Source organism: Microbacterium sp. OVT16B (assembly GCF_019969705.1).
GTDB lineage: Bacteria > Actinomycetota > Actinomycetes > Actinomycetales > Microbacteriaceae > Microbacterium > Microbacterium natoriense.
Map to the genome: position 1 here is coordinate 3,404,031 of NZ_JAHXZA010000001.1, position 115,343 is coordinate 3,519,373.

At 69.8% G+C, this 115,343-nt stretch carries 91 protein-coding genes (2 of these 91 cut by a window edge); 30 read left to right on the forward strand and 61 right to left on the reverse strand.

Annotated features, from left to right (window positions below):
* Nucleotides 1-66, forward strand: partial view of a glycosyltransferase family 2 protein gene (locus LC438_RS16130; protein ID WP_223587174.1) — the end only. 843 nt of this gene lie to the left of the window's left edge; the window shows 66 of its 909 coding nt (coding positions 844-909); the start codon falls outside the window, past its left edge; its stop codon occupies nt 64-66.
* Here LC438_RS16130 and LC438_RS16135 read toward each other — a convergent pair.
* On the reverse strand, nt 63-1,268 hold the full coding sequence (locus LC438_RS16135; protein ID WP_223587175.1) for a glycosyltransferase: 1,206 nt from the start codon (nt 1,266-1,268) through the stop codon (nt 63-65). The genes LC438_RS16130 and LC438_RS16135 overlap by 4 nt on opposite strands.
* 201 nt (nt 1,269-1,469) lie before the next feature.
* Here LC438_RS16135 and LC438_RS16140 point away from each other — a divergent pair, with 201 nt between their 5' ends.
* Nucleotides 1,470-1,925 carry an adenylyltransferase/cytidyltransferase family protein gene (locus LC438_RS16140; RefSeq protein WP_105673915.1) on the forward strand — a complete coding sequence of 152 codons (456 nt, stop codon included), beginning with the start codon at nt 1,470-1,472 and terminating at the stop codon, nt 1,923-1,925.
* Between the two features lie 90 nt (nt 1,926-2,015).
* Here the strand turns inward: LC438_RS16140 and LC438_RS16145 are convergent, their stop codons facing one another.
* Nucleotides 2,016-2,408: an SIP domain-containing protein gene (locus LC438_RS16145; protein ID WP_223587176.1), complete on the reverse strand. Its 393-nt coding sequence runs from the start codon at nt 2,406-2,408 to the stop codon at nt 2,016-2,018.
* A 73-nt stretch (nt 2,409-2,481) separates the two neighbouring features.
* Between LC438_RS16145 and LC438_RS16150 the strand changes: the two genes are divergently transcribed.
* The 3 genes from LC438_RS16150 (at nt 2,482) to LC438_RS16160 (ending at nt 6,384) form a co-directional block, all read left to right on the forward strand.
* Nucleotides 2,482-2,745, forward strand: coding sequence for a glutaredoxin domain-containing protein (locus LC438_RS16150; protein ID WP_105673911.1), 264 nt, complete (start codon nt 2,482-2,484; stop codon nt 2,743-2,745).
* Between the two features lie 82 nt (nt 2,746-2,827).
* Nucleotides 2,828-4,204, forward strand: a complete 1,377-nt coding sequence (locus LC438_RS16155; protein ID WP_223587177.1) for an MFS transporter — start codon at nt 2,828-2,830, stop codon at nt 4,202-4,204.
* 227 nt (nt 4,205-4,431) lie between these two features.
* The gene (locus LC438_RS16160; RefSeq protein WP_223587178.1) at nt 4,432-6,384 is read left to right on the forward strand and encodes an aldehyde dehydrogenase family protein; all 1,953 of its coding nucleotides are present in this window, start codon (nt 4,432-4,434) and stop codon (nt 6,382-6,384) included.
* A 66-nt stretch (nt 6,385-6,450) separates the two neighbouring features.
* Here the strand turns inward: LC438_RS16160 and pip are convergent, their stop codons facing one another.
* A complete protein-coding gene (gene pip, locus LC438_RS16165; protein ID WP_181155868.1) occupies nt 6,451-7,437 on the reverse strand; it encodes a prolyl aminopeptidase in 987 nt (328 codons plus the stop codon).
* Between the two features lie 34 nt (nt 7,438-7,471).
* The gene (locus LC438_RS16170) at nt 7,472-8,368 is read right to left on the reverse strand and encodes a neutral zinc metallopeptidase (protein WP_223587179.1); all 897 of its coding nucleotides are present in this window, start codon (nt 8,366-8,368) and stop codon (nt 7,472-7,474) included.
* A gap of 44 nt (nt 8,369-8,412) precedes the next feature.
* On the opposite strand from LC438_RS16170, the gene LC438_RS16175 reads away from it, so the two are divergent.
* The 3 genes from LC438_RS16175 (at nt 8,413) to LC438_RS16185 (ending at nt 10,371) form a co-directional block, all read left to right on the forward strand.
* Nucleotides 8,413-9,402 (forward strand): malate dehydrogenase, encoded by a 990-nt coding sequence (locus LC438_RS16175; RefSeq protein ID WP_223587180.1) that lies wholly within the window; start codon nt 8,413-8,415, stop codon nt 9,400-9,402.
* Nucleotides 9,403-9,520: 118 nt separating this feature from the next.
* A complete protein-coding gene (locus LC438_RS16180; RefSeq protein WP_223587181.1) occupies nt 9,521-9,823 on the forward strand; it encodes a hypothetical protein in 303 nt (100 codons plus the stop codon).
* A 74-nt stretch (nt 9,824-9,897) separates the two neighbouring features.
* Nucleotides 9,898-10,371, forward strand: coding sequence for a recombinase family protein (locus LC438_RS16185; protein ID WP_223587182.1), 474 nt, complete (start codon nt 9,898-9,900; stop codon nt 10,369-10,371).
* Between the two features lie 192 nt (nt 10,372-10,563).
* On the opposite strand, the gene LC438_RS16190 is transcribed toward LC438_RS16185, so the two are convergent.
* The 27 genes from LC438_RS16190 to LC438_RS16330 form a co-directional block, all read right to left on the reverse strand.
* Nucleotides 10,564-11,223, reverse strand: coding sequence for a hypothetical protein (locus LC438_RS16190; RefSeq protein ID WP_223587183.1), 660 nt, complete (start codon nt 11,221-11,223; stop codon nt 10,564-10,566).
* The gene (locus tag LC438_RS16195; RefSeq protein ID WP_146114288.1) at nt 11,220-11,729 is read right to left on the reverse strand and encodes a hypothetical protein; all 510 of its coding nucleotides are present in this window, start codon (nt 11,727-11,729) and stop codon (nt 11,220-11,222) included. Before LC438_RS16195 ends, LC438_RS16190 begins: the two co-directional genes overlap by 4 nt.
* Nucleotides 11,726-13,291: a hypothetical protein gene (locus LC438_RS16200; RefSeq protein ID WP_223587184.1), complete on the reverse strand. Its 1,566-nt coding sequence runs from the start codon at nt 13,289-13,291 to the stop codon at nt 11,726-11,728. Before LC438_RS16200 ends, LC438_RS16195 begins: the two co-directional genes overlap by 4 nt.
* Before the next feature lie 3 nt (nt 13,292-13,294).
* Nucleotides 13,295-13,576 carry a hypothetical protein gene (locus tag LC438_RS16205; protein ID WP_105673895.1) on the reverse strand — a complete coding sequence of 94 codons (282 nt, stop codon included), beginning with the start codon at nt 13,574-13,576 and terminating at the stop codon, nt 13,295-13,297.
* Nucleotides 13,573-13,761, reverse strand: coding sequence for a hypothetical protein (locus LC438_RS16210; protein WP_223587185.1), 189 nt, complete (start codon nt 13,759-13,761; stop codon nt 13,573-13,575). The genes LC438_RS16205 and LC438_RS16210 overlap by 4 nt, the downstream gene beginning before the upstream one ends.
* A 76-nt stretch (nt 13,762-13,837) precedes the next feature.
* Nucleotides 13,838-14,125, reverse strand: a complete 288-nt coding sequence (locus LC438_RS16215; RefSeq protein WP_105673989.1) for a WXG100 family type VII secretion target — start codon at nt 14,123-14,125, stop codon at nt 13,838-13,840.
* 127 nt (nt 14,126-14,252) lie between these two features.
* Nucleotides 14,253-15,293, reverse strand: coding sequence for a hypothetical protein (locus LC438_RS16220; RefSeq protein WP_223587186.1), 1,041 nt, complete (start codon nt 15,291-15,293; stop codon nt 14,253-14,255).
* On the reverse strand, nt 15,290-15,910 hold the full coding sequence (locus LC438_RS16225) for a hypothetical protein (RefSeq protein WP_146114286.1): 621 nt from the start codon (nt 15,908-15,910) through the stop codon (nt 15,290-15,292). The genes LC438_RS16220 and LC438_RS16225 overlap by 4 nt, the downstream gene beginning before the upstream one ends.
* Nucleotides 15,907-16,524 (reverse strand): hypothetical protein, encoded by a 618-nt coding sequence (locus LC438_RS16230; protein WP_223587187.1) that lies wholly within the window; start codon nt 16,522-16,524, stop codon nt 15,907-15,909. The genes LC438_RS16225 and LC438_RS16230 overlap by 4 nt, the downstream gene beginning before the upstream one ends.
* 36 nt (nt 16,525-16,560) lie before the next feature.
* On the reverse strand, nt 16,561-17,727 hold the full coding sequence (locus LC438_RS16235; RefSeq protein ID WP_223587188.1) for a DUF308 domain-containing protein: 1,167 nt from the start codon (nt 17,725-17,727) through the stop codon (nt 16,561-16,563).
* Between the two features lie 11 nt (nt 17,728-17,738).
* On the reverse strand, nt 17,739-18,047 hold the full coding sequence (locus LC438_RS16240; RefSeq protein ID WP_105673883.1) for a flagellar protein FlgN: 309 nt from the start codon (nt 18,045-18,047) through the stop codon (nt 17,739-17,741).
* Between the two features lie 76 nt (nt 18,048-18,123).
* Complete coding sequence (locus tag LC438_RS16245; protein WP_105673989.1) at nt 18,124-18,411, reverse strand: WXG100 family type VII secretion target; 288 nt, start codon at nt 18,409-18,411, stop codon at nt 18,124-18,126.
* A 111-nt stretch (nt 18,412-18,522) separates the two neighbouring features.
* Entirely contained in the window at nt 18,523-18,855 is a 333-nt protein-coding gene (locus LC438_RS16250; RefSeq protein ID WP_223587189.1) for a hypothetical protein, read from the reverse strand.
* Nucleotides 18,825-19,565 (reverse strand): hypothetical protein, encoded by a 741-nt coding sequence (locus tag LC438_RS16255; protein ID WP_223587190.1) that lies wholly within the window; start codon nt 19,563-19,565, stop codon nt 18,825-18,827. The genes LC438_RS16250 and LC438_RS16255 overlap by 31 nt, the downstream gene beginning before the upstream one ends.
* 53 nt (nt 19,566-19,618) lie before the next feature.
* Complete coding sequence (locus LC438_RS16260) at nt 19,619-24,130, reverse strand: FtsK/SpoIIIE domain-containing protein (RefSeq protein ID WP_223587191.1); 4,512 nt, start codon at nt 24,128-24,130, stop codon at nt 19,619-19,621.
* A gap of 43 nt (nt 24,131-24,173) precedes the next feature.
* A complete protein-coding gene (locus tag LC438_RS18805) occupies nt 24,174-25,700 on the reverse strand; it encodes an RDD family protein (RefSeq protein ID WP_308116185.1) in 1,527 nt (508 codons plus the stop codon).
* Nucleotides 25,697-26,404 carry a hypothetical protein gene (locus LC438_RS16275; RefSeq protein ID WP_223587192.1) on the reverse strand — a complete coding sequence of 236 codons (708 nt, stop codon included), beginning with the start codon at nt 26,402-26,404 and terminating at the stop codon, nt 25,697-25,699. Before LC438_RS16275 ends, LC438_RS18805 begins: the two co-directional genes overlap by 4 nt.
* A gap of 14 nt (nt 26,405-26,418) precedes the next feature.
* Entirely contained in the window at nt 26,419-28,044 is a 1,626-nt protein-coding gene (locus tag LC438_RS16280) for a serine/threonine-protein kinase (protein ID WP_223587193.1), read from the reverse strand.
* Nucleotides 28,041-29,537 carry an FHA domain-containing protein gene (locus tag LC438_RS16285; protein ID WP_223587194.1) on the reverse strand — a complete coding sequence of 499 codons (1,497 nt, stop codon included), beginning with the start codon at nt 29,535-29,537 and terminating at the stop codon, nt 28,041-28,043. The genes LC438_RS16280 and LC438_RS16285 overlap by 4 nt, the downstream gene beginning before the upstream one ends.
* A complete protein-coding gene (locus LC438_RS16290) occupies nt 29,537-30,352 on the reverse strand; it encodes a PP2C family serine/threonine-protein phosphatase (protein WP_223587195.1) in 816 nt (271 codons plus the stop codon). Before LC438_RS16290 ends, LC438_RS16285 begins: the two co-directional genes overlap by 1 nt.
* The gene (locus LC438_RS18580) at nt 30,349-31,746 is read right to left on the reverse strand and encodes an RDD family protein (protein WP_263294835.1); all 1,398 of its coding nucleotides are present in this window, start codon (nt 31,744-31,746) and stop codon (nt 30,349-30,351) included. The genes LC438_RS16290 and LC438_RS18580 overlap by 4 nt, the downstream gene beginning before the upstream one ends.
* A complete protein-coding gene (locus LC438_RS16305) occupies nt 31,743-34,148 on the reverse strand; it encodes a transglutaminase domain-containing protein (RefSeq protein ID WP_223587196.1) in 2,406 nt (801 codons plus the stop codon). Before LC438_RS16305 ends, LC438_RS18580 begins: the two co-directional genes overlap by 4 nt.
* Complete coding sequence (locus LC438_RS16310; protein ID WP_105673863.1) at nt 34,145-35,401, reverse strand: DUF58 domain-containing protein; 1,257 nt, start codon at nt 35,399-35,401, stop codon at nt 34,145-34,147. Before LC438_RS16310 ends, LC438_RS16305 begins: the two co-directional genes overlap by 4 nt.
* Entirely contained in the window at nt 35,401-36,372 is a 972-nt protein-coding gene (locus tag LC438_RS16315) for a MoxR family ATPase (protein WP_105673861.1), read from the reverse strand. The genes LC438_RS16310 and LC438_RS16315 overlap by 1 nt, the downstream gene beginning before the upstream one ends.
* 43 nt (nt 36,373-36,415) lie before the next feature.
* Nucleotides 36,416-42,457: an Ig-like domain-containing protein gene (locus tag LC438_RS16320; protein ID WP_223587197.1), complete on the reverse strand. Its 6,042-nt coding sequence runs from the start codon at nt 42,455-42,457 to the stop codon at nt 36,416-36,418.
* A gap of 171 nt (nt 42,458-42,628) precedes the next feature.
* Nucleotides 42,629-48,703, reverse strand: coding sequence for an Ig-like domain-containing protein (locus tag LC438_RS16325; protein ID WP_223587198.1), 6,075 nt, complete (start codon nt 48,701-48,703; stop codon nt 42,629-42,631).
* A 144-nt stretch (nt 48,704-48,847) separates the two neighbouring features.
* The gene (locus LC438_RS16330; protein WP_223587199.1) at nt 48,848-51,658 is read right to left on the reverse strand and encodes a metallophosphoesterase; all 2,811 of its coding nucleotides are present in this window, start codon (nt 51,656-51,658) and stop codon (nt 48,848-48,850) included.
* Nucleotides 51,659-51,860: 202 nt separating this feature from the next.
* Between LC438_RS16330 and LC438_RS16335 the strand changes: the two genes are divergently transcribed.
* Entirely contained in the window at nt 51,861-52,607 is a 747-nt protein-coding gene (locus tag LC438_RS16335; protein WP_223587200.1) for a GntR family transcriptional regulator, read from the forward strand.
* 73 nt (nt 52,608-52,680) lie between these two features.
* On the opposite strand, the gene LC438_RS16340 is transcribed toward LC438_RS16335, so the two are convergent.
* The 3 genes from LC438_RS16340 to LC438_RS16350 are packed head-to-tail and all read right to left on the reverse strand — an operon-like array spanning nt 52,681 to nt 54,926.
* Nucleotides 52,681-53,250 (reverse strand): DNA-3-methyladenine glycosylase I, encoded by a 570-nt coding sequence (locus LC438_RS16340; RefSeq protein ID WP_105673851.1) that lies wholly within the window; start codon nt 53,248-53,250, stop codon nt 52,681-52,683.
* Between the two features lie 38 nt (nt 53,251-53,288).
* A complete protein-coding gene (locus LC438_RS16345) occupies nt 53,289-54,128 on the reverse strand; it encodes a PfkB family carbohydrate kinase (RefSeq protein ID WP_105673849.1) in 840 nt (279 codons plus the stop codon).
* Between the two features lie 12 nt (nt 54,129-54,140).
* A complete protein-coding gene (locus LC438_RS16350) occupies nt 54,141-54,926 on the reverse strand; it encodes a GntR family transcriptional regulator (protein ID WP_223587201.1) in 786 nt (261 codons plus the stop codon).
* Nucleotides 54,927-55,067: 141 nt separating this feature from the next.
* Here LC438_RS16350 and LC438_RS16355 point away from each other — a divergent pair, with 141 nt between their 5' ends.
* Both LC438_RS16355 and LC438_RS16360 read left to right on the forward strand, forming a co-directional pair.
* Nucleotides 55,068-56,483, forward strand: coding sequence for an MFS transporter (locus LC438_RS16355; RefSeq protein WP_223587202.1), 1,416 nt, complete (start codon nt 55,068-55,070; stop codon nt 56,481-56,483).
* 51 nt (nt 56,484-56,534) lie between these two features.
* Nucleotides 56,535-57,512 carry a nucleoside hydrolase gene (locus tag LC438_RS16360; RefSeq protein ID WP_223587203.1) on the forward strand — a complete coding sequence of 326 codons (978 nt, stop codon included), beginning with the start codon at nt 56,535-56,537 and terminating at the stop codon, nt 57,510-57,512.
* A 46-nt stretch (nt 57,513-57,558) separates the two neighbouring features.
* On the opposite strand, the gene LC438_RS16365 is transcribed toward LC438_RS16360, so the two are convergent.
* Nucleotides 57,559-58,602 (reverse strand): NAD(P)-dependent alcohol dehydrogenase, encoded by a 1,044-nt coding sequence (locus LC438_RS16365; protein ID WP_223587204.1) that lies wholly within the window; start codon nt 58,600-58,602, stop codon nt 57,559-57,561.
* 122 nt (nt 58,603-58,724) lie between these two features.
* Here LC438_RS16365 and LC438_RS16370 point away from each other — a divergent pair, with 122 nt between their 5' ends.
* Complete coding sequence (locus LC438_RS16370; RefSeq protein ID WP_223587205.1) at nt 58,725-59,747, forward strand: hypothetical protein; 1,023 nt, start codon at nt 58,725-58,727, stop codon at nt 59,745-59,747.
* A gap of 105 nt (nt 59,748-59,852) precedes the next feature.
* Here LC438_RS16370 and LC438_RS16375 read toward each other — a convergent pair whose 3' ends face one another.
* The 7 genes from LC438_RS16375 to LC438_RS16405 form a co-directional block, all read right to left on the reverse strand.
* Complete coding sequence (locus LC438_RS16375) at nt 59,853-61,889, reverse strand: acyl-CoA dehydrogenase (RefSeq protein WP_223587206.1); 2,037 nt, start codon at nt 61,887-61,889, stop codon at nt 59,853-59,855.
* Nucleotides 61,890-62,147: 258 nt separating this feature from the next.
* Nucleotides 62,148-63,290 (reverse strand): HTTM domain-containing protein, encoded by a 1,143-nt coding sequence (locus tag LC438_RS16380; RefSeq protein WP_374197881.1) that lies wholly within the window; start codon nt 63,288-63,290, stop codon nt 62,148-62,150.
* Nucleotides 63,287-64,105, reverse strand: a complete 819-nt coding sequence (locus tag LC438_RS16385; protein WP_223587207.1) for a DUF5819 family protein — start codon at nt 64,103-64,105, stop codon at nt 63,287-63,289. Before LC438_RS16385 ends, LC438_RS16380 begins: the two co-directional genes overlap by 4 nt.
* A gap of 73 nt (nt 64,106-64,178) precedes the next feature.
* The gene (locus tag LC438_RS16390; protein WP_223587208.1) at nt 64,179-67,784 is read right to left on the reverse strand and encodes a choice-of-anchor G family protein; all 3,606 of its coding nucleotides are present in this window, start codon (nt 67,782-67,784) and stop codon (nt 64,179-64,181) included.
* A gap of 437 nt (nt 67,785-68,221) precedes the next feature.
* Nucleotides 68,222-68,797 carry an RNA polymerase sigma factor gene (locus LC438_RS16395; protein WP_223587209.1) on the reverse strand — a complete coding sequence of 192 codons (576 nt, stop codon included), beginning with the start codon at nt 68,795-68,797 and terminating at the stop codon, nt 68,222-68,224.
* A gap of 276 nt (nt 68,798-69,073) precedes the next feature.
* Nucleotides 69,074-70,834 (reverse strand): glycoside hydrolase family 3 protein, encoded by a 1,761-nt coding sequence (locus LC438_RS16400; protein ID WP_223587210.1) that lies wholly within the window; start codon nt 70,832-70,834, stop codon nt 69,074-69,076.
* A gap of 2 nt (nt 70,835-70,836) precedes the next feature.
* A complete protein-coding gene (locus tag LC438_RS16405; protein ID WP_105673820.1) occupies nt 70,837-72,135 on the reverse strand; it encodes an MFS transporter in 1,299 nt (432 codons plus the stop codon).
* Nucleotides 72,136-72,272: 137 nt separating this feature from the next.
* On the opposite strand from LC438_RS16405, the gene LC438_RS16410 reads away from it, so the two are divergent.
* Together LC438_RS16410 and LC438_RS16415 are read left to right on the forward strand one after the other, a co-directional pair.
* On the forward strand, nt 72,273-73,535 hold the full coding sequence (locus tag LC438_RS16410) for a TetR/AcrR family transcriptional regulator (protein ID WP_105673985.1): 1,263 nt from the start codon (nt 72,273-72,275) through the stop codon (nt 73,533-73,535).
* Nucleotides 73,536-73,593: 58 nt separating this feature from the next.
* A complete protein-coding gene (locus LC438_RS16415) occupies nt 73,594-74,817 on the forward strand; it encodes a hypothetical protein (protein WP_223587211.1) in 1,224 nt (407 codons plus the stop codon).
* A 125-nt stretch (nt 74,818-74,942) separates the two neighbouring features.
* Here LC438_RS16415 and recQ read toward each other — a convergent pair whose 3' ends face one another.
* Together recQ and LC438_RS16425 are read right to left on the reverse strand one after the other, a co-directional pair.
* Nucleotides 74,943-76,970 carry a DNA helicase RecQ gene (recQ, locus tag LC438_RS16420; RefSeq protein ID WP_223587212.1) on the reverse strand — a complete coding sequence of 676 codons (2,028 nt, stop codon included), beginning with the start codon at nt 76,968-76,970 and terminating at the stop codon, nt 74,943-74,945.
* Between the two features lie 59 nt (nt 76,971-77,029).
* A complete protein-coding gene (locus LC438_RS16425; RefSeq protein WP_223587213.1) occupies nt 77,030-77,536 on the reverse strand; it encodes a MarR family winged helix-turn-helix transcriptional regulator in 507 nt (168 codons plus the stop codon).
* Nucleotides 77,537-77,595: 59 nt separating this feature from the next.
* Here LC438_RS16425 and LC438_RS16430 point away from each other — a divergent pair, with 59 nt between their 5' ends.
* The 3 genes from LC438_RS16430 to LC438_RS16440 all read left to right on the forward strand — a co-directional run bounded on the left by LC438_RS16430 (nt 77,596) and on the right by LC438_RS16440 (nt 80,415).
* Entirely contained in the window at nt 77,596-79,038 is a 1,443-nt protein-coding gene (locus LC438_RS16430) for an MFS transporter (protein ID WP_223587214.1), read from the forward strand.
* A gap of 160 nt (nt 79,039-79,198) precedes the next feature.
* Complete coding sequence (locus tag LC438_RS16435; protein ID WP_105673810.1) at nt 79,199-79,501, forward strand: GNAT family N-acetyltransferase; 303 nt, start codon at nt 79,199-79,201, stop codon at nt 79,499-79,501.
* A complete protein-coding gene (locus LC438_RS16440; RefSeq protein WP_223587215.1) occupies nt 79,498-80,415 on the forward strand; it encodes a pirin family protein in 918 nt (305 codons plus the stop codon). The genes LC438_RS16435 and LC438_RS16440 overlap by 4 nt, the downstream gene beginning before the upstream one ends.
* Before the next feature lie 153 nt (nt 80,416-80,568).
* Here the strand turns inward: LC438_RS16440 and LC438_RS16445 are convergent, their stop codons facing one another.
* Complete coding sequence (locus tag LC438_RS16445) at nt 80,569-83,598, reverse strand: S8 family serine peptidase (RefSeq protein WP_223587216.1); 3,030 nt, start codon at nt 83,596-83,598, stop codon at nt 80,569-80,571.
* Between the two features lie 166 nt (nt 83,599-83,764).
* Here LC438_RS16445 and LC438_RS16450 point away from each other — a divergent pair, with 166 nt between their 5' ends.
* From LC438_RS16450 to LC438_RS16470, 5 genes are all read left to right on the forward strand, one after another.
* Nucleotides 83,765-84,310, forward strand: a complete 546-nt coding sequence (locus tag LC438_RS16450) for an ECF transporter S component (protein WP_223587217.1) — start codon at nt 83,765-83,767, stop codon at nt 84,308-84,310.
* 120 nt (nt 84,311-84,430) lie between these two features.
* Nucleotides 84,431-86,194 (forward strand): ABC transporter ATP-binding protein, encoded by a 1,764-nt coding sequence (locus LC438_RS16455; RefSeq protein WP_223587218.1) that lies wholly within the window; start codon nt 84,431-84,433, stop codon nt 86,192-86,194.
* The gene (locus tag LC438_RS16460; RefSeq protein WP_223587219.1) at nt 86,191-87,003 is read left to right on the forward strand and encodes an energy-coupling factor transporter transmembrane component T; all 813 of its coding nucleotides are present in this window, start codon (nt 86,191-86,193) and stop codon (nt 87,001-87,003) included. The genes LC438_RS16455 and LC438_RS16460 overlap by 4 nt, the downstream gene beginning before the upstream one ends.
* Before the next feature lie 11 nt (nt 87,004-87,014).
* Nucleotides 87,015-87,890, forward strand: a complete 876-nt coding sequence (locus tag LC438_RS16465; RefSeq protein ID WP_105673798.1) for a siderophore-interacting protein — start codon at nt 87,015-87,017, stop codon at nt 87,888-87,890.
* Complete coding sequence (locus LC438_RS16470) at nt 87,887-88,573, forward strand: ECF transporter S component (RefSeq protein ID WP_105673796.1); 687 nt, start codon at nt 87,887-87,889, stop codon at nt 88,571-88,573. The genes LC438_RS16465 and LC438_RS16470 overlap by 4 nt, the downstream gene beginning before the upstream one ends.
* Nucleotides 88,574-88,743: 170 nt before the next feature.
* On the opposite strand, the gene LC438_RS16475 is transcribed toward LC438_RS16470, so the two are convergent.
* From LC438_RS16475 to LC438_RS16490, 4 genes are all read right to left on the reverse strand, one after another.
* Nucleotides 88,744-89,115, reverse strand: coding sequence for a type II toxin-antitoxin system PemK/MazF family toxin (locus tag LC438_RS16475; RefSeq protein WP_308116186.1), 372 nt, complete (start codon nt 89,113-89,115; stop codon nt 88,744-88,746).
* Nucleotides 89,112-89,330 (reverse strand): ribbon-helix-helix domain-containing protein, encoded by a 219-nt coding sequence (locus tag LC438_RS16480; protein ID WP_105673794.1) that lies wholly within the window; start codon nt 89,328-89,330, stop codon nt 89,112-89,114. The genes LC438_RS16475 and LC438_RS16480 overlap by 4 nt, the downstream gene beginning before the upstream one ends.
* A 232-nt stretch (nt 89,331-89,562) precedes the next feature.
* Nucleotides 89,563-90,726, reverse strand: a complete 1,164-nt coding sequence (locus LC438_RS16485) for an acyl-CoA dehydrogenase family protein (RefSeq protein ID WP_105676731.1) — start codon at nt 90,724-90,726, stop codon at nt 89,563-89,565.
* A gap of 141 nt (nt 90,727-90,867) precedes the next feature.
* Nucleotides 90,868-91,797, reverse strand: coding sequence for a M15 family metallopeptidase (locus LC438_RS16490; protein ID WP_105676730.1), 930 nt, complete (start codon nt 91,795-91,797; stop codon nt 90,868-90,870).
* Between the two features lie 82 nt (nt 91,798-91,879).
* On the opposite strand from LC438_RS16490, the gene LC438_RS16495 reads away from it, so the two are divergent.
* A complete protein-coding gene (locus tag LC438_RS16495; RefSeq protein ID WP_223587220.1) occupies nt 91,880-93,613 on the forward strand; it encodes an Rv2578c family radical SAM protein in 1,734 nt (577 codons plus the stop codon).
* 58 nt (nt 93,614-93,671) lie between these two features.
* Nucleotides 93,672-94,211 (forward strand): YaeQ family protein, encoded by a 540-nt coding sequence (locus tag LC438_RS16500; protein WP_223587221.1) that lies wholly within the window; start codon nt 93,672-93,674, stop codon nt 94,209-94,211.
* A gap of 279 nt (nt 94,212-94,490) precedes the next feature.
* Here LC438_RS16500 and LC438_RS16505 read toward each other — a convergent pair whose 3' ends face one another.
* Nucleotides 94,491-96,809 carry a DEAD/DEAH box helicase gene (locus tag LC438_RS16505; RefSeq protein WP_223587222.1) on the reverse strand — a complete coding sequence of 773 codons (2,319 nt, stop codon included), beginning with the start codon at nt 96,807-96,809 and terminating at the stop codon, nt 94,491-94,493.
* A 359-nt stretch (nt 96,810-97,168) separates the two neighbouring features.
* Between LC438_RS16505 and LC438_RS16510 the strand changes: the two genes are divergently transcribed.
* Nucleotides 97,169-98,068: an aldose 1-epimerase family protein gene (locus LC438_RS16510; RefSeq protein WP_105676725.1), complete on the forward strand. Its 900-nt coding sequence runs from the start codon at nt 97,169-97,171 to the stop codon at nt 98,066-98,068.
* A 126-nt stretch (nt 98,069-98,194) separates the two neighbouring features.
* Here the strand turns inward: LC438_RS16510 and LC438_RS16515 are convergent, their stop codons facing one another.
* The 10 genes from LC438_RS16515 to LC438_RS16560 all read right to left on the reverse strand — a co-directional run bounded on the left by LC438_RS16515 (nt 98,195) and on the right by LC438_RS16560 (nt 109,473).
* Nucleotides 98,195-101,434, reverse strand: coding sequence for an efflux RND transporter permease subunit (locus tag LC438_RS16515; protein WP_105676723.1), 3,240 nt, complete (start codon nt 101,432-101,434; stop codon nt 98,195-98,197).
* Nucleotides 101,435-101,448: 14 nt separating this feature from the next.
* Nucleotides 101,449-102,015 (reverse strand): TetR/AcrR family transcriptional regulator, encoded by a 567-nt coding sequence (locus LC438_RS16520; RefSeq protein WP_105676722.1) that lies wholly within the window; start codon nt 102,013-102,015, stop codon nt 101,449-101,451.
* A gap of 131 nt (nt 102,016-102,146) precedes the next feature.
* On the reverse strand, nt 102,147-103,316 hold the full coding sequence (locus tag LC438_RS16525; RefSeq protein ID WP_105676721.1) for a Gfo/Idh/MocA family protein: 1,170 nt from the start codon (nt 103,314-103,316) through the stop codon (nt 102,147-102,149).
* A 42-nt stretch (nt 103,317-103,358) separates the two neighbouring features.
* The gene (locus LC438_RS16530) at nt 103,359-104,405 is read right to left on the reverse strand and encodes a LacI family DNA-binding transcriptional regulator (protein WP_223587223.1); all 1,047 of its coding nucleotides are present in this window, start codon (nt 104,403-104,405) and stop codon (nt 103,359-103,361) included.
* 3 nt (nt 104,406-104,408) lie between these two features.
* A complete protein-coding gene (locus LC438_RS16535) occupies nt 104,409-105,302 on the reverse strand; it encodes a carbohydrate ABC transporter permease (protein WP_219844632.1) in 894 nt (297 codons plus the stop codon).
* A complete protein-coding gene (locus tag LC438_RS16540) occupies nt 105,295-106,254 on the reverse strand; it encodes a carbohydrate ABC transporter permease (protein ID WP_105676718.1) in 960 nt (319 codons plus the stop codon). Before LC438_RS16540 ends, LC438_RS16535 begins: the two co-directional genes overlap by 8 nt.
* A gap of 6 nt (nt 106,255-106,260) precedes the next feature.
* Nucleotides 106,261-107,535 carry a sugar ABC transporter substrate-binding protein gene (locus LC438_RS16545; RefSeq protein ID WP_105676716.1) on the reverse strand — a complete coding sequence of 425 codons (1,275 nt, stop codon included), beginning with the start codon at nt 107,533-107,535 and terminating at the stop codon, nt 106,261-106,263.
* Nucleotides 107,536-107,761: 226 nt separating this feature from the next.
* Nucleotides 107,762-108,121, reverse strand: a complete 360-nt coding sequence (locus LC438_RS16550; RefSeq protein ID WP_105676715.1) for a CrcB family protein — start codon at nt 108,119-108,121, stop codon at nt 107,762-107,764.
* Complete coding sequence (locus tag LC438_RS16555) at nt 108,118-108,486, reverse strand: CrcB family protein (RefSeq protein WP_223587224.1); 369 nt, start codon at nt 108,484-108,486, stop codon at nt 108,118-108,120. Before LC438_RS16555 ends, LC438_RS16550 begins: the two co-directional genes overlap by 4 nt.
* 207 nt (nt 108,487-108,693) lie before the next feature.
* A complete protein-coding gene (locus LC438_RS16560) occupies nt 108,694-109,473 on the reverse strand; it encodes a MerR family transcriptional regulator (RefSeq protein WP_105676714.1) in 780 nt (259 codons plus the stop codon).
* Between the two features lie 123 nt (nt 109,474-109,596).
* On the opposite strand from LC438_RS16560, the gene LC438_RS16565 reads away from it, so the two are divergent.
* From LC438_RS16565 to LC438_RS16575, 3 genes are all read left to right on the forward strand, one after another.
* Nucleotides 109,597-112,095 carry a glycogen/starch/alpha-glucan phosphorylase gene (locus LC438_RS16565; RefSeq protein ID WP_374197882.1) on the forward strand — a complete coding sequence of 833 codons (2,499 nt, stop codon included), beginning with the start codon at nt 109,597-109,599 and terminating at the stop codon, nt 112,093-112,095.
* Between the two features lie 131 nt (nt 112,096-112,226).
* Nucleotides 112,227-113,066 carry a DUF4097 family beta strand repeat-containing protein gene (locus LC438_RS16570; protein ID WP_105676711.1) on the forward strand — a complete coding sequence of 280 codons (840 nt, stop codon included), beginning with the start codon at nt 112,227-112,229 and terminating at the stop codon, nt 113,064-113,066.
* The gene (locus LC438_RS16575) at nt 113,063-113,689 is read left to right on the forward strand and encodes a PadR family transcriptional regulator (RefSeq protein WP_105676733.1); all 627 of its coding nucleotides are present in this window, start codon (nt 113,063-113,065) and stop codon (nt 113,687-113,689) included. The genes LC438_RS16570 and LC438_RS16575 overlap by 4 nt, the downstream gene beginning before the upstream one ends.
* Before the next feature lie 114 nt (nt 113,690-113,803).
* On the opposite strand, the gene LC438_RS16580 is transcribed toward LC438_RS16575, so the two are convergent.
* A complete protein-coding gene (locus tag LC438_RS16580; RefSeq protein ID WP_105676732.1) occupies nt 113,804-114,346 on the reverse strand; it encodes a universal stress protein in 543 nt (180 codons plus the stop codon).
* 149 nt (nt 114,347-114,495) lie between these two features.
* Here LC438_RS16580 and LC438_RS16585 point away from each other — a divergent pair, with 149 nt between their 5' ends.
* Both LC438_RS16585 and LC438_RS16590 read left to right on the forward strand, forming a co-directional pair.
* Nucleotides 114,496-114,687, forward strand: coding sequence for a DUF3073 domain-containing protein (locus LC438_RS16585; protein WP_045256918.1), 192 nt, complete (start codon nt 114,496-114,498; stop codon nt 114,685-114,687).
* A 509-nt stretch (nt 114,688-115,196) separates the two neighbouring features.
* Nucleotides 115,197-115,343, forward strand: the 5' portion of a protein-coding gene (locus tag LC438_RS16590) for an ABC transporter substrate-binding protein (protein WP_223587226.1). 1,164 nt of this gene lie beyond the right edge of the window; only the first 147 of its 1,311 coding nucleotides appear in the window; the start codon lies at nt 115,197-115,199; the stop codon falls past the right edge of the window.

Consider the following 115,343-nt stretch of genomic DNA (forward strand, 5'->3'; position numbering starts at 1 on the left):
GCGCAGGGACGGATGCTCGCCGCCGTCGGCATCGTGCGCGGCGAGTACGCCCGCCCGAAGAGCTAGAGCTCCCCCGGCCGCATCGCCTCGGCGTCGATCGCCCTGATGACCCTGAGCGCCGCGGTGTCGACGGAAGGCTCCTCCGCGGCATCCGCCTTCCGCCGCCGACGCGGCGCGTAGACGACGAGGGAGTGGAACAGGAACCGGGCGAAGAACGCGACGATCAGCGAGAGCGCCGTGGCGAGCACGCTGGAGATGTGCCAGCTCTCGACCATCAGGGACATCACGGGGATGCGCACGGCCGCCTCGACGTTGTTGAACGCGAACGATGCGGCGAAGCGAAGCCCCAGCCCGCGGGCGTCGGTGCGCATGTCGGCGAAGACGAAGCGCTCCTGCAGCAGGAAGTTGCCGATGATCGTGACCTCGGCGCCGATGATCGCGGCGATCACGTAGGGGACGCCCGCGTCGGTGAGCAGCCACATGATGCCGAGGTTGGCGACGGCGCCGATGACGCCGATCATCGCGAACAGCGACATCTTCCCGAAGCGGAGCCTGGCCAGGTGGGCGATGAACGTGGCCCCCTGGCGGAGACTCGCCTTGGACGTGCCGTGGCGCCGCTCGGCGAACTCCATCGGCACCTCGGCGATGCGCAGGTCGGTGCGCGCGAGGATCTCGAGGAGGATCTTGAACCCCTGCGGTCGGAGCGCGTCGAGGTCGAGCCTGCTGCGGTCGACCAGGAAGAAGCCGGTCATCGGGTCGGTGCTGCGCGCGAGGCGGATCGGGAACATCGCCCTGGTCAGCCAGGTCGCGGCGCGCGACACCCCGAATCTCACGGCCGTGCCGAGCCCGCTGGTGTCGCCTCCGCCGATGTAGCGCGACGCCGCGACGACGTCGGCGCCACCCTCGTCGTGGCGGTCGAGGAGCGAGGGCAGCAGCTCAGGCGGATGCTGCAGGTCGCCGTCCATGACGATGCAGAGGTCGGATGCCGCGGCCTTGAGCCCGACGACCACGGCGCCGCCGAGTCCGCCGGTGTTGTCTTCGCGGTGGATCACGCGGACGGGCAGGGGCGCGTCGGCCGCGACCCGCTCGACCTCGAGAGCGGTGTCGTCGGTGCTGTCGTCGACGAAGAGGATCTCGGCGTCACGCCCCGCGAGCGCGGCGGCGGTGCGTGCGACGAGCTCCGCGACGTTGTCGCGCTCGTTGTACGTCGGCACGATGACCGTGACCTCTGCCACCACCTGATCCCCCTCTTCGGATGCCGACTCCATCGTTTCACGGGTTGCTATGAGTTGAGAACGTCCCCGCTCACTTCATAAACAACCTTTCCATATTCGGCCCCGCGTGAGAAGGGTCAGAACCGGGCACTCCCCGCTTCGGGCGAACTCCTGCTAGGCTGACCGGATGCGGCTGTGGGAGTCGCTGAGCGGATGGGGATCCGCTTCTGGGGAATCTACTGATCTGGGGAGATCATGGGGACGCGCATCGGCTATGCCGTTGGTGCCTTCGACCTGTTTCACGTCGGGCACCTGAACCTTCTTCGACACGCCAAGCAGCAGTGCGACATTCTGATCGCCGGCGTCGTGAGCGACGAGATGCTGCGCGAGGTGAAGGGCATCGAGCCCGTCATCCCGACGGCGGAGCGCGCGGAGATCGTTCGTCACATCTCGTTCGTCGACGACGTCTACGTCGAGACGACGCCGTCGAAGATGGACTCCTGGCGAGACGTGCACTTCACGCACTTCTTCAAGGGCGACGACTGGCGGGGCACCGAGAAGGGCCTGCGGCTCGAGCGGGAGTTCGCCGAGGTCGGAGTGGAGGTCGTGTACTTCCCGTACACCGCCCACACCTCGAGCTCCTCGCTGCGCCGCGCCCTCGATGCGATCACCGCCGGGGCCGCGCAGACGGCATCCGCCGTCGCGCGCTGAGACCGACCGCATCGATCCGGCCGAGCTGGGGCCGCCGGGTCGATGCGGTCGAGGGACGCGCCGCCGCCCTCCGGGGTCGGCGGCGCGTGGTCAGTTGGCGACGCCGAGAAGGCTCCGAGCCATACGGGCCACCCGCGGAGGAGTGTGCGGGCCGAGCCAGACCGTCCACTGCGCCGGAGGCTCCGTGCAGGTCCACTCCACACACCAGGCGTGAACCGCGGCGGCGAGACGCTCCCCCTTGACGTGCTGGCGGATGCCGTCGCCCCGCATCAGCCATCGCACCGACACCCCGTCGGGCACGTCGATGTGGCGGAGCTGGATGCGTGCGGCGGCCTCGAGCAGGACCACGCCCTGCGCGTCCCACGGCAGCCGGGCGCAGATGCCGGCGATGAACACGGCGTCCGCGGCATCCCCCGCGATGAGCACCGCGCCCTCGATGCTCTCCCAGTCCGGATCCTCGAGGTGCTCGCATGCGGTGCTCATCCCTCAAGCATAGGTAAGGCTACCCTTACTCGTCAACGACGCCGGGGGCATCCGTTCGTCGTACCCTGGATGTATGACCACTCCTGCAGCATCCGAGATCACGATGTTCGGCGCCGACTGGTGCCGCGACTGCATCCGCACCAAGAAGCAGCTCGACGAGCTCGGCATCGAGTACACCTACATCGACCTCGTCGCCGATCCCTCCGCAGCCGACGTCGCGAAGGAGATCTCGGGCCGCACGAACATCCCCGTCGTCGTCTACCCGGACTCCTCCCACCACGTCGAGCCGTCCAACGCCGACGTCGAGGCGAAGCTCCGCGAGCTCTCCCTGATCTGATCCCGATCGGCGTTCGATCCTCGCCGACCCCTCAGCGGGACGGCGCGGATCGCCTCGCCGAGGCGACCGATACACTGGCGCGATGAGCACCGAGGCTCGCCCCGAACGAGCATCCGCACGCCTGCCCGCCCGCACGATCGCGCTGTACTCGATCGGCTCCCTGGGGACCGGCGGTTACGCGACCCTCCCGGGTCTCGTGCTGACCTACTTCCTCACCGACAACCTCGGCGTCGCGGCCCTGGCCGCGGGGCTCATCGTGACCGCGGCGAAGATCTGGGACGTGGTGATCGACCCGGTCATCGGGGCGGCATCCGACCGTCAGCTCGCCCGCACCGGCTCCCGCCGCGGATTCATGGTCACCGGCGCGCTCACGCTCCCCCTCTTCTTCGCGCTCACCTTCGCGGTGCCGCCATCGTGGGGCCCTGTCGCCGGCGCCGCGTGCGTGCTCCTGGCGTTCCTCGCCACCGCCACGGCCTTCAGCCTGTTCCAGGTGCCGTACGTCGCCCTCCCCGCCGAGCTCACCAACAGCTACGACGAACGCACGCGGCTGCTCGGCTGGCGCGTCATCGTCCTGACCGCGGCAATCCTGCTGTTCGGCGCGGGCGGCCCCGAGCTGCGCAAGGCCGGGTCCGACCAGGTCGTCGGATACCTGCTGATGGGCATCGCCGCCGGTCTCGCGATCGGCATCGGGATGTACGTGGCCGCGAAGACGGCGGATGCCGCGGCATCCCGTGCGCGCCCTGCGGCGAGCGCCGTGCCCGAGACGGCGAGCCTGCGCGACCACTACGCATCGGGGCTCAGCGCCCTCCGCCGCAGCCAGCCCTTCCGGGCGCTGCTCGCGACGTTCCTCCTTCAGGCGCTCGCGACCGGCACGATGCTCGCCGGCGCCCAGTACGTGGCGACCTGGGTGCTGCGGTCGGAGGATGCCGTGACGCTGGTCTTCCTCGCGCTCGTCGGCCCTGCGCTGCTCGCGACACCCGGCTGGACCGCGATCGCCCGTCGCGTCGGCAAGGAACGCGCATTCGGTGTCGCGAGCGTGCTTTTCACCGTCGCGGCGGCATCGATCACGCTCGCCGTGTGGGCGCCCGGACCGTGGATCTACGGTTCGGTGGCCGTGGCCGGAGTCGCCTACGCCGGGCTGCAGTCCCTGCCGATGGCCATGCTCCCCGACGTCATCTCGCATGACGAGCGCCTCCACGGCGCCGGCCAGGCCGGCACGTTCACGGGCGTCTGGACCGCCGGCGAGACCGTCGGCTTCGCCCTGGGCGCCACCGTCGTGTCGCTCACGCTGGCCGCGACCGGCTACGTGTCGACAGTCGCCGGGGCGACGACGACCCAGCCGGATGCCGCGGTCGCCGGCATCGTACTGAGCTTCAGCATCCTCCCGGCGGTCCTCATGCTGGGCAGTCTCGCCGCGCTGCGCCGCTACCGCCTCCGTCGCGCCGACATCGAGGGCTGATACCCGCTCGCGCAGGCTCCCCGTTCCCGCTGCGCTTCTCCCGCTCGCGCTGCTCCCCTCCCTCGCGCGGCTCTTCTCCCGCTCGCGCTGCTGATTGCTGCGCACGCGCCCGAAACTTCTGCAGCTCGTGCAGGTTCTCGCCGCGCGAAAGCCCAGGTCCACCACGTGAGACCGGGCCGAACCGGACCCGGCGGCATAAGCTGGGGTCCTGCCTGAAGGAGACGCCGATGACTTCTGCGACATCGCCCAGCGCCGACGAGAGCGCGTCGAGCACCCCTCGCCCTGCGAAGAAGGCCTCGTCGGGCGCGAAAGCCCCGAAGACCGCGCCCGCGACGCCGAAGCGCCCGGATGCTGCCCAGACCGCGAAGGCTCCGGCGTCTGCACGGCAGAAGAGCTCGGAAGCCGCCAGCACCGCACCTGCGACGGCGAAGAGCTCGGGTACCACCGCATCCGCCTCCGCCCTCCCCGCACTCGATGAGGGCGAGCGCACGCGCCTCGATTCCGCGATCGGCGACCTGCAGACCGGCGCCTCGATCTGGTCGGCGCTGACGCTGTCACAGCGCGTCACTCTCCTGCGCGCGGTGCGGACGAGCGTCGCGGCGACCGCCGAGGACTGGGCAGACACCGCTGCGGCGTCGAAGGGGCTGGACGGGCGGCATCCGCTTCGCGGCGAGGAGTGGCTGAGCGGCCCGTACAGCGTGCTCGGCGCCCTCGATGCCTACATCGAGACCCTCTCGCGTCTCGCCGACGGCACCAACCCCCTCGACGGCGTGAAGATCGACCGCGCTCCGGGCGGACGCACCCGCGTGCACACCTTCCCCCTGACCGGCATCGACAGGTTCCTGCTGTCGGGGTTCACCGGAGAGGTCTGGCTGGAACCGGGCATCACCCCGAACGGTGCGCGGGCCGCCGCGGGGCTCGCGCAGCGCACCCCGACCGCATCCGGCGGGGTCGGACTCGTGCTCGGCGCGGGCAACATCACCTCCATCCCCGTGCTCGACGTGCTCTACGAGCTGCTCGCCCACAACCGCACCGCGCTGCTGAAGGTCAACCCCACGCAGGACGCCCTCGTGCCCGTCTACAAACGCGCCTTCGCGCCGCTCATCGAGCCGGGGTTCCTGCGCATCGTGCGCGGCGGACCGGCGGTCGGCGCCTACCTGACCGGTCACCCCGACCTCGTCCACGTGCACATCACGGGCTCAGCGGCGACGTTCGACGCGATCGTGTGGGGCACGGGCGCCGCGGCCGCCAGACGCCGCCGCGAGAACCGTCCGCAGCTGAAGAAGCCGATCACCGCCGAGCTGGGCGGAGTCTCGCCCATCATCGTCGTCCCCGGCGCGTGGTCGGACGACGACCTGCGCTACCAGGCGGAGCACGTCGCGACCATGCGTCTGCAGAACGGCGGACACAACTGCATCGCCGGTCAGGTCGTCATCCTGTCGTCCGACTGGGCGCAGGCCGACCGCTTCCGCGCCGAGCTGCGCCGCGCCTACGCGAACGCCCCGGAACGGCCGATCTGGTACCCCGGGTCGCCCTCGAGGATGCAGCAGGCCACCGACGCGTACCCCGACGCCCTCGTGCTCGGCGACCGCCTGCTCGTCGAGATCGGCGACGGAGACGACCCCGACGCCCTGCAGCACACCGAGTACTTCGCCCCTGTGCTCGGCGTCGTGACCGTCCCCGGCGAGGGCCAGTCCTTCCTCGACGCCGCGGTCTCGTACGCCAACGACGAGCTGCAGGGCACGCTCGGCGCGAACCTGCTGATCGACCCGGCGACGGAGAAGTCGCTCGGCAGCGGATTCGAGCGTGCGATCGCGAACCTCCGCTACGGCTCGATCGCCATCAACGGCTGGACGGCCTTCGGCTTCATCACCCCGACCCTCACGTGGGGCGCGTTCCCCGGCAGCACGATCGACGACGTGGGCAGCGGCATCGGCATCGTGCACAACGCCCTGCTGCTCGACGGCGTGGAGCGCTCGGTGATCCGCGGACCGTTCCGCCCGTTCCCCCGGTCGCTGCCCGTGGTGAACGGCGGCGGTCGGCTCACGATCCTCCCGAAGCCGCCGTGGTTCGTGTCGGCCCGCACCGGCGCCGAGGTGAGCGAAGGGCTGACACGGTTCCGCGTGAACGGCAGCACCGCGGGTCTCGTGAAGACGCTGCTGAAGGCGCTGCGCGCGTAGCCCTGACCCCACCCCTTCTGTCTCGGTCGCTCCGCTCCCTCGCTCAACGGCCGAGAGGAAGCTCGCTCACCGACCGGCGGAGAATGACGCGGCGAAGCGGTCGGTCGCGGCCCTGAGCGCGCGCTGGATGCCGGGTTCGGATGCCGAGTGGCCCGCGTCGTCGACCACGACGAAGTCCGCCTCCGGCCACGCCCTGTGCAGGTCCCACGCGGTCATCATGGGCGTGCACACGTCATGCCGCCCCTGCACGATCACGGTCGGAATGTGACGGATGCCGTCCACCCCGGCGATCAGCTGTCCCTCGTCCCACCAGCCGCGATGCACGAAGAAGTGGTTCTCGATCCGCGCGAACGCGGTGGCCCTGCGCGCGTCGGACATCGCGGCGATCTGCTCGGCGTCCGGAGTGAGCGTGACCGTCGACGCCTCCCAGGTCGACCAGGCGACCGCGGCGGGCTCGTGCACGGCCGGGTCAGGATCGAACAGGCGTCGATGGTACGCCTCGATCATCCTCGTGCGCTCCAGCACGGGGATCGGCGCGATGAACGCCTCCCAGAGGTCGGGGAACAACGCGGCCGCCCCGCCCTCGTAGAACCACTCCAGCTCTTCGCGGCGCAGGGTGAAGATGCCGCGGAGCACGAGCTCGGAGACGGCATCCGGGTGCGCCTGCGCGTAGGCGAGCGCGAGCGCGCTGCCCCAGGAGCCGCCGAACACCTGCCAGGTGCGGATGCCGAGGTTCTTGCGCAGCAGCTCGATGTCGGCGATGAGGTGCGCGGTGGTGACGTGGCGCAGGTCAGCGCCCGCTTCCCCCGCATGCGGTGTGCTGCGTCCGCAGCCGCGCTGATCGAGCAGGACGATCCGGTAGACCTCGGGGTCGAAGAACCGTCGCTGCCAGGGCGACGTCCCGCTCCCGGGGCCGCCGTGGAGGAACACCACCGGCTTGCCCTCCGGGTTGCCGCTGACCTCCCAGTACATGCGGTGGCCGTCGCCCACGAGCAGCTCGCCCGTCTCATACGGCTCGATCGCCGGATACAGCGCATCCAGATTCATCGTCATCGATCCTCCAGATCACAGACCTACGCCGTCAACGCTACTGGCCGTCGAGCTGATCCCCCGGCAGAGTGAAGGTCGCCGCGCACACGTCGAGGCCGTTCTTGTACCCGTTCGCGAACCAGTACTGACGCTGGTCGCTCGTCCCGTGGGTGAAGCTCTCCGGATTCACGAAGCCGCCCGACTGCTGCTGGATGTGATCGTCGCCCACCACAAGTGCCGCATTGAGCGCGTCACGACGCTGCTCCTCGGTCGAAGGCTTCAGGTAGGGAACACCGTCGGCATCCTTGTCCTCCGACATGCGCGCGATCCAGGCCCCCGCATAGCAGTCGGCCTGGAGCTCGGTGCGCACGCCGTTGCTCTCGGGTCCTGTGCCGTTGTTCGGATACTTGTCCATCGTGCCGGTGATGTACTGGATGTGGTGGCCCCACTCGTGCCCGACGATGTAGAGCTGAGCGAGGTCTCCGGCGGAGGCCCCGAACTGCTGCTGCATGACCTGGAAGAAGGTGGGGTCGATGTAGACGGTCTGATCCGGCGGGCAGTAGAAGGGGCCCACCGCGTTCGATGCGGTGCCGCACGCCGTGGACGTCGACCCGTCGACGACGACCATGCCCGGCTTGACATATCCGTCGACGTGGTCCTCCCAGTAGGCGTTCAGCGCCACCTCGGCGCCCGCCATACGGCAGTCGGTCCTCTCGTTCGCATCCTGGCCGGTCTTGCAGTCCGTAAGACTCGACTCCTGGGGTGCTCCCGCGCCGCTCCCGCCACCATCGGTGCCGCCGGAGATCAGCCCGGTCAGGTCGATGCCCAGAAGCGGACCCGCGATCAGCGCGATGATCCCGAGGAGGCCGATTCCTCCGGCGCCGGCGACGACTGCCCCGCGTCCTCGGCGACGAGTGGTGTTGGTCGAGATGTCGGCATCCGGATTGAACGTCATGGATCGAGGGTACTCCCGGGCGGATGCCGTCATAGGCTCGACATATGACGACGACCATCACGATCACCGGTGCGGGCGGCCAGATCGGCTACGCCCTGCTGTTCCGCATCGCCGCAGGCGACCTGCTGGGGCCCGACGAGAAGGTCCGGCTGCGCCTCCTGGAGATCCCGCAGGGTCTGGGGGCCGCAGAGGGTGCGGCTCTGGAACTGCAGGACGGCGCGTTCGGGCTCCTCGAGCACGTCGAGGTGACGGACGACCCCGCTGTCGGCTTCGACGGAAGCGACCTCGCGCTGCTGGTCGGCGCCCGCCCCCGAGGACCGGGGATGGAGCGCGGAGACCTGCTCGCGGCCAACGGCGGCATCTTCGGTCCGCAGGGGCGCGCGATCGCGGCGCACGCGGCATCCGGTGTGCGCGTCACGGTCGTCGGCAACCCGGCCAACACCAACGCCCTGATCGCTGCGGCATCCGCCGACGGCGTGCCGGCGGAGCGCTTCACGGCGCTGACCAGACTCGATGAGAACCGCGCCCGCGGGCAGCTCGCGGCCACCCTCGGCGTCCCGGTCGAGACCGTGCGCCGGGTGCCCATCTGGGGCAACCACTCGGCGACGCAGTTCCCCGACGTCTCGCACGCGACCGTCGCCGGGATGCCGGTCGGCGATGCTCTCGCCGCCATCGTGGGCGACGTGCCCGCGTGGCTCGACGAGACGTTCATCCCGCGTGTCGCTCAGCGCGGGGCCGAGATCATCAAGGTCCGCGGATCGTCGTCGGTGGCCTCGGCAGCGAGCGCCACGATCGATCACGTGCGCGATTGGGTGCGGGGCACCGACGACTGGACCTCGGCGGGGGTGGTCTCCCACGGCGAGTACGGAGTGCCGGAGGGGCTGATCTCCTCGTTCCCCGTGCAGTCGGTGGACGGAGAGTGGCGCATCGTCGAGGGGCTCGAGCTCGACGCACGGTCTCGGGCCCGGATCGACGCGTCCGTCGCAGAGCTCGTCGACGAGCGCGAGACTGTGCGGGCGCTCGGCCTGCTCTGACCCGCACTCTTCCTCCCCATCGCGCCACCGATCGGGTTCGTCCACAGACCGCGGAACCGCCGGATTCTCTGGCCTAAAGTCGATGGACGAGCCCTGGTCGCCGGAGCAGAATGGGAGGGTGTTCGTGTCGCCTGACGTGATCGGAATGGTCATCGCCCTCTTCGCCTTTGCCGTCCTCGGTGGCGTCGGCGGGATGATCGCGCACCAGTCGAGGGGACTCGATGCACGGTTCGATCAGGTCGGAGCGCGCTTCGATCAGGTCGATGCACGGATAGACAGACTCGACACGCGCATCGACCGCGTCGAGGGCAGGATGGACCGCGTCGAGTCCCAGCTCGACCACCTGGCGGGTGAGATCGTCGAGGTCAAGATCGCCGTGGCCCGCCTCGAAGGTCCGCAACGGCGGCTGCAGCGACTCTGAGGGCGTGCCCGCAGGTTGCAGGCAGGCATGCCAGGGGTGTGCGGACAGGGCAGAATGGACGCTGGAGGTGCGCGATGAGCGAGATGACAGAACCGACGAAGGCTGCGGCATCCGTGGATGACGCCTTGACGAGCCCGCTGCACCTGCCGCACGCGGCCGCAGAGTGCCCGAAGTGCTTCACCGAGCTGCAGCAGAACAGGGACTTCTGGTCGGCGCGACCGGACGGGTCACGACTGGTCGGTCTGGTCGTCGCACGCGATGGGATGCCGTCGGTGGTCGAGCAGCGCGACGATCTCACCCGGTTCGGGGTGCCGATCGAGGGTTTCCGGCACCCGGCACCCGACATCCTGGAGAGCTGGAACGACCGCCTCGCGCGGCTGATCGCGACTCTGCACCCCGGTGACGTCCTGGTCGTCGCCAACATCAACGCTCTCGGCCGGAACGCCGATGAGGGCACCAGGACGGTGGCTGACTTGCGCCGTCGGGGCATCATGGTCAAGGTGCTCAGCCACAACGCGAGACACCTCGCCGACGCGGCTGCACGCTGAGACCGACCGCAACCCGTCGACCAACGACGGACGCGCGCGGTGATGGCTGCGCGGTCAGCTCCGCCCGGTCAGCTCCGCACCGTCAGTTGTGCGCGTTCGCTGCACCCGATCCACTCCGCGCCGTCGACGCCTCCTGATCAACTGCGCGTGGTCAGCCGAGCGCGATGACTGCGCGCGATCATGTCGGCCCGATCAGCTGTGCGCGGTCGCACCCGCGCGCAGCTGATCGCGCAGGGACTCCGGCTTGTCCTCGCTGAAGTAGGCGACGGCGATGAACTCGTCGAACAGTGCGAGCATCACGTTCTCCAGCTCGCCCAGCGGCGTCGAGAACCGCGCCATGAGCATCCGCTTCGTGTCGGGCACGGGGATCCAGTAGTCGGCGATCAACCGCAGGATCCCCTCCGAGTCCCCGCTCTCCTCGACCTGTTCGACGCGGTGCGTGCGCAGAGCGGGAACGCCCGGGCCGCGCACCTCGATCATCGAGGCGTACGCGCCGGGATCGAGCTGCTTCAGCCCTTCGGCCATGACCTTGAGCACCGACTGCGGCGCCGTGCCGACCGCTGGGCTCATCCGCAGGTCTGCGGGCTCGAAGACGAGGAGCGTCACCGGCAGCGGAGTGCCCCTGGCGATCTCGGTCGAGAACATGATGGCGCGGATATCGCCATCCGCCCCCGCCGTGACCGCCTGCTGCAGCTGACGCCGCACCGTGGCACGCTCGGCCGCTCGATCATCGGCCGGTCCCACAGCATCCTTGGCGATGCGCGCGATGGAGGACGTCGTGGCGTCTTCGCCGGACAGGTCCACCGAGAACCAGCGCCCGGGAAGGCGGAACCGCAGATCGCGACCGGTCACTCGGGTGCCGACCACTTCCCGTACCGAGCGCTCATGTCGGTCAGGCTCACTCCACCCGTGCCCGCATTCGTCACGCCCATCGGATCGAGATCGGCCGCCGCCGTCCTGAGATCGACGATCTCGTGGCCCTCCGCCGTATCCGCACCGGCCGTGATCTTGATCGTGTTCGGCTCCCAGGGAAGCGCACCCCAGATCGCCTCGACCACGGCATCCAGCTCATCAGCCGTGAGCGGCTCGGCGGTGTCGACCTCCAGTCCGAGGCTGAGTCGATGGCCCAGACCATTGGCCGACTGCGCGAGATCTCGCACTCCCACGACCCTCGGCACCGCCGCTGTCACGGCGTTCGCCACATCACCGTAGTCCACTGTCGACCCTTCCGTCTGTTCTGCCTGGCCCGTCTGCGGCATCAGCATCGTGCATCCCGCCAGCGCACCGCTCAGGAGCGACCCCGCCAGCATCACGGCGATGATCCGTCGCCCTCCGATGTGTCCTCGCCTCATGCTCATTCGCTCCAGTGGTAGTAGGACACGTCGACGTACCCATCCTCATTGAAGAAGTTCGAGAGACCGGGATGATTCGCCTGCACCTCGGCCAGATGATCCTGGTAGGTCTGCGAGTACTTGTCGGCGTTGTGTGCGCCGGCATCCACGCCCAGCACCGGGGCGGGGTTCGGCGGGTCCACGTGGATGGTCGTCCAGTTCGAGCCGTGCTCGGTGCCGAGGTCGCCGGCGACGATGTCGAGGTTCGGCACCGGGTCTCCGTTGTGCTGCACGGAGACCACGTCGACCGAATCGGGGATCGGCATGTGGTCGATGGGCGCCCCGGAGACGACGACGGCCTGCCAGTTGTAGTCGGAGTTGTACGCCGCGAGATGTCCGGCCATGATCCCGCCCTGGCTGAACCCGACGAGCATGACGGGGTCGTTCTCGCCGATGCCGGCCTGCTCCATCGCCTCGAGGACCGCCCGCTCGTACTGCGTCTGCAGCGCCGGCGTCAGCATCAGCGCGAGGTTGCTGTCGAGGTCGTTGACCGCTCCCTGGTCGCCGAAACGGGACAGCCACTCCTGCGTGCTGGGCAGCGTGACGGTGTAGTACCAGCCGTCGGGCCCGAGCACCTTGGTGATCTTCACGACCGAGTCGGTCTCCCCGCCGAGGCCGTCCACCTCCCCGGTGCCGTCGAGCACGGTCGCCAGACTCGGCCCCTCGGGAACGTCCTCCGCCGGCACGTTCGCGTAAGGATCCGTCTCGCTCACCCCCGGCGTGCCCTTGAGCACGTCGGACAGGATGCTCGTGATGATGAAGGCGGCGAGCACCCCGGCGATCACGGCCCCGATGATGAGACCGATCGTTCCGAACAGCGCGCCCACCGCGATGATGAGGAGCAGCACCACGAGAACGCCCAGGATCGCGATGAGCGTGTCGGCGATCTTCTTGAGCAGATCGACGACGTCCTGCAGGAAGTCGCCGATCCACTCGCCGATGCTCGCGAGGAAGTCGCCGATGTCGGAGAAGAAGTCGCCGACCTTGTCCCAGAACCCCTCGTTCGTGGAGTCGATGGCCGCGTCGATCTTGCGGATCGCGATCTCGGCGGCGTCGTTCATGGCCTCGCGCGCCGCGTCGATCCGCGAGCGCGCCGACCCGACGGCCGCCTGGGCGTCGTTCGCCGCACGCTGCGCACCGGGGACCTGATCGGCGAGGGAGGGATCGGTGGAGTCGCCGGCGGCATCCACCCGATCGTTGAGGTCGTGGAGCGCCGCGTCGGCGCGACCCTGTGCGAGGAGCGCGTCGTCGAGATCGTCCTGCGCGCGTTCGGCGTCGGCGTGAGCATCAGTGAGCGCGACGGCGTACTCGGTGAGCGCGTCGGCGGTTCCCTTGTAGCGCGGATGGATGCGCTCGAGGTCCGAGGAGATCTCGTCGTTCTGCTCGTAGAGCGCCTGGACGGCTTTGCCCTCGTCGTCCTCGACGATGCCGCGCAGTTCGTGGATCACCGTGAGGATGACGCCGGCCGATGCGACGAGATCCGCGGCGCGCGCGGTCAGCTCATCCGGTCTTCCGGGAAGAACGGTCATGGTCTAGCCTTCCCCGTCCTGGGCCATCTTCTGATCGAGGTCACGGAACGTGTCGACGATGGCCTGCATGAAGTCGGCCTGCGAACGCAGGTTGTCGCGCAGCTTCTCGCGCGCGATGTCCCATTTGCCGCCGAAGTCGTCGACCTTGTCGCTGAGACCGCCGTGACCAGTGAGGCCTCCGAGGTCGTCCGCGAAGGACTCCGCCTCGTCGAACGTCGTCGCCAGCCCTCTGGCCTTCTGCGCGGTCGACTGCAACCGCGCGAGGTCCATCCTGACGTCGCTCATGCATCTCCCCCGTCATCGCTCTGATCCAGCCGCGCGAGGCGGTCCGCCGTCGTCTCCCGCAGCCAGGCTCCCAGCGCGGCATCGGCCGCCCTCACCTCGGCGCGCAGCTCGGCGGCGTCCGCGGCGGACGCGGGCACACGCACCCGCAGCGACTGCATCGCCGCTCTCAGCGTCTCCTCCGACATCCGTACGACCCCTCCGTCGCGTGTATGCACAGGGGTCGGCCTCTCGGCCGACCCCCGAAGATCCTGCAGCAGCGTGTCAGCCGCCGGCGAGCTGCGTGTCCAGGTCCTGGATCGCACGCATCATGCCCAGCAGCGACTCCGACATGTCGTTGATACCGTCCACCGCGGTCTTCAGACCCGTGGTCAGCTCCCCGTAACCCTCACCGAACTTGCCCGACGCATGCTGCGTCTTGAAGTCCTCACCCAGCAGGGTGTCCACCTGAGACTTCAGAGAATCCAGCTGCCCCTGAATGTCATCACGAGCCTGCGACAGCGACGACGCCACCTGCTCCATCTCCGCATAAGACGCACCGAAATCGGCCATCGTCCACACCTCCGGTAATCGAATTGGACCGGACCTCTCCGGCCCGACACCACCAACCTAACAACACCCGCACCACCGGTCGATGGGCACAACTCCCCATCCACAACGGGTCGCGGAGCGGCTCGGATCAGGTCGTGGCTGTGATGACGGCGGCGGCCACAAGGCCCAGAACGATGAACAGGACTCCGACGGCGAAGCCCCTCCCCGACCTGGGCGCCGCGAAGAGCGCCTCGCGCTCGGCGTCGCGGCTCCTCCATCCCGATGCCGTCTCCGCCGGGACCGGAGCGTCCGGCCGCGAGAGGAGGGAGGCGAGAGCGCCGATGTCGCCGACCCAGCGCCAGAACGCGGGTTCCGCGAAGGGGAGGGCCTTGCGGGCGATGACATGGATCCGGCCGCCGTCCACCTCGACGTCGCACCGACCCGCCACCTCGCGCAGTGCGTCACGCACCGGCGGAGTCAGCCGCCTCCGCACGGCGTCGTCGTCCTGCGGCTCGCAATACACCCGCACGTGCGCGTCGAAGTCGGGGTCGATGCTGACCGGATGCTGCGCCTTCTGACGGGTCGACTGCTGGCTCCACACGTCTCCGAGCTTCGTGGCGACGGTCATCGACGGCACCGCGGTCGGAAGGTCCAGCGCGACGTAGGTCGCGCTGTGCTCCACCATCGAACGCCCCATGCTCCGCTCGTAGTAGTACGTGCCCGCTTCGAGTCCTGACCGCTCGGGGGAGGTCAGCAGGTCTCTGATCGCGAGCGGGCCGCCCACGCGGAAACGGGTGACGGGATGCTGCGCCGCCGGCTCGGCGGCGACGTGGCTCATCCGGTTGTCCGCCGCGAACCGCGGGAGCCGGTACGCGATGTCCGCGATCTCGCGGCGGCGTGATCCGAACGCGACGATCTGCGAGATCGCGAACGGCGCGACCATGAACGCGGCGATGATCCAGGTGAGGACGTTCATCCCGTCACCGCCGAAGATCATCTGGACGAACATGACCACGATCGCGGCCAGCGCGCCGAACCCGAGAACCTGGAAGACGACTCTGATGACGAGCCGTCGCACCGACAGCTCTTCCGCAGCGCTCCCGTGGATCGCACCGTCCGCCGGAAGGGCGGGCGCCGACGGGCTGATCGGTGCGTGCATGGCGGCGGTGTCGAACTCGAGGGAACTCACGCCTTCCACTCGTCTCCCGCCCGGACGACAGCGGCCAAGAGCTCCTCGACCCGGTCGTGGTTCGCGAGCGGGACGAAGCCCTCCACGCGCGCGGCGGAGAGGATGCTCTCGGCGATGGGCTCGGCGACGGCCAGCGAGTACGGCGCCACCGGACCCAGCAGAGCACCTGCCGTGAGCCCCTGCCCGAAGAAGAGCCAGCGACGGGTCCCGAAGTCCACACCGTCCTCGCGCTGCGCGAGGGTCGAGGAGAATCCGACGCCGAGATGCTCCGTCTCCACGCGAAGCGACGCCGGAGGCAGGATCGCCGACGGCGCCCACAGGAAGTCGGCCTGCTCCTGCCGGGTGAGCTCGCGGTCGACGACGAAGAACACCAGGGGAGCGAGCACGGCGGCATCCGTGCCGACCAGCAGGAACCGTCGCGCGTCGTCGGAGACCTCGGCGGCGACGCTCTCCAGCGCCCCCTGGAGGCGCGCGCGAAGTGCGACCGGCACATCGACGACCGCGGTGAACCGGGAGACGGCCTGAGCCGCCCACTCGGCGGCGCCCAGCTGCCGGACGTCGGCGGTCTCCACCGGGATGGCCTTGGCCAGCTCGAAGTCGAAGCCGATCTCCATCATGCCTCCCAGGTGAACGTGGCGATGTGGGCGTCGAAGAGCGCCACCCAGAGTTCAAGGACCGGGTCGTCCTCGGGCAGATCGGCCTCGTGCGCGACGGTGACCGTCCACTGCACGGCTTCGGTGAGCTTCGAGCCGGGGATCGGGATGAGGTAGTTGATCATGAACGACACGGCATCGACGTCATCCACGGAGACAGGGCGGCGCTCGGTCCAGCGGACGATGCGATGCCCCTCGCCGACGGCGACGCCGCCCTGGTTGGCGATCACGTTCTCGACGACGCGTCCGAGAGGAGCCTCGGGCGTCGCCGCTCTCTTGATGCCGATCAGGCTCGCGGAGCCGAGCGCCCAGGTGGGCGCGCTCTCCCCCGCGAAGGCGTACACGAAACCGTTCTGCGCGCGCACGGAGGCGAGCGCATCGCGGACCTGTCGCGAGAGGTTCAGGGTGAGCGCCTCGGTCGCCTGCGCGGCGCGCAGCCGGGTCGTCGCCCGCTTCACCAGCTCCTTCTCGGTCTGCTCGCTCAGGTCGTAGGCGTCCCACCCCGGAGGGAGGAGCATGCGATACGGGGGAATGGTGGCGCCGCGGCGCCCGAGCAGCTCAGATCGAAGATCGCTCATGGCACCAGTCTGTCATCCCTGCAGAAGCGCGAACGGTCAGCTGAACGGGTTCTGATCGGGATCGAAGGTCCCCGACCAGGCGCCGCCGAAGGAATCCTTGGTGGCGCCGGCGATCGCGAACTGCGCGGACCAGATCTTCCCGACCATCTCGAGCGTCTGCACGCCGGTGGCGGTGCCGCTCGTCAGCGACCCGAACTCCACGAGAGAGTGGCCTCCGAAGAGTCGTGCGCTGAAGTCGGGGAAGCTCCTCACCAGATCGGTCTGGCGGCTCCACGCGCTCCACCCCGCGGCGGGGGTCATCCTGGCGAGGAAGCCGGTGCCGGCCGGGGCGCTGGCGAAGGTCCGGATGCCGCGGGCGGCGGGACCGATGAAGGGGATGACGCCGATCACGCCGAAGGCCACGTCGACCCAGCTGCCCTCCCCGCGTATCGCCCGTGTGAGCGCGACCGCGAGGGTGAGCACGGCGACGATGCCGGCGAGGACGGCGATGATCGGTCCGCCGACGATGATGGCGAGCACCGCGAGGATGATGCCGGCGACGGCCAGCACATCGGACATGAACTGCAGGAAGCCGCCGAAGTCATCGCTCCAGGAGTCCTCGATCTTGCCCGCCATGTCGTCGCGGATGCCGTTGGCGGCGTTGGTGAACGCCGTGTGCCACGAGTCCCACTCGGCGTCGTAGTCCTTCGCACGGGCGTCCCAGGCGCCCTTGGCGTTGGTGGCGACGGTGTTCGCGGCTCCGGCCGCCTCGTCTCGCGCATCCTCGGCGTCCTTGCGGAGCTGCTCGTCGTCGGCGTCGTCGCCCGTCGGGTAGTCGGGGCGCTCGTTGCGCGCCGATTCCGCGGCCTCGGCCTTGCGGTTGTACTCGTCCCAGAGGTCGCAGAGGTCCTCGATGATCGTGGTCATCGCCGTCTGGGACCCCTCGAGCTCCTGCCCGTAGGTCTTGATGTAGGGCGCGACCACGCTGTAGAGCTCGCCGCCCTTCTTGAGGTCCTGGTGGACCTCCTTCGACAGCTCCTTGAGCTTGTCGATCGCGTCGCCCCTCATGTCGGAGCCGTTGTCGACCAGACGCTGGAGGAGGGCGGAGGACTTCTGCATGTCCGTCGCGAGCTCGCTGATCTGCGTGCCGCGCTCCTTGATCGCGTCGGCATCACCCGTGACCACCTGGATGTAGTGTCCGGCGGGGGAGGTCTGAGGCATCATCCGGTACATCGTCAGTTGCCCCCGTTGTTCTCTGACTTCTTCGCGGCTTCGACGTCGAAGTCCTTGAAGCCCTTGATCACGCCTTCGAGATGTTCTGCGACCTTCTTGCAGTTGTCCATCAGCGTCTTGCGCTTGTCGTCCCAGCGGCCTTCGAAGTCGTCGGCGGCATCCTGCAGAGCGTCTTCGCCGTAGGGCCGCCCGACGGCATGGGACAGATCCCTGCGCCGGCTCCCCGCCGCCTCGAACTCGCCGATGATGTTCTTGAGCTCGGTCTGCAGATCATCAAGATCGTCGTACTTGAGCTTGACCCCGTCGCCCACGCTGTTCTCCTCCGGTATGTGTCAGATAGCGGGGGTCGGCCTCTCGGCCGACCCCCGAAGATCCTGCAGCAGCGTGTCAGCCGCCGGCGAGCTGCGTGTCCAGATCCTGGATCGCACGCATCATGCCCAGCAGCGACTCCGACATGTCGTTGATACCATCCACCGCGGTCTTCAGACCCGTGGTCAGCTCCCCGTAACCCTCACCGAACTTGCCCGACGCATGCTGCGTCTTGAAGTCCTCACCCAGCAGGGTGTCCACCTGAGACTTCAGAGAATCCAGCTGCCCCTGAATGTCATCACGAGCCTGCGACAGCGACGACGCCACCTGCTCCATCTCCGCATAAGACGCACCGAAATCGGCCATCGTCCACACCTCCGGTAATCGAATTGGACCGGACCTCTCCGGCCCGACACCACCAACTTTACGAAACAACACCCCCCACCGCGATGGGGAGGACTCCCCATCCGCCGTCTCTCAGTGCGAGAACGCCGTGACGAGCGCCGCCGCCGCGAGTCCGACAACCAGCGGAAGGAGGCAGCCGAGCACGAACGGCCTGCTGCTCCTGCGCCCATCGAACAGCGCTTCGCGCCGCACGCGCCGCGCCGGATCGGCGGATGTGCCCACCCGCACGCCGCCGTCATCGACGGCATCCACCATCGCCACGAGGTCCTCGACCCACTCCCAGAACGCGACGTCGGCGAGTCGAAGCTGCCTCCGCGCGAGGAAGAAGACGCTCCCGCCGACGATCTCGACATCGCCGTGGCGCACCAGCGCGATCAGCGCGGTCTGCACGGGCTCCGTGAGCACGGCGCGGACGCGATCAGCGTCCTCCACGGCGCAGAAGACGCGGAACGTGGAACCGAACCCGCCTTCGAAGGGCAGCGGCGTCTGCTGCGGCTGCGGCGCCCACGCCCCCGCCTGATCGCTGGGGATGCGGCCCTGATCGTCATCGCCGGAAGCGGGATCCCCGACTCGAGCACCGCGAACGTCGCGCTCCGCGGCATCCGTGTGCGGGCCGTCCACGTCTCGTAGGAGTAGTTGGCGACCTCGAACCTGCGCGGCGAGGCCGCGACCATCACGTCGCTCGCGACCCGTGCGCCGCCCACCTGGAACAGTGCGGCGGGGAGGTCGGGGTCGCTCTCGGCCAGCACGTGGGAGAGGCCGTTCGCGGCGGCGAACCTCGTCAGCCGGTACACGTCGGCCTCCACGGCATCCGGACCCGTCCGGTACGACCGCACCCGTGCGACGGCGAGCGGTGCGACCACGAGCGCCGCGATGATCACGGTCGCGGCGTTCAGCCCCTCCCCGCCGAAGGCGAGCTGCACCGCCACGACGGCCAGCGCCGCCAGGATGCCGCCACCGGCGACGAGGACGACGGTCTGGAAGACGGACCAGGCCATGCCGACCCTGGCACCGGTCCGGCGCCCCTCACGATCGATCCGCTCCTGGAACTCGCGGTGCGCGACGGCGGGGTCGACCGGTGCACTCAGCGCCGACATGTCGAAGCTCACGGGCATCGTTCCACCTTCCTGCGTCTGTCAGCGGCGACGGCATCCGGGCCGCCGCGCGCTCACGCCGTCCGCTCGCCCTCGACGAGCGGCATCTGCACGGTGACCTGACGCCCGGCCTGCACGAAGATGCCGCGGCCGTCGGGGAAGTCCGTGCGCTTGACCTTCGGGAAGGGCACCTTGAAGACGGCGTCGCCGTCGAAGGCGTCGGGCTTGAGGATGATGCCCTTGCGTCCGGCCTTGAAGTCTCCGATGAAGCCGAATCCGCTGGTCACCTGCGTGACGTCGGCGTCGCCGATCAGCAGGTGGTCGCTGCGGTTGATCGCCTGGAACAGCGCCTTCATCTCGCGCTCGGCGGGCCCGTCGGCGAACTGCGGCACGTCCTCCACCACGATCAGCATCCGCACGGGAACCGTCTCGTCCACGGCGATCTCGGCGATCTCCTTCGCGAGCTCCTTCGCGTCCTCCGGTGTGACGGCGCTGCGCGTCCAGTCGGCGAACTCCTTGAGCTGCGCACGCCGACCGCCGAAGTGGAACAGCTTGATCTCGGGGTCGAAGCGGCGCATCGATCCGATGATCGCCTTGAGCGCGTTCGTCTTGCCCGACTGCGGCGGCCCCGCGACCACGAACGTGCCGACCGGGTCGAAGTCGCGTGCGGCCAGGGTGTCCTCCGCGATGCCGAGCACGGGGAACTCCCCGATGCGGTCCGGCAGCTCCCGCGGCGAGAGCCGGGTCGGCAGTGCGCCGATCTCGGCGACCTCGCGGGCTCCGGCGGCACGCAGCTCCGCGGCGAGCAGGCCCTGCAGCTTCGTCTGCTCCGCCACGTTGGGGGTTCCGCCGAGGGTGGCGATCTGGGTCTCCAGCCCGTCGACGATCGCGCGCCCCGGTGCGGAGCGCTCGTCGAGCACGTCCTTGGGCGCGTTCAGCATCGCGTAGCCCGACTCGTCGGACAGACGCAGCACGACCCGGCGCGACACGTTCGCACTCACGGCCGTCGGCACGGAGCCCGAGCGATCCGCGCTGGCGATCACGTGGACGCCGAGCGGCCGTCCCTCGCCGAGGATCCGCATGAACGTCTGGTAGAACGGCATCCTCGCGGTCGTCGACTCCCACTCGCTGCGGAACTGGGGGAAGCCGTCGATCAGCAGCAGGATGCGCGACTCGGCCGTGCCGGTGATCTCGCGGTACTCCGTCAGGCTCGACGCGTTCGCCGCGCTGAACCGCTTGCCGCGGTCGTCGAGCACCCTCGACAGCGAGCGCAGGATGCGCTGCACGCGCTCGGCGTCGTCGCCCGAGATGATCGAGCCGACGTGCGGGAGCTCTTCGAGGCTCTTGAGCGAGCCGGAGCCGAAGTCGAGCCCGAAGACCTCGACGTTCGACCGGGCCGGGTCGAACCCCGCAGCGATCGCCAGGGTGCGCAGCACGGTCGACTTGCCGGAGCCGCTGGTGCCGTAGACGAGCAGCGAGCCGTCCTTGTCGGGGTGGAAGTACGCCGGCTCCTGCAGCTGGCGCTCCGGCACGTCCATCTTGCCGAGCAGGATCTGCCCGTCGCCGAGCACGGGCAGATCGCGCATGTCGACGGCCCGCTCGAGGTCGTCCAGCCACGGGCGCCGAGGTGCGGGGATGCGGGCGGCGGTCGCCGCCTTCACGAGGGTCGCGACGATGCGCTTCTGGTCGTTCGGGCCGAGGTCCTCGTCGTGCGAGTCCGACTCGGGCGCCTGCTCGGCCTCCCAGGTCTGGATGGAGCCGAACCGCAGCTCCGCCACCTTGACCTCGGCGGCCTGCACCTCGTCGGTGCTCCAGCCACCCGCATAGGCGGACTGGAAGGGCACCAGACGCCCCGGTCCGGTCTTGGCGATGCCGCGGCCGGGGAGGGACGGAGGGAAGGATGCCGCCACCGGGTCGTCCACGACGTCCTTCGAGTCCGACTCGTCGGCCATGCGCAGCGCGACGCGCAGGTTGGTGTTGGCGCGGAGGTTGTCCTTGATGACGCCGGCCGGACGCTGGGTGGCCATGATGAGGTGGATGCCGAGAGACCGCCCGCGCTGGGCAATGTCGACGACGCCGTCGACGAACTCCGGGACCTCTCCGGCGAGCGCGGCGAACTCGTCGATCACGAGCACGAGCGCGGGCGGCGTCTCGGGGTCGCGGCGCTTCTCGAGTTCGAGGAGGTCCTTCGCCTTCTTGCGGTTGAACAGGTGCTCGCGGTGGTGCAGCTCGGCGCGCAGGCTGGTGAGCGCGCGCCGCACGAGGTGCGGGCTCAGGTCGGTCACCAGACCCACGGTGTGCGGCAGATCGACGCAATCCGCGAACGCGGAGCCGCCCTTGTAGTCGACGAAGAGGAACGTCACGCGGTCGGGGCTGTGCGCGGCGGCCATGCCGAGCACCCACGCCTGCAGGAACTCGCTCTTACCTGCTCCGGTGGTTCCGCCGACGAGGGCGTGCGGTCCCTGGGTGCGCAGGTCGAGCGTCATGGCGTCGGTCTGCGACTGACCGATGATCGCACGCAGGTTGCCCGCCTTCTTGAGACGCGGCTGCGGTGCCCCCGAGCGATCGATGATCGTGTTGTTCTGCCGCCACCGGTCGATCACCGCGTTCGGGTCTGTCGCGAGGTCGGCGCCGATCAGCGACAGGAACATGACGGAGTTGGGGATGTCGGAGGAGTCCTCGATCACCGTGCTGGAGTCGACCACCGGCGCGAGCCGCTTGGCGAACATCGTCATGTACGAGTGCGAGACGCCCTCGACCTGCACATCGCGATAGGCGACGCCGCTGCGCACGGTGCCGACGGTGGCGTGCTCGAGCCCTCGACTCACGTCGACGAACGTGCGGCACGCGGCGGGCAGCGCCGCCACCACGGGGGCGACGAAGAGGCCGTAGACGCCGACGTCGGCGCCCCGCTCGAGGATCTGCGTGAGCCGGGCTCGGTCGACCGGCGCATCGTTGGTGACGATGACGAGGATCGCGGTCTGGCCGGGGAACGTCGCATCCTCCGCCGCCCGCTTGACGTCGGTGCCGAAGAGCATCGGATCCCAGTCGTCGCCGTAGGGCGGCCGCTGCGACTTCGCCTCCCTGGAGCGACGCATCACGATCTCCTCCAGACCCGACAGCAGGGCGGCGCCCGTGGAGGCCGAGTCTGCGAGGGAGACGTCCTTGAACGGGTTGCGCTCGCTGGACGTGTGCGGCAGCCACTTCAACCAGTCGAGCTCGTTGGCCCAGCCGGGTTCGGTGAGGGCCACGGTGACCAGCTCGTTCGGCGAGTGCATGCCGAACAGCTGCACCGCGATGCCGCGGAGGGCATCGCTCGCGAGCGACGTGGGACCGGCGACGCCGATCGAGCCGACGCTCTGCAGCGATTCGAGGATCGGCACGTCGCTGATCATCCGGTAGCGCTCTTCGAGCCGGTCGACGCGCTCGACGTACTCGACCAGAGCCTCTGGCGTCTCGGTGCGCTTGATCGCGGTGCGCGACTCGTCTTCGCAGACGCCGAGCCGCACCGAGAGGAAGTTCCAGTGCTCAGGGCGACGGGTCCACAGGAGCGGGCCGAGCCGCATCGCCTCGTCGAAGACGACGGCGACGGCGGGCACCTCGTTCTGACGCACCTCCCGCTCCTTGGGGTGGGAGTGGTAGAGCTTCTCCTCCAGACGCTCGAACTGCTCCTCGAAGGACTCCGCCTCCTTGCGCAGCCGCTGGCCGAGATTGGTCTTCTGCGAGATGAAGTTGCCGAACATCATGAGCGGCGACATGAAGATCACCAGCAGCGCGCGCGGATTGTCGAACATGAAGAACGTCACGGCGCCCAGCAGGACCGGCGCGACGAGCATCGGCCAGGGGAAGAGGCGCTGCACCTGGTCGCGGGGATAGCGGGGCTCATCGAGGTCTTCTCCGGTGAAGCGCTCCTCGACGCGCGGGCTGCGGTTGAACAGCAGGGCGCCGCCGCGTTCGAGCACGGGGTCGCCGGACGCCGAGCCGTCGAAGTCGCCGACCAGGTGCACCACGAACTCGCAGTCGCCGAGCGTGAAGTGCTGGCCGGGGATGACGCGCAGGCGCTGCACGAGACCGCCGTCGACGAGGATGCCGTTCGCGGAGTTCAGGTCGACGAGCTCGACGAAGGTCGCAGCGACCTCGATGCGCGCGTGGCGCTTCGAGATCAGCGGATCGGCGATCGCGACGTCGTTCGCGTGATCGCGGCCGATCATGAAGTGACCGATCGGCAGCGGGAACTCCTGCCCGGCGGCGGGACCTGCCACCACGGTGAGCACGGCCGCTGGGCGCGCGCTCGCCGAGCCCGTCGAGGCGCGGTTCGCGCCCACGTTGACCACCTCGGCGAGGAAGCCGGAGCCGATCGGGGCGTCCCCGACGAGGAGATCGGGGCTGAGCATGGTCAGCTGATCGCTGGTGGGCGGTGCGACCGACAGCGTGAGCACGTCGGAGGGGCCGGCGGGGATGCTGCGCAGCGGGTCGGTCGAGGCGATCTGCCTCGCGACGTCGGCGACCGTCGCCGTCGAATCCGCCATCACGACGACATCCGTCAGCGGGGCCGAAGGGCGCCGCAACGTCAGCTTGACTCTCATCGTCCGTCCTCACCGCGCCGCAGGCGCGTTCTGCACTGTCGCGTCATACCCGTTCGACCTGGAGCGTGCGGTCGCCGAACCGCACCGTGTCACCCGCCTTCAGCTCCACGGGGTGGCCGGGTGCCAACGCCGTCTCGGAGCCTCCCCGCACGATCGCGCTGCCGTTGGTCGACGCCCGATCGACGACGAAGAGACCGCGGCGGGCGGGCATCACGGCGATGTGCGTCTTCGACACCGAGCGGGTGTCGTCGAACACCGCGACGAGCTGGGTCTCGCCCTCTCCGGCGGCCGGGCTCGGCGAGCGGCCGAACAGCGTGGTGCCGCGGACCTCGATGCGCTCTCCCGTGTCGAGCACGAGGACGGCGCGCACCCCGGCGGGGGCGGCAGGCGCGGGAGCGGGGGATGCCGGCGCGGCCGACGTCGTCGGCGCAGGAGCGGGCGCTGAGGCGGGAGCCGGTGCCGAGGAGGGAGCCGGGGCCGCAGCGGAGGCCGCGGAAGCGGGACCCGGCGTCGAGGCGGGAGCGGGGGTCTGCGGGACCACGGCCGGGGCCGCCTGGACCGGGACCGGAGCTGGCACCGCCGGAGCCACCGCCGACGCCGGGGCCGGCGCGGGAACCGCAGCGGGCGCGGCGCCCGTCGGCTGCGGGGCGATCACCGGAGGCACGAACGGCGCGGATTCCGCGGCGGGAGGCGCGAAGGAGGTCGGCGCCGCAGGGGCCGGCGAGGGCGTGGCGGCCCCCGTCGCGAGGGACGGAGGCACCGCCGACACCATGGAACCGGAGACCTGCGGCTGCGCCGCATCGGGAGCTGTCGGAGTCGAGGTGCGGTGCGCGCCGATCACACCGCCGGACAGACGGGCGCTCGGCACGTACTCCGCAGGGGCGTCGCGATCGACCGGCGTCGCGAGAGACGGCAGCGGCGCCTGCTCCTCGACCTCCGGGGTCTTGACGCGCTTGCGGGCGATGCGCATGCGCTTCTGGTCGTAGGGGTTGAGGCCGCCGCGCACGTCCACGAACCAGGTCGCTGCCGCCAGGTCGAGCCAGCCGCGTCCACGGCGCTCGGTGTCGAACAGCGGCGAGAGCGCGATCACGAGCAACGGCCCGATGAGCGGCACCAGCAGCGACGCGTACGCGACGAGGTAGCGCACCACGGCGCCGCGCCAGAATCCGGGGCGCTCCAGCGTGCGCACGTTCACCGAGCGGATGCCGCAGATCGCCTTGCCGAGCGTGACGCCCTTGCGTCCGTGCAGCACCAGCTGCACCACGACGTACGCGGTCATGAGTCCCTGTGACACGGCGACGGCCACGATCGCCCAGACCCCGTTGGCGCCGCCGAAGACGGATCCCAGGTCGAGGGTGCCCGAGAGGGCCTGCGTGAGCGGAGGTGTGAGGACGATGATGGCCGGCAGGGCGATGAGCACCGCGACGAGCCATTCGATCAGCGCCGCGAGCACGCGGGCTCCTCGTCCGGCCGCACGGAGTCCGAGCGAGGCGGCATAGGCGGGATCAGGGCGTCCGTGCGCGTCGAGGCCCTCGATCACCGGGGCGTGATCGTCGATCTCCCAGATCACTCGGACTCCCCCTCTGCCTCGTCGGCGTGCGCCGTGTCGAGCAGCGGCAGGTCGTCCTTCGTCACCAGACGCGAGGCGATGACGTGCTCGACGAGACGCGCTCGGCGGTTGGTCGCGAGCAGGCGCTGCCCCCCGCGCATGCCGGGGACGCCGACGCGGTCGAACTTGTCGCACACGTTGTCGAGCTTGCGGTTGAAGCGGGTGACCGTCCATCCCAGCCGTTCTGCGGCCTTCGCGGATGTCGGGATGTCGCTCATCCCGGTGCCGTCTCTGCGCAGCTGCGGCTCCGCGAGCGCGAGGATCAGCAGCTTCTGGCTGAGGGTGAGCGGCACGTCGCCAATGGTCGAGGCGCCGCCGTCGTCGTGCTCACGGCGCGTGGCGCGGAAGGTCGGCTCGGCGGCGTGCACCGTCAGCTCGTAGGTCGTGGGTCCCGCGCTGAACACGATCGTCGTCATCTCGAACACGAGCGGCAGCCGGGCGCCCGGCGCGAGCCAGGCCTGCACGCCGCCGGCCGAGTCCGTCACCGTCGCCGTGAGGCGCGTGCCGACGTTCGACAGCCACCACAGGCCGTCGGCATCCGTGATCTCCAGGAAGTGGCGGTGCAGGAAGAGGTTGTCGTCCAGCTCCAGGTCGCCCTCTCGACCGACCACGAACCGGCCGCCGCGCTCCAGCGGGAAGAACTCCCCGGCGAACTCGACGGTCACGCCGCTCGTCCCGCTCACTCGACGCACCCCCGCACCGGCTCCGACGCGCGGCCGTCGTCACGGCGGAGCATCACGTCGACGCAGACCTTCCCCGCGCCCGCCGTGAACTGCGCCGTCGGCTCGGTCGTCTGCTGCGGGTCGACCTCACCGGACACCTCGACGACGTTCCAGATGAACGAGTCGCCCTCCTGCGGGTCCTTGTTGGTCCAGGTGAACGCGATCTGCTCGCCCGTCCTGGTGCCGCTGAGGTCGCCCACCTTCGGCACGACGTCGGAGACGACGTCCTGCGGGTCGGGGGCCTCCGACGTCGCCTGCGGAGTCGGTTCGATTCCGGAGACCAGGATGTTGAGCATCACGATCGCACCGACGACGACGGCGACTCCCGCGACCGAGAGCAGGATCCAGAGCCCCTTGCGTCCTCGAGGCGCCGTCGACGCCGTCTGCGCCGGGGCGTCGACGACGGGAGCGGCGGGCGGTGCGGCGGATGCCGAGGCATCCGGCGCGAGCACTCGAGGCGCGCGCAACAGCGTGCGCTCGTCGGCATCCGCTCCGAGCACCGGAGCGGGCACCCGGATCTGGGTCTCCTCGATCGACGGCGCCTGCGCGGCGGGGGGCGGATCGTAGCGCGGGACCTCGGGGAACACGACCGCCGGCGCCTTGCGCTCCGTCGTCGCCGACGGACGTGTGAAGGCGGCGACCTCGGGGTCGATGCTGACGATCTCCCTGACGCGGGTCAGCCCGTCTCCGTCGTCTTCCTGCTCCTCGGCCGGTGCGTGGTCGTCGACGATGTCGATCGGGGTGACCGAGTGCGACAGCTCGATCTGCACCTTCTGCAGGGCGCGGGCAAAGGCCACGGCGCTCGGGTAGCGGTCGTCGGGGTTCTTCGCCATCGAGCGCTCGAGCAGGCGCTGCAGGCTCTCCGGGGAGTCGGGGCGCGCGAGGGGCGGCAGGGCGGCGCGCTCGATGCGCTCGATGAGGTCGGCGCTGGAGTTGCGCTCCCCCACGCGTTCGAACGGCGAGCGACCGGCCAGCAGCGTGTACAGCGTCGCACCCAGGGCCCACACGTCCGTGCGCGGCCCGCTCTGCGGCGGCTCGGCGAACGACTCCGGCGGCGACCACGGGATGGACATGCCGGATGCTTCGCCCGTCGCGCCCGTCGTCGAGGCGATGCCGAAGTCGGTGAGGGCCGGACGGTTGTACTCGGTGACGAGGATGTTCGCCGGCTTGATGTCGCGGTGCAGAACCCCTGCCCGGTGAGCGGTCTCGACCGCACCGGCGACCTGCACGCCGACGCGCAGCGCCTCGGCGACCGAGAACGGCTCCTTGCGCGCACGCAGCTGCAGGTTCGGCCGGGGGCAGTACTCCATGACCAGATACGGGCGCCCATCGCCCGCGACGCCGGCCTGGTAGATCGTGACGATCGCCGGATGCGTCGAGAGCATCGCCATGACGTTCGCCTCGTCGGCGAACTCCTGCGCGGCGCCGCTGGAGATCCGGTCGGCGAGCAGCACCTTGACCGCGACCCGTCGGCGCGGCATCTGCTGCTCGTACAGGAAGACGTCGGCGAACCCTCCGGTGCCGAGCGGCTCCACATAGGTGAAGCCCGGCAGCTGCGGGGGCGGTGAGGGGCGACGGGTCACGGCAGGTCCTCGAAGGCCACGGTCACTCCGTCTCCCAGGTCGACGACGTCTCCGGACAGGACGAGCGTCTGCTCACCGGGATGCAGTCGAACGGGGTCGGCGCCTGGACGCAGCAGCGTCGAGCCGTTGGTCGTGTGCAGGTCGATCACGACGACGGTGTCGGCGTCGGGGCGCACCTCGAGGTGGCTGCGCGAGATGTCCTGCTGAGGGCTCTCCACCGCGACCAGATGCGGCAGGTTCTCACCGCTGGCGCGGGTGGATCGCGGACGCCGGCCGATGATCACGGTGCGGTCGAGTTCGACCACCTGGCCCGTGGAGACGCGGATGCGGCCGAAACCGGCCGAGGCGACGGGGATCACCTGGGTGGGAGCGTCGTCGGCCACGGGAGGCTGCTGGCGCAGCGCCCGCAGTTCGGCGGCCGAGATGGTCGCTCCGTCGTGGTCGCCCTCGGCCACGATCGGGAAGGGCGGAGGCGGCGGAGCGTCGACGAAACTCGGCGCGGTGTGCACGGTCTCGCCGAAGAGCTGATCGAACTCATCGATGTCGCTCAGGGGGGACAGCGTCTCGGTGGGGATCAGCGTGACCCCCTCGACCTCGTCCTCGTCCGACGGGTCCTCGTCGGATGCCGCGTCGGGCGCCTCATCCTCGTCGGACGGCGCCGCGGCGGGCTCGGACGGCTCCTCGACCGGCGCCTCGACCGACTCCGGGAGAACCGGGACCTCGTCGACCACCGGCTCCGCGGCCGCCGGCTCGGAGACCTCGGGCGCCGGATCGATCGGGGCCTCGACGGCTCCGTCCTCGGCAGAAGGCTCGGGCGCCGCAGCGGATGCGGGAGCGTCGACCGGGGCGGCTCCGGCGACCGGCGGCACGGGAGCGACGTCGACGATCGGCGGCACGGGAGCGACGAGAGGCGGGACCGGTGCGACAGCCGCACCGAACAGCGCGAGCGCCGGAGCGGGTACGCCTCCCAGGACCGCGGCGGACACGCCGCTCTCCTCGGACTCGATCACCGGGGCCGGGCCCAGCACGGCGACGATCCGCTCGGCGTCGCTCGCCTCGAGCTCAGCGCTCACGGCCGCGGCCCGCACGACCCCGCTCTGCACCGGGAGCGCGGAGACGGCATCCGACTCCTCCACCGTGATCTCGATGCGGGTGGCGCCGCCGACGAAGCGCTCGCTCCAGGTGGTCACCTCCGCGCCGGTGAACTCCTGCGCGGACTCCGTGCCGCTGCTGATCCTGGCCACGACGCCGCCGCGCAGCGCGATGCGGACGTCGGTGCCCTCCGCGACGGCCGCCGCGAACGGCGGCAGCGCGGTGAACGATCCCCCGACGCTCGTCGTGAGCACGTCGACCACGCTGGCGAGGGTCTTCTCGGCGGGGAGCCTGTCCCACAGCCGCGCCACGAGGTCGGCGGGCGCGTCCGGCGGCAGTGCGACGAGAGCCCCCGGAATCACGATCAGGTGCCACTGTCCCGGTCGATAGATCGTCTGCATCAGCGAACCCCTCCTGCTGCCTCGCGCGGACGCGTGTCCATGTCGATGTCGGTGTCGTCGGTCTCCAGCAGCGTGCCGGGGCGCGAGGCCACCGACACGGCATCCGCGATCACGACCGTGATGTTATCGCGTCCTCCGGCATGCAGGGCCTCGGCGACGAGAACGTCTGCGGCCTCCTGCGGGTCCGTCGTCAGCGTGAGCACTTCGCGGATCCGCCCGTCGGAGAGCTCGGAGGTGAGGCCGTCTGAGCACACCATGATCCGGTCGCCGAGCTCGGCGGGGAAGAGCCAGTAGTCGGCATCCCCCGTGCTGCTCGCTCCGATCGCCCTGGTGATGATGTTGCGCCGCCGATCGGTGGCCGCGTCCTCGGGGGTGAGCTGCCCCGCCTCGATGAGCTCCTGGACGACCGAGTGGTCGACCGTGATCTGCTCGAGCTCTCCGTCGGCGAGACGATACGTGCGGGAGTCTCCGATGTTCAGCGCGAGCCAGTAGCCCATGCCGTCGACCGAGGCGATCACGACGCCGCTGAGCGTGGTGCCGGCGCGGCCGTTGCCCGAGGTCGACAGATGCTCGACTCCCTCCCGTGCCCGCTCCAGGGCGAAGCGGACGTCGTCGAGTGCGAGGGATGCCCGGCCGATGAACAGCGCGAACTCCTCGATCACGGTGGCGCTCGCGCGCTCTCCCGCCTCGTGGCCGCCCATGCCGTCGGCGACGACGAACACGGGCGAGCTCGCCAGGTACGCGTCCTCGTTCAGGGCGCGTCGCAGCCCCGGGTGCGTCGCTGACCCGGTGGTGACGACGAGTCCGGGCCTCACGCGTAGCCGCCGACCGTGACGATGCGATCGCCGATCTCGATGGCGTCGCCGAGCCGCACCGGCACGCGCTGGCCGGCGGGGCAGGCGATGCGCTGGCCGTCGCGCACGATGGTCATGCCGTTCGTGGAATGGCGGTCGAGGACCCAGCCGCCGGAGATCTCGGATGCCGCCTCGAAGTGCGTCTTCGACAGCGACAGCGTCTCATCGCGCACGGGCACCAGCACGGCGCCGTCTTCGGGGGCGGGGTTGCGGCCGAAGATCGTGCGGCGCGACACCGGGACCCTGGTGCCGTCGTCCCACGTGAAGATCAGGCGGTGGCCGGGGATGCTGATGCGGGTCTGCTCGAGCTCCGCCTCGTCCTCCGCGCCGTCGACGGGGAGCGCATCCTGGGCAGGCGGCGCTGCGGGGGCGGGAGGCACGGCGGGAGCGGGCGGCACGGCGGGAGCGGGCGCCGCCGCAGGAGCAGGCGGAGCGGCGAGGGTCGGCTCGGCGGCGATCGGCGTTGCGGGCGCGGGGCGCTGCACCACCGTCTCATCGAGCGACGGGTCGAGGTCCGACGCCGCCGGAGCGGCAGCGGGCTCGGGTGCAGCCGCGGCCGGGGGGCGGGGCTGGGTGACGCCGGGCACGAAGGCGATCAGCGACCCCGCGTCGGCCTGCTCGACCGGCTCCGGGTGGACGGTCGCGGGCTGAGCAGCCGGCGCCGGCTGAGACGCGGGCACGACCGGAGCCGGAGGAACGGCGGGTGCGGCGGGGACGACCGGCGCCGCTGGAGCCGCGGGCGCTGCGGGTGCCGCGAACGCCCCGGGGTGCTGCGGAGCGGCCGGAGCGGGGATGCCGGGGACCGGCGGTGCAGCGGGGATGCCGGGGAACCCCTGGGCCGGAGCCACCACGGGGAACGCCGTCGTCGCCGGAGCGGCGGGCTGCGCCGGGACCGCCGTCGACGGTCGCCGCGCGTCGAGCACACGAGCATCCGCGACACGGTCGTGCCAGCCCTGGAACCGGCCGGAGCCGTCGAACAGCGGGGAGAAGTATCCGACCACGACGCTCGCGGTGAGCCAGAAGACGATATTGCGCAGCAGAGCGCGTCCGAAGCGGATCGGGGAGCCGTCGGTCGCCGAGGCGAGCCGCACGCCCTGCGCGCGCATGCCGAACGAGCCCTTGCCGGTCTGCATCACGGTGTAGGCGACGGCCCAGCCCATCATGACCAGAAGGAGCAGCCCGTAGCCGATCGGCATCACGATCATGAGGTTCTCGATGGGCCTGGTGCTGAAGGCGATCACGGCGACGACGATGAAGCCGACGATCGCGATCGCCCCGGCGATCAGGGCGTCGATCAGGTAGGCGATCGCGCGCCGCGGGATCGGCGCGCTGCTCTCGATCGCGGGCTGGCTCATGGGGTCTCGCTCTCGGGTGCGGGGGGCGTCTTCGCAGCGGTGCTGCTCTTGATCGTGCCAGGTTCACGGCGGACGCGCGCGGTGGCGGCATCCTTCAGGTTCTGCATTCCGGTCGCCACGGCGGTGCCGCCCATCAGCGAGCGCAGGCTCAGGCGCGCCTTCATCCTCTTGAAGAAGCCCGCCTCCTTGCCGAGCCCGCCGACGAGTCCGTCGACCTCCGCCCAGAACGCGTCCACGTCTTCAGGGGTCGGATCGGCGGGTCCGAACACCTCGGCGTCGGCGCGCTCGGCGAGCGTCGTGACCTGCGGGAGGGTGAGGGCGGTGGCCACGGTCGCGGCCTCCTCGACCCTGGTGCCGCCGGGCGCGACCCTGGCTCCGTAGTCGACGGCGCGATCGGTCAGCTCGTCCCACCCGCCGCTGATGCGGTCGGACGCCCTGGCCGCGTTGCGCCGCGAGCGACGCTTGGCCGCCTTCCACGCGCCGATCACGATGAACGGCGACGCGAGCAGCGCGAGGATGCCGAGCGTGATGCCGCCGACCGCGAGGATGATGCCGATCAGCCCCGCGAGGTTGAACGTCTCGTCCTCGCCCTTGCGGTCGTCCGGCAGCGTCGGCGGGAGGTCGACCGGCTCCTGCGGCGGGGGCGGCGGCTGCAGCACCTGCGGCTTGGGGTCGACCTTCGGCTTGGTGTTCTGGTCGTTCGGGACCTTGTCCTCGGGCGGGGTCGGGTTGAAGGTGAGCCAGCCCACCCCCTCGAAGTTGACCTCGACCCACGCGTGCACGTCGTCGCCCGTGGCCGCGAACTCGGGGTCTCCCTCGCGCTCCTCGTCGGGGTAGTACCCCATCACCACGCGGGCCGGAATGCCGACCTCACGCGCGAGCAGCGCCATCGCGACCGCGTACTGCTCGTCGTCGCCGATCATCTGATCGCCGCCGATGAGCGTCGAGATGCGCTCGGCCGTGTGGCCGGCGCGCGAGAGGACCTCGCCCTCCAGACCGTGGCTGAAGAAGCCGCCCTCGGCGAGGAACGTCTCCAGCGCGCGGACGCGCTCGATGGGCGACTCGGCGCCGGCGACGGTCTCGGACGCGAGGGAGGTGAGCTCCTCCGGAACGTTGCTCTGCTTCGGGAGGGGCACCTTGCCGAAGTCGACGTCGGCCAGCTGGGTGTCGTCGAGCGGCGCGGGCATGACCGTGTCGATCGTGTAGCTGTCGCCCTTCTTGAGCTTCGACGTGACGACCGCCGTGCCGGTCTCGGTGTTGTAGTAGCCCGTGCGGCGCAGCTCCTCTGCGCGACCGCCCGTGAAGTCGATCGCGGAGACGGCGCCCGCGTCGGGCACCCACACGCCGTTGTAGCGGTCGATGTCGACCTTCAGCGTGACGGGGACGCCCTCGGCCTCCGGTGACATGTTCGACCGGAGCGGCGCGAACGCACTCGACGAGTCGGGTCCGCCGTCGGTGACGTTGTAGACCATGCCGTCGTACTGATCCATGACGGCGATCCGGATGCGCGCCCCCTTGGGCAGCCCCTTCACGGTGAACAGCGTCTCGTCTGCTTCGTCGCGCACGTTCTTGCGGAAGGACTGCAGCGGACTCGGATAGTCGCGGATGTTGAACGGCGGGATGATGACGTCGCGGAAGACGTGCCGGGGTTGCGCCGGCGCGGCGACCGCGCTCGTGGCGATGCCCGCACCACCCGCGACGACAAGCACCGCCGCGCCCGCGATGAGGCGCCGCATGCGCATCTGGGTGGCGCGAGAGGAGTCGACCTCACTCACCGACACGGCGTCGTTCTGCGGCGCCCACAGCTGGCGGAGCGCGAGCCACGCGATCGCCATGACGGCGAACACCAGACCCTGGGCGAGCGGGAACGCCGGCTCGGGCGTGCCCAGCACGATGACGAGCATGAGCAGTGCACCGGCGGGGATCAGAGCCCAGGCGACCCGAGAGAGCCGGAGGGCGAGGGATGCCGTCAGCACCGTGCCGACGAGCGCGAGCAGGAACGGCACGATGAGGTGCCCGTCCGCCGCCGCCACCGGGGCGACGGTGGTGAGCATCTGCTTCCACGAGGTGACCGTGCCGAGCGCGAGGCGCTGGAGGGTGTCGAGCGTCGGCACGACCCCGAGGAGCGTGGTGTGCGGCAGGGCGAGGGCGCCGCCGAAGACGAAGTACGCCGCGACGGTCAGTCCGGCGATGATCAGGATGCCCCAGCGTCGCCAGGCGGCGACCGCGGAGATCGCGAGACCCAGGAGGATGCCGCCGATCGCGGCCGGGAGGTACGAGCCGCCGGCGAACGTCGGCCAGAAGCCGACCATGGAGACGCCGACGAGCAGCGCGGACGCTCCGAGGTCGAGGATCCAGCGGCGCAGCGGCAGCGCCGTGGCCGTGGTGGCGGGTGCGGTCATGCGAGAACCTTCTGGAGCGCGAGGGGGATCTGCTCGAGCGAGCCGACGGTGACGACGTCGGCGTCGCCGATGCGGCGGAGCGCGGGAGAGGATGTCGAGCGGTCGGCGACGATGGCGAGAACGCGTGCGCCGAAGGGCAGGCGGGAGCATGCCAGACGGAGGTCGTCCGAGCGCACCTTGGACCCGCAGATCAGCACGACGACGCTGGCGAGGGGCATGGTCCTGGCGACGACGCCGGCGAGGTCCTCGATGCCGCCGCGGCGGGGCTTGGAATGGGTCACGGCCGACAGCGAGTCGAGCAGCTGCTTGCCGGTGCCCGCGGGGAGCTCGCGCCCCTGCACGCGGACGTCGACGCGCTGCGAGTCGCGGATGGCCCGCAGGCCGATGGAACCGGCGACCGAGATCGCGAGCTCGAAGTCGTCTCCTGTGGCGTACTCCGCCGCGGCGCGGGAGAGCCCGATCACGAAGTGCGAGCGCCGGGTCTCCTCGTATTGCCGCACCATCATCGTCCCGGTGCGCGCGGTGGACTTCCAGTGCACGTGGCGCAGGTCGTCGCCGGGCTGGTACTCGAGCAGGGCGTGGAACGAGACGTCGTCGCGCGAGAGGTCGGCGGCGGGAAGACCCTCGAGGTCGCGCAGGTACCCGAGCGACTGGCCGTCGAAGAGGATGGTCTTCGGATGCACGAAGAGGTCGACGGGGTCGTCGCGGCGGTGGGCGCGCTCGAACAGGCCGAGCGGGTCTCCGCGCACGACGCTGACGGGGCCGACCTTCACGACACCGCGCTTCTGCGTAGGGATGGCGAAGAGCTCCTCCGCCTCCTCACCGGGCGCGAGCCGCTGGATGCCGAACTCGCCGCGGCCCGATCCGACGGGCAGCACCACACGGGAGGGCAGGATCGCCCTCGTACCGCGGTTCGCGAGCTTCAGGCCGCCGACCGCGCGCTCCCCCACGACGACGCGCGTGCGCGCGAGGTCGAGGGACACGTCGTAGGCGGTGCGCCCGATCAGGAACAGAGCGCAGAGGACGACGGTGATCGCGATGACGACGGCGGCGACGGTGAACTCCGCCCATCCGGCCACCTGACCGAGGATCCAGAAGCCGACGGCGAGCGCCATCAGCACCCATGCCAGCGGCCGGATCGCCGCGGTGACCTTGCGGAGGCGCGCGAGGCCGCGCGCACCGATGACCGCCGCGACGTCGCGCCAGCCGGCGTCGCGGGCGATCGGCGCAGCCTCGAGTGCCTCCGTCGTCATCACGCGGCCGATCGCGCCTGCGGCGCCGCGATGTTCTCGAGCACGCGGGCGATCACGATGTCGCTCGTGGTGCCGGCGAACTCCGCCTCGGCATCCAGCAGCAGACGGTGCTGCCAGACCGGACGTGCGAGGGCCTTGATGTCATCCGGCAGCACGAAGTGACGGCCGTGGGCCGCCGCCCACACCTTCGCCATGCGCACCATCGCGATCGCGCCGCGGACCGAGACGCCGAGGCGGATGGCGGGGTCCTTGCGCGTCGCCTCGGAGAGCTCGGCGACGTAGCGCAGCACGGCGGGCTCGACGTGCACGGATGCACCGAGGTCGGCCATGTCGGCGACGGCGCTCGTCGTGATCACGGCGGACAGCGCGGCCGACGGGTTGCGGTCGGATGCTCCGGCCAGGATGCTCTCGGTGATGGCGAGATCGGGGTAGCCGATCGAGGTCTTGATGAGGAAGCGGTCGAGCTGCGCCTCGGGGAGCTTGTAGGTGCCCGCCTGCTCGATCGGGTTCTGCGTGGCGATCACGAGGAACGGCCGGCCGGTCTCATGGGTCACGCCGTCGACGGTGACGCGCGACTCCTCCATGACCTCCAGCAGCGCCGACTGCGTCTTCGGCGACGCGCGGTTGATCTCGTCGGCGAGCACGATCGAGGCGAAGATCGGTCCCTTGTGGAACTCGAAGCGGTGCGACTGCTGGTCGTAGATCGTGACGCCGGTGACGTCGGACGGCAGCAGGTCGGGGGTGAACTGGATGCGGGCGCTGGTGCCCTGCACGGTCGCGGCGAGCGCCTTCGCGAGGCTCGTCTTGCCGGTGCCGGGGGCGTCCTCGAGCAGCACGTGGCCCTCGGCGAGCATGGAGGCGAGCACGAGCGAGACGATCTCGCGCTTGCCCTGCACGGCCTTGTCGACGTTGTCGACGAGGCGGGTGAAGGTGCCCTGGAACCAGGCGGCCTGTTCGGGGGTCATTGTCATGAGCGTGGTGCTTCCTGTTCTGTATGTGTCGTTCGAGAGAGCGTCAGTACCAGACCATCGCCGTGGCGTATCTGTCGAGCTCTTTGATGTAGACGCGGATCGTGTTGCCGGGGAACCCGTAGTAGCAGTTGAGGTCGACGCTGCCGTTCGCGGGGACGTACGACAGCGTGCCGCCACCCCACTTGTTGCCGTCGTCGCACTGCAGGTGGTAGTTGCCTGGACTGTTGAAGTTCGCCACGGTCAGCCTGACCTTGGCGCAGGAGGACGAGCCGCAGTCGGGCCAGGACCCGGAGGCGCCCTTCTCGGTCTTCAGCACCTCGGCCGGCGGGTCGTTGGTGCGCGCGGAGTCGGAGGCCTCCGGTGACCACTGGCCGGCGCTGTCCTGCGCCCTGACCTTGATGCTGTGGGTCTCCTTGTATCCGCCGCCGACGGTCCGGGAACCGCTCACGGCGACGTTCTGCCAGCCGCCGCCGTCGACGCTGATCTGCACGACGTCGATCTTGCGGCCGTTGCCCGAGCCGGAGGCATCCCAGTTCAGCTGCACCTGCGTGCCGAGGTTCTTCGCCGTCGCCTTGGGGGCGAACGGCACACCGTACGGCACCGCCGAGGCCGCATTCGACGTGGCGCCCGAGTATGTCGTGCCGTCGACGGTCGCGACCCCCTTGACCTCGACCTTGTAGGTCGTGCCGTTGGTGAGCCCGGAGATCCGCGTACCGCTCAACGCCTGCCAGCTTCCGCCGTTGAGTCGGTACTGGTAACTCACCTCGCCCGTGCGCGCGCCGTTGCGGGAGCCCGGGGTGTAGGCGATGTCGATGAACCTGTCACCGGGGGTCGCCGTCAGGCCGGTCGGCGCCCCGGGGGCGTTCACTCCGCGGCGCGGGGCCGACATCGGGCTGTACTCTCCCCAGCCCGCCTTGTTGGTCGCCTTGATGCGGAACGTGTAGGCGGTCTCCGAGGTCGGCAGAGTGACCGCCTGGCTGGTGGCGCCGGCGCCGGGCGTCACCGTGCGCCTCAGCGTGGACCCCTCGTAGATCTCCAGCTGGTAGCCGTCGATCGCGTCGCCGTTGCTGTTCGGGGCGGCCCAGTTCACCTGCATCTGCGCCTGGTCGCCCACGCTCGGGATCTCCGTCGTCGTCGGCGCCGCGGGCGCGAACGGGGGGCCTGCGGGGATCTCGGATGCCGACCAGCCGCTCCAGCTCGACGGCTCGGGCGCCTTGTTGTGCGCCTGCACGCGCACCTGGTAGTTGGAGCCGTTCTCCAGCCCCTCCCAGGTGATCGAGTTGCCCGTCACCTCTTTCTGGGCGATGCCAGACGGCGGGGCGGGCGAGATCTCGAGCGTGTACCTCTCCACGGGCGAACCCGGCGTCGACGGGGTCACCCAGCTCACCTGGAGCGACTTGTCGCCGAACTTGAGCGACGGCGGGTTGGGCGTGTCCGGACGAGCGTCGGGACGCGCCACCTCGGAGGTGCCGGACGGCTTGCCCTCGCCGACGCGGTTCGTCGCGGTGACGCGGAACGTGTACTCGACGTTGTTGGTCAGCCCGTCGAGCGTGCACGTCGTCGACTGGCACTCCTTGCGGTAGGAGGAGCCCTGCGCCGAGGTCACCGTGTACTTGGTGATCTCCGCGCCGTTGTTCGACGGCGCCGCGAAGGAGATGACGACGGTGCGGTCCTGCACGCTCGTGACCGTCGGCGCGCCCGGGGCCTCTGGCACGCCCTGCACGGTGACGACGACCTGGCCGTTGGCCTCGCGGTCGGGATCGTCGGTCGCATCCTTGATGCGGTAGCGCACCACCATCGTGCCGACGAAGTTCGCCGACGGGGTGACCACGAGCTCGTCGCCCTTCTTCGAGACGTCACCCGAGCCGGACTCGACGACGTACGACACGATCTCGAGCGGCGTCTCGGGGAAGGGGTTGAAGTCGTTGGCGAGGACCGGGACCGTCACCGACTTGCCCTGATCGGCCTGGCCGACGGTGTCGGTGTTGGCCGCGGGCAGAGCACGGGTGGATGCCGCGACGATCACCGAGACCGTGCCCTCGACGGGCTCGGTCTCGCCGTCGCTGATGCGCACGTCGAGGGTGAGGGCGGTGCCCTTCTTCGCGCTCGACGCGGCCTCGACGAGCAGCTTGTCGCCGTCGACCTTCGCGGTCACGCCCTTGCCGTCGCCGCCCACGAACGCGAAGGTGTGCTCGTCTTCCGGGTCGGGGTCTGTGGTGAGCGCGGCGAGGTCGAGCGCCGTGGCCTTCTCGCCCGGCGCGACCTGCACCTGTCCGCTGACGAACGTCGGCTGCTGGTTCTCGGGCGGGAGCACGTCGATCGGGATCGTGAGAGTCGCCTTGCGCCCCTCTGGGTCATCGGGCCCCGTGCCGTCGGTCACCTCGAAGGTGATCGCGTCCTGACCGAAATAGCCGGCCGCGGAGGTGTAGACGAGCGTCGACTCGTCCTTCACCAGATCGGCGCCGTCGGCGTGCACAGCGGAGACCTTGGCGTGCTCGGTGATGCGGGCCGTGCCGCCTCCGGCCACGGTCACGTACTTCGAGAGCGGGAGCGAGATGGTCTCGCCGCTGACCACCTGCACGGGCTTGGTCGAGTCGATGGTCGGACGCAGGCCCGACACGGCCGGCACGAAGATGAACGCCGACGCCTGCAGACCGTCCTGGTCCGTGAGCGTGTACCGGATGAGCTGCTGCTCGTCCGTGACGGTGACCCTGACCTTGCCGTTCTGCAGCGCCGTCGCCCCGGCGCCGAGGTCGAGATCGAGGGAGTCGGTCGTGCCGTCGGGGTCCTCGTCGTTCGTGAGGATCTCGATGTCGGCGGTCAGCCCGCCGTCCTTGAGGTCGTCTGGACGCACCCGGTCGTCGCGCGCGACCGGCGCCTGGAGCGGCACGTCCTCGTCGACCGTGACCTGCAGGATCGCGGATGCCGTGGCTCCTCTGGCGTCGCGGATCGTGTACTGCAGTGACGTCTCGAGAGACCTGTCCGGGGCCTGCACGAGCACACGGTCTCCCGAGACCCTGGCCTCGAGCTCCTTCGGGACCTCGAGTCCGCCGTTCTTCTCGCTGACGAGCGTGATCTCGTCGCCCTCGGGGTCGGAGTCGTTGGCCAGCACGGGGACGGCGATCTCACGACCCGGACGCACGACCACGGCATCCTTCACCGCGTACGGATCCTGGTTGACCTGCTCCGGTGGGGCGATGCCGACGCGGATGGTCGCGATGCCCTCCTTGCCGAGGTGGTCGCGCACCCGGTACTTGAAGGTGTCGACGCCGCTCGAACCCGTGAAGGCCTCGTAGGTGAAGTAGTTCGCGCCCGTCTCGTTGATGCGGCCCTTGGTGGGGCTGGAGGCGATGTCGAGGAGCTCGACCGAGTCGCCGTCGGCGTCGATGCCGTCCAGCGGCACGGCGATGCTGATCTCCGTGCCCGCGAGGGCTCGGGCGACGAGGTCGCGCGGCCGCGGCGCCGCGTTGGTGTCCTCGTCGACGGGGAGGATCTGGATCGTCACGTAGCCCGCGGCCTTCTGCTGACGCGAGTCGACGGCCTCGTACGTGAGGTAGACGGTCTTCGCCTCCGGCCCCGCCTTGAAGCGCACGGTGTCCTGCGACACGAACGCCTCGCCGTCGTCCGGGTCGACGAACGGCTCGATGAGCTCCGGGGCGACGTGCATGACGTCGTCGTTCGGATGCGTGTCGTTGTCGAGAACGGGGATCGTCACGACGTCGCCGGCCCGCACGGTGACCGTGTCGGGGTTGGCGACCGGCTGCATGATCGTGTCGGGCGCGGGGATCGGGATGACGACGACCTCGCCCTCTGCCGACTTCGACCCGTTCGAGATCGTGTAGGTGATGCGCGCCTGACCGGTGAGCGACCCCTGGTCGGTGATGCGCAGCGTCTCGTGGTTGATCACCGAGACGGAGACGCCGGAGCTGGGCTCCATCGACACCGACTGGACCACGAGGATGCCGCCGCCGGGGTCCTCGTCGTTGGCGAGCACCCCGATCAGCACGTCGCCTCCGGAGGGCAGCAGGGCGACGTCGCGCACGGCGACGGGAGCGAGGTCGGATGCCCCGGCCTCGAGCACGTCGACGCGGACGAGCCCCTCGCCGTTCTTGGGCCCGGCGGTCGCGAGGTACTGCACGTAGTAGGTGCCGGGTGCGTCGGCGGAGAAGGTGAACGTCTTGTTCGTGAAGTCGGGGATGACGGTGGCGCCGGGCACCTCGTCGACCCGGCCGAGACGCAGCGGCTCCCTGCTGGAGCTCGTGTCGTTCGTGAGCGGCGCGACGGTGACCTGCTCGCCGACGCGGGTGACCACGTGATCGGCGTTCGTCTTGGGGTCGGTCGTGCCGGGAGGGCGGACGTCGATCGTGATCGACGCGGTGCCGACCTCGCCGGAGCCGTCGGCCACCGCGACCTCGATGTCCTTGCGGCCCTGCAGGCTCGCCGTGGCCTTGTACGTGATCTGTCCGTCGGTGCTGAAGTCGACCTCGTCGCCGGGGGCGGCCGCCACCGCCTTCAGGTAGATGTCATCTCCGTCGGGGTCGATCCAGTCGGGGAGGATGTTGTACGACACCGTCCCGCCGCTCTCGACGGTGAGGCTGGTCTTGCGCTTCGGCGCAGGCGCGCCGTTCACGTCCCAGTCGTGCACCGAGAGGGTGACGGCGGCGGTGTCCTTGCCCTTGCGTCCGTCGTCGGCCTCGTAGGTGAAGGTCGCCGAACCCGTCGCCTTCTCGTCGACGGCGATCTGCAGGGATCCGCCGTTCTGGATCGGCTGCACGGTGCCGATCGAGGGCTGCTGCTCGGCGAGCGCCGCCACGAGGACGTCCCCGTCGGGGTCGTTGTCGTTGTCGAGCACCGGCAGGAGGATGGAGGCTCCGGGCCGCACCCCGAAGGAGTCGTCCTCCGCCACGGGCGGGGTGTTCTCCTCCTTGCGGTCGGGGAGGGTGGTCTCGACCGTCTCCTGGGTCGTGTCCTCCTCGTTCTCCGCCTCGCCCTCCGGGGGCGTCAGGTCGTTCCAGTTGTCGACGCGCTGCAGGCTCTCATCGGCCATCCAGGCCGCTCCGCCGACGGCGTCGTTGAGGATGATCACGTCGCGGTTCACGCGGAAGGTCAGCGAGGCGGCGTCTTCGGCCCCGTCGATCTTCGCCTCCACGTCGTCGGCGTCGCCAGGACAGTCGCGCACGAACCGCGCCGAGCCCGCCCATGCGCCGTAGAAGCACCCGCGCAGCGACACGGGGACGGCCGGATTGCCCGTGCCGTCGACCGCGGTCTCGGTCGGATCGCTCCCGTCGAGCGGCACGCTGAGCAGCGCCGACGGCGTCGCGATGGCCACGGAGTCTGCCGCGGCGGACGACTGCTGCAGCACGGCATCCGCCGCGTCGGGGATCTCGGTGCGGAAGCCACCGGGGGTCGTGACGACACCGGCAGCGGCATCCATCACGACGGCCGTGCGTCCGACCGCGGTGATCGTGGGCGCCTCGTCGGTGTCGATGTCGCCGACCGACGCCTCGGACGGATCGAGGGGCTCGCCCTCGTTGTCGACGGGGATGGTGACGACCTCGCCGCGGGCGGCGGAGAGGCCGAACACGGTGCCGTCGTCGGCGACCGCCACGTCGGCGCCGTCGCCGAGCTCGGCGGTCGGGTCGACCGCCTCGATCTTGAAGCCCGCGATGGCCCTGACCGCGATGACCCAGAGGTTTCCGGACTTCGGATCGAGGATCGCCGCCGTCTTGTTGCCGAGCACGACCTTCGCGGACGATGGGATGCCGGAGCTGTCGCCGAGTGCGACGCGGGCCGGGTCGACGGCCGTGAGGGTGGAGGAGCCGCGATCGACGACGAGGACGTTGCTCTCGTCCTGCAGGATGTCGTAGTTCTCACCGGTCGTGCGCAGGCCGCCGTCGAGGACCGTGGACTCGTGGTTGAAGTGCCCGACGAGCAGGCTCGAGGTCTTCGTGATCCAGACGCCGCCGTCGTTCAGCTCGACCTTGGTGGTGGGGTTGCCGTCGTAGGCGAACGCGAGGGTGGTGATCGCGATGGCCGCGGCGGCCACGCCGGCGGCGGAGGCCAGCGTCTTCGGACGCGCACGCATCCATGACAACGCCTTCATCCCCGGTATCCCCCCTGGGTTGTGCACTCTCGGACTCGGCCGACACGCCCGAGGGCGCGCGGCATACCAGATGAGTCTAACTTGCGCGGCGGACGCTCTCGATGGGGAGGAGTCCCCACCGAGAGCGCCCGGCGCGCACGGGCCGAACGCCTGCTAGAAGTTGCCTTCCCTGGCGCTCGACGGGTTGCCGCCGATGATGTTCAGACCCTTGCGGGTGACGAAGCCGTTCCAGCAGTCGATGATCACGGAACCGTTCGACGGGATGTTGACCGGGAAACCCGCGTTGGTGGAGAACACGCTGCCGTCGGCCGTGCACTCGACCCGGTACGAGCCGCCGGCGAAGTTCTTCGTGTTCAGCTGCAGGTTGTAGCAGGGACCGCCTCCGACGCTGGTGCAGCCGTTGGTCTTGGCATTGCCCCGCGTGACCCACGCCTCGGGCACGGGCTGGCTGTCGGTGACGGCGGATGCCGACACGACGTTCGACCACTGGCCGGCCTCGTCCTTGGCCTTGACCTGGATGCTGTGCGTCTCGCTGTAGCCGCCGCCGAGGCTGCGACTGCCGTTGAGTCCGAGGTCCTGCCATCCTCCGCCGTCGAGGCTGACGAGCACCTGGGTGATCGCACGGCCATTCGCAGCCGGAGGAGACCACGCGACCCTGACCGAGGTGCCCTGGTTGGTCGCGGAGGCGCCGGGGTTCTGCACGGGTCCGTACGGCCTCAGAGCCCCCGAGGCCGCCGATGGCGCACCGGGCTGCGACTCCTGGCCGCCGACGACCGAGTAGGCCCTGACCCGCACGGTGTAGCTGCTGCCGTTCGCGGCGTTGATGCGCGTGCCGTCCCAGTTGCGGCTCCAGGCGCCGCCGCTGAGGGAGTACTCGTAGCGCACCTCTCCTCCGGAGGCGCCGTTGGTGTCGGAGAGCGAGTACGAGACGGTGACGTACCCGTCGTGCTCCTGAGTGCCGGTGATGGTCGGGGCCCCTGGGCTGCCGAAGGCGCGCTGCGGCGCGGAGGCCGGGCTCTGCGCGCCCCACCCGGCCTTGTTCCGCGCCCGCACCGAGTAGGTGTAGTCGGACGTGGACGTGTCGACGTTCACGGTCTGGCTGAGCTGGGTGCCGGGGATGCCGGGGATGCGGTTCACGACCCCGCCTCCGCGCATCACGACGAGCTCGTACTCGGCGATCGCGTCGCCGTTCTGCGGCGCGGCGGCCCAGGACACCGTCATCTGCACCTGCTTGCCCACCGACGGCGCGCTCTTCGCCGTCGGCGCAGCGACCGTGCCGGGCACACCGGCCGGGATCTCGCTCGCCGACCAGCCGCTCCAGCTCGACGGCTCCGGTGCGCGGTTGTGCGCCTGGATCTGGATCTGGTAGTTCGAGCCGTTCTCCAGCCCCTCCCAGACCAGGGAGTTGCCGGTGACCCCGGACTTCTCCGAGATGCCCGAGGGCGGGGCCGGAGAGATCTGCAGCGTGTACGACTCGACAGGCGAGCCCGGCGTCGTGGGCGTCGTCCACGAGACCTTGAGGCTCTTGTCGCCGAACACGAGCTTCGGCGGCTGGGGGGTGTCCGGACGCGCGTCGGGGCGGGCCACCGCGGAGGTCGGAGACGGCTTGCCGTCGCCGACGCGGTTGGTCGCCACGACCTGGAACACGTACTCGACGTTGTTCGTCAGACCGTCGAGCGTGCAGGTCGTCGACGTGCACTTCTTCGTGTAGTTCCCGGCCACGGACTTCACGGTGTAGGAGGTGATCTCCGCGCCGTTGTTCGAGGGCGGCGACCACGACAGCACGACGGTGCGGTCCTGGACGCTCGACACGGTCGGCGTTCCCGGCGCCTCCGGCACGCCCTGCACGGTCAGCACGATGCGTCCGTCGACCTCGCGATCGGCATCCTTCGTCGCATCCTGGATGCGGTAGCGCACCACCATCGTCCCCACGAACTCCGCAGCGGGCGTGACCTTCACCTCGCCCGCGGTGAACGAGACGGTTCCCGATCCGGTCTCCGTCGCCGCGGAGACGACCTTGAGCGGCGTCTCCGGGAAGGGGTTCACGTCGTTGTCGAGAACCGGGACCGTGACGGTCTTGCCCTGGTCGGCCTCGGGCACCGTGTCGGTGTTCGCGGTCGGGAGCGATCGGGTCGAGGCGGCGACCAGCACGGCCACCGACCCCTCGACCGGCTCGGTCGTGCCGTCGTCGATGCGCAGCCCGACGGTCGTGCTCGTGCCCTTCGGCGTACCGGAGTCCGCCTCGACGAGCAGCTTCGAGCCGTCGATGCGCGCCTTCACCCCGCCGGACGGCTGGTCCACGATGCTGAAGCGGATGCCCTTCGCGTCCTCGGGGTCGGGGTCGGTCGTGAGGGCGGCGAGATCGAGCGGCATCGCGGGCTCGCCCGGAGCGACCTCGACCTGGCCGTTCACGAACACGGGCTGCTGGTTCTCGGGCGGGAGCACGGTGATCTGGATCGTCAGCGTGGCCTTGCGACCCTCGGGGTCGTCAGGACCCGAGCCGTCGGTCACCTCGAACGTCAAGGCGTCCTTGCCGAAGTACCCCTGCTTCGACGTGTAGACGAGGGTCTTCTCATCCTTGATCAGGGACGAGCCGTCGGCGTAGACGGCACTCACCTTCGCGGCCTCGGTGAGGAGCACATCGCCGCCGCCGGCGACCGTGACGTACTTCGACAGCGGCAGCTCGACAGTCTCACCGCTCTTGACCTCGACCGGCTTGGTCGAGGTCAGGGTCGGACGGAGCTCGCTCATCGCGGGGACGAAGATGAAGGCGGATGCCTCCTGGTCGTCCTGATCGGTGATCGTGTAGCGGATGAGCTGGCGCTCCTGGCCGACCGTGACGCGGATCGTGCGGTCCTCCCGCACGACGCCGCCTGCCCCGACCGAGAGGTCGAGCGCGTCGACGGTGCCGTCGGGGTCGTCGTCGTTCACGAGCACCTCGACGTCGACCTTCAGGCTGTCCTGCACGTCGGAGGCGACGATGCGGTCGTCGCGCGCCGTCGGCACCTTCAGCGGAACGTCCTCGTCGACGGTGATCTGCAGCACCGCGGTCGCGGTCGCTCCCCTGGCGTCGCGGATCGTGTACTGGATCGACGTGTCCATCGCCTTGTCCGGCGCGGTGACCACGACGCGATCGCCGGACACCACGGCCTTGACGCCGGCATCCGGCGGGATCTCGAGCCCCTTCTTGACGAGCGAGATCGCGTCGCCCTCGGGATCGGAGTCGTTCGAGAGCACGGGCACCGCGATCGTGCGACCCGGGCGCACCACGACGGTGTCCTTGACCGCGTACGGAGCCTGGTTCGAGGCGTCACCGGGGGCGATGCCGACCCTGATGGTCGCGACGCCCTCCTTGCCGAGGCGGTCGCGCACCCGATAGGTGAACGAGTCGACGCCGGTGGCGTCGCCGAACGCCTCGTAGACGAGGTAGTTGCTGCCGGTCTCGGCGACCTGGCCCTTCGACGGCGCGCTCTCCTGCCCGACGAGCTCGACCGAGTCGCCGTCGGTGTCGATGCCGTCGAGCGGGATCGCGATGCGCACGGTCGATCCGCTCAGCGCGCGGACCGTGAGGTCCTTGGGCTTGGGGGCGGAGTTCGCCTCCTCGTCGATCGGCCGCACCTGGATCGTGACGTACCCGGCGTCCTTCTGCCCGAGGGAGTCGACGGCCTGATACGTCAGGTAGACCGTCCCCGGGGTGTCGGAGGCGCGGAACCGGACCGTGTCCTGCGACACGAACGCCTCGCCGTCCTCCGGGTCGACGAGCGGCTCGACGAGGTCGGGGGCCACGTGCAGCACGTCGCCGTTGGGGTGCGTGTCGTTGTCGAGCACCGGGATCGTGACGACGTCGCCCGCACGGACGACGACCTGGTCGTCGTTCGCGACCGGCGGCATCAGCTGCTCGGGGCGCGGGATCGGGATGACGACGACCTCGCCCTCTGCGGTCTGACTGCCGTTGGAGATGCGGTAGCCGATCCGCACGGTCTCGTCGAGCGCGCCCTGGTCGCCGATGCGCAGGGTCTCGTGGTTGAGCACCGACACCGAGATGCCGCTGTGCGGCGGCACGGTGACCGACTGCACGACGAGGATGCCGCCGGCCGGATCGGAGTCGTTGCCGAGCACGCCGACGAGCACCTCGCCGCCGGCGGGGAGCAGGGCGACGTCGCGCACCGCGATCGGCGGGAGCTCGGTCTCGCTCGGCTCCAGCACGTCCACGCGGACGAGACCGGGAACCGCGTTCGGGCCGGCGCTGACCAGATACTGCACGTAGTAGACGCCCGCGGCATCCGACTGGAAGGTGAACGACTTGTTCGGGAAGTCGGGGACGATGATGGCGCCCGGGGTCTCGTCGACCTTGGCCAGGCGCAGCTGCTCACGGCCGGAGCTCGTGTCGTTGACGAGGGGCGCGACGGTGACGGCCTCCCCCACGCGGGTCACGACGTGGTCGGCGTTCGTCTTCGGGAGCGTGGAGCCCGCCGGCCGGACGTCGAGCCGGAGCACGCCGGTCGAGGTCTCGCCGAGCCCGTCGGCGACCCTGATCTGGATGTCCTTGCGCCCCTGCATGCTCGCGACCGCGCGGTACGTGACCTGACCGTCCGTGGTGAAGTCGACCTCGTCGCCGGGCGCCGCCACGACGTCCTGCAGGTAGATGTCGTCGCCGTCGGGGTCGAGCCAGTCCGGGAGCACGTTGTAGGAGACCGAGCCGCCCTCCTCGACCGCGATGCCGGTCGTGCGGCGCTGGACGGGCGCGCCGTTGGTGTCCCATCCGTGCACCGAGAGCTGCACGTTCGCGGTGTCCTTGCCGCCGCGGCCGTCGTCGACCTGGTACTCGAACGACCCGCCGCCGGTCGCGTCCTCCGGGACGGCGATCTGCAGGGAGCCGCCGTTGTTGACGGGCTGCACCTCGCCCAGCGCCGGCTGGCTCTGCGCGAGCGAGGCGACGAGCACGTCGCCGTCGGCGTCGGTGTCGTTGTCGAGCGCGGGCAGCATCGTGGTGCGACCCGGCCGCACGCCGAACTCGTCGTCCTCCGCGACAGGGGGCGTGTTCTGCTCGCTGCGCTCGGGGAGCGTGGTCTCGACCGTCTCCTCGGTGGTGTCCTCCTGGTTCTCCGTCTCCCCCTCCGGCGGGGTGATGTCGTTCCAGTTGTCGACGCGCTGCAGGCTCTCGTTGGTGAGCCAGGCGGCGCCGCCGACCGCGTCGTTCAGCACGATGACGTCGCGGTTCACGCGGAACACGAGGCTCGTGGAGTCCTCGGCATCCGGGATCTTCTCGTTCACGTCGCTCGCATCGCCCGCGCAGTCGCGCACGAAGCTCGCCGACCCGGCCCAGGCCCCGTAGGTGCAGCCGCGCAGCCACACCGGGGCGGCGGGCACGCCCTTGCCGCTCGCCTCGGTCTTCGTCGCCTCGCCTCCGGCGAGCGGAACGCTCAGCAGCGCAGACGCGGTCGCGACGGCCACGGCGTCGGTCGCCGCCGACGGCTGCTGCAGCACGGCATCCTCCGCGTCGGCGATCTCGGTGCGGCCGCCTCCCGGGGTGATCACGACGCCCGCGTCGCGATCGAGCACGACCGGCTTGTCCCCGACCGCGGTGATCGAGTGCTCTCCCGACGGATCGATGTCGCCGACCGACGCCGACGACGGCTTGAGCGCCTGGCCCTCGTTGTCGACGGGGATGGTGACGACCTCGCCCTTGTCGGCGGAGAGGCCGAACACGGTGCCGTCCTTCGCGACGGCGACGTCGGCGTTCTCCCCGAGCTCCGCCGTGGGGTCCGCCGCCTTGAGCTCGAAGCTCGCGATGCCCTTGACGGGGACGACCCAGAGGTCGCCCGACTTGCGGTCGAGGATCGCCGCGGTGGCGGCGCCGAGTGCCACCTTCGCCGAGCCGGGGATGGACGCGGAGTCTCCCAGCGCGACGCGCGCCGGGTCCACGGAGCTGAGCGTCGCAGCTCCCGTGTCCACGACGAGGACGTTCGCGGCATCCTGCAGGATGTCGTAGTTGTCGCCGCTGGTGCGCAGCCCGCCGTCGAGCACGGTGGACTCGTGGTTGAAGTGCCCGATCAGCAGGCTCGACGTCTTGGTGATCCAGACGCCGCCGTCGTTCAGGTCGACCTTCGTCGTGGGGTTGCCGTCATAGGCGAAGGCCATCGTCGTGATCGCCACGGCGCTCACCGTGACGGCGGCCGCGGAGGCCAGGGTCTTCGGACGTGTCCGTACCCATGACAGAGCCTTCATTTCGCGGTGTCCCCCCGGTCGATGTCCACCGCCCTGGCGAGGACGGTCGACGCACCTGTCGAGTCTAACCGCGCGATGAAGAGGCGCACATGGGGAGGACTGCCCATCGGATGCCGTGGGGCGCGGCATCCGATGGGCAGGGTCTCAGCCGCGGGTCGCGCGGCGGCGGATGACGAGCACCGCACCGGTGGCGGCCAGCGCGAGCGCACCGGCGAGCAGCAGCCACGCGGGCTCCGCGCCCGTTGTCGCGAGTCCTCCGCCCGGCGCGGTCGACCCCGACCCGCCGTTCGCGCCGCCGGAGGCGTTCGCTCCGCCTGTGCCGCCGGTGCCGTTCGCATCACCGGTGCCGCCCGCCGCGGTGACCGTGACCGCCGCCGTCGCCTCCGTGCCGTCGGGCAGGATGACGGCGAGCGTGTGCGCCCCGGCGGGCGTGCTCTTCGGGATCGTCACCGTGGTGCGGAAGGCGCCGTCGGCATCCGTCGTGACCTGCCCGACCCGCACCGGGGTGGAGCGCAGCTCGATCGCCAGCTCAGCCGACGCCGGGAAGCCCGTGCCGGAGACCGCGAGCTCGCCGCCGGCGACGACGGTGTCGGCGCCGAGGTCGATCAGCGGCTGCGCGGGCTCCACCGGAGCATCCGTCGGCAGCGGGACGTCGACGTGCTTGATCTCCGAGGCGCCCGTCGTGGAGAACGAGTACACCGTCACCCGCACGCGGTCGTCGTAGAGGGCGGCGCGGAGGCCCACGGGGTCGGCGCCGCCGACGGCCTTCTCCTCCCAGTCGCCGCTCGGACCGTACATCGTCGTCACCGCGCCGGTGTTCACGACGGTCGGCGCGTGCGCCTGCGCCGGGTCGGTGCGCAGTTCGGAGCTCCAGTCGTTCAGAGTGGGCGACCAGTGCGTGTGGCTGTTGAACATGATCACGTTCGGGTTCTGCGCGAGCAGCGCCGCGAAGCGAGCCTCCTCCTGGCCGTAGTCGTTCTTGTAGAAGCGCGCGTAGGAGCCAGAGACCGAGTACGGCAGCAGGTGGTGCGAGAAGAGCAGCACGGGCTTGTTCTCGGCCCGCCAGTGGTCGAGGCGCTCGCGCAGCCAGGTGTACTGCGCCGAGCTGAAGTCGACGAAGGGGCCGGAGCCCGTCTTCGCGGAGTAGTCGTACGACTCGCTGCCGATCCAGATCAGGGGCAGCTCGCCGTCGACGAGCACCTCGCCCCACAGGCCGCCCTGCCCGCCGACGTCGCGCATGCCGGTCGTGTCGAGGAAACGCTTCTGGTACGTCGCCGACCCGTCGCTCCCGTAGTACTCGTGGTTGCCGATGGTCGAGACGACCGTGCCGTACTGGCCTCCGCCGCCCGCGGCGAGCGCCGCGAGGTAGGCGGAGTAGTTCGACGTCGAGCCGTTGCTGACGAGGTCGCCGTTCGAGACGAGCACGTCGGCCTTCTGCGTCATGCCGCGGAAGCCGGGGATCACGTTCTGGCTCAGTCGGGTGGTCGCACCCTGCACGTCGCTGAAGATGTCGACCACGGCCTGCGCCGTCGTGCCGTCGGCGAGGGCGGAGAGCGGACGCACGACCTGGACGTCGTCCAGCATCCAGGAGCCGGATGCCGCGGCCGCCTTGAAGTCGACGCGCACGGTCATCGCCTTCGACCCCGCTGGCACGGAGAACGGCAGCCGCAGCTGGGCGGATTCCTCATCCGCATCGGAGAGCGCACGGAGCACGGTCTGCGTGCCGTCGTCGAACGACACCGTGACGGTGCCCTGCTGGGCGCCGCCGCGCTTGCGGTAGTGGCTGTCGAGACGCAGCTCGAGCGCGTCACCGGGCATCACCGCGATCGGAGCGGAGGTCAGCGTGCCGTCGAAAGCGGCCTTCGCCGATTCGGCCACGGCGATCCGCCCGGAGGCGCGGGTGAACGCGTGCCTCCGATCGGTGCCGTACTCGGCGATGACGTCGGCGATGGTCGAGGTCTTCCACGACCCGCTGACCGTCCAGGTGTCGGCCTCGAAGCCGTCGAACCAGATCTGCTGCTCGGTCGTGTGGGTCTCGGCGTCGCCCGCACCCAGCACGGTGATCTCCAGGGATGCCGGCGCGATGCCCGCCCCTCCGAGCGACAGGGTCGCCGACCCGGCAGGGGCCCCGGCCGGGAGGGTCACCGAGAAGGAGGTCTCGCCCGCGGCATCCGCCACCGGGATCCCCGAGACGGCGTCGGCGCCGAGCAGCGCCTCCAGCTGCTGCCCCTGACGGAGCCCGCCGATCTGCACGGGCAGCGTCGCGCCCGCCGCCGCGACGGGCTTGGTCGCGGAGAGGATGCGCGGGGTGGAGTCGACCGGAGCCGTCTCGCCGATCTGCACGTCGTCGATCATCCAGAACCAGTTGTTGCTGCTCTCGGCGTAGGACCAGCCGATCTGCACGCTGCCCGCACCCGATGGCACCGGGACCGCGACGGAGACCTGCTCGTCGAGCCGGTTGCGCGAGAACGACTCCACGGTGACGGGTGCACCGTCGTCGAAGCGCGCGACGAGCTGCGCCGTCTGCGGGGCCTGCCCCTGCTTGTAGTGGCTGTCGAACGTCACCTGCACGGCGCCGGCGCCGGACTGCAGGTCGAACTCGGGCGCCCAGAGCACCGAGCTGAAGCGCCCTGTGGTGGGGCGGTTGGAGTCGGAGTGCACCACGGCGGTCATGCCGTCGGCGCGGGAGAACGATCCGCGATCGCCGCTGTTGCCCCAGGTCGACAGGACCTCGGGCACGGTGTGGAACGTCCACCCCTGCCATCCGGTGCGCATGCCGGCGATGTTGCTGCTCTCGACGCTCCAGCCCGCGGGCGCCTGGGCGGCGGACCCGGTCGTGAAGCCCTCGGCGAGGGGTGTGGGCGCGGCGGCGACCGCGGGGCTCGCCGCTGCTCCGGCGATCAGGGCGAGAGCGGCGGAGGCCGCGAGGGCTCCGATTCCGCGTGTGAATCTCATGTGCTTCTTCCTCGGGAGTGGGGGACCGTGGGTCGGACGATGCGGGGTGAGGGCGCGGGTATCGCCCGATACGAGCCTGCTGAATGCAAGTAGTCATGACAACTTCTGGCAGCGAAGTTCCCCGAATGTTCACCGACAGGCATCAGACTGGTCAGAGAGCGGGATCCCATCCCGAAGAAGTAGCGACAAGGAGGGCCAGCACGTGAGCGCACCGCTGCACGAACAGCTCTACGAGCAGATGCTGTCGCGCATCCGCTCCGGCGAATGGCCCGAGGGGGAGCGCGTCCCCAGCGAGCAGTCGCTCATCGCCGAGTTCGGCACGTCGAGGGGGCCGATCCGACAGGCGCTCGCGACCCTGCGCGCGCAGGGAGCGGTCGACGGCGGCCGCGGCGCTCCCCCGCGGGTCAAGAGGATGGTCCCGACGCAGCCCTTCCAGACGTTCATCTCGTTCACCGAATGGGCGCTGAGCATCGGCAGCGTTCCGGGTCAGCGCGTGATCGAAGCCGCCCGCCGGCCGGCGTCGGACGACATCGCCGCCGGGCTCGGCATCGGACAGGGGGATCCGGTCGTCGAGATCGTGCGCCTCCGTCTGCTCGACGACGCCCCCGCCATGCTCGAGCGCTCCGCCTTCCCCCTCGACGTGGGCCGAGTGCTGCTCGCGGCGGATCTCGACACCGGGAGCATCTACCAGACAATGACGGCGCATGGCCTCGCCCCCACGCGCGCCCGCCATCTCTTCGACGCGGTCGCCGCCGATCCGCTCGACGCCGAGGTCCTCGCCGTCCCGCTCGGCAGCCCGCTCCTGCGCGTGCGCCGCATGGCCTGGGCCGAGGACGGAGCGCTCGTCGAGACCGCCGACGACCGCTACCTGCCGACGATGGCGACCTTCGCCGTCGAGAACACGTCGGACTCCCGCTCCGCTCTCACGAGGGAGACCGGTCGGCGCTGAGCCTCACGCCCTGAGGGGTGGTGCCGGCGTCGAGCGGGCGCAGCGAGACGAAACGTCCGCACGCCCTACGGCATCAGGCGCGCCAGCATCCCTCCATGTGGTCGTCGACCATTCCCGCGGACTGCATCAGGGCGTACATCGTCGTCGGTCCCACGAAGCGGAATCCTCGTCGCCGCAGCTCCTTGCTCATCGCGGTCGACTCGGCGGTCACGGCGGCGACGTCGGCCATGCTGCGCGGACGGATGCCGGAGGCCGGAGGCGCGAATGACCACATCAGGGCGTCGAGCTCGCCATCGGCCATGTCCCGCACGAGCCGCGCGTTGCCGATCGTGGCCTCGATCTTCGCCCGGTTGCGGATGATGCCTGCATCCGCCATCAGACGCTCGACGTCTCCCTCATCGAACTCGGCGACGGCCTCGGGCTCGAAACCGGCGAACACCTCGCGGAACCTCGGACGCTTGCGCAGGATCGTGATCCACGACAGACCAGCCTGGAAGCCCTCCAGCGCCATCTTCTCGAAGAGCGCCCTGTCGCCGCGGAGCGGGGTGCCCCACTCCTCGTCGTGATACCGGCGGTATTCGGCGTCGTCACCGACCCAGGCGCAGCGGTCGAGTGCGTCGGGTCCTGCGATGAGGGAGGTCATGCTCCCAGGCTATCCGCGGCGACGGACACCGCCGGCTCTCAGCGCGCGAGGTAGGCGTCGTAGGGGTCGAGGAGGGGCTGCGACCGCGGATCGGCCACCGCGGCGGCTCCGACGGCGCACGCCACGGAGAGCGCTTCGGCGGCGGATGCCCCGGAGGCGAGGCCGATCGTCAGCGCGGCGCAGAACGCATCACCCGCGCCGACCGTGTTCTCCACCGTCGTCTTCACGGCAGGGGCCGCGGCGACTTCGACACCGCCCTCGAACAGCTTCGCCCCGTCGCCGCCGTAGGTGACGGCGACCCGAGCGGCCGTGCGGAGGGCGGGGATGAGAGCGTACTCCGTCTCGTTGACGATGATGAGGTCCGCGCGTCGCAGCACCGCGTCCGGCAGTTCGCGGGCCGGCGCCGCGTTCACCGCGAGGTATCCGCGCGCCCGCGCGGCCAGCTCGACCACGAGGTCCATGGAGATCTCCAGCTGCGCGAGCACCGCCTCGCCCTCGGCGAACTCGACGCCGTCGAGGGAGACCTCCCCGTTGGCGCCTTCGCACACGGCGATCTGGTTCTCCCCCTCGCGGTCGACGACGATGAGGGCGACGCCGGTCGGCTCCGTGCCCGCCTGCAGACCGGAGGTGTCGACGCCCGCGGCATCGAGCTCGGCGCGCATCCACGCTCCGTCGGCGTCGGGTCCGACCGCGCCGATCATGCGCACCGCGGCGCCCAGCCGCGCGGCTGCGGCGGCCTGGTTGGCGCCCTTGCCTCCGGCTTCGCGGACCAGGCGGCCTCCGCCCACGGTCTCACCCGCCTGCGGAAGACGCTCTGCGCGTGCGGTGAGGTCGACGTTGATGCTTCCGACGACGGTGAGGGGAAGGGGACTCTGCACGGGGGCTCGCAATCAGGACGTGGTCTGGACGACGGAGAGATGACCGACTCGGGAGGAGACGATGCACTTGGCGAGGTACACGGGGGCTCCCCCCGTGGTGACGGTCTGGGTGAGGATGAGCACCGGCTCGGCGGCGCCGAGGCCGAGCAGCGACCCGCGCGATGCGCCGACCACGTTGACGGTGATCTCGCAGACCGCGGAGTCGAAGACGACGTCGGTCCGCTCGCGCAGCGCCGCCAGGATGCTCGACGGAGAAGTCGCCGCCTCCTCCAGCACGTCGGCGATCGGCCGACTGATGTCGCTGAGGTAGCGGCCGGCGGGCAGGTGCTCCTGCAGGATCGCGACCGGCTCGCCGCGCCGCTCGACGACGGCCTCGCGGAACCACGTGTTCGCGGCGGGGTCGAGCGCGAGCTTGCTGGAGGTGAAGTCGGTGGTGGACTGCAGGTCGAAGCTGAGCATGCGCACGACCACGTCGTCGTCGCCGTCGGAGAGCGCCTGCTCCAGCGGCCGCAGCTCCTCGAGCCCCACGCGCGGCAGGTCGTCGGCGACGAATCGGCCGATGCCCCGGCGCGTGATGATGAGCCCGTCCTCTTCGAGGAGCATCAGCGCCTCGCGGACCACGGTGCGGCTGACGCCCAGCGCGACGCCCAGCTCGGTCTCCCGCGGCAGGGCGGAGCCGAGCTCGAAGATGCCGGAGCGGATGCCGTCGGCGATGCGCGAGTAGACGGCGACGCGCAGCGGCTGCCCGACGGTGCTCGTCAGACTCCGTCCGAGGAACTGCTCGATCCCGTTCGTCATCCTGTCGCTCCTTCCGTCGCCGCTCCGGCGCGAGCGTCCTCCGTATTCAAGCACGGGACACCTCGTGTTGACCATGTTAGACCGGAGAGGTATAACATCATACAAGCCGCACCCGACGGCACCCATGACGAAGGAGTCTCCGTGCACACCCACGCCCCCACCGCCTCCCCCGGCGCACCCGTCCGCGAGCCCGTCCGCGGTGCGCGCGCCGTCGGGCTGGTCGCCACCCTGATCCTCGGCGTGCTCTCGTATCAGCTGAACGCGAGCATGATCACGCCCGCCCTGCCCGACATCGCCGCACAGCTGGGCGAGGACATCGGGCGCGTGTCGCAGGTGTCCTCCCTGTTCTTCGTCGCCGGCGCCGTCGGCGGCGTCGTCCTCGGACGCTGGAGCGACTTCATCGGGCGCAAGCGCGCCCTGTTCATCGTGCTCGGCATCCTGTCTCTCGGCACGCTCCTGTGCATCTTCGCGCCGAACCTCACCGTGCTGCTCATCGGACGTGTCCTCCAAGGCGCATCGAGTGCCGCGTTCCAACTCGCCTACGTGATCCTCAGCGAATCGCTGAGCGCCAAGGTCTTCGGCACGACCCTCGGCATCATCACCGCCGTCAACGGCGGGGTCGGCGGCGTCGACGGCTACATCGGCGGCCTGCTGAGCGAGGCCTTCGGCTTCCGCTCGATCTTCGTCGTCATCTTCATCGTCGGCCTCATCGCGATCGTCTGCGTGGCCAGGGTGATCCCGGCCACGCAGGTCAGCGCCTCGGCCGGGAAGATGGACTGGTGGGGAGCTGCCGTACTGTCGATCGCGCTGATCTGCGTGACGTACTTCGTGTCCTCCGGACCGAGCGCGGGGTGGCTCGCCCCGGTCACCCTCCTGTTCCTGGCGGGCGCCGTCGCCTCCCTCGTGGCGTTCTGGATGGTCGAGAAGAGGCGCGCGACCCCGCTGATCGCCGTCGAGCACCTGCGCTCCCGCCAGGTGTGGCCGGTGCTCGCGACGACCGTGCTGACCCTGTCGAGCGTCTTCGCCGTCATCAACTTCACCGTGGTACTGCTCAGCCAGGACGGCACCCACGGATTCGGCCTCGACGCCGCCACCGCGGCTCTGCTCTTCCTCGCCCCGCCCGCGCTGATCGGCGTCTTCGCCGCGCCGATGTCGGGCTGGCTCGCCGGGCGCCGCGGATGGATCCCCGTCCTGCGCGTGGGCATGATCGCCTGCCTCGTCCTGCTGGTCGTCATCGCCCTGCTCCCCCAGAGCTTCTGGGTGGTGTTCGCCATGATCGCGCTCCTCGGCATCACCTACAACGGCATCGTGCTGACCACGATCAACGGCCTGGGCGTCGTGCAGTCGCCCGCGGAGGCGCCGGCGGCGCTCCCCGGCCTGAACGGCAGCGCCTTCGGCATCGGCGCCGGTCTCGGCATCGGCATCGTCGCCCCCTTCGCCGCGCAGGGCACCCCCGGCGGCTACGTCACGGCGCTGTGGATCTCCGTCGGCATCACCGCCCTGGCCCTCATCACCAGCTTCCTCATCCGCCCCCGCGTCCCCGTCGACGCCTCCTGACCCCTCGGGCGGCCGCAGCCGCGGCCGCCCTCCCGACCACCGGAGCACTCCATGACACACGCCACCGCCCGTCCCGTCTACTTCGACTGCGACACCGGCATCGACGACTCCCTCGCCCTCGCCTACCTGCTCTCCTCACCCGAGATCGCGCTCGTCGGCGTCGGCACCGTCAGCGGCAACACCAGCTCGGCGCAGGCCGCGGTGAACACCCTCGGTCTGCTCGCCGTCGCCGGTCGCACCGAGGTGCCCGTGGCCGTCGGCGCGCATGACTTCCTCACCCACCCGTACGACGGCGGCGCTCCGCACGTCCACGGCGACAACGGCATCGGCGAAGTCGTCCTCCCGCCCGCCGCACGGACGCCCGAGGACGAGGATGCCGCGCGCATGCTGATCCGGCTCTCCCACGAGCACGCCGGAGACCTCGAGGTGATCGCGGTCGGACCGCTCACCAACCTCGCCACCGCGCTCGCTCTCGACCCGACCCTGCCCTCTCGCGTGGCGGGCGTCACGGTCATGGGCGGCGCAGCCCTCGTGCCGGGCAACATCACCCCGGTGGCGGAGGCCAACATCGGCAACGACCCGGAGGCCGCCTCTGCGACCCTCTCCGCGGGCTGGCCGGTGACCCTCGTGCCCCTGGACGTGACGATGGAGAACGTCTTCGACGAAGACGACCGCGCCGCGCTGCTCACCTCGGACGTGCCGCTCGCCCGCACGGTCGGCGAGATGCTCGACTTCTACTTCGACTTCTACGTCGAGACCTACGGCGAGCGCAGCAGCGCACTGCACGATCCCCTCGCCGCGGCGATCGCGGTCGGCGGGATCGCCGCGATCGTCGCCCCGGCGGTGAGCGTCGTGGTCGACACCACGGCGGGTCCTGCGCGCGGGCAGACCATCTGCGACCTGCGCGGGCAGCGACGAGGCTCGGTGGATCAGCCGGGGGCGACGGTTCGCGTGGTGCTCGGAACCGATGCCCCGCTCGCTCCGCACCTGATCGCGCGGATGACCGGAGCCGGCATCCTGGTCGGCTGACCCTCGACGGAGGGGAGAGGCGTCGTCCGCCGCTCCCCTCCGTCGATCAGGCGAAGGTGGAGGCGTCGATGACGAACCGGTATCGCACGTCGGAGGCGAGCACGCGCTCGTAGGCGGTGTTGATCTCGGATGCCGGGATCACCTCGATCTCGGCGGCGATGCCGTGCTCGGCGCAGAAGTCGAGCATCTCCTGCGTCTGGGCGATGCCGCCGATGTTCGACCCGGCGAGGGTCTTGTTGCCGCCGATGAGCGAGCCGATCGGCAGTCCGAGCGGTTCGCCCGGCGCCCCGACGCACACCATCGCCCCGCCGACCGCGAGCAGCCCGAGGTACGCGCGCAGGTCGATCACCGCGCTGACGGTGTTGAGGATGACGTCGAACGACCCGCGCAGCTCCTTGAAGGTCGCGGGGTCGGCGGTCGCGTAGTAGTGGTCTGCTCCGAGCCGGATGCCGTCGTCCTTCTTGCTCAGGGTCTGCGACAGCACCGTCACCTCCGCGCCGAGCGCATGCGCGAGCTGCACGCCCATGTGGCCGAGCCCGCCCATGCCGACGACGGCGACGCGGGTGCCTGGCCCCACACCCCAGCGCCGCAGCGGGGAGTACGTGGTGATGCCGGCGCAGAGCAGCGGGGCGGCCCTGTCCAGCGGGATCGCGTCGGGGATGCGCACGGCGAAGCCCTCGGTCACGACGACCTGCTGCGAGTACCCGCCCTGGGTGATGGTGCCGTCGCGGTCGGTGCTGCCGTAGGTGAAGACGGCGCCCTCGCGGCAGAACTGCTCCTCGCCGCGGCGGCAGGCGGGGCACTCTCCGCACGAGTCGACGAGGCATCCGACGCCGACGCGATCGCCGATCGCGTGCCTCGTGACGCTCTCCCCGACCGCGGCGACGGTGCCGGCGATCTCGTGACCAGGAGCGAGCGGGTAGTGCTGCGGACCCCAGTCGCCGCGCACGGTGTGGATGTCGGAGTGGCAGATGCCCGCGAAGGCGATGTCGATCAGGATGTCGTGCGGGCCGAGATCCCGCCGTTCGATCGTGGTCCTCTCGAGCGGGGCTGCTTCGCTGGGGGCGGCGTAGGCGGTGACGCGGGTCATGGGCGCTCCTCTGTGTGGCGTACTCCGCCATTCTCCCGCGTTCCGCGCCCTGCCGGACGATCGCCGTGCAGGGCGCCCGTCGGCCCGGTACCGTGGCCGGTACGACTCTGGAGGGACGTCTCATGCGCAGATCATCCATGCCTGCCCGGATCATCACCGCACTGTTCGCGGTCGTCGTCGCCCCGATCGGCGCCGGGCTCCTCAGCGCCGGAGGGCGTGCGTGGTACTACACCTTCACCGCGTTCGGGGGCTTCGACCCGAGCCGACTCCTCGGCCCCGTGCTGCTGCAGGTCGTCGGCATCCTCCTGCTGCTGGCGGTCGTGGCGACAGGGTTCTGGAGCTCGGCGGGGCTGCTCACCGTCGGCATCCTGGCGCTCGCGAGTCTCGTCTTCGCGATCTTCCCCTCTCTGCTGCTCTCGATGTATCAGTCACCGCTGCCGCAGGAGTGGGTCGACGGCATCGTCTACGGAATCCCGCTCGCCCTGTTCCTCGCGTTCGGCGCGATGGGGCTCGTGCTGCTCCTCGCGCGGCGCTCGCCCGCCCGGCCCCGGATGGCGATGAACATCGTCGGACTCGTTGCGGCACCCGTGCTGCTCACCGTCGGGATCGGACTGCTCGCGTTCGGCATCAGCAGGGGGATGCTCGTCGCGCTCCAGCAGTACCGCTTCGACGTGTCGTTCGATGCGATCGCGGCGGTCCTCAGCGGCGCCGTGCTGGTCGTCGCGGGGGTGATGACGACCCGGTGGTCGCCGTTCGCTCTGCTGCTCCCCGCCGTGGTGCTGCTCGTGCTCACGCCGCTCTCGCTCTCACCGGGGAGCGGATTCCAGGACGTGCTCTTCACCCTCTCGAGGGAGATGAGCCGCTCCGTCCCGCCGCTGCTGGTGATGGGCGCCGGGGTCGCGGCAGCGCTGGCCTATGCGCTGTTCACGGCCGTGCTGCTGAGGGCACGCGCGCAGAACCGCATCCTGCCGGGGACCTACGTCGCCCCGCTCGGTGCAGACGGCTATCCCCTGAACTATCCGGCACCCGGACCCGCGGCCGCCCCTCAGCCCTACGCTCCGGGGCAGCCCTACCCGCCCGCGCCGCCTTACCAGCAGGGGCAGCCCTACCCTCCGACTCAGGGGCACCCGCCGACTCAGGGTTGAGGCTCACCTCTCCGGCCGGCACCGAAATCGGCGCCTCCCGTCGGAAACCACACAGGATTCCGACGCGAGGCGCCGACTAACGCATTTCGACCGAGGCGATGCCGCTCAGCGCTGCTTCTTCAGCGCCTTCTCCTGGATCGGGGCGTTGCCGGCTGCCGCGAGGTCGGCGTAGTACGCACGGGCCTCGTCCTGACGGGCCTTCTCCGCCCCGCTCGCGATGGGGGCGCGCAGGTGCTCCTGCTCGTAGCCGAACGCGTCGACGAGGTCGAGAGCATACGGACGCAGGCGCGCGCACAGGCGGTCGATGTAGCTCGACACCGCGGCGGCGCGCTGCGTCGAGAGGCGGCCGTTGATGAGGTACCAGGCGAGGTGCTTCTCGATGAGCTGCAGGCCGAAGAGGTCACGCAGCCAGGTGAGGACCTTCTTGGTGCCGGCATCCGTCGCTCGGTTCACCCCGTCGGTGAACGCCTCCCACTGCAGCAGCTCGCCGTGCGCACGAGCGGCTTCGATGAGCTCGGCCTGGTTCTCGTTGAAGAGCCGCGCTCCGAGCTCCTTGTCCTTGCCCGCCGCGCGCAGGCGCCCTGCGATGTCGGCGACCATCTGCTGCACGCGGTCGGCGAGCAGCTCGTGCTGCTGCTCCTCCCGCAGGCCCTTCTCCACCGAGCGGGCCGTCGAGCCCAGGTCGGCGACGGCCTGCCCGAGCTGACGGAGACCCGCACCGTGGAACACCTTGCCCGCGGTCTGGCCGACGGCGAACTTCGCGAGGGCCGCGGCATCCTTGCCCTTGAACTGCTTCGCGTAGTCGGTGAGCAGACGCTTGCCGACCAGCTGCAGCAGGATGTTGTTGTCGCCCTCGAAGGTGACGTAGATGTCGAGGTCGGCACGGAGCCCGACGAGGCGGTTCTCGAACATGAATCCCGCTCCGCCGCACGCCTCGCGAGCCTCCTGCAGGGTGTCGAGCGCGTGCCACGTCGACAGCGGCTTGAGGGCCGCCGCCAGCGTCTCGAGGTCTTCGCGGTCGTCGGGGGTGTCGGTGTGTCCGGAGAAGACGCCGTCGAACTTCTGCAGGAACTCGTCGTGCGCGAAGATCTGCGCGTAGGTCGTCGCGAGGCGCGGCAGCAGACGGCGCTGGTGCTTGCCGTAGTCGAGCAGCACGACCTCCTGCCCGTCGGCCCCGCCGAACTGGCGACGCTCGGTCGCGTAGGTGATCGCGATCTTGAGCCCGAGAGCGGATGCCCAGGATGCGGCGCCGTCGAGCGAGACACGTCCCTGCACCAGCGTGCCGAGCATCGTGAAGAAGCGGCGGCCGGGGCTGTCGATCGCGCTGGAGTAGGTGCCGTCAGCCGCGACGTCGCCGTAGCGGTTCAGCAGGTTCGTGCGGGGGACGCGCACGTGGTCGAAGCTGAGGCGGCCGTTGTCGATGCCGTTGAGCCCGCCCTTGAGCCCGTCGTCCTCGCGGCCGATGCCCGGCAGGTCGACGCCGTCCTCCCCGCGCAGCGGCACGTAGAAGCAGTGGACGCCGTGGTTGACGCCGTTCGTGATCAGCTGCGCGAAGACCGTGGCCGCGACGCCGTGCAGGGCGGCGTTGCCCAGGTACTCCTTGGTCGCCGCACGGAACGGCGTGTGGATGACGAACTCCTCCGTCTCCGGGTCGTAGGTCGCGGTGGTGCCGACCGAGGCGACGTCGGACCCGTGGCCGATCTCCGTCATCGCGAATGCGCCGGGGATCTCGAGGCTCATGATGCCGGGCAGCCACTTGTCGTGGTGCTCTGCGGTGCCGAGCTGCAGCACGGCCGAGCCGAACAGGCCCCACTGCACACCCGACTTGATCTGGAGGCTGGGGTCGGCGACGACGAGCTCCTCGAAGCCTGCGATGTTGGCGCCGTTGTTCTCCTCGCCGCCGAGGCGCTTCGGGAACGCGCGGTGCACGGCCTTGTTCTCGACGAGAAGGTGCAGCTGGCTGAGCACGCGCTCGCGGTGCTCGTCCTTGCCGAGGTCGTCCTTGCGCCAGAAGGCGGGGTCCTTGATCATCTCGCGGGCCTGGCGACGGATGTCGGCCCAGGTGCCCATCAGGAGCTCGGTGATCTGCTCCACATCGGGCTGCGGGTTCTTCACTTCGGACACGGTGGCGACGTCGACCATGGCGTTCCTCTCAAGACGTGGGGTACGTCAATGGTAGGTCTGCCACAACATCGAGAGAACTCACGTGTGACATTCACACAATCGAATGCCGCGGCATCCCCCGGTCGCGTTGTCGCCCACCCACAGTCCTCCCCGCATCCCCCTCTTCCGCCCCGTCTACCCCTGGATGGATCAGAAATGCCCCTCCGAAGCGGTCCGGAGAGGCATTTCTGATCCGCGCTGGCCTGATCGTTGGCCAGGTGAGGTCTGATCGCCGGGTCAGGCCAGAGAGGATGCGGGAGGCGGAGGCGCCGTCTTGGCCGCGTTCCAGCGTCGGCGCACGCCCGTGCTCAGACGCTCCCAGGTGCGGTCGCGGATGAAGATCGAGTCGATCGCGATCATCGTCAGCGAGAACCAGGGCAGCCCCATCAGCACGGCGATGCCGATGTGGAAGGACAGGATGCCGACCAGCGCGATGAGCCGCGTCGGACGCGTGAGCAGCGCGAGCGGGAACGCCACTTGCAAAAGGATCGATCCCCAGCTGAACGCCACGACCATGGGACCCCAGGTCGTGACGAGTTCGCTGAGCACCGGCCACGTGCCGAATCGCATGGTGTGCAGCGGGTTGTAGACCGCGTACCCCTGCTCCCACGGCGCACCCCCGGCCTTGAACAGCGCACCGGATGCGTAGACGAAGCAGACCTGAGCGGTGAGCGCCACCAGCGCGAGGTTGTGGAAGACCGTGCCGAGCAGCGCGGGCTGGCTGCCGGCGGCGAACCAGTCGCCGCTCTTCGCACGGCGGCGGGCGTCGAGCGACCAGCGGGCGGCGGGGTCGGCGAAGAACAGCAGCAGCAGCGCGATGCGGAACATGTTGTCGCCCTGGTCGCCGACCATGTCGTTGGCCTCGATGAAGCCCACCCACAGGCAGAAGAAGACCGGCAGCACGATGCGGAACCGCCAGCCGAGCACGAACAGCACGGCCAGCGCGGCGAGCAGCAGGTACAGCGCCGTGTAGGCGAGATCGTTGCCCATGGCCGCGTGGAACGCGCTGAAGATCCAGATCTTGGGGAAGTCGCTGACCGGCTGCGCCAGCTCGCCGTTCCAGGCGGAGCCCGAGCCGAAGGTGTACAGGCGGGTGCCGAAGTTCGAGGCGAGCAGGCCGAGGGCCGTGACGCCGAACAGGATGCGGGTGACCGCGAGTCCGTAGAGGGCCTTCTTGCCGTTGAACAGCCAGTCCGAGACGAACGCCGAGATCTTGTCGACGGCCGACAGCAGCATCGCCCAGAATCCCGAGATCATCGACGCGACGAAGGTGAGCAGGCGCGCGGGGAAGGACGCCTGCGGCGCCTCGGGGGCGGATGCCGGAGCGTCCGTCTTCTTCACGGTCTTGGGCGCCTTCGGCGCCCGGGTGTCGACGCTCACTGCTGGGTCCTCTCGAACTGTGCACGGAAGACGTCGGCGAAGTTGCCGCGGTTCTGTCCCTCTTCCTCGATCGGCGCGCGCCACCCGGTCGTGGAGAACGTCGGATCGGGGCGCTGGGCGTTCGGGTTGTTGCGCTCGGCGTAGGGGACCACGTTCTGGCGGCTCACCCGGTACTGCACCTTGACGACGGCATCCGCTCCCCAGATCGCGTAGGCGACCTGCGTGGCGTAGGCGGTGGCCAGGTGCTCGGCCTTCATGTACTCGACCGTTGAGGGCTTGTCGTCGCCCTCGAGCTTGTCGAACGAGCCGACCATCCAGTCCTCCCAGCCGTCCTTCGCGAAGTCGAGGGCGGCGACGGCCTGCTGCTGCTCGCTGAGGTCGTTGTACGCGTTCATCTGCCCGCTCGCGACCTCGCTGGACTGGATGCCGGCGCGCGGCGGGAAGAGGTTGTAGCGGATCATCGAGAGCTCGACGTCGGTCGCGCTGACCCAGCCGGTCTCGACCTCTTCGCCGTCCTTCTCGATGACGGCGCGGACGTTGAAGTGGTAGTCCCCGTTGATCGGCTCGGGGGCGAAGACGCTCCACGACTGGCCGAACATCGGCAGCATGTAGCTGGCGAGCACGTCCTGCGTGGGGATCTCGCGCAGCGCCGAGTACGGTGCGATCCACAGGAACGACGCGAACACGTGCCACAGGGTGAACAGGCACGCGACGAAGGCGAAGAGCTTCACCCACCAGGTCGGTCGTGGTCTGGTCGCGACAGCGACGGCATCCGCCTCCGTGTCGCTCGGAGCCTGATCGGTCTTCGTGCTCATAAGAGTCCTTCTCATCACTGAAGGCCGGGGCCGCCCGATGAGGGCGACCCCGACCTGTGACAGCGTTTCTGTCTTACTCTGCCGCGGCCGTCGCGCGCTTGCGTGCGACCAGCGCCGTGCCCAGACCGAACATCAGGAGCAGGGCTCCGAGAACGATCCAGCCGTTGGGCGCCGTGCCGCCGGTGGCGGCGAGGCCGGTGGCCACGACCTTGAACGTACCCGCGACGCTACCCGACTCGGGGCCGGTGAGCGTGACGGTGTGCGTGCCGAGGTCGGTTCCGGCCGGGATCGCCCACGTGAACGTGACCGTGCCCTGAGCGTTGGCCACCTGGGTGCCCAGCGCCAGCGGGTCGGAGTTCATTACGCCGGTGACGACCTCGCCCGGCTTGAAGCCCGTGCCGACAGCGGTCTGCTGCTGGCCGCGCTCCAGGACCGGCGACTTGATCGTGATGCCGAGCTTGCCCTGCGGGTTCGCGGCCGCCGAGGCGTTCGCGTTCGTCGAGGCAGACGCCTTCACATCGGCGGCAGCCGCGGCCGAGGCCTCGGTCGACGCGTTCGCGTTGGCAGCAGCGGATGCCGCAGCCGAGGCATTGGCCTGGGCCTGAGCCGAAGCGGCCTGCGAGCTGTCAGCCTCAGCCGACGACTGCGCAGCCGCAGCCGCACGGGCGTTGGTCTCGCTGGTCGCATCGGTCGATGCGTTGGTCGACGCTCCCGCCTCAGCCTGAGCCGTTGCTGCGGCCTGCGCCGCGGCGGTGGCGTTGGCCGTCGCCTTCGCGCTCGCCTTCGTGTCTGCGTTCGCCTGTGCAGCAGCGACCGCAGCAGCCTGAGCCGCCGCGTTGTTGTCGTTGTCCGCCTGGGCCGACGCAGCTGCCGATGCCGATGCGTTGGTGTTCACCTCTGCCGATGCGTTGGTGGACGCCTGCGTCTGCGCTCCCGGGTCGGTCGATGCGCTCGCCTCGGCGACCGCATTCGCGGAGGCGTTGGTCGACGCGTTGGTGATGGCCGCAGCCTGGGATGCCGTGGATGCGTTCGTGTCCTGATCGCCCGTGACAGATCCCGACGCAGCTGCGTTGGTGGACGCATTGGCCAGAGCCGCAGCCTGAGCAGCGACCGCAGCGTTCGCATTCGCGGCCGAGGTCGCGTCCGCGGTTGCCGCCGTCGATGCGGTCGTGGTGGCCGCAGCCTTTGCAGCCGCGATCGCGTCCGAGTCAGCCGCCGCGCTCGCAGATGCGTTCGCGTCGGTCGAGGTGTACGCCGCCGCCTGAGCCGCGGCCTGAGCCACAGCCGAGCTGGACACGTCGGCGTTCGCCGAGGCGGATGCCGATGCCGCGGCGTTCGCGTTGGTCGAGGCCTCCTGCGACGCGTTGGCCGACGAGTTCGCCTGAGCAGTCGCAGCGACGTTCGCCGCCGACGCCGAGTTGGCGTTCACGTCCGTCGTCGCAGCAGCGGAAGCTGCCGCGTTGACGTCGTCATCAGCGTTCGCCTGAGCAGCCGCCTGAGCAGCCGCCGCAGCCTGAGCGTTCGCCGCCGAGGTCGAGGTCGTCGATGCAGAAGCCGAGGCATCCGCATCGTCAGCGGTGAACGCGGCTGCTTCAGCCGCAGCCTGGGCTGCAGCCTGCGTGTTCGCCGTCGCCACAGCCGAGGTGTCAGCCGATGCCTGCGTGTCGGCAGTCGCCATAGCCGCGGCAACAGCCGCAGCCTGCGCTGCCGGGTCGCCGTTCGCGGTCGCGTCTGCCGACGCGGATGCCGAAGCCGCCGCGTTGGTGTTCACGTCTCCGCCGCCGCCCGCGGTGATCGAGACCGTGTCGGTCGCGACGTTCTGCGGGTCCTCGTCGTCAGCCGCGGTCAGCACGTAGTCGGTTCCGACGTCGGTACCCGCGGGGATCGCGTAGACGGTGTTCGCCGGGAAGCTGCCGTCGGCCTCGACCGTGAACGTCACGGGCGTGCCGATCGTGTCGTTCGAGCCGTTGCGCAGCGTGAGGGTCACCGTGGATCCGGGAACCCAGTTCGCACCGACCACCGGCAGGTTGCTTCCGGCCTGAACCGGATCCTGCGCATCGACCGTCGGGTCGACCGCCGCGATCTCGGCCGCGCGCACCGTGGAGGAGGCGAGGTCGAGGTTCAGCGCACCCAGCCCTGGAAGGAGCTCGAAGCTGATGGCGTTGACCGTGAACGATTCGGCACCGAGGACTCCCGGCTCCTCCTGCTCGTTGATCTTGATCTCGACGACCTCGTTCAGCGCGTCGAACAGCGGGCTCAGCGCGGCGACGACCGGGTTGAGGATGCCGTCGAGCGCCGGGGCGAGACCGCTGGTGACCGTGGTGAGCAGCGTGCTGATGACCGGCGCGAGCGTGGTCGTGAGCAGGTTGATCACCGGCGTCGTGACGAGCGAGAGAACGCCGCCGAGCGGAATGCCCAGCAGATCTCCGTCGACGCCGACGACCGGGCTCCCGGGAATCGCGCCCGTGAGCTGACCGAGCTTCACGTCGACGGTGATGTCGACATCGGCGTTCAGCAGGAGCGCGGTGACGTGCGCGCCGAGCTCGATGTGGAGGCTCAGGTTGTTGATCAGGTCGGTGACGACCGTCGTGACCTTGGTGGTCAGCGTCCCGAGGGCCGCGGTGACCGCGGAGGTGATCGCCGTGATCGTGGTGTCGTCGAGGACGAGCGTGTTCGGGTCGAGACCGTTGAGGTCGGTCGCCGCAGGCCCGTTGACGATCTTCGCGAGGTCGACCGAGACGAGGCCGTTCGCGAGGTTGATCGAGACGATTCCGTTGGGGTCGGCCAGCGGCTCGTTGATCAGGGTGTTCGTCGCGGCGGTGATCGCCGCGTCGAGTCCGTCGATCGCGATCGTTCCGCCGCCGATCTGCACCTGCAGGACGGCCGGAACACCGAGGTTGAGGTTGACGGCGCTGACCACGGAGTCGAGGACACCGCCGGTGCCGACGGCCGCGTCCAGCGTGTCGCCGACGCCGCCGAGGACGCCGCCGAGCGAGGTCGCTACGGTGCCGACGAGCGGGCTGGAGACGTTGAGCTCCAGGTCCGCGACCGTGTACTCCGAAGCGAAGGTCACGTCCGACGCGGTGCCCGTGGCGGTCGCGGTCGACGCGATCGCGCCGAGCTCGATGCCGAGGTTGTCGACGACCTGGTCGGTGATCCCCGCGACACCGAGCTGGTCGAGCACGTCGGTCAGGTTCAGCTTCGCGTTGCCGTAGGCGCCGGGGTTGTTGATGTCGGTGGCGATCGTGCCGTCCTGGCTGATCGCACCGGCGCTGGCCGTCGAGGTGTTCGCCGTGGGCGACCCTGCGTAGGAGTTGAGCACGCCGAGCTGACCGAGGTCGAGGAGGCCTGCTCCACCCGGACCCGAGATCAGCGGAAGCTGGAGGCCGCCGCCGAGATCGACGGTCAGCCCCTGGAGCAGAGTGACGTTGAGCGGAGTGATCTCCGGCCCGATGTCGCTCGGATTCCCGCTGACGGCCTGCGAGACATCGAGGATGTCTCCGCCGAGCAGCTCGGTGCGGATGATCTGGCCGAGTGCCTCGGAATCATCGCTCGGTGCGGCAGTGGCGCCCATGGGCACCAGCGCGCTGGTGAGGATGACAGCGCCCGCGGTTGCCGCGGCGATGCCCCCTCCGATTGCCCTGCGTCTCCGCAGGGTCTTCCCCTCAATGTTCTTCATTCGCCTCTCCCGTGTGATGCAGAACTTCGTTCGCGTCACAAGGCCCTCCCCAGGTATCGACATCGAGTCGACAGAGCGCATGCCATGCCAGTATTCCGGTACAACTCACCGAATGTCCAGCGGATCCACAGAAAACTTCAGAAGTGAAGGATTGTGACGGGGGTTGCCGCGAGGTCACCTGCCAGCCAGGCAACGCCACGGCGTTCCTTCTCTTAGTTGCGCGAGATGCGAGTTTCTTACATTCGGGTTTATCCAGGGTTTTGATATTGCGTGGGTTCCCAGGTGACGCATAGCTTCGAGCGCATCCTGATCTGATGCGTGGGCTCAACCGCCATCGTGTCGGATGCCGACATGACGCCGTTGCTCGACGAGAACTCCAGATCCATCGACCACCGCTTCGCGGGTCACCTCCTCGGCATGCCCGTCCGACGAACGACTCAGCTGTCGCCGCGCGGCACGGCTACCAGCCCCGTCGTCGACACGGGAGGCGCTGCATCCGATTCCGTGGCCAGCTGCGCCCTGAGTTTCATCCTCGCGCGGCTCAGGGCGGTGTTCACCGCGGCCTGCGAACAGCCCAGCCGCACGGCGACCTCACCGGCCGACAGCCTCTCGCTGTATATCAGCTCGACGATGCTGCGCTCCCGCTGATTCAGCGTGGCGACGGCCTGTCGCACGGCGAGGTGATCGAGCACGTCGGCCCGACCCGCACCGGGCACCGACATCAGCCCGATCGCATCGAACAACCGCGCTCGCGCCTTCGCCCCTCGCTCATGGTCGCGCAGCTTGTTGTCTGCGACCTTCAGCAGCCAGGCGAGGCGGAACGGCCGCTTCGGGTCGAACTTGACCCAGGCCAGCATGAACACGTCTCCGAGGACGTCATCGACGTCGTCGTCGTTCGACAGGCCTCGTTCGAGGTATCGGCGCACCGTGGTCCGATGCTCCGCGAAGAGCGCAGCGAACTCCTCGCGCGCCGACGCGATCACCGCGTCACGGCGCTTCTCACGCGCTGACAAGCCCCCTCCGATCACTCCTTGCCAGCCGCAGACCAATCCGAGCCCGACGATCCGTCGACTCGGCTTCCCCCCTACAGCAGTGCTAAGGAGATAGTAACGCGCCGAGATGGCCCGGATGACGGGTGTGCCGTCGCCCCCTGCCCGCCTTTCCCGCCGTGCACAATCGAGCTCCTCGCAGCCGCTCGACACCTCGAAGCGCAGCGTGGTGAGGCCTCCCCACCCAGACGAAGAGACGCCCCGCGGGCCGAAGCCGGCGGGGCGTCTCTCCGTGCACGATTACAGGGACAGACCGTGCCCGAATCGGAACAGCGGGTCCTCCGTGTCGAACGGGACGTCGGGCCGCGACGCCTCGACAGCGGCCATCGAGCTCGGCACGTCGAACGGCAGCTTCCCCGTTGCGGGGACGGCTCCCGTGAGCACGTCGAGCAGCGCGTCGGCGCCCGCGCCCCAGTTCGCGACGACGGCGCCTGCGGCCTCCACGATCGGTCCGAGGATGGCGGGGCGGTCGAGGAACACGTCGACGACGGTCGGGACGGATGCCGCGACCTCGGCGACGTGGGCGATGACGTCCTCCGGGAAGTCGAGCGAGCCCGCGTGGAAGAAGTTCTCGAACATCGAGGCGCGCTGCTCGTACGGGGCCTGCAGACGCAGGATCGCGGCATCCGCCTCCTCGGGTGTCGCGACGACCTCGCCGTAGCGCGCCGCCGCCTCGGGCGCGATGCCCTCGACGTAGAGCTTCAGCCCCGTCCGCAGCGGAAGCACCCCGTCGTTGGACAGCACCGCGACCGAGGCGCGCTGCGCCTGCTCGCCCGCCGCGCGGAACTCCGCGGAGCCGACGATGGCGTCCGCGGCATCCACGTCGACATAGGGGTCCTCGAAGAGCCCGAGCTCGAACTTCTCGCGCAGCAGGCGGCGCGCGGAGACGTCGAGACGACCCTCCGCGACCTCTCCCGAGCGCACGAGGCCGATCAGCAGCTCCGTCTCGTTCTCGCCGCCGAACTGGTCGGCGCCGGCATCGAGGATCTTCACCATGCGCTCGGCCGGGGTGAGGTGCTCGACACCCCAGGCGCGCGCGGCGAAGTCCGTGCCCATGATCGGCTGGTCGGTGACCAGACCCCAGTCGGTGCAGACGATGCCGTCGAATCCGAACCGCTCGCGGAGCAGCCCCGTGAGCACGCCCTTGTTGAAGCCGAAGCCGACCTCCTCATACTGCGTGCCGACCGGCATGCCGTAGTAGGGCATGATCTGGCGACCGCCGGCGGCGAAGATGTCCTCGAACGGAAGGAGGTGGTGCTCGAAGTTGTCGCCGGGGTAGACCTGCTCGCGCCCGTAGTCGAAGTGCGGGTCCTCGCCGTCCTTCTGCGGACCGCCCCCGGGGAAGTGCTTGGTCATCGTGGAGACCGAGCCGGGGCCGAACGATTCGCCCTGGAAGCCGCGCACGTAGGCCGCCCCGAGCTCACCGGCGAGGGCGGCATCCTCGCCGAAGGTCTGCAGCTGCCGGGCCCAGCGCGACTCGGTGGCGAGGTCGACCTGCGGGTGCAGAGCGACGCGGATGCCGACCGCCGTGTACTCCTGGCGGGCGATGTCGCCGAAGCGCTCGACGAGCGCGGCGTCACGCGTGGCAGCGAGCCCGAGAGGCTCCGGCCACTGCGAGAAGGGCCCCGCGAACATCGTCGCGCCGGGGTTGTCGCTGAACGAGTGCCGCGGGTCGGTCGAGATCGACACGGGGATGCCGAGGCGGGTGGATGCCGCGAGCTCCTGCAGCCTGTTGTGCCAGGCGGCGATGTCGCTCGCCTTCGGCGCGACGCCGAGCAGGTTGAAGTGGTTCATGTGGCGGCCGACCACGTACTCGCGGTTCGAGGGGATGCCGAAGTTCGCGTCGCCCTCGGAGAGCTCACCGCCCTCGCCCATCACGATCATGGTCTGGAAGAAGAGCCCGGCCTTCTCCTCGAGGGTCATCTCGGAGAGCAGCAGCTCGACGCGCTCGTCGACGGGCAGATCGGCGTCGAGCCAGGGGCGTTCGTTCCGTTCGGACATCGTCACTTGACTCCCTTGATGCGGTAGACGAGCACGGCGCCTGCGAGCGCGACGACCGCGCCGAACAGGTACCAGGTGGGGTAGCCGCCGAGAGGGGTCGCGGCACCCAGGGCGATGATGCCGGGGGCGACGGCGGGGGCGATCGACTGCGGAAGGGCGTTGGCGATGTTCAGCACGCCGAGGTCCTTCGCGACGTCGTCCGGGTTCGGCAGCACCTCGGTGGCGAGGGCGAGGTCGACCGAGAAGAACGAGCCGGCGCCGAGGCCGATGATGGCCTGGCCGATGATCACGACCGGGATGCTGGGGGCGATCGCGAGGATCACGAGACCGACGACCATGATCACGCCGGCGACGGCGACGAACGGGCGTCGCTTGCCGATCTTGTCGGAGAGGAACCCGCCGAGGGGCGAGGACACGGCCATGGCCGCCATCGAGGCGAGGTTGGCGGCGAGGATGATGCCGACGGCGCCCTGCTCGTCGAGGCCGAACTTGGTGACGAGGTAGAGCGGCAGGAAGGTCGCGATGCCCGCGTAGCCGAACATCACCATGAACTTGGTCAGCCACGTCCAGCCGAAGTCGGGGTGCTTGCGCGGGTTGAAGACGAAGGAGCCGAAGAACATGCCGATCGTGAAGCGCTCGGCGGGCTTCTCTGTGAGCACGCGGTCCTTGAGGATGGCCACGAAGACGATGGCGAGGATCAGGCTGATCACGCCCGGGACCACGAAGCGCTCGAAGTCGCCGGGGAGGAAGTTCACCAGGAAGCTGCCGGCGAGGATGCCGATCGGGGTGGTGATGCCGACGAGGCCGGAGACCTTGCCGCGGCTGGAGACGGGCACCTGGTCGGGCAGGGTGGCGTTCGCTGCGGCGAGGACCGCGTTCATCGAGGTCTGCACCAGGCACCAGGCGAGCAGCACCATCCACACCGACGACGCGGCGCCGATGAGGGCGAACCCGCCGAGACCGACGATCGAACCGCCGAGGATCCACGGACGACGCATCCCCCAGCGCGAGGTGGTGCGGTCGGAGAGGCGCCCGACGAGCGGGTTGGCGACGAGGGCGAATGCGGCGCCGACGCCCATCACGAGGCCGAGGCTCCCCTCGGTGTTGGTCGGGTCGAGGTGCTGGACCTTGAAGGCCATCGAGACCATGACCGGGGTGAGCAGGGCGAGGTAGACGCCGAAGTTCACCGCGGCGAGACCGGGCGTATAGCCGCGGGGGGTCTTCTCGGGGGTGGTTCCGGGGAGCTTGAAGCCGGTGGTTCCGGCGGCTGCGGCGTTCGCAGCCGATGACAGCTCTGTCATGGGAGATCCTTTCGGGCAAGGTTCCGCCGGTCTTCCGCGATCGGCGCGGACTCGACGATACACGAATCTCGACCGTTTGGTAAGTGAATCTCGACCGATTGGTAATGAGCGAGGATAGAGTGTCCTGGGAGGATGCGATGACGAACACCCGGCATGCTCGTGCCGCTGCCACGAGGCAGCGCATCCTCACGGCTGCCCGCGAGCTCTTCGTCGCCCAGGGGTACCGCTCCACCTCGCTTCGCGACATCGCCGCCGCGGCATCCGTCAGTCATCCCGGTCTCCTCGGCCACTTCGCCTCGAAGGACGACCTGCTCGCCGAGGTCGTCGCGCAGTTCGAGGAGGAGAACGCCGAGGCCGTCAGCGTCCTCACCGCCGCCGCCGAGCCGGGGTCCCTCGTGCTCTCGGAGCTCGCCACCCGCAACGCGGAGACCCCCGGCTACCTGGAGCTGTACGCCGCACTCACCGGCGAGGCGTCGGCCCCGGCCCACCCCGCTCACGAGCGGATGCGCGAGCGCTACGCCACCATGCGCGAGCTGACGGTCGACGCGATGCAGGATGCCGTGGACCACGGCGTGATCTCCGCGGATCGCGAGCTCGAAGGCGAGACGATCCGCCACATGGCCGGGTGGGACGGCCTGCAGCTCATGGCGCAGTACCTCCCGGAGCGCGTCGACGTCGTGGAGATGCTCGAAGAGCGGGAAGGGCTGTGGGCGACGCCGGTCGGATGGCGCGACCCCGAGGAGCCCGAAGCGCCCGCCGAGCCGTCGGGCCCTCTTCCCGAACTGGCGCTCAGCGGCCTCGCCGACGAGGACCAGGCCGGCTACGCGGCCGGCCGCCGACGTCGAGCGCAGATCCTCGTCGACGCCACGCAGCTCTTCGCCCGCAGCGGATACGGAGACACCAGCCTGCGCGACATCGCTGAGGCGGTGGGGGTGTCGAAGTCGACGCTGCTGCACCACTACGCGACCAAGGAGGCGCTGCTGAGCGCGGTGCTCATGGAACGCGACGACGCGATCCGCCTCCAGGACCACGCGACGACCCCCTGCCGCGCGGCCGACCTCCTGCGCGGGATGCCCGCGGGCGCCGCGCACAACGCCGAGGTCGAACCCGGCCTCATCGAGGTGTACGCGGTGCTCTCGTGCGAGGCCGTGCCCGCAGGCCACCCCGCCCACGACTACTTCATCCGCCGTTTCGAGCGCAGCCTGGACTACTTCACCGAGGTGTTCCGGCTCGCTCAGCTCGACGGCGACCTTCCCGAGCATCGCGACCCCGAGCGCGAGGCGATCTGGCTCATCGCCCTGTGGGACGGCCTGCAGTACCAGTGGCTCTACGACCGCGACGCGGTGGACGTCGCCGTGCAGCTCCGCGCCCACCTGGACGACGTGCTTCCCGCACGCTGAGACGCGTCCCCGCACCTCCGACCGTCGAGCACCGCCTCGCTCTGACAGGATCGTTCCCATGAGCACTGCGGGGGGCCGAGCGGCACAGAAGGCGAAGGGGCGCCCTGATCGTGGCGGGAAGGGCACGGGGCCCGGTCTGCTGAAGAGCTGGATCATCGTCGCCCTCGTGCTGGTCGGCATCTGGGCGGCGTTCTTCGGCATCCCCTCCGTTGTCAGGATGCTGAACGCCCCACCCATCTCCGAGGACTTCGGCCTCGAAGACGCCGTCGTGGCCCTGCGCCTGCACGCCGGCGACCACGCCTATCTCGTACTCGTGAACGAGGCCGGAGAGACGCGGTCGGTGGAGCTCGAGGAGCGGGGTTTCGAGGAGTCGAGGCTCGCGTGGTCGGAGGCGGGGCTGAGCGTCGGCGGCCCCGCAGACGAGTACCTGATCCATGACGACGGACTCACGGCGCTGCCCCTGTCGGGCGCGAAGGAGTCGTCGTCGGAGCGGGCGAGGCTCGCCGTCGCCGACGGCTTCGCGGTGTACACGGGTTCGGCCGAAGGTCAGCAGCTGGCCTTCGTGGATGCCGCCACGGAAGAGATCACGACGATCGACCTCGGGTACGTCAACCCCGCGCTGACCACGTGCGGCGACGATGTCGCCCTGGTCGACGAGTCCGGTGTGCGCATCGTGACCTCGAAGTCGCGCGACATCGACGGGCTCGGCGTGTTCACCGGCGTCCGCACGCTCGTCTGCGACCAGGACCGCGCGCTCGGCCTGGGCGAGATCGTCGACGAGGAGACCTCGGCGCACCAGAGCCTGCAGATCTGGGACCGGACCACAGGGGACAGACAGGAACTCGAGATCCACTACCCCGAGTCGGTGCTGGGGTGGGAATCGGGCACGCCCTTCGTCTGGGAGGGACGACTGCACTGGGCCGCCGGGGCCACCCTGTGGTCGATCCCGCTCGCCGAGATCGCGGAGTCGAGGTCGGTGGACGCCGAGCCGGCGGCGGATCTGGGCGGGTTCGTGGGTGACCTGAGCCCGGTCGTCGGCACCGACCAGGGTGCACTGGCGCAGAGCGGAGGCCGCGTCTTCGGCGTCGCCACGGAGGAGGATTTCATCAACCCGAACCGCGGCGAATCGTACGACAAGCTCCTCAGCCTCGCGATCTTCAGCGCGGACGCCATCAGCGGCGAGCGCCGGATCGAGATCGACGTCGACGGCATCGACTTCCCCCGGCGCGACCTCCACGTCACGGCGATCGCCGTGAACCCGGAGTGGGCCGCCGGGCGCTGAGCACGGTCAGCGGCTGATTCCTCCCTGCGATGGAGGGAGTGCAGTGAGCATCCGCCACCGCGTCTCGTCTCGTCGCGGCGCTCCTCCGCTCAACGACCGGGACACGACCGCCGCGTGAGCGCGGCTCAGCCTGCGGCGATCACGGCGAGCACGCCCTCGCCGTAGGCCTCGCGCTTCTTCTCACCGATGCCCGTGATCCCGTCGAGCGCCCCCATCGACGCGGGCCGATGCTCAGCGAGGGCACGCAGCGTCGCATCGCCGAAGACGATGTACGCGGGCACACCCTGCTCCCGCGCGGTCTCCGCACGCCAGGCGCGCAGCGCCTCGAACAGCGGGCGGTCTCCGGCATCCAGCGCATCCGCCGCACTCGCCTTGCGGGCGCGAGGCGCCGACGCCGGCCGGCCGATGGTGTCTTTGCGCAGCGGCACAGGGGTCTCGCCCTTCAGCACGCCTACCGCGAGCTCGCCGGGGGCCAGAGTGCCGTACTCGCCTTGCGCGACGAGGATGCCGCGGGCGAGGAGCTGCCGCACCACGCTGCGCCAGTCCTGATCGGAGAGGTCGGCGCCGATGCCGTAGGTCGCGATCTTCTCGTGGCCCTGCTGACGGATGCGCTCGGTCGACGCGCCGCGGAGGATGTCGATCAGGTGACCGGCGCCGAAGGCCTGGTTGCGCTCCTTCTTGAGACGCACGATCGTCGAGAGGAGCTTCTGCGCGGGGATGAGGCCGTCGAAGGTCGCGGTGTCTTCGAGGCACGTGTCGCAGTTGCCGCACGGCTGCGAGTCCTGGCCGAAGTAGCCGAGCAGGTTCTGCCTGCGGCACTCGACGGTCTCGCACAGGGCGAGCATCGCGTCGAGATGCTGCCCCATGCGCATCTTGAACGTGCGGTCGCCGGGGCTCTGGTCGATGAGACGGCGCTGCTGCACCACGTCGCCGAGGCCATAGGCCATCCAGGCGACGGAGGCCTCGCCGTCTCGGCCGGCGCGACCGGTCTCCTGGTAGTACCCCTCGACCGACTTCGGCAGGTCGATGTGGGCCACGAAGCGCACGTCGGGTTTGTCGATGCCCATGCCGAACGCGATCGTGGCGACCATGACCACGCCGTCTTCGCGGAGGAACCGCGACTGGTTGGTCGCGCGGACCTCGGCCGGAAGCCCCGCGTGATACGGCAGCGCGTCGAAACCCTGCGCGGCGAGGTACGTCGCGGTCTGCTCCACCGACTTGCGGCTGAGGGCGTAGACGATGCCCGCTGCGCCCTCCGGCATCGAGCGGATGAAGGCGACGAGCTGCTTGCGCGGATCGACCTTCGGCACGATCCGGTACTGGATGTTCGGGCGGTCGAAGCTCGCCACGAAGTGCCGCGCGGCGTCGAGGCGCAGCCGCTCGGTGATCTCCTGGTGCGTGGCCCTGGTGGCCGTGGCCGTGAGCGCCATGCGCGGCACCCCGGGGAACCTCTCGCCGAGGTCGCCGAGAGCGAGGTAGTCGGGACGGAAGTCGTGACCCCACTGCGACACGCAGTGCGCCTCGTCGATCGCGATGACGCTCAGGGTGCCGCGCTGCAGCAGCGCGGTGGTCTGCGCACTGCTGAGCCGCTCCGGCGCGACGTAGATGAGATCGAGCTCGCCGGCGACGTACGCGCGCTCGACCTCGCGCCGCTCGTCGATCGACTGCGTCGAGTTGAGGTACGCCGCGTTCACGCCGTTGGCGCGCAGGGCGTCGACCTGGTCGTGCATGAGGGCGATGAGCGGGCTGATCACGAGTCCGGTGCCTTCGCGCACGAGCGCCGGCACCTGATAGGTGATGCTCTTTCCGCCGCCGGTCGGCATGAGCACGACGGCATCCCCGCCGCCGATCACCTGCTCCACGATCTCGGCCTGGTCGCCGCGGAACTCGTCGTAGCCGAAGACCGTGTGCAGCGCCTCCTGCGCGGTGGCGAAGCGGCTGGGCGTCGCCCTGCGCACGGGCGCACCGGATGCCGGGGCGGATGCCGTCACGGGCGTCCGCGGGCCGGGCCCCCAGTCGAGCGGAGGCTCGTACCCTGAGCCCTGCGGCTCCCAGTCCATGGGCTCCGGCGGCTCGCTCGGCTCCCACCCGTCACCCCAGGGCTCGTCTGCATACGGCAGATCCTCGTACGGGTCACGGGGAGTCTGCGGCATCCCTCCAGCGTAACCACCCCCGCCGACGTCACGCCCCGCGTTCTCCACAGGCGGGCGGCTCAGTCCGGAGTCGAGCGGTCGTAGGCGCCGATGAGGTCGTCCAGGAATCGCGAGACGACGGCGCGCTCCTCCTCGCTCATCGCCGAGATCACGTCCTCGACCTCGTCGATGAGCGGCGCGACCATCCGCTCGGCGTCGGCGGCTGCGGAATTCGACACCGTCACGATGAGCTTGCGCCCGTCGGACGGATGCCGCTCCCTGCCGATGTGCCCTCGATCCTCGAGCCTGTTGAGCACGAGGGTCATGGCGGCGGTAGAGATCTCGACCCGGTGCGCGAGCTCGGTCGGCGTCGTCGGCCCGGACGAGATGAGATGGTCGACGACCTCCAGTCCGGCGGCATCCAGGTCGAGCCGCTTCGCGAGCGATCTCTCGAATCGCTGCTGCCGCATCGTGAGCTGCTGCACGCGCGACCGGATGTCGCGCTCCTCCGCCGGTTCGGTCTCGTGGCGACTCGACGGCGAGTAGCCCTCTCGTCCAGCCGCACGCTGGTTCGACGTCGCATCCATGTCTGTCATAGTAGTATGAATAATTGCTAATTCTATTGATTATCAAGATGTGAGATGACATGGCCGAAACGACCGAACCTCCCTACCGCTGGCGCTGGGCGATCCTCGGGGTGATGCTCGCCGCCGAGATCATGGACATGCTCGACGCGACCATCGTCAACGTCGCCGGGCCCTCGCTGGAGACGTCCCTCGGGGTCACCCCGCTCGGACTCCAGTGGGTGATCGGCGGCTACGCCCTCGCCCTCGGCGCCGGACTCATCCTCGGCGGCCGGCTGGGCGACCGGTACGGGCGCCGACCGATGTTCCTGCTCGGGCTCACCGTGTTCACCGCGGCATCCCTCGCCTGCTCGCTCGCGCCGAGCCCCGAGACCCTCATCGCGTTCCGACTCGTCCAGGGCGCCGCGGGCGCACTGCTGCTCCCCCAGGGGCTCGGACTGCTGCGCGAGAACCTCTCGGGCGCCGAGCTGGCGACCGCGTTCGGCGTGTTCGGGCCCACGCTCGGACTCGGCGGCATCCTCGGTCCTGTCATCGGCGGCGGACTCATCGAGGCCGACCTGTTCGGACTCGGCTGGCGCTCCGTCTTCCTGGTGAACCTGCCCATCGGGATCGCCGCGCTGATCGTCGCCTGGCGCATCCTGCCGAAGCGATCCGGCGACCGCAGGGTCACGATCGACCCCGTCGGGGGCGCGCTCATCATCCTGTCATCCGGCCTGCTCGTGCTCGCCCTCACGTTCGGCCCCGAGCTCGACTGGCCGGTCTGGGCCTGGGTGTGCGTGGTCGTCGGCGCTCTCGGCTTCGTCGTGTTCGGCTGGCAGCAGCACAGCCTGCTGCGCCGAGGAGGCGTGCCGCTGGTCACCGCCACCATGTTCACGCGGCGCGCCTACACGTTCGGGCTCGTGGGCATCGCCCTCTTCTTCAGCAGCCTCACCGGCACGCAGCTCGTGCTGACGCTGTTCCTGCAACAGGGCAACGGCTTCACCGCCGGCGAGGCCGGACTCGGCAACCTGCCCCTCGCGATCGGCTCCGCGATCGGCGGAGCGCTCAGCGGCGCCTGGCTCGCCGAGAAGATCGGCCGCTCCGTGCTGCAGCTGGGCGCCGTGACGCAGCTCGCCGGCACCGCTCTGCTGTGGTTCGAGCTCCAGCAGCCGGGAGACTTCAGCATCTGGGGGATCGCCCCCGGCATCGTCCTCTTCGGCATGGGCGGGGGAGCGATCATCGCCGCCCTGTTCAGCACGATCCTCGCGGCCGTGAAAGATGATGAGATCGGCTCGGCATCCGGAGTGCTCACCGCGGTGCAGGCGATCGCCAGCGCCGTGGGCGTCGCGATCTTCGCCTCGGTGTTCTTCGACGCCGCAGGGTCGGGATCGCCGTCGGAGGCGTTCCAGCACACCCTCATCGTGCCGGCGATCACGCTCACGATCTTCGTCGCCGTGAGCTTCGCCTTCCCCCGCACGAGCCGGGAGGACGCGCACGGTCTCGCCGACGCCGAGCCCGTGCACTGAGCCCGCTCCGTCGCGCCCGGCCCCGTCTGCGCCCGACGCCCCGCCTACGAGACGACTCCCCATCTGAGAGACGGAGGCCAGGCCGGGCGTCGGCGCGCGGAGCGAGCCCTCCCGCTCCCGGCGGGCGTAGGTTGGACGCAGACCGCAGAAGGAGCATCCGATGACCGATATCGCCGTCACCCGCAACGACGACGCCTCCCGCTACGAGATCACGCTCGACGGCGGCCTCGCCGGCTTCGCGGAGTTCGAGCTGCGCCCCGGCGCGATCCGCTTCACGCACACCGAGATCGATCCGGCGTTCCAGGGGCGGGGGCTCGCCGGCATCCTCGCGAAGGACGCCCTGACGGATGCCGCGGCATCCGGCGAGGCGATCGTGCCGCTGTGCCCGTACATCGCGAAGTACCTCGAGACGCACGAGATCCCCGGGGCGGAGATCCGCTGGCCCGGACGCCGCGACTCATGATCGGTCAGCACCGGCTCATCCTCGAGCCACGGGAGGTGCCCCTCGGCGGCGTGCGCGGCATGAACGTGCTGCGCGCCCTGCCGCACCGCAACCTGCCGACGATCGGCGCCTGGTGCTTCCTCGACCGGTTCGGTCCCGCAGACACGAGGATGCGCGTCGAACCGCACCCCCACATCGGCCTGCAGACCGTGACCTGGCCGCTGGTCGGGGAGATCCGTCATCGTGACTCGCTCGGCAGCGACGCCGACCTGCGCCGCGGGCAGCTGAACCTCATGACCGCGGGGAACGGCATCTCGCACTCGGAGTACTCGATCGGCGAGGAGCCGATCCCACTGGACGCCCTGCAGTTCTGGGTCGTGCTGCCCGAGTCGGCGCGGCACGGCGCCGCCGGATTCGAACGCCACACCGCGCTGCCAGGTGTCACGCTGCCCGCCGCCGACGGAGCGGATGCCGCGGCCACCGTCGTGCTCGGCGAGTTCGCGGGGGCGACGTCTCCGGCGACCGTGCACACGCCGATCGTCGGCGCGGAGATCGTGGTGCCGGCCGGGACGACCGTGCACCTGCCGCTGCGCGCCGACTGGGAGCACGGGATCATGCTCGTCGAGGGCGCGGCGACCGTGGCGGAGCATCCGCTCGCCCTGAACGACACCCTCTATCTCGGCGACTCGCGGGAGAGCGTGGAGGTGTCGAGCGCCGAAGGGGCGCTGCTGTTCCTGCTCGGCGGCGAGCCCTTCGAAGACGAGATCGTGATGTGGTGGAACTTCGCAGGCCGCACGCACGACGAGATCGCCGTCGCGAGGGCCGACTGGGAGGCCGCGTCAGCCCGCTTCGGCGAGGTCGAGGGGCACGACGTGCGCATCCCCGCCCCTCCCCTGCCCGACGTGCGACTGATGCCACGGGGCCGCAGGATCTGAGGCCGCCTCGCCTCGGAAACCCCAGATGATCCGACGCCGACGCGGCGTGTCCCCGCCGACACGCCCTGATGCGCGGCATCCGTCTCCGTTCTCCGAAGACGCGACGGAACGCGGTGAGGTCTGTGCGACCTCACCGCGTTCCGTCTTGCGGGGCTACTGCGCGTCGACCGTGAGGATGGTCGACACCGCCGACTCGCCGTACTGCACGAGGCCGAGGTAGCGGGTCCCGGCGGTGAGGCCGCTCCAGCCGAGCTGGAAGCTCGTCTTGGTGCCGCGCGTCGCCGCGATCGGGTTCGGGGTGGCCGTGAAGGCGCCCTCTCCGCTCGGCTGCACGTTGGCGACGGTCATGTCCCACGTCATCGGCGCCGAGGTCGAGTACACGTTCGCGACCACCAGGTAGGTTCCGGCCTTCGGAGCCTTCAGCGTGACCTGCTCGTCGGCCGAACCCGTCGCCGACTGCCACTTGTCGTAGTAGCGCAGGTCGTCAGGGCTGACCACGCGGTAGACCGCGAGGTCGAGGTCGCTGCCCGTGTCATCCGACGAGTCGAGGTCGAAGCGCGACAGCGTCGTGCCAGCCGGCACATCGACCAGCCAGGAGACGTTCTTGTCGGCATCGCCCGACGCCTCGTCGCCCGAGTGCCCATCGACCCGGCCGTCCGGGTCGGCGAGGAGCTCGAACGGGGTGAGACCCGACAGCGTGAGGGCGAGGTCGCCGGTCACGCCGGGGACGATCTCCACCGTGGCGGATCCGTCGACACCGGTGCCCGAGGCCTCGGGCGGAGCATCCGCCGTCACCGGGAACACCGCGATCGGCGAGCGCACCGTGTTCTTCTTGCTCGTCCACGTCAGAGAGCCGGTGGCCCACTGCTCCACCGGGGCGCTCTGGTTGTCGAAGGTCACCGTGAAGGTGGCCGTCTGCCCCGCACGGTCGAACTTCAGCGTCGACGGCGTCACCGTCGTCTTGACGCCGGGCAGATCGACGGATGCCGTGAACGTGCCCTTCTCGGTGGCCGTGACGGTCCTCGTGACGGTCTGCGCGCTGGCGAGCGAGCCGATCGAGAAGGACGCGATGTTGAGGTCGCTGCCGTCGATCGGGTCGACGCCGTCGAAGGCGCCGAGTCCCTTGCCCTCCAGGAACGCCGCCCAGTCCTTCGCACCGTTGAGGTACAGCAGGCCCGGGTTGAAGTAGCGCGTCGGATCGACCTGACCCGCGCCCTGCTCGAAGGGGTTCCGGTTCTTCGAACCGTCGGCGTTGACCGTGTCGTAGGCGGTCGTCATCATCGCGGACTTGATCTCCGCCGGCGTGGCCTTCGGACGCTCGCCGAGGTACAGCGCCGCGAGTCCGGCGATGTGCGGCGCCGCCATCGACGTGCCGGAGAGGATGCCGAAGGTCGGCTTCTCGTCCGGCGCGTTGTTCGTCGCCGCGAGGATCGCGACGCCGGGCGCTGCGATGTCGGGCTTCATGATGTCGCTGCCGTCGGCGAGCATCGGGCCGCGACTCGAGAAGCCCGCGATCTGCGGGACGGGAGTCGTGACTCCGGTGGTGTTCTTGCCGATGAGCGAGATCGGACGGTCCTTGCCGCCCTGCACGTAGGCGAGCACGGCCGCACGGTGCGCGGAGGCGAGGTGAACCGTCGGAACGGCGTGGAAGTCGTTGTCGAGCGAGTCGGCTCCACCCGGCACGTTCACGAGGACCATGCCCTTGCCGCCGGCGTCCTTCACGACCTGCGACTTCTCGGCGCGGGCGTTGTTGCCGCGGTCGCAGACCACGATGTGCCCCGCGACCTTCGTCGGGTCGAGGGTGCCTGGGAGGCACTGCTGCGCGTTCGCCGCTCCTGCTGCCGCGGCATCCCCCGCGTAGATCGACGGACCGGTCACGGTGGTGCCGAACGGCACGCTGACCGAGGCGCCGGCCTGCGCGAACCCGTCGAACGTGACGGTGCCCTCCCAGGTCGGGATGGTGGATGCCGCGACCGTCGTGTACCAGGGCGATGCGTGATCGGCCGTGACGGGGTCGGGGCCGTCGTTGCCGGCGCTCGCCGAGACGAACACGCCCGCGGCCGCCGCGTTGAAGAACGCGATGTCCTCGGGGGCGAGCACGGTCTTGGCCGCTCCGCCGCCGATGGAGTAGTTGATCACGTCGACGCCGTCGGCGACGGCCTGATCGATCGCCGCGACGAGGTCGCTCAACGCGCAGATGTCGTCGGTCGTGACGGCGGGGTCCGGGCCCTCGTAGCAGGCCTTGTACGCCGAGATCTTGGCGCCGGGCGCGACGCCGGAGATCTTGCCGAAGTCGACGTTCTCGATCGACGCCTTCACTCCGAAGTTCCCGGCGGCCGTGCTCGCGGTGTGCGAGCCGTGGCCTGCGCCGTCACGCGGAGACAGGTAGTCGTACTGGAAGTCGAAGCCGTCTGCCTGCGCACCGGTGTAGAAGTACTGGCCGCCGATGATCTTGGTCGAGTAGTCGCCCTTGTCCCAGCCCTGGCCTTCGACCATGAGGGACTTGAACTGCCCGCCGTCCGACTTGTCGAAGTAGACGTAGGTGCCGTCGGTGTAGGGCTGGTTGCCCTTGTGTCGGTTGTGGTCGCGCTTCTGCTTCTTGAGCTTCTTGCCCTCGAACGAGGGGTGCTCCGGTGCGATGCCCGTGTCGATCACACCGACCACGATGCCCTCACCCGCGCGGTCGACGCCGCCGGTCTGCTGCCAGAGGCCGCCGCGTCCCTTCTTGTCGTCGCCGAGTCCGAGGAAGGACGTCGACGTCTGCGCATCGGGGTGACGGATCTCGTCGGGGAACACCTCGTAGACGTCCTTCGACGCGCGCAGCTTGTCGACCTGCTCGCCCGTGAGCTGAGCGCTGAACCCGTTGAGAACGGTCTGGTACGTGGTGTCCGGCGTGACGCCGACCTCCTGCGCGAGCGTCTGCTGCTCGGTCTCGAGGTGCTGGATGTAGCGCTGCGAGTCCTCGGACTCCGTCTCCAGCTGCTCGCCCTCGACGGGCTTGGTCGCCTTGAGTCCCTTGACCTCGCCGGTGTAGCTCGCCAGCGGGTCGGACTTCATCACGACGATGTAGTGCCCGGGAGTGCCCTCGACAGGGGTGGGATGCGTCACCTCCTCTACTCCTGCGTAGCCGGCGGTGGCGGTTGAAGCGATGAACAGCGTCGCCAGGGTGGTGGCTGCTGCCATCCGGAGGGGTGTTCGACCCATTGGTGCTCCCGATGTCCTATGGTGCAGCCGCGTTGCCGCACCGTCGCTCAAAGTAGTCCCGGAATCCGACTCTCACCAGATCCACAGCCGGTTCCTAGACGATCGGCCAGCCGTCGCCGCCGTTGGTCGACAGTAGGCTGGAGACGTGGCATCCTCCCGCTCCCCCCTGCCGACCCGCGTCCTGCTCGTGTGCGCCGCGATCGGTGTGGCGACCGGCATCCTGGGAGGCATTGCGGGCTGGGTGACCGTCCCCGTGCTCGCCGGCCCCGCCTTCCTCTACGGACTCGTGCTCGGCTCCCACGTGCTGCCCGGCATCATCGCGCAGGAGGTGCTCCGCCGCCCCCTCGTCGCCATCGTCACGCACGTGATCGCCGCGCTCATCGCGAGCGCCTTCAACCCCGCGTGGGCGCTGCGCTTCATCGGCACCGCGCTGCTGTTCGGCGCGATCCAGGAGGGCGTCGCCGCGCTGACGCGCTACCGCTCGTGGGGCGCCTGGCGCTTCTTCGTCTCCGCCGCGGTGATCGGCGTGTTCGTCGCGGTCGTGGTGTTCTTCGCCGCGCACCTGTCGACCATGGCGCTGTGGGCGCAGATCGCATATCTCGTCATCTCGATCCTCGGCCCGATCGCCTGGACTGCGGTGGGCCTCGCCATCGGCACAGCGCTCAGCCGCGCCGGCGTCGCACGCCGCTAGCGCGGGCCCTCTCCTCTTCGGCCGGCCTCGCCGTCGACGCCCGCGTGAATGCCGCGTGGCGAAATAGGTAAGGCTCAGCTAAGTTAGTAGGGTCCGATCCGCTGACCCGAGGCCGTGCTAGTGCGCCCATCCGCGCCCCTTCTGCGCGTGCGTGACCTCTCGATCACCCACGCGGATGCCGCGCACCCCTCACCGGGCGACGTCTCGTTCGACATCGCGGCCGGAGAGGTCGTGCTGCTGCTGGGACCGTCGGGCTCGGGCAAGTCGACGCTCACCCTGGCGCTCAACGGACTCATCCCCCACGCCGTCCCCGCGACCATGACGGGCACGGTGACCGCGGGCGACCTCGACACCGCCGAGACGACGACCGCGTCGCTGAGCACCCGGGTCGCGATGGTGTTCCAGGATCCGGATGCCCAGATCGTCACGGGCACCGTCTACGACGAGGTCGCCTTCGGACCGGAGAACCTGCTGCTGCCGCTCGCCGAGGTGGAGCGGCGCACCGAAGACGCGCTTCGACGCGTCGGCCTGTGGGACCGGAGGACGGACAACCCCGATCTGCTCTCGGGCGGAGGCCGCCAGCGCCTCGCGATCGCCTGCGCGCTGGCGATGGGCTCGCCGCTGATCGTGCTCGACGAGCCGACCGCGAACCTCGACCCGCAGGGCATCGACGACGTCTACGCGGCCCTCGCCGACGTCGTCGCCGCTGGTGACAGGGCGATCCTCCTCGTCGAGCACAACCTCGACGCCGCGATGGGGTTCGTGACGCGGGCGATCGTGCTCGACCGCGACGGACGCGTCGCGTTCGACGGGCCCGCCGCATCCGTGGTGCGCGAGAACGTCGATGAGCTGCTCTCGATGGGGGTGTGGCTTCCGTCGGCGACGCTGGCGGCGCTGCGGATGCGGGATGCCGGCGTCGTCCTCGAACCGCTGCCGCTGACCCCCGATGAGCTCGGGGCCGCGCTCGCCGCCGCCCCCGGGTCGTCGAACGAGGCCTTCGGGTCGTCGAGCGAGGGGCGCAGCGACGAGCCGAAACGCCTCATGCCACGTACGACCGGAGCCGCGACGGGAGGCGTATCGTCTCGCTCCGCTCACTCGACGACCGAGGCCGCACGCGAGACGAGCGAGCAGGACGCGCCGCCGATCATCACGGCCAGCGGCCTGACCGTGCGGAAGGGGAAGCGGGAGATCCTGCACGGCGTCGACCTCAGCATCCCCGCCGGCAGCCTCACCGCGATCGTCGGCACGAACGGCGCGGGGAAGACGACGCTGATCCAGGCCCTCGCGGGGGTCGTCCCTCCGCCACGGCGTCGGGTGGATGTCGCGGGCGTCGACCCGGGCACCGCCTCTCCGCGCGAGCTGTCCGCCCGCATCGGATTCGTCTTCCAGAACCCCGAACACCAGTTCATCGCACCGACGGTGTTCGACGAGCTCGCCCACGGCCTGCGGCTGCGGCGCACGCCAGACGACGAGGTCGAGAGCCTCGTCGCCGAGATGCTCGCGCGCTTCGGCCTCGAGCACAAGGCTCACGTGCATCCGTTCCTGCTGTCCGGCGGCGAGAAGAGACGCCTGTCGGTGGGCACCGCGCTCATCACCAGGCCGCGGGTGCTCGCTCTCGACGAGCCGACGTTCGGGCAGGACAGGGCACGAGCATCCGAGCTGCTCTCACTCCTCGACGACCTGCGCGCCGAGGGCACGACCATCGTCATCGTGACGCACGATCTGCAGCTGGTCGCCGAGCACGCCACTCGCACCGTCATCCTCCGTGACGGGCGCGTGCACGCCGCCGGCCCCACCGCCGAGCTCTTCGACGACGGTCGCGCCTTCTCCGAGGCGGGGCTGCGCCTCCCCGCCCTGCAGCGGATGCTGGCGGGCAGATCATGAGCGCCGCGTTCGATCCGTACGCAGAGATGACGGCGACCTCGCCGCGGCAGTTCCTGTACGGGCTGAACCCCCTCTCCAAGGTCGTGGCCGTGCTGCCCGCGATCCTCGTGCTCGTCTTCGTGCGGGACCTCGCGACACCGGCCGCGTTCCTCGCCCTCTCCTACGCCGTGCTGCTCGTCGGCGCACGTCTCACCGGCCGCACCGCGGCGATCCTGTTCGCGGCCGTGCCCCTCGGCATCCTGCTCATCGGCTTCGGGTTCTCGATCTGGGTGGATGCCGGTCTCGTGAGCGACACCGCACCCCTGCTCCGCGTCGGCGACTGGACGCTCTACCAGGGCGCCCTCGCCATCGGCTTCGCCACCGGCCTGCGCCTCGGAGCGATCATCGGGCTGGCGCTGATCGGCGGTCTCACCACCACGGGTCCCGACCTGGTGCGGGCGAGCGTGCAGCAGCTGCGCGTGCCGTACCGGATCGGCTACACGGCCCTCGCGGCTTTCCGCTTCGTGCCCCGCTTCGGCTACGAGCTCTCGGTGATCCGCGCGGCGCACCGCGTGCGCGGCCATCACGGCGGGCGCGGTCCGTTCGCCAGGATCGCACGCGGCTGGGGCTACATCGTCCCCCTGCTCGCGGGCGCGATCCGGCACGCGGAGCGTGTGGCCCTGGCCATGGACTCCCGCGCCTTCGGCGCCCACCCCACGCGCACCGAGCGGCATCTGGTGCCGTTCCGCGGGCGCGACCTCGTCTTCATCGTGGTGGGGATCGCGGCCTCCGCGACGATCCTCGCCCTCTTCTTCCCCTGGAACATCTGAAAGGCGCACCGATGGCGTTCAGCAAACTGGTCAAGCCGCTCTCCTCCGACCTCCTCCACGTGACGGTGCTGCGCACCGAGCGGCTCGCACCGCACTGGGTGAGGGTCACCCTCGGCGGCGGCGAGATCGAGAGGTTCCGGCCGATGGGCTTCGACCAGTGGTTCCGTCTCTTCCTGCCGATCGGCGGCGAAGCGGGGCTCGACCGCGTGCCCGCGAAGGCGAACAAGATGTTCGGATACCTGAAGTTCCTCCGCATCCCCGATGGCGAGCGTCCGGTCATGCGCAATTACAGCGTGCGCGCGTACCGCCCCGCGACCGCCGACGCCGGGGCGGAGATCGACGTCGACTTCGTGCTGCACGGGTCAGCCGCCGAGGGCACGGCCGGTCCCGCGTCGCGGTGGGCCGAGACGTGCGAGCCCGGCGAGCACGTGCTGATCATCGACGAGGGACTCACGTTCAACCCCGAGCGCGGCACCGATCGCGTCGTGCTGGTCGGCGACGAGACGGCGCTGCCCGCGATCTCCTCGATCTGCGCCTCGCTGCCGGCCACGGCATCCGGCTCCGCCCTCATCGAGGTGCCGAGCGAGGAGGACGCCCTCGACTTCCCGCACCCGGCCGGCATCGACGTCACCTGGATCGTGCGACCGCACTCCACGGCTCCCGGCACCCTCGCGCTCGCAGCGCTGCGCGAGGGCGACCTGCCCGCGGCTCCCTTCCACGCCTACGCCGCCGGCGAGCAGGCCCTCGCGTCCGGGGTCCGCAAGCACCTCGTCGGCGAGCGCGGAGTCGACAAGAACACGGTCAGCTTCTGCGGCTACTGGAAGATCGGGGCGGCGTCCCCCGCATCGAAGGCTGCGCGCGAGGCCTCGGCGGAGCCGCTGGTATGAGCGCGACGGACGGCGGGGCGCACACCCCGGAGACGGATGCCGCGGCCGCCGCTGCGGCGACGGAGAGGCAGCCCTACAACGGCGCAGGATCGGGGACCGCTGCGGCCCCGACCGATCGGCCCCGCGGGGCGAAGGGCGCGCGCTACTCCACGGCCGTGCTGCTCACCTGTGCCGCACTGGGCGTCGCGGGCGGCCTGCTGCTCGCCCCCGCGAACTGGATCTCGACGATCCTCTTCCCCGGACTGCCGTTCGTCAGCGTCGCGCTGGCGGGGCTGTGGCTCCTCCCCTCGGTGATCGCGCTGCGACTGCTGCGCCGGCCGCTCGTCGGCATCCTGGTCGGGCTTCTCGCGGGACTCGTGATCGTGCCGTTCTCCGGATACGGATTCGCCAGCGTGCTCACGAACCTGTGGTGGGCGGCGTTCACGGAGCTGCCGTTCGTCTTCGTGATCTGGCGCTACTGGGGCACGTGGATGCACTACCTCGGCGCGATCGTCGTCGGCGTCGTCTACCCGGTGCTGGCGTGGGCGTCGTTCAACCTCGGGAGCATGACCGTGGGCCTCCAAGTCACGTTCTTCGCCGTCACGCTCGCCAGCTGCGTGGGTGCGACCGCCCTCGGCATCCTGATCGCCGACCGTCTGCGCCGTGCGGGCGTCGGCGGGCGGACTCCGCAGCCGCGTCCGTAGCCGCGGCGACCGGATCCGGCCTGTACCGGAGTCATGGCGTGCTCCCTTCAGGGGCACAGCTGCGGATCTCGAAGCCGACACGCCGCTCACCCGGCATCCTCGCCGGCGTTTCGCGGCGCCGCTCCGAAGCTGTGCCCGGCGCCGCTCCGAAGCTGTGCCTGACCGCACGGTCAGAGCGACAGGTGGAGCCGCAGGGCCTCGTCGACCGCGCCCAGCAGCTCCGCCGGCACCCAGCCGACCGGCCGCACGATCCGGGCGACCGAGACCGTGCGGATCTGCTCGGCCTGCGCTTTCGAGTCGCGATCGAGTCCCGTCGCGCCGGCGGGGAGGAGCACCTGGAACGGGAACACCTTCTCGGTGCGGGAGGTCAGGGGCACGACGGTCACCGTCGCATTCGAGCTGCGGCTCGCGACGGTGTTGGCGGTGTTGTTGCTCACCACGACGGCGGGGCGAGTCTTTCGCACTTCGGACCCGACTGCCGGGTCGAACGACACGAGGACGATCTGCCCTCGACGCAGCAGAGGGATGGATGCCGCGCTCACGCCGACGCGAGTCCGTCACTGTCGGCGAGGTCCCACTCGGGGTCGTACCCCTCGGCATAGGCCTCGGCGTAGGCATCCGCGAGGCGGCTCTCGCGGAGCAGACGGACGGCATCCTGCACCGCCGCCGATCGCGACGCGTACCGTCCGCTGAGCGCCTCGAGGTCGAGGAACGCCAGATCGCTCTCGCTCAGGCTGAGACTGACCTTGCTGTTCATGGCTCCATGCTACTCAGGTGGCAAGGATCCTGCTACCGACCATCACCCGCGACGAGCACGGCTGCGGACCCCGTTCCCGACACGCCGCTCTACGGCGTCCACCCCTCGGCGCGCCTCGCCCCGCTCCGAAGCCGTGCCCGCCCCCGCGCCCGCCCCCGTGCACGCCCGACGGGACGATGCACATGCAGAAGGGCCCCGGATGCAGCATCCGGGGCCCTTCGTGCAGCGTGCGTCAGCGCTTGCCGGCGATCTGACGTCCGACGAGGTCGCGCATGATCTCGTTCGTGCCGCCGTAGATGCGGTGCACCCGGGCGTCGGTGAACGCGCGAGCGATCGGGTACTCCATGATGTAGCCGTAGCCACCGTGCAGCTGGACTCCGGTGTCGAGCACCTCCCACTCGCGCTCGGTCGCCCAGAACTTGACCTTCGCGGCGTCCTCGGCGGTGAGCTTGTTGTCCTTGTAGGCGAGCAGCGCGCGGTCGATGTACGCCCACATCGCGTCGGTCGTCGCCGACATGTCGGCGAGGCGGAAACGCGTGTTCTGGAAGTCGGCGATGCGCTCACCGAACGCCTCGCGGTCCTTCGTGTAGGCGGTGGTCCAGTCGAAGGCGGCCTGGGCGGCCGCGGCTGCGGCGACGCCGATCGAGAGGCGCTCGAGCGGCAGGTTCAGCATCAGCTGGATGAAGCCCTGACCCTCCTTGCCGCTGATCAGGTTCTCCTCGGGGACGAACACGTCGGTGAAGCTGAGCTCTGCCGTGTCCCAGCCGTGGAAGCCCATCTTGCTGAGCTTCTTGCCCTGGTCGAAGCCCTCCATGCCCTTCTCGACGAGCAGCAGGCTGAACGCGTCGGGCCGGTTGCCCTCGCCCGTCTTGACGAAGGTCACGACGACGTCGGCCGTGGTGCCCGACGAGATGAACGTCTTGGCGCCGTTGAGGATGTAGCCGCCGTCGACCTTCTTGGCGTTGGTCTTGATGCCGCGAAGGTCGGAGCCCGCACCGGGGTCGGTCATGGCGAGCGCGCCGAGCACCTCGCCGGTGGCCATGCGGGGCAGCCACTTCTCCTTCTGCTCCTGCGTGCCCATGTGCACGAGATACGGCACCGCGAGATCGTCCTGGATGCCGAAGGCGCCGGCGAGCGAGCCGGCGCCGGCCGCGATGACCTCTTCCATGACGATCGTGCGGAAGCGGTAATCCTGCAGCATCCCCGCGCCGCCGAACTCCTCGGGCACGGACAGGCCGATCAGGCCCGCCTCACCCGCGGCCAGCATGGTCGCGCGATCGATCTCTCCTGCGGCATCCCACCGCTCGATGGCCTCGTTCGTCACGTGGCGCTTGACGAAATCCTTGACGAGGTCGCGGAATGCCTCGTGATCCTCTTCGTAGATGTCGCGTTCCATTGCGTCCTCCTGAGCATGTCGTGCGTCTTTGCTCCGGTGATTCTATGCCGGAAACACGGGGCACGGCAGACCATTGTGAGAATGCATCCCACAATCCGTGAGACTGGGTACCGCGATTGTCGGATGCCGCAACAGGGCGTCTCAGTGGGGGTAGTCGGGCGCGGCGGGGAGGCCGAAGAACTCCTCGAGCGTGTGGAATCCGCCCTGGTGATAGGCCGCGGCGAGCTCGACGCCGATGTAGCGCACGTGCCAGGGCTCGGGCTTGTAGCCGCTGATGCCCGTCGCACCGGCCTCGTACCGCACGATGAACCCGTACTCCCAGGAGTGCTCCGCGACCCACGCCCCCTGGGGTGTTCCGCCGAACGCGTCGATGCCGCCGCACGGCGCACACGCCACGAGATCGAGGGCGAGTCCGGTCTGGTGCTCGCTGTGCCCGGCTCGGGCGGAGGCAGCATCGGCGCTCTGCTGCCCCTCGGCGCGCACGTGCGTGGCGTAGGTGCGCACCTGCAGGTCGTACGAGCGGTAGCCGTTGTTGGCGCCGATCTGGCCGACTCCATCAGCGGCTGCGGCCGCCGCGAGCTCCCCCACGGCCTGGGCGACGTCGGTGCGCGCCTGACCCGATCCGGTGGTGATCTGCAGCGGCGCATCGGTCAGCGACGCCGGCGCGAAGTCGATGGGGTTGAGCGGGCGCGCCTTGTTCACCACGACCCAGACATGCGCAGGGTCATCGAGGGAGATGCAGGGCGCGTTGCCTGCGACGACGGCCGCACGGAACCTCTCCCCTCCGCCGAAGCCCGCGATGATCGCCGCGTCGTCGGCGGCGGCGATGGCGTCGAGAACCGCGGGGTCGGAACACGGATCAGCGGCGGGGATCGCGTCGGTCTCGACCGGCGGCACCTCCTGGACCACGCTCGGCTCGGGCATGGCCTGCGGGGCGGACGCGTCGCCCGACGGCACGGTGGCGAGGGAGAGCAGGATGCCGAGCGCCGTCACCGCCAGTCCGACGGGAAGAGCGGGCCCGTGAATCGGGGAGCGCGGCCGTGCATGCTGGGGCTGCCGCGCGGAGTACATGGATCCATTCTCCCCCATCGCCGTTTCGAACGAATATCCCATCGCGGTTGACACGAGTATCGTTGCTATGTTCGAATGAATCATGCGCTGGCAGGGTCAGAAACTCGGAGAGACGGATGCTGCCGCTCTGCCGGGGCTCGAAGACCGCAGCAGCGTGCTGCGCACGGTGACCACACCCGAGTTCGCGGGGATGACCTTCCACGAGGTGCTGTCGCGCTCGGCGCTGAACAAGGTCCCCGGATCCTCGCGGATGCCGTTCGGGTGGACGATCAACCCCTACCGCGGATGCAGTCATGCCTGCGTGTACTGCGTCTCTCCCGACACGCTCATCCTGTGCGCGGATGGGCGCCAACGTCCTCTGCGTGAGCTTGAGATCGGCGACGAGATCATCGGCACCGAAGTGCAGGGCTTCTATCGCCGATATGTGCGCACGACCATCACGGCGAAATGGAGCACCCGAAAGCCGGCCTACCGCGTCACCCTCGCCGACGGCACTCGACTCGAGGCCAGCGGGGACCATCGCTTCCTCACGGATCGAGGCTGGAAGCATGTCACGGATGCCGAGACGGGGCAGCGCCCTCATCTCACCCTGAACAATCGGCTGATGGGGTTCGGCGTCGGTGCGGACGACCTGTCGATCGAGCATTCGGGCGAGGAGTACCGTCGCGGCTACCTCGCCGGGATGGTCCGTGGGGACGGGATGATCTTCCACGGCTCCTATCCGAGCCCACGGCGGACTCGGAGGATTCACCGATTCCGTCTCGCCCTCATCGACGACGAAGCCCTGGACAGGTCACGCGAATTCCTCCTCGATGAAGGCGTGCCGACGCGGACCCGACCCTTCCGGAAGATGTCCATCGAGGGCACGGCGGTCAAGACCGTCGCGGATCTGCGTGTGGTCGAGATCACGCCTCTTGACGGAGAACGGGATCTGCTGGACATCACGACGGGCACCGGTGATTTCATCGCCAACGGAGTGATCAGCCACAACTGCTTCGCCCGCGGCACGCACGAGTACCTCGACCTCGACGGAGGAGCCGACTTCGACTCCCAGATCGTCGTGAAGGTCAACGTCGTCGAGGTGCTCGAGAAGGAGCTGCGGCGGGGCAGCTGGCAGCACGAGCTCGTCGCTCTCGGCACCAACACCGACCCCTATCAGCGGGCAGAAGGGCGGTACCGCCTGATGCCGGGGATCATCGAGGCGCTCGCGGCATCCGGCACTCCGATGTCGATCCTCACCAAGGGCACGCTGATCCGACGCGACATACCGCTGCTCGTCAGAGCGGCCGAACGCGTGCACGTCGACATCCAGATGTCCATCGCGATGTACGACGACGACCTGCAGAAGGCCATCGAACCGGGTGCGCCGACGACGCAGGCCCGCCTCGACACGGTGAAGGCGCTGACCGATGCCGGATTCCGCGTGACCGTGTTCCTGATGCCGATCATGCCGCACCTGACGGACTCCGTCGACGCGCTCGACACGGCGCTGGCCCGGATCAGAGCGGCGGGCGCTGCGCGCGTGATCTACGGGGCGCTGCACCTCCGGCCCGGCGTGAAGCCGTGGTTCTTCCAGTGGCTCGGCGAGTATCGGCCCGACCTGCTGTCGTCCTATCGCGGCCTGTACCCCGGCGTGTCCGCGGAGGCCCCGAAGGCCTATCGGCAGTGGCTGGCGAAACGGGTGCGCCCCCTGATCCGCATGCACGGACTCGACGGTCGGCACGAAGACGACTATCCCGTCCGCGGCACGCGCCCCGGATTCGCGCCGTCGGCGTCGACCGCGGCATCCGCCCCTGCGCAGCCGATGCTCTTCTGAGCTCGTTCCGTCGACCTCCTCGTCCGGCGGCGACCGCCCTGGCCAATAGGCTCGACCCATGGCAATCGGATCGACGATGCACACCTTCGAGGTGCAGCTCGCAGACATGGACCGCGGCGTCTTCGAGGAGTACGCGTTGCGCGTCGCACGGCATCCGTCGGAGACCGACGCCTACATGCTGACCCGGGTGATCGCGTACGGACTCGAGTACGCGGAGGGCATCGTGTTCGGCGGCACCGTCTCGCAGTCCGATGAGCCCGCTGTTCTCGTGCGTGATCTCACCGGTGCGATCACGGTCTGGATCGAGGTGGGCGCGCCGGATGCCGAGCGCCTCCACTACGGCAGCAGGCTCGCGGAGCGCACCGTCGTCTACACGCACCGCGATCCCGCGAAGGTCATGGCCCCCTGGGCGGACAAGCGCATCCACCGTGCCGAGGACATCCGCGTCTACAGCTTCGATCCCGGGTTCATCGACTCGGCGGTGCCCCTGCTCGAACGCCGCAACATGCTGTCCCTGACGGTGACCGAGCAGACGCTGTACCTCTCGCTCAACGGCACGATGCTGACCACCGGGGTGCACGAGCACGAGCTCGCCTAGCGGACGGCATCCGCTCTCTTCGCCGCTCCCTGCCCGGCGCGGCCGCCAGGCTGCGCGCTCGGGAGGAGTTCGCACGTTCGGGAGGAGTTCGCACGTTCGGGAGGAGTTCGCACGCTCGGGAGGAGCGACTCGGCGGATCTCTCCTCCCGATCGTGAGATCTCCTCCCGCACGGACGAGATGTCCGTGCGGAAGGCGCGCGCCGCGCATACGAAAGTCGAGGCACGCAGACCGAAGGCCCCGCCCCGCGGATGCGGTGACGGGGCCTTCGATGCGGAGGATCAGGCCGTGAGGTCGGCCGCCGTCGGCACGCGGCCGGCGATCTCCTCGATCAGGTCGTCGTCCACGCGGGCGTTCTCGAACGGCGCGTCGATCTCGGCGCGCTGCAGCAGCTCGGTCATCCGACGCTGACGCTGACGCGTGATGAGCGTGACGACGCGCCCAGAGCGGCCGGCCCGACCGGTGCGGCCGGAGCGGTGCAGGTACGTCTTGTACTCATCGGGAGCATCGGCCTGGACGACCAGATCGATGTCGTCGACGTGGATGCCGCGGGCGGCGACATCCGTCGCGACCAGCACGTTCACGCGACCGGAGGTGAGGCGCTCGAGGTTGCGCGTGCGCTTCGCCTGGTTCAGGTCGCCGTGCAGCGAGACCGCGGGGATGCCGGCGTCGTCGAACTGCTCGGCGAGCATGTCGGCGTACGCACGGGTGCGGGCGAACACGAGCGTCTTGCCGGCGCGGTCGACGAGCGACGTGAGGATGTCGGCCTTGTCGCGGTGCTCGATCACGAGCACGCGGTGCTCGATCGTGCTGGACTCCTGGTCTTCACCGGCGACCTCGTAGACGGCCGGGTCGACGAGGAACTCGTCGACGAGGGCCGCGACCTCACGGTCGAGCGTCGCCGAGAAGAGGAGCTTCTGGCTGCCGTCGGCGGTGTGACGCAGGATGCGCTGCACCGGCTCGACGAACCCGAGCTCGCACATGTGGTCGGCCTCGTCGAGCACCGCGATGCGGCAGTCCGAGAGGTCGAGCTTGCCCTGGTTGATCAGGTCCTCGATGCGACCGGGGGTGCCGATCACGATGTCGACGCCCTTCTTGAGCGCACCCACCTGGCGTCCCTGCGGCACACCGCCGTAGATCTGCGTGGTGAACAGGCCGACGCTGCGGGCGATCGGCTGGATCGTGCGGTCGATCTGCAGCGCGAGCTCACGCGTCGGAGCGAGGATGATCGCGCGGGGCGACCGACCGAACTCACGGCGCTTGCCGGCCTGCGACTGCAGCACGCGCTCGACGAGCGGGGCGCCGAAGGCGATGGTCTTGCCGGAGCCGGTGCGGCCGCGGGCGAGGACGTCGCGGCCCTCGAGGACGGCCGGGATGCTGGCGGCCTGGATCGGGAACGGCGTCGCCGCGCCCATGCCGACGAGAGTCTCGACGATGTTGGAGCCGAGACCGAGGTCGCCGAAGGTCACGCCGTCGACCTCGACCGCAGCGACGGACTTCGCCTCGAGGCGCTCGTGCACGACGTCATCCGTCGGCTCGAACGCGGCCTTGGGCTTCGCGCTCCAGTCGTTGCGGCTCGGACGCTCGTCACGACTCGGACGCTCGTCGCGACGCGGACGGTCGGTGCGGTAGGCGCCGCCGGTCGAGGGGCGGCTGCGCTCGCCCGGCGCGTCGTAGGAGCGCTGGGTGCGGTCGCGGTCGAACGCACGACGAGCGCGGTCCGCGTCGTAGGAGCGGGCCGGACGCTCGACGGAGCTGGCGTCGTTGAAACGGGGACGCTCGGACGAGCGGTCGTCACGGCGCGGGCGCTCGTCACGATCGAAACGAGGACGGTCAGCCCCACGATCGTTGAAACGCGGACGCTCGGACGAGCGGTCGTCACGGCGCGGACGCTCGTCACGATCGAAACGAGGACGCTCCGCCCCACGGTCATTGAAACGGGGACGCTCGTCACGACCGCCCGCACGGTTCGGACGCTCGTCACGATCGAACCGAGGACGGTCAGCCCCACGATCGTTGAAACGGGGACGCTCGTCACGGCCACCGGCACGGTTCGGACGCTCATCACGATCGAAACGAGGACGCTCCGCCCCACGGTCATTGAAACGCGGACGCTCAGCGCCGCCACGGTCGTCACGACGCGGACGGTCGTCGAATCGGCGGCCACCGCTCGGACGCTCGTCGCGGTAGGTGCCGGGACCGGTGGGGCGCTGACCCGCGCGGTCGTTGAAACGGGGACGCTCCTCACCGCGGTGGTGGGGAGCCTCGCGGCGGCCAGACTCGGCGCGGTTGCGGATGCTGCGGGCCTCGTCGCGACCGGCGCGCTCCTGCGCACCCCAGCGCTGCTTCGGGGCGCCGGACTCGGCCTCGGCAGGGCGGTAGCCGCGGTGGCCGGCACTGCGACTGCCCGGACGACGGTCGTATCCGCCGGCCGCGGGTGCGCTGCGGCGGTCGCCGGCATCCGCGCGTCCGCCGCGCTCGTCGCGGGCGCCGTCACGCGCTCCGGCGTGACGGTCGTGGAAGGAGGTCTTCTTGGCGCCGTAGCGCGGCTCGAAGTTGGCGGACGGACGTCCGCCTCGGGGCTTCTTGTTCTTGGGCATGGGTATGTCCTTCTGAGTTCTCGCACGAGAACAGCGCCGCGCACACGCGCGAGCACCCTGCGCCTGAGCGCGGGTCCGGACTGTCAGCGGCCGGGGCCATTCATGTGATGGTTGATTAGCGTCGAACGACGCTCACCATCGGCCCCTGGACTCACACTTCTTGCACAAAAACGTCCGCGCCATGCGCGGGTGTCCGAAGCCGACCGAACGAGTCTACCGGTACAGGCTGAGAGAGTGCCCGACCAGCCCGCTCCAGAACTCCGGAGAACCGCGGCAGAACCGAGGGTTCAGGCCGCGCCTCGACAGGAACGGCGTGCATCTCCGGAGTTCCGGCGCCACCGAGACCGTACGATTGCGGAGTGAACTCCGCACTCCCCACCGGCACGCAGGTGCAGCTCCAGCTCGCCGACGTCACCGCCCAGATCGCGCAGGTCGGCGCCTCCCTCCGCTCTCTCCGCATCGGAGGGGTCGACGCGGTCGCCCCCTATCCGCTCGACCAGCCGACGCCGTCCTGCTCCGGAGTGGTGCTGACCCCCTGGCCCAACCGCGTGCGCGACGGCCTCTGGAACGACGGCGACGTCTCCCGTCAGCTCGCGATCACCGAGCCCAAGCTCGGCAACGCGAGTCACGGGCTGCTCCGGTTCACCTCCTACGTGATCGAGCAGACGGATGCCGTCAGCGCGACCCTCCGCGCGACGATCGTGCCGCAGACCGGCTACCCGTACCTCATCGACACCGCTGTCGCATACGCGCTGCAGGCCGACGGCATCCGGGTCACGCACACGCTGACGAACCGCTCGTCCGAGGCGGCGCCCGTCGCGCTCGGCACCCACCCGTTCGTCACGATCGGCGACGTCGACCCGCACGACCTGGTGCTGAGGATCCCCGCGTCCACCGCCTTCGACACCGATGATCGGATGCTGCCCACCGGCACCCGGCCGGCGGATCCGGCCCTGAGCGACGGGGTCCGCCTGGGCGATGTCGCGCTCGACACCGGCTTCACAGACCTCGCGCGCGATGCGGACGGGCTCGTCCGCCACTCGCTCACCGCACCGGACGGACGCCGCGTCACGCTCTGGCAGGGCGCGGGCTTCGACTACGTGCAGGTCTACACGACGCCGGGCTACCCCGGTCAGCCGCTCGCGGTCGCGATCGAGCCGATGACCGCGCCCGCCGATGCGCTCAACAACGGTCTCGGCATCCGCCGACTCGCGCCCGGCGAGACCTGGACGCTCGAGTGGGGCATCACGCTCGGCTGAGTCTCCGTCGGCGTGCGCGGGTGCACCCGTTCACAACTCCTCACAGAACGTGCGAGAGGGGCCCGGATCCTGAGGATCCGGGCCCCTCTCGTCATTTCATGAGGAGTTGTGAACGCGACGCGGAGGTCACTCCCCGCGTTCGCGCAGCTCCCGCCGCGTCAGCTGCGGTGCGTGCGGCAGTCCGTCGGAGGTCGCGGTGGCGGTCGCACCAGCGGATGCCGCGTCGGACTCCCCGCCGACTCCGGCCGCCGCGGGCGTCCCGCCGACTCCGGCCGTCACCAGCTCCCGGTCGCCGCCGGCCGCGTCGGCATCCGGGCCCGCCTTGCGCGCCCTGCGACGCTCCTTCGCACCCTCGACGAGGTTGTACAGCGTCGGGAGCACGATGAGCGTCAGCACGGTCGACGAGACGAGTCCGCCGATCACGACGATCGCGAGCGGCTGCGAGATGAAGCCGCCGTGCCCGGTGATGCCGAGCGCCATCGGGATCAGCGCGAAGATCGTCGCCAGCGCCGTCATGAGGATCGGGCGCAGACGCTTCTCGCCACCGGCCATCACCGCCTCCGCGGTCGACAGCCCCTTCTCCCGATACTGGTTGACCAGGTCGATGAGCACGATCGCGTTCGTCACCACGATGCCGATGAGCATCAGAACGCCGATCAGGGAGGCCACGCCGAGCGGCACCCCGGTGATGATCTGCAGCAGGATCGCACCGGTCGCCGCGAACGGCACCGACACGAGCAGCAGCAGCGGCTGACGCAGTGACTTGAACGTCGCCACCATCACCACGTACACGATGAGGATGGCCGCGAGCATCGCGAGGCCCAGCTGCGAGAACGAGTCGGCCTGCTGCGTCGCGACGCCGCCGACCTCTGCCGCTGCGCCGTCGGGCAGGTCCACCGCGGCGAGCGCGGCCGAGACCGAGGCGGTCGCGACGGCGAGGTTGTCGGATGCCGGGGGCACCGTCACGGTGGCGGTGCGCTTGCCCTTCTCGGTCGTGATCGAGGTGGGGCCGTTGCGCTCCTCGACGGTCGCGATGTCCTGCAGCTGCACGATGCCGGCCGGGGTCGGGATCGCGAGCTCCTTCAGAGCCTGCGCCGTCGTGGGCGGCTCGGGCGCCGCGATGTACACGGTCAGCGCGGTGTCGTCGATCTCGACGGATCCGGCCTGCTGCGGACGCATGGTGTTCGACACGATGGTGCCGACGGCGACCTCGGAGAGACCGCGCTCGGCCGCTGCCTGACGGTCGACGACCACGGCGAGGTACGGCAGAGCGGCGGCGAGGTTGTCGGTCACCTGTCCGACGCCGTCGCGCCCCTTGATCTCGTCGACGACCGCAGCGGTCGCCTTCTCGAGGTCGGCGGAGTTCGACGCGGTGACGGAGACCTCGATGTCGCTCGACCCGAGACCGGCGGATGCCGCGACGGCGACGTCTCCGACGTCCTTCAGACCGTCGATCGACTTCTGCACCTCGGCGCGCAGCTTCTCCTGATCGGCGTCGCTGTCGGTGAGCACCGAGAACGTCACTCCGGCGCCGCCGGAGAACGCGTCGCGGAGCGCCGATCCGCTGGAGCCGATCGAGGCCTGCACGTGGGTGATGCCGTCGATGTCGAGGAGGGCCTTCTCGACCTTCATCGCCGCGTCCGACTTCGTCTCGAGGCTCGCGGTCGGGCCGAGATCCTGCGTGACGGTCATCGTGTTCTGGCCGGAGTCGCTGAGGAAGTTGACCTTCATCAGCGGGGCCGCGGCGAGCGTGGCGCCGAGGACGACCACCGCGATGATCACGGTGATGCCGGAGTGCTTGAGCGTCCAGCCGAGGATCGGCCGGTACGCGCGCTGCAGCCGCGTCGGAGGAGCGTCCGGGTGCTCGGGGTCGATCTGCACGCCCTGCTCGTCGAGCAGCGGCTTGCCCGGCCGGAGGAACCAGTAGGCCAGAACGGGCACGATCGTGAGGGCGACGAGCAGCGATGCGACCATCGCGATCGTCACCGTCATGGCGAAGGGTCGGAACAGCTCGCCGACCATGTCGCCCACGAAGACGATCGGCAGGAACACCGCGACGGTCGTGATGGTGGATGCCGTGACGGCCGCCGCGACCTCGCGCACGGCGAGACGGATGGCGTCGCCCTTGTCGGCGTCTCCGACGTAGTGGCGCTTGATGTTCTCGATCACGACGATCGAGTCGTCGACCACGCGCCCGATCGCGATGGTGAGCGCGCCGAGGGTGAGGATGTTGAGCGAGTAGCCGAACGCCTGCAGCCCGATGAACGTGATCAGCACGCTGGTCGGGATCGAGATCGCGGTGACGAGCGTCGACCGGATCGACAGCAGGAACACGAGGATGATGATCACGGCCATGACGAGGCCGAGGAGTCCCTCGGTGGCGAGGGTGTCGATCGACTGCACGATGAACGGCGCCTGATCGAACACGATCGTGAACTTCGCGTCGGGGAACGCCTCCTTGATGTCGTCGAGGGCGGCGATCACACCGTGCGAGACCTCGACGGTGTTGGCGGCGGGCAGCTTCGTGATCGAGATGGAGAGTGCGTCCTTGCCGTCCACGCGCGAGATCGAGGAGACGGGGTCGTTCTCCTGCACGACGGTGGCGACCTCGCCGATGGTCGTGTCGGTGCCCACGAGCGGGAGTGCGGCGATCTCGTCGACGGACGTGATCTTCGCACCGGTCTGCACGGTGAGGGTCTGGCCGTTCTCGGTGATGTCGCCACCGGGGAAGAGCGTGCCGTTCTGCTGCAGGGCGGAGCTGATCGCCTGGGTGCTCTCGCCCGCGGCGGCGAGCTTGAGGAGGTCCGGGGTGATCGTGATCCGCTGTCCGACGCCGCCGACGATCTGCGCGGCGTTGACGCCCTTGACGTCTTCGAGCTTCGGGATCGCGACGCTCTGCAGCTCGGCCTGGGCGTTGTCGGCATCCGCGAATCCGGTCACGGCGACCTGGATCACCGGGAAGTCGTCGATCGACACCGACAGCACCTGCGGGGTGACGTCGTCGGGCAGCGTGGAGGAGATGCGGTTGATCGCCTGCTGGATCTTCTGCTCCGCGGTCGCCAGGTTCGTGCCGTAGGTGAACGTCGCCTGCACGATCGAGGCGTTCGTCGTGCTGGTCGCGGTCGTGCCCTCGAGCCCCGGGACTCCCTGGATGGCCGACTCGATCGGAGTGGACACGTCGTTCTCGACCACCTCGGGCGATGCGCCGGGGTACGTGGTCATGACCATGAGGTTGGGGAGCTCGAGAGAGGGGATGAGCTCCTGTTTGAGGTTCGTCAGCGCGAGGCCGCCGAACACCGCGGCGACGATCGTGATCAGCGCGATGAGCGCGCGGTTCTTCAGGCTCAGGACGGCGAGTTTCGACAAGGCGGTTCTCTCGGTTAGGCGGATGCTGCGGCTGGTGTCAGGATTCCGGCGAGGGCGTCGCGGATGAGGCCCTCGTCGAGCGGTTCGTCGTGGATCTGGGCGTGCCAGAGTACGCCGTCGATGAAGACGGCTGCTGCCCTGGCTCGGTCCGTACCGTGAACGGGTGCGATGAATCCGACCACCTCGTCGGACCAGTGCCGTGCGAGTTCGCGCACGCGGGGATCGTGGACGGCCGCGGTGACCACCGCGCGGTCGGCCTGCACGGCGCGCGCGTCTTCGAGCCCCTGATGGATCAGGTGCGCGAGACCGGCGGGGGTGACGCCGTCGGCGACGACGGCCTCGCGCGTGATCTCGATGCGCTCCTCGACCTCGGCGACGAGCGCGCCGAGGGCCGCATCGCGCAGGTCGTCGAGCGTGGCGAAGTACTGGGTCGTGGCGCCGAGGGGCACTCCGGCGCGCGCGGCGACCTTGCGGTGCGTGACCGCGTCGACCCCGATCTCGACGATGAGCTCGGCGGCGGCGGTCACGATCTCGCGACGGCGCGCCTCAGGGTCGCGTCTGCGGCGCGTTCCCTCGGTCATCCGAACCCCCTGTACGTGCGTACATGTACGTTTGTACAGTTTCGGATTGTGAGGACCCTGGGAGCCCCGGTCGACAGCACACCCGGTCGTTGAGCGAGGGAGCGCAGCGACCGAGACGAAACGCCCGGGGGCTACGCCACCTGGCCTCGTTCGAAGTAGGCGACGAGGTCGGGATCGAGCGCGGGGACCTCGATGGCCGAACCGTCACCGCGGAGGGACTGCGTGGCGAGGATGCCGGCGGCCACGGCCTCACGGGCCGCGATCGGCGATGTCTCGGTGAGCCCGCCGTCGCGCACGAACCGCAGGAACTCGGCCACGAGCAGCGCATCGGCGCCGTCGTGTCCGGCATCCGGCACCTCGGGGACGATGAACGTCTCGTCGGCGTCAGCGGCGCCGCGGTGGCGTCGGTTCCACAGCCTGACCTCGCTGCCCGCGGTGTCGCCGAAGTTCTCGATGCGCCCCTCGGTGCCGATCACCGTGTAGTTGCGCCAGTAGTCGGGCGTGAAGTGGCACTGCTGGTACGAGGCCATGATGCCGCCGGTGAGCCGCATGTTGACCATCGAGATGTCCTCGACGTCGACCACCGGGTGCAGCCCGGTGAGCGAGGCGGGGGGCCAGTTGTCGAGGCTGAACCAGTCCGGCATCCGCTCCCCCGTGCGCTCCCGGCGGTCGGCGATGTCGCCGTACACGCTGAGCTCGCCCATCGCCGCGACCCGCTCGGTGTAGGCGCCGGCGAGCCAGTGGATGATGTCGATGTCGTGCGCGCCCTTCTGCAGGAGAAGGCCCGTGGTGCGCCGACGGTCGGCGTGCCAGTCCTTGAAGTAGTAGTCGCCGCCGTGCCCGACGAAGTGACGCACCCACACGGCCTTGACGTCGCCGATCCGCCCGTCCTGGATGAGGCCGCGCATGAGCGTGATCACGGGCATGTGCCGCATGTTGTGGCCGATGTAGAGGCGGCTGCCGGTGCGGCGGGCGGTCTCCAGCATGGCGTCGGCGTCGGCGAGGTCGATCGCGAGCGGCTTCTCGCAGAACACCGCGACGCCGGCTTCGAGCGCGCGGATGCTGAGCGCCGCATGCGTGTCGTCGGGGGTCAGCACCATCACGGCGTCCACTCCCGAGGCGAGGAGCTCGTCGAGGGAGTCGGTCACGAGAGCGTCGGGGACGAGGCGGCGGGCGTCGTCGCGGGCGCGCTCCGACGGGTCGCAGATCGCGGTGATGCGCGAGCCCTCGCCGGGCCGCTGCACCTCCTCGCGGAGTGTGGCGCGCGCGCCGAAGCCGATGATGCCGATCTTGAGATCCACAGTGGTCCTTCTGAGAGTGATGCGGGCTGAGGCGCGACGCCGTCAGCGGGTTGCCGGGGCGTCGAGGTCGGTCGACCCGCCGGGGAAGAGCGACCATTCGAACTCGTGGAGCCGGCCGGGCCGGTCGTCCACGCCGAGAGCACGGTCGATGATGATGCGGGCCTGCCGCTCGTAGAAGTCGGTCGGGCCGACGGTGGTGAGCGTGGGGGCGATCAGACGCGCGTCCGGGGTGTTTCCGACGCCGATCACCGCGACGTCGTGGGGCACGCGCAGGCCCAGCATGTGGGCCGCGTTGATCGCCGCGATCGCCGCGAAGTCGGTGGTGGCGTAGATCGCGTCCGGCCGGTTCTCTCCGGAGAGGAGCCGCACGGCCGCCGCGAAGGCGCTGGCCTGCGTCTCGGCATAGGTCTCGACCCAGCGCGGGTCGACCTCGATGCCCGCCGCGGCCATCTTCTCGACGTACGGCGTGTACCGCGTGACCTGCGTCGGCGCGAGGCGCACGGCGCCCTCCGCCGCGAGGCACCCGATCGCCGTGCGCCGCTCGAGGAGGTGGTCCATGGCGATCTCGCATCCGGGGATCGCGTCGGAGCGCACGACGTCGAACCCCTGCGGCTCGAGGTGCTCAGAGAAGACGACCAGCCGCTGGCCGCGGCTCACCAGATCGCGCAGCTTCTGCGTCGCGGCCTCGTCGAGGCCGACGCCGTCCAGGTAGGCGACGTCGCTCTCGACGCGGTCGAGAGCCGCATGCCAGTCGCCGTCCGCGAGGATCAGCGTCGTGAGGCCGTGCCTGTTCGCCTCGACGTTCACGGCATCCGCCACCGCCAGCGACCACGGGTCGCTCAGCATGTGCAGAGACAGCTGCACCATGCCGCTGCGACCGGTGCGGATGGCCCGCGCGGCGCTGTTGGGACGGTAGTTGAGCTCTTCGGCGGCGGCGAGCACCCTGGCGGCGGTCGCCTCGGCGGCGCCTGCCCCCGAGGCGCCCGCACGTCCGGACAGCACGTACGAGACCGTGGCCGTGGAGACCCCAGCGCGCTCCGCCACCATCCGCAGCGTGGGGCGGCGGGAGTCGTTCTTCGTGCGCGCCATGCGTCAGCCCTTCGATCCGCTGAACGCGATGCCCTGGATGAACTGCCGCTGCAGGATCATGAAGGTCACGAGCATGGGCAGGGTCGCCAGCAGCGAGCCGGCCATCAGCACGGGGTAGTCGGTGCCGTGGATGCCGACGAGCTGCGAGAGCCCCACCGACAGCGGCATCTTGGCCGGGTCGGTCGTCACGATCAACGGCCAGAGCAGATCGTTCCAGGACCACAGCACAGTGAACACCACGAGAGCGATGATGCCAGGCTTCGCGAGCGGAACCATGATCCGCCAGAAGGTCTGCCACGGATTCGCGCCGTCGATGCGCGCCGCCTCTTCGAGTTCGGCGGGCATCGACATGAAGAACTGGCGCATCAGGAAGGTGCCGAAGGCGCTGAAGATGCCGGGCACGATCAGCGCCTGCAGGGTGTTGAGCCAGCCGAGTGACTGGACGATCTCGTACTGCGGCAACAGGTAGAGCTGCGAGGGGACCATCAGCACCGACAGGAACACGACGAACAGCGCGTTGCGACCGGGGAAGGGGATGCGGGCGAACGCGTACCCCGCCATGGTGCACAGCACGACCTGTCCGACCGTGCGGCCGACCGTGAGGAGCACCGAGTTCAGGAACATCTGCGCGAACGGCATCGAGTCGAAGACCTCGGCGAAGTTCGTGAAGACCCACTCCCTCGGCAGGAACGACGGCGGAACCTGCACCGAGTCGGACAGCGTCTTGAACGAGGTCAGCAGCTGCCAGATGAACGGGAACACCATCAGCACGGCGCCGACGAGCAGCACGATGTGCACGGCCCAGAGGCCGGGGTTCTTCGGCTTCCCGACGCGGCCGCTCGCACGGCCGGCCGGTGCGCCGATGACGGCGCGGGTGTCGAGCGAGACGTCACTCATAGTGCACCCACCTCTTCTGCAGACGGAACTGGACGACCGTGAGCAGCAGGATGATCACGAGGAGCAGGAAGGCGATCGCCGCGGCGTACCCGCGGTCGTTGTCGAGGAAGCCCGCTTCGTAGAACAGGTAGACCACGGTGCGGGTGTTCGGCATCGCCGGGTTGCTGCGGCCGAGCATCATGTAGATGAGGTCGAACACCTGCAGCGCGCCGATCACGCTGATCACGCTGACGAAGAAGATCGACGGCGACAGCAGCGGGATCGTGATGGAGAAGAACTTGCGCACGGGGCCGGCCCCGTCGAGGTCGGCCGCCTCCATGATCGTGTCGGGGATGCCCTGCAGCCCCGCGAGGAAGATCACGATGTTGGTGCCGAGCCCCGCCCAGATGCCGACGACGGCGATCGCGACGAGGGCGGTGTTCGGGTCGGTGAGCCAGCTGCGGCCGTCGATGCCGATCGCTCCGAGCGCCGCGTTGAGCACTCCGTAGTCGCCGTTGTAGATCATGCGCCACACCAGCGCGATCGCGGCGGGCATCGTGACGACGGGGATGAAGTACAGCGTCCGGTAGGCGCTGCGCCCCTTGAGCCCGGTGGTGTTCAGCAGGGCCGCGATCGCGACGGCCAGGGGGATGCCGATGAGGGCGATGACCGTGTAGATCGCGGTGTTGCGGAGGGCCCCGATGAGCTCGGGGTCCTGGAAGAGACGGGCGTAGTTATCGATGCCCACCCACTCCGAGCCCCCGAAGGGTCCCGACTTCGTGAACGAGATGATGAGGGTGCGCACGGTCGGCCACAGGTAGAAGACCGCGATGCCGAGGGCGGTCGGTCCGATGAAGACCAGCGCCCACCAGGGGGAGGCCCCGGGGTTGCGCCGTCGGCGGCGGATGCCGGGGCTGGGGACCGCCGGCATCCGCTCTTCCGACGTGCGCGCGTGGGGCGCGACGACGCTCATGCGCGGCTACTTCTGCTCTGCGTCCAGCGCGGCCTGCATCTTCGCGGCGAGGTCCTTGAGGCCGGCCGCGGGCGTCACGGCGCCCGACCAGACCTGCGACAGGATCTCGCTCTCGATGCTCGTCCACGCCGACGTGTTCTTCGAGACCGGGTAGGGCACCGCGGTGTCGAGGGCGTCGATGTAGACCTGCAGGTCGTACTGCGGCAGGGCGTCGACCCAAGCCTGCTGGGTGCCGTTGAATGCGGGGATCACGGTGCCGGTCTCGGCCTGGATCTTGGCGGCCTTTTCACCGGAGGCGAAGGCGGCGAACTCCTGGGCCTCTGCGAGGTGCGCGCTCTTCGCGTTGGCGACGTTGCCGACGCCGTGGATCACGCTCTGGTTGCCCTCGGGGCCCGCGGGGAGCGGTGCGACGTTCACCTTCGCACCGATGTCCTTGTTGTCGGCGTAGGCGATCGCCGCCCAGGAGCCGTTCTGGAACATCGCGACCTTGCCGGAGAGGAAGAAGTCCTCGGGGTTCGTGTCGGTCATCTGCTGCGCCGTGGGAGACGACCCGGCCTCGATGAGGTTGGTCCAGAGCTCGATGCCCTTGAGCGCCTCGGCCGAGCCGTAGCCGCTCTTCGTGCCGTCGGCCGAGATGACCTCGCCGCCCGCCTGGGCGATCGAGTTGTAGTAGTTCTCCTGGCCGTACTGGCTGGCGGCGACGCCGTACTGGCCCTTGGACGGGTCGGTGAGCTTCGCGGCGGCGGCCGTGAAGTCGTCCCAGGTCCAGCCCGCGCTCGGGTACGCGACCCCGGCGGCGTCGAAGAGCTCCTTGTTGTACCAGAGGGCGACGGTGTCGAAGTCCTTCGGGGCGCCGTAGAGCTTGCCGTCGTAGGTGTAGAGGTCGATGAGGCCCTGCGGGTAATCGGAGGCGTCGATGCCCGAGTCGTCGAGGGGGGCGAGCTGCCCGTTGGATGCGTACAGCTGGAAGTTCGGGCCGTTCATCCAGAACACGTCGGCCGCGGATCCGCCGGTCGCCGCGGTCTGGAGCTTGGTGAAGTACTCCTTGTACGGCGTGACCTGGATGTCGATCGTGACGTTCGGGTGCTCCTTGGTGAACGCCTTGGCGATCTCCTCCATCGCGGGCTTCTGGTTCTCGTCCCAGATCCCGTAGCTGAGGGTGATGTCGCCGCCCGACGATCCGGAGTCGCCCCCGGTCGAGGGCGAGCACGCGCTGAGCGCGAGGACGGCGGCCGCTGAAGCGGCGAGGGCGCCGACGGTGCGGCGGGGAAGGCGAGCCATGGTGTCTCCTTTGACGGTGCGTGGGTGCGCGGGGGTTCGGGTTTCTGGACCCGGGCGAAGAGGTCTGTTAATCGATTAGCAGTTAAACGATTAGCAAGAATGTACCCGGTCACGCGTCACGAGCGCAACCATCAGTTGCAGGGACCCCGCCCTCGGCATCCCCTCCTGCCGCCGACGCCTCACCCGGCAGGCGGGGCATCGAGCAGGAAGAGGAGGGACGGCGGCGCTAGAGGGCGGCGCCGAGGGCGAGGCCGAGAGCGGCGGCCAGGAGGCCGAGCAGCAGCATGCCGATCGCGTTCAGAGCGGATGCCGGGCGCTCGCCGTCGCGCCACAGCGCGACCGTGTCGAGCATCGCCGTGCTGAACGTCGTGTAGCCGCCGAGCAGACCCGCCCCGAGCAGGAACGCCTGGTCGGGGAGAGCCGAGGTCACGAGCCCGAGGGCGAAGGAGCCGCTGAGGTTCACGACGAGGATGCCCCACGGGAACCGGCGTCCGGCGAACCGGGCGACGCCGAGGTCGACGAGGTAGCGCAGCACCGCTCCGACCCCTCCGGCGAGCGCCGCGGCGGTGAACATCAGCGGGTTCATGCGGCGACTCCTGCGCGGGGTCGGCCCAGCCTGAGCCCGAGGGCGACCGCCGCGACGCCGAGCACGAGGGATCCGGCCGCGTACGCGAGTGCCGCGAGCGGAGCATCCGTCCAGAGCTGGACCGTGCCCGTCATGAACGCACTGTAGGTCGTGAAACCGCCGAGCACGCCGGTGCCGAGGAGCAGCCGCAGATCGGTGGCGTGCGGCAGCCGCGCGGTGAGGATGCCGATCAGGAACGCCCCGACGACGTTCGCGATGAGCACCGGGAGGACACCGGCATCCGTCAGCAGGAGTCCGAGCGCGAGCCGTGCCGCCGTGCCCACGGTGCCGCCGAGGGCGACGAAGAACACACGGCGGAGGTTCACCCGTGCAACTGTAGTCGCGCGGACCATGGCGCGTTTCGTCTCGTCGCTGCGCTCCTCCCTCAACGACCGGGGGATGAACACCCCACCGGTCGTTGAGCGAGCGCAGCGAGACGAAACGCACCCGGCGCGGGCCCGAGTCGTACGCAGCATGAAACGTTTCGTCTCGTCGCTGCGCTCCTCGCTCAACGACCGGCGGAGCAGCGCGGACTACAGGTTCGCCTCCGCGTAGACGCGCAGCGCGTCGCGGACGAACTCGGCGCCCTGGGTGCCACCGGCCGAGGTGGCGTAGTTGGCGCCGAAGCGCGGGTCGGCGACGTACATCTCACCGAGCCCGATCACGTACGCCTTCACGTCACCGCCGGGAACCGCCGCGGGGGTGCCGGGGATGCCGGTCAGCCACTCGACGTGGCGGCGCGCGACGTCTTGAGCCTCGGCGGATGCCGGGTCGATGCCGCTCTCCGCGGCGGCGATCCAGTCGCGTCCGAGGTCGGACACGCGGCGCTGCCAGTCGGAGCGCTCGGCATCCGTCATCCCCCGCCACCAGCGGTCGCTGTCGGCGTAGGCCTTCTTGCCCCAGCGCTCCTCGACCTCGTCCTTGTACTGCGTGTGGTCGAAGCCGTCGAACATGTTCTCTGCCATCAGTTCTTCACCTCCTCTCAGTGCGTCGATGGTCGATTCGACCGACGCGATCTGCCGCGCCAGCCTGGCCTGCTCCTCGCGCAGCAGCGCGAGGTGGGTCTCGAGTGCGGACGCCTCGGCCCGCTCCTGGGCGAGCACCTGCGCGATCTGCGGCAGGCCGAGGCCGAGCTCGCGCAGCAGCAGGATGCGCTGCAGCCGCACGAGCGCCTGCTCGTCGTAGTGCCGGTACCCGTTGGACGCGATGCGCGACGGCGGCAGCAGCCCGATGTCGTCGTAGTGACGCAGCGTCCTGCTGGTGGTGCCGGCGAGACTCGCGATCTCCTGGATGGACCAGTCACGAGCGGTCATGTCACCCTCCTTCCGTGTCGATGTCTCCACGATAGAAGTTGACGCAACGTCAATGTCAACCGCACGTCAGAACCGGGATGCCGGGATGCCACACGGACAACCGAAAAACGTAACGTCTTCGACATGTCCTCGACCCGACGGGGTCGCTACGGTCGAGGAGTGACCACCACGCACCCGCTCGACCTCGCCCCCGCGCACACTCCGGACGCCTTCGCCCACGAGTTCCTGCTGAACCTGAACTTCGACCGGGGCGTGACCCTCGCCGAGTCGAGCGCGAACGACCGCTATCTCGCCCTCGCCCACACCGTGCGCGACTATCTGATGGCCCGTTGGCTCGACGATCTCACCCGTCAGAAGCAGACCCAGGCCAAGGGCGTCTGCTACCTCTCGGCCGAGTACCTGCTCGGCCGCCAGCTCGACAACAACCTCCTCGCCGGCGGACTCACCGACATCGCCGCGCAGGCCCTCGACGGACTCGGCCTCAGCCTCGATGAACTCCGCGGCCACGAGGTCGAGCCTGGCCTCGGCAACGGCGGGCTCGGCCGCCTTGCCGCCTGCTTCATCGACTCGCTGGCGACGCTCGGCGTGCCCAACATCGGCTACGGCATCCGCTACGAGTACGGCATCTTCCGGCAGACGTTCGTCGAAGGTCAGCAGGTGGAGCAGCCGGATGCCTGGCTCGCACTGGGCTCGCCGTGGGAGTTCGCCCGCCCTGAGGATGCGCAGACCGTCTCGTTCGGCGGACGCACCGAGAAGTACGACGACGACGGCGTGACCCGCTCCCGCTGGATCCCCGCGTGGAACGTGCAGGCCGTGCCGTACAACTACATGGTCCCCGGCTTCGAGAACGGCCGCGTGAACACCCTCCGCCTGTGGAGCGCGGTCGCGACGAACGCCTTCGACCTGCGCATCTTCAACTCCGGAGACTACGAGGAGGCCGTGCGCGCGCAGACCTACGCCGCGAACATCTCGAAGGTGCTCTACCCCGAGGACTCCACCCCGCAGGGCAAGGAGCTGCGCCTGCAGCAGCAGTACTTCTTCGTGGCGGCATCCATCCACGACTTCCTCGACAACATGCTCGCCGAGGGGTACGACCTGAACCGGCTGCCCGAGCGCGTGATCTTCCAGCTCAACGACACCCACCCGGTGATCGCGGTGCCCGAGTTCATGCGCGTGCTGATCGACGAGAAGAAGCTGGAGTGGGATGCCGCGTGGGCGATCACGCGGCAGTGCTTCGCGTACACGTGCCACACGCTGCTGCCGGAGGCGCTCGAGGTCTGGCCGGTCGAGCTGCTCGGCAGGCTCCTCCCGCGGCATCTGGAGATCATCTACCGCATCAACGAGGAGTTCCTGGATGCCGTGCGCGAGCGCTACGGCGACGACGAGCTCCGCATCCGCAACATGTCGATCATCGCCGAGCATCCGGTCAGGTCGGTGCGGATGGCGTACCTCGCCACGGTCGCCGGAGCACGCGTGAACGGCGTCGCCGAACTGCACTCGCAGCTGCTGCGCGACAAGGTCCTCTCCGACTTCAGCGACTTCTACCCCGAGAAGTTCACGAACGTCACCAACGGCGTCACGCCGCGGCGGTTCCTCCGGCTCGCGAACCCCTCGCTCTCCTCGCTCATCACCGAGACGATCGGCGAAGGCTGGGTGACCGATCTGGAGCGCCTGCGGGAGCTGGAGCCCTTCGCCGACGACGCGTCGTTCCTCGCACGGTTCGCCGAGGTCAAGGCGGCGAACAAGAGGCGCCTGGGCGAGGTGCTGCGTGAGCGCGACGGCGTCGACGTGAGCGACGGGCACATGCTCGACGTGATGGTGAAGCGCCTGCACGAGTACAAGCGGCAGATGCTCAAGGTGCTGCACATCGTGTCGCAGTACGAAGGGGTGATCTCGGGGCGGCTCTCGGCATCCGACCTGCAGCCGCGCACCGTGATCTTCGGGGCGAAGGCGGCGCCGGGGTACGCGATGGCGAAGCGCATCATCCATCTGATCAACGCCGTGGGCTCCGTCGTGAACGCCGACCCGCGCCTCGACGGCCGCCTGAAGGTGATCTTCCCGCCGAACTACAACGTCACCCTCGCCGAGCGGGTGATCCCCGCAGCCGACCTGTCGGAGCAGATCTCCCTCGCCGGCAAGGAGGCCTCCGGCACCGGCAACATGAAGTTCGCGCTCAACGGCGCGCTCACGATCGGCACCGACGACGGTGCGAACGTCGAGATCCGCGAGCTGGTGGGCGATGACGACTTCTTCCTGTTCGGCATGAGCGAGCCCGAGGTGTCGGCGCTGTCCGACCGCGGTTACCGTCCGAGCGAGTTCTACCAGGCCGACGAGGGGCTGCGCAGGGCGATCGACCTGATCGCCTCCGGAGCGTTCTCGCGCGGAGACCGCTCGGTGTTCGAGCCCGTCGTCTCCAACCTCCTCTACGAGGACCGCTTCATGGTGCTGGCCGACTACGCCTCCTACATGACGGCGCAGGAGCGGGTGGATGCCGCGTACCGCGACGCCGACGGATGGAACCGCTCCGCCGTGCTCAACGTCGCCCGCACCGGGTTCTTCTCGTCTGACCGCTCGATCCGCGACTACATCGACCGCATCTGGCACACGCCTCCCGTGATCTGACCGCCGTCTTCCCGGTCGTTGAGCGAGGGAGCGCAGCGACCGAGACGAAACGTCCCACTTGACAGACTCGCGTTATATCGTGTTACTCTTCTTAGACGCGATATAACGCGATTCCGAACAAGGAGAAGCACATGACCGAGAAGTGGCTCATCGCCCCTGGCGAGGAACGCGTCATCGACATCGAGAACATCAGCCGACTGAAGATCGGGCTCGTCGGCGGGCAGGTCGACGTGATCGCCCACGACGAACCCGGCATCCGCATCGAGGTGCACGGCGTCACCATCAAGGACCTGCGCATCGAGTCCTCCGACGGCGAGGTCGAGATCGACCACCCGCAGCTCGGCTGGGACAACTTCCTCGAGGTGTTCCGCAACTTCGGCTCCGGCGGCCCCAAGGCCGAGGTCAGCGTGGCGGTCCCCCGTGCGATCGCCCTCAACCTCGGCGTCGTCAGCGCGGGCGCCCTCGTCTCCGGCATCCGCAACGACGCCCGCCTCAACACCGTGTCGGGCGACATCATCGTCGACACCCTGATCGGCGACCTCACCGTGAACTCGGTCTCCGGAGACGTGCAGGTGCGCGGCCTGACCGGCTCGATCAACGCCAACAGCGTCTCGGGCGACGTCGCCGCCACGGGCACGATCCGCAAGGCGACGGTCGACAGCGTCTCCGGCGCGACCCTGATCGACGCCGCGGGAGACGTGAACTCGATCAACGTGAACACCGTGTCGGGCGGCACCACCGTGCGCCTCGACGAGTCGCTCGCCGCGAACTACGTGGTCCGCTCGATGAGCGGTCGGATCCTGATCGACGGCGTCGAGCGCGGATCCTCCGGCCCCAGCAACTACACCGGCTCCACGGGCGAGCTCGCCGGCCGCTTCGTCGACCTCCGCGCCAACTCGGTGTCGGGCGGCGTCACCGTGCTGCGTCGCGCAACCGCGTCGATCGCGAACGACGAGGAGTGGGACTCATGAGCCCCGCGGTCTTCTCCCACGGCGACCTGCGCCTGTACCTGCTGTCGCTCCTCGCGGAGTCCCCGCAGCACGGCTACGGGGTCATCCAGGCGCTGACGGATCGCACCGGGGGCACGTACACCCCGAGCGCCGGCACCATCTACCCGCGACTCGCGAAGCTCGAGGAGGAGGGCCTGGTCACCAAGACCGTCGACGGCCGCACCACGATCTACGCGATCACGGATGCCGGACGCGCCGAGCTCGCATCGCGCGAGGGCGACCTCGCCGGCATCGAGGCGGGTCTCACCGACTCCGTTCGACTGATCGCGAACGAGGTGCGGCAGAGCGTGAAGGAGGCGATGAAGAGCCTCAGGGCCGACCTCGCCAGCGCCGAGCACGACGACCGCCAGGCGTCCAAGTCGCGCCCCCGCACGCCCGTCGACGACGAGCGCATCCTCAGCCGCGAGGAGATGCACAGGGCGGATGCCGTCATCAACGCGTTCCGCGCACGGGTGCGCACCGACCTCCGCACGCACATCGCGAAGGGCGGGGCCCTTCCGGCATCCGTCGTCTCCGATCTCGAAGACGGCCTGGATGCCGCCGCGAAGGGCGTGACCTCCGCCCTCGCCGGCCTGGGGCGCTGAGCGTCAGCCCCCACACTGGTCGTCGGGCGAGCGCAACGACACGGGACGCGGATCCAGCCGTACGACTGGATCCGCGTTTCGTCTCGGTCGCTCGACGGCCACAGCCGCGGCGGGCTACTCGACCCAGATCTCCTTCTGGTCGTCGGGCACCGGCTCTTCCAGCGGGACGACGAGCACCGAGCGGTGCTGCCGGTGCGCGAGCCGCGCGGCGACGGAACCGGTGAAGAACTCCCTGATCGACTCGCCGATCCCGCGCTTGCGGGTTCCGACGACGATGAGCTGGGCGTCGAGCTTGTTCGCGAGCTGCTTGATCGCGAGAGCCGGGTCGCCGACGAGCTGCCGTGCGGTCCAGGTCAGTCCCGTGCCGTCGAGCGCGGCGGAGGCGGTCGCCTGCACGGCCTCGAACTCGGCGGCTCCCGCCTCGAAGTTGATGTCGATCGGCGCCGAATGCACGTAGCCGTCGGGGTCCTCGTACGTGACGAAACGGGTCACGTCGACGTGCACGACCACGAGCGGAGCACCGAGCAGACGCGAGTACTTGACGGCCTCATCGAGGACGTGCTGTGACTGTCCGGGCTGCAGCCCGACGATCACCGCCTTTTGCAGGGCCGCGTTCTGCACGGCTTCCTCTCGTGGAGCAGAGGTGTTGTCGGTCATGAGGATCGCTCCCTTCACCAGGCTGGCCTCGGCCAGAGGGTCTTACCCGCGTGCTATTCTGAATGCTACTCTTACCGGCTTCAGGCCGGTGTCCTGAAACGCGTCGGGCCCCGTGTAGCCCGCAGCTAACTCGTGAGGGGGTCTCGCGCATGGGCCGTGGCCGTCAAAAGGCGAAGCACACCAAAATCGCCCGCGAACTCAAGTCGTTCAGTCCGTCTGTGAATTACTCGGCACTGGAACGCGAGCTCGGGCACCCGAGCGACGACTCGGAACCCGAGTACGTCGACAAGTGGGCAGACGAGTATGCCGACGAAGACGAGGACGAGCTAGAAAAGGCCTGACCGCCTCAGCTCGTCGTCTCCCCCGTGCGTTGCGCGGGGGTTTCGTCGTGCCCGGATGCCGGAGGGGATGCCGCCATCCGCGGCATCCCCTCGCCCTCCGGCGCGGTTCGAGCCCCTCGTGACCCGGCCCGTTCACGCTCCTCCGTCGCCCGGCCCGTTCGCGCTGCTCATCGCTGCACACGCTGTCGACACTTGTGCCGCCCGTACAGACTTCAGCAGCGCAACTCGCAAACCGACCGCGCGTGCGGACTTCAGCAGCGCGACCCGCGAAACCTGCCGCGCGTGCGGACTCCCGCAGCGCGACCTGCGACACCTGCCGAAGGCACGGCATCCGGCGCAATGTCAGCGCTCCCTTCCGTGCCGCGGAGACTGCATGTTTCGATTGCATTTCACAGCTTGTGAACGCAAACATTTTCTGATTTGATGTGCATGTGATCGACGCCGCCCGCGGCGCCTGGCCCCCGCCCTGGGGCGATCCGCATGAACCTGACCTCAAAGAGGAGAACAGCATGGCACTCACCCCCCGCTTCACTCGCACCGCGGCGATCGTCGCGGTCGGTGCGGTCTCGGCCTTCGGCCTCGCGGCGTGCTCGTCCGGTGACACCGGCGGCGACGCATCCGGCGAGCCGATCACGATCGAGTACGTGCACCGCCTT

Bases quoted from the DNA above. Each gene is read 5' to 3' on its own strand.
- LC438_RS16135 (WP_223587175.1), bottom strand. From the start codon at position 1,268: ATGGAGTCGGCATCCGAAGAGGGGGATCAGGTGGTGGCAGAGGTCACG.
- LC438_RS16140 (WP_105673915.1), top strand. From the start codon at position 1,470: ATGGGGACGCGCATCGGCTATGCCGTTGGTGCCTTCGACCTGTTTCAC.
- LC438_RS16145 (WP_223587176.1), bottom strand. From the start codon at position 2,408: ATGAGCACCGCATGCGAGCACCTCGAGGATCCGGACTGGGAGAGCATC.
- LC438_RS16150 (WP_105673911.1), top strand. From the start codon at position 2,482: ATGACCACTCCTGCAGCATCCGAGATCACGATGTTCGGCGCCGACTGG.
- LC438_RS16155 (WP_223587177.1), top strand. From the start codon at position 2,828: ATGAGCACCGAGGCTCGCCCCGAACGAGCATCCGCACGCCTGCCCGCC.
- LC438_RS16160 (WP_223587178.1), top strand. From the start codon at position 4,432: ATGACTTCTGCGACATCGCCCAGCGCCGACGAGAGCGCGTCGAGCACC.
- pip (WP_181155868.1), bottom strand. From the start codon at position 7,437: ATGACGATGAATCTGGATGCGCTGTATCCGGCGATCGAGCCGTATGAG.
- LC438_RS16170 (WP_223587179.1), bottom strand. From the start codon at position 8,368: ATGACGTTCAATCCGGATGCCGACATCTCGACCAACACCACTCGTCGC.
- LC438_RS16175 (WP_223587180.1), top strand. From the start codon at position 8,413: ATGACGACGACCATCACGATCACCGGTGCGGGCGGCCAGATCGGCTAC.
- LC438_RS16185 (WP_223587182.1), top strand. From the start codon at position 9,898: ATGAGCGAGATGACAGAACCGACGAAGGCTGCGGCATCCGTGGATGAC.
- LC438_RS16195 (WP_146114288.1), bottom strand. From the start codon at position 11,729: ATGAGCATGAGGCGAGGACACATCGGAGGGCGACGGATCATCGCCGTG.
- LC438_RS16200 (WP_223587184.1), bottom strand. From the start codon at position 13,291: ATGACCGTTCTTCCCGGAAGACCGGATGAGCTGACCGCGCGCGCCGCG.
- LC438_RS16205 (WP_105673895.1), bottom strand. From the start codon at position 13,576: ATGAGCGACGTCAGGATGGACCTCGCGCGGTTGCAGTCGACCGCGCAG.
- LC438_RS16210 (WP_223587185.1), bottom strand. From the start codon at position 13,761: ATGTCGGAGGAGACGCTGAGAGCGGCGATGCAGTCGCTGCGGGTGCGT.
- LC438_RS16215 (WP_105673989.1), bottom strand. From the start codon at position 14,125: ATGGCCGATTTCGGTGCGTCTTATGCGGAGATGGAGCAGGTGGCGTCG.
- LC438_RS16225 (WP_146114286.1), bottom strand. From the start codon at position 15,910: ATGATGGAGATCGGCTTCGACTTCGAGCTGGCCAAGGCCATCCCGGTG.
- LC438_RS16230 (WP_223587187.1), bottom strand. From the start codon at position 16,524: ATGAGCGATCTTCGATCTGAGCTGCTCGGGCGCCGCGGCGCCACCATT.
- LC438_RS16235 (WP_223587188.1), bottom strand. From the start codon at position 17,727: ATGATGCCTCAGACCTCCCCCGCCGGACACTACATCCAGGTGGTCACG.
- LC438_RS16245 (WP_105673989.1), bottom strand. From the start codon at position 18,411: ATGGCCGATTTCGGTGCGTCTTATGCGGAGATGGAGCAGGTGGCGTCG.
- LC438_RS16255 (WP_223587190.1), bottom strand. From the start codon at position 19,565: ATGCCCGTGAGCTTCGACATGTCGGCGCTGAGTGCACCGGTCGACCCC.
- LC438_RS16260 (WP_223587191.1), bottom strand. From the start codon at position 24,130: ATGAGAGTCAAGCTGACGTTGCGGCGCCCTTCGGCCCCGCTGACGGAT.
- LC438_RS16285 (WP_223587194.1), bottom strand. From the start codon at position 29,537: ATGCAGACGATCTATCGACCGGGACAGTGGCACCTGATCGTGATTCCG.
- LC438_RS18580 (WP_263294835.1), bottom strand. From the start codon at position 31,746: ATGAGCCAGCCCGCGATCGAGAGCAGCGCGCCGATCCCGCGGCGCGCG.
- LC438_RS16305 (WP_223587196.1), bottom strand. From the start codon at position 34,148: ATGACCGCACCCGCCACCACGGCCACGGCGCTGCCGCTGCGCCGCTGG.
- LC438_RS16310 (WP_105673863.1), bottom strand. From the start codon at position 35,401: ATGACGACGGAGGCACTCGAGGCTGCGCCGATCGCCCGCGACGCCGGC.
- LC438_RS16315 (WP_105673861.1), bottom strand. From the start codon at position 36,372: ATGACAATGACCCCCGAACAGGCCGCCTGGTTCCAGGGCACCTTCACC.
- LC438_RS16320 (WP_223587197.1), bottom strand. From the start codon at position 42,457: ATGCGTGCGCGTCCGAAGACGCTGGCCTCCGCCGCCGGCGTGGCCGCC.
- LC438_RS16325 (WP_223587198.1), bottom strand. From the start codon at position 48,703: ATGAAGGCTCTGTCATGGGTACGGACACGTCCGAAGACCCTGGCCTCC.
- LC438_RS16330 (WP_223587199.1), bottom strand. From the start codon at position 51,658: ATGAGATTCACACGCGGAATCGGAGCCCTCGCGGCCTCCGCCGCTCTC.
- LC438_RS16340 (WP_105673851.1), bottom strand. From the start codon at position 53,250: ATGACCTCCCTCATCGCAGGACCCGACGCACTCGACCGCTGCGCCTGG.
- LC438_RS16350 (WP_223587201.1), bottom strand. From the start codon at position 54,926: ATGACGAACGGGATCGAGCAGTTCCTCGGACGGAGTCTGACGAGCACC.
- LC438_RS16360 (WP_223587203.1), top strand. From the start codon at position 56,535: ATGACACACGCCACCGCCCGTCCCGTCTACTTCGACTGCGACACCGGC.
- LC438_RS16365 (WP_223587204.1), bottom strand. From the start codon at position 58,602: ATGACCCGCGTCACCGCCTACGCCGCCCCCAGCGAAGCAGCCCCGCTC.
- LC438_RS16370 (WP_223587205.1), top strand. From the start codon at position 58,725: ATGCGCAGATCATCCATGCCTGCCCGGATCATCACCGCACTGTTCGCG.
- LC438_RS16375 (WP_223587206.1), bottom strand. From the start codon at position 61,889: ATGGTCGACGTCGCCACCGTGTCCGAAGTGAAGAACCCGCAGCCCGAT.
- LC438_RS16385 (WP_223587207.1), bottom strand. From the start codon at position 64,105: ATGAGCACGAAGACCGATCAGGCTCCGAGCGACACGGAGGCGGATGCC.
- LC438_RS16390 (WP_223587208.1), bottom strand. From the start codon at position 67,784: ATGAAGAACATTGAGGGGAAGACCCTGCGGAGACGCAGGGCAATCGGA.
- LC438_RS16400 (WP_223587210.1), bottom strand. From the start codon at position 70,834: ATGTCCGAACGGAACGAACGCCCCTGGCTCGACGCCGATCTGCCCGTC.
- LC438_RS16405 (WP_105673820.1), bottom strand. From the start codon at position 72,135: ATGACAGAGCTGTCATCGGCTGCGAACGCCGCAGCCGCCGGAACCACC.
- LC438_RS16410 (WP_105673985.1), top strand. From the start codon at position 72,273: ATGACGAACACCCGGCATGCTCGTGCCGCTGCCACGAGGCAGCGCATC.
- LC438_RS16415 (WP_223587211.1), top strand. From the start codon at position 73,594: ATGAGCACTGCGGGGGGCCGAGCGGCACAGAAGGCGAAGGGGCGCCCT.
- recQ (WP_223587212.1), bottom strand. From the start codon at position 76,970: ATGCCGCAGACTCCCCGTGACCCGTACGAGGATCTGCCGTATGCAGAC.
- LC438_RS16425 (WP_223587213.1), bottom strand. From the start codon at position 77,536: ATGGATGCGACGTCGAACCAGCGTGCGGCTGGACGAGAGGGCTACTCG.
- LC438_RS16430 (WP_223587214.1), top strand. From the start codon at position 77,596: ATGGCCGAAACGACCGAACCTCCCTACCGCTGGCGCTGGGCGATCCTC.
- LC438_RS16435 (WP_105673810.1), top strand. From the start codon at position 79,199: ATGACCGATATCGCCGTCACCCGCAACGACGACGCCTCCCGCTACGAG.
- LC438_RS16440 (WP_223587215.1), top strand. From the start codon at position 79,498: ATGATCGGTCAGCACCGGCTCATCCTCGAGCCACGGGAGGTGCCCCTC.
- LC438_RS16445 (WP_223587216.1), bottom strand. From the start codon at position 83,598: ATGGCAGCAGCCACCACCCTGGCGACGCTGTTCATCGCTTCAACCGCC.
- LC438_RS16460 (WP_223587219.1), top strand. From the start codon at position 86,191: ATGAGCGCCGCGTTCGATCCGTACGCAGAGATGACGGCGACCTCGCCG.
- LC438_RS16465 (WP_105673798.1), top strand. From the start codon at position 87,015: ATGGCGTTCAGCAAACTGGTCAAGCCGCTCTCCTCCGACCTCCTCCAC.
- LC438_RS16470 (WP_105673796.1), top strand. From the start codon at position 87,887: ATGAGCGCGACGGACGGCGGGGCGCACACCCCGGAGACGGATGCCGCG.
- LC438_RS16480 (WP_105673794.1), bottom strand. From the start codon at position 89,330: ATGAACAGCAAGGTCAGTCTCAGCCTGAGCGAGAGCGATCTGGCGTTC.
- LC438_RS16485 (WP_105676731.1), bottom strand. From the start codon at position 90,726: ATGGAACGCGACATCTACGAAGAGGATCACGAGGCATTCCGCGACCTC.
- LC438_RS16490 (WP_105676730.1), bottom strand. From the start codon at position 91,797: ATGTACTCCGCGCGGCAGCCCCAGCATGCACGGCCGCGCTCCCCGATT.
- LC438_RS16495 (WP_223587220.1), top strand. From the start codon at position 91,880: ATGCGCTGGCAGGGTCAGAAACTCGGAGAGACGGATGCTGCCGCTCTG.
- LC438_RS16500 (WP_223587221.1), top strand. From the start codon at position 93,672: ATGGCAATCGGATCGACGATGCACACCTTCGAGGTGCAGCTCGCAGAC.
- LC438_RS16505 (WP_223587222.1), bottom strand. From the start codon at position 96,809: ATGCCCAAGAACAAGAAGCCCCGAGGCGGACGTCCGTCCGCCAACTTC.
- LC438_RS16520 (WP_105676722.1), bottom strand. From the start codon at position 102,015: ATGACCGAGGGAACGCGCCGCAGACGCGACCCTGAGGCGCGCCGTCGC.
- LC438_RS16530 (WP_223587223.1), bottom strand. From the start codon at position 104,405: ATGGCGCGCACGAAGAACGACTCCCGCCGCCCCACGCTGCGGATGGTG.
- LC438_RS16535 (WP_219844632.1), bottom strand. From the start codon at position 105,302: ATGAGTGACGTCTCGCTCGACACCCGCGCCGTCATCGGCGCACCGGCC.
- LC438_RS16540 (WP_105676718.1), bottom strand. From the start codon at position 106,254: ATGAGCGTCGTCGCGCCCCACGCGCGCACGTCGGAAGAGCGGATGCCG.
- LC438_RS16545 (WP_105676716.1), bottom strand. From the start codon at position 107,535: ATGGCTCGCCTTCCCCGCCGCACCGTCGGCGCCCTCGCCGCTTCAGCG.
- LC438_RS16550 (WP_105676715.1), bottom strand. From the start codon at position 108,121: ATGAACCCGCTGATGTTCACCGCCGCGGCGCTCGCCGGAGGGGTCGGA.
- LC438_RS16560 (WP_105676714.1), bottom strand. From the start codon at position 109,473: ATGACCGCTCGTGACTGGTCCATCCAGGAGATCGCGAGTCTCGCCGGC.
- LC438_RS16565 (WP_374197882.1), top strand. From the start codon at position 109,597: ATGTCCTCGACCCGACGGGGTCGCTACGGTCGAGGAGTGACCACCACG.
- LC438_RS16570 (WP_105676711.1), top strand. From the start codon at position 112,227: ATGACCGAGAAGTGGCTCATCGCCCCTGGCGAGGAACGCGTCATCGAC.
- LC438_RS16575 (WP_105676733.1), top strand. From the start codon at position 113,063: ATGAGCCCCGCGGTCTTCTCCCACGGCGACCTGCGCCTGTACCTGCTG.
- LC438_RS16580 (WP_105676732.1), bottom strand. From the start codon at position 114,346: ATGACCGACAACACCTCTGCTCCACGAGAGGAAGCCGTGCAGAACGCG.
- LC438_RS16585 (WP_045256918.1), top strand. From the start codon at position 114,496: ATGGGCCGTGGCCGTCAAAAGGCGAAGCACACCAAAATCGCCCGCGAA.